The sequence below is a fragment of the Streptomyces globisporus C-1027 genome (genome assembly GCF_000261345.2).
Taxonomy (GTDB): domain Bacteria; phylum Actinomycetota; class Actinomycetes; order Streptomycetales; family Streptomycetaceae; genus Streptomyces; species Streptomyces pakalii.
Genome location: NZ_CP013738.1, coordinates 4,894,569 through 5,009,911 on the forward strand (window position 1 = coordinate 4,894,569; position 115,343 = coordinate 5,009,911).

The 115,343-nt window shown below is 72.5% G+C and carries 99 protein-coding genes, 1 pseudogene and 1 riboswitch (2 of these 101 cut by a window edge); of the genes and pseudogenes, 59 read left to right on the forward strand and 41 right to left on the reverse strand.

All coding sequences use genetic code 11. The features are described from left to right. The 4 genes from rimI to WQO_RS21685 all read left to right on the forward strand — a co-directional run. Window positions 1–11 carry the end of a ribosomal protein S18-alanine N-acetyltransferase gene (gene rimI / locus WQO_RS21670; protein WP_010058732.1) on the forward strand. It extends 505 nt beyond the left edge of the window, so only the last 11 of its 516 coding nucleotides appear in the window; its start codon lies off the left edge, out of view; the stop codon is at window positions 9–11. Continuing rightward, complete coding sequence (tsaD, locus tag WQO_RS21675; protein ID WP_029182113.1) at window positions 11–1,135, forward strand: tRNA (adenosine(37)-N6)-threonylcarbamoyltransferase complex transferase subunit TsaD; 1,125 nt, start codon at window positions 11–13, stop codon at window positions 1,133–1,135. The genes rimI and tsaD overlap by 1 nt, the downstream gene beginning before the upstream one ends. Further along, window positions 1,132–1,404 carry a hypothetical protein gene (locus WQO_RS21680; RefSeq protein ID WP_010058729.1) on the forward strand — a complete coding sequence of 91 codons (273 nt, stop codon included), beginning with the start codon at window positions 1,132–1,134 and terminating at the stop codon, window positions 1,402–1,404. The genes tsaD and WQO_RS21680 overlap by 4 nt, the downstream gene beginning before the upstream one ends. A 113-nt stretch (window positions 1,405–1,517) precedes the next feature. Then, the gene (locus tag WQO_RS21685) at window positions 1,518–1,982 is read left to right on the forward strand and encodes a VOC family protein (protein WP_010058727.1); all 465 of its coding nucleotides are present in this window, start codon (window positions 1,518–1,520) and stop codon (window positions 1,980–1,982) included. A 688-nt stretch (window positions 1,983–2,670) separates the two neighbouring features. Here the strand turns inward: WQO_RS21685 and WQO_RS21690 are convergent. Beyond that, a complete protein-coding gene (locus tag WQO_RS21690) occupies window positions 2,671–3,897 on the reverse strand; it encodes a class I SAM-dependent methyltransferase (protein WP_010058726.1) in 1,227 nt (408 codons plus the stop codon). A 109-nt stretch (window positions 3,898–4,006) separates the two neighbouring features. Here WQO_RS21690 and WQO_RS21695 point away from each other — a divergent pair, with 109 nt between their 5' ends. Continuing rightward, entirely contained in the window at window positions 4,007–4,963 is a 957-nt protein-coding gene (locus WQO_RS21695) for a polysaccharide deacetylase family protein (RefSeq protein WP_032748003.1), read from the forward strand. A gap of 35 nt (window positions 4,964–4,998) precedes the next feature. Here WQO_RS21695 and WQO_RS21700 read toward each other — a convergent pair whose 3' ends face one another. Continuing rightward, window positions 4,999–5,487, reverse strand: a complete 489-nt coding sequence (locus tag WQO_RS21700) for a DUF6234 family protein (protein WP_029182112.1) — start codon at window positions 5,485–5,487, stop codon at window positions 4,999–5,001. Between the two features lie 278 nt (window positions 5,488–5,765). On the opposite strand from WQO_RS21700, the gene groES reads away from it, so the two are divergent. Then, window positions 5,766–6,074, forward strand: a complete 309-nt coding sequence (groES, locus tag WQO_RS21705) for a co-chaperone GroES (protein ID WP_003966899.1) — start codon at window positions 5,766–5,768, stop codon at window positions 6,072–6,074. A 97-nt stretch (window positions 6,075–6,171) separates the two neighbouring features. Beyond that, on the forward strand, window positions 6,172–7,797 hold the full coding sequence (gene groL / locus WQO_RS21710) for a chaperonin GroEL (protein ID WP_006126942.1): 1,626 nt from the start codon (window positions 6,172–6,174) through the stop codon (window positions 7,795–7,797). A gap of 64 nt (window positions 7,798–7,861) precedes the next feature. Here the strand turns inward: groL and WQO_RS21715 are convergent, their stop codons facing one another. From WQO_RS21715 to WQO_RS21745, 7 genes are all read right to left on the reverse strand, one after another. Continuing rightward, entirely contained in the window at window positions 7,862–8,878 is a 1,017-nt protein-coding gene (locus WQO_RS21715) for a hydroxyacid dehydrogenase (RefSeq protein WP_010058722.1), read from the reverse strand. Further along, window positions 8,875–9,720, reverse strand: a complete 846-nt coding sequence (locus WQO_RS21720) for a carbohydrate ABC transporter permease (RefSeq protein WP_010058720.1) — start codon at window positions 9,718–9,720, stop codon at window positions 8,875–8,877. Before WQO_RS21720 ends, WQO_RS21715 begins: the two co-directional genes overlap by 4 nt. Beyond that, window positions 9,717–10,757 (reverse strand): carbohydrate ABC transporter permease, encoded by a 1,041-nt coding sequence (locus WQO_RS21725; RefSeq protein WP_010058719.1) that lies wholly within the window; start codon window positions 10,755–10,757, stop codon window positions 9,717–9,719. Before WQO_RS21725 ends, WQO_RS21720 begins: the two co-directional genes overlap by 4 nt. Then, window positions 10,754–12,082: an ABC transporter substrate-binding protein gene (locus WQO_RS21730; RefSeq protein ID WP_010058718.1), complete on the reverse strand. Its 1,329-nt coding sequence runs from the start codon at window positions 12,080–12,082 to the stop codon at window positions 10,754–10,756. The genes WQO_RS21725 and WQO_RS21730 overlap by 4 nt, the downstream gene beginning before the upstream one ends. 133 nt (window positions 12,083–12,215) lie before the next feature. Continuing rightward, the gene (locus WQO_RS21735) at window positions 12,216–13,340 is read right to left on the reverse strand and encodes a substrate-binding domain-containing protein (RefSeq protein WP_010058717.1); all 1,125 of its coding nucleotides are present in this window, start codon (window positions 13,338–13,340) and stop codon (window positions 12,216–12,218) included. A 211-nt stretch (window positions 13,341–13,551) separates the two neighbouring features. Then, the gene (locus WQO_RS21740; RefSeq protein WP_010058716.1) at window positions 13,552–14,325 is read right to left on the reverse strand and encodes an SDR family NAD(P)-dependent oxidoreductase; all 774 of its coding nucleotides are present in this window, start codon (window positions 14,323–14,325) and stop codon (window positions 13,552–13,554) included. Between the two features lie 88 nt (window positions 14,326–14,413). After that, window positions 14,414–15,082, reverse strand: coding sequence for an MOSC domain-containing protein (locus WQO_RS21745; protein ID WP_010058715.1), 669 nt, complete (start codon window positions 15,080–15,082; stop codon window positions 14,414–14,416). 80 nt (window positions 15,083–15,162) lie between these two features. Between WQO_RS21745 and WQO_RS21750 the strand changes: the two genes are divergently transcribed. Next, window positions 15,163–16,053: a LysR family transcriptional regulator gene (locus WQO_RS21750; RefSeq protein WP_010058714.1), complete on the forward strand. Its 891-nt coding sequence runs from the start codon at window positions 15,163–15,165 to the stop codon at window positions 16,051–16,053. Between the two features lie 136 nt (window positions 16,054–16,189). Here WQO_RS21750 and WQO_RS21755 read toward each other — a convergent pair whose 3' ends face one another. Next, the gene (locus WQO_RS21755) at window positions 16,190–16,531 is read right to left on the reverse strand and encodes a WhiB family transcriptional regulator (RefSeq protein WP_010058712.1); all 342 of its coding nucleotides are present in this window, start codon (window positions 16,529–16,531) and stop codon (window positions 16,190–16,192) included. A 453-nt stretch (window positions 16,532–16,984) separates the two neighbouring features. On the opposite strand from WQO_RS21755, the gene WQO_RS21760 reads away from it, so the two are divergent. The 4 genes from WQO_RS21760 to WQO_RS21775 all read left to right on the forward strand — a co-directional run bounded on the left by WQO_RS21760 (window position 16,985) and on the right by WQO_RS21775 (window position 21,321). Next, window positions 16,985–17,596: a response regulator transcription factor gene (locus tag WQO_RS21760; RefSeq protein WP_003948568.1), complete on the forward strand. Its 612-nt coding sequence runs from the start codon at window positions 16,985–16,987 to the stop codon at window positions 17,594–17,596. A gap of 279 nt (window positions 17,597–17,875) precedes the next feature. Further along, complete coding sequence (locus WQO_RS21765; RefSeq protein WP_006126954.1) at window positions 17,876–18,451, forward strand: sigma-70 family RNA polymerase sigma factor; 576 nt, start codon at window positions 17,876–17,878, stop codon at window positions 18,449–18,451. Between the two features lie 138 nt (window positions 18,452–18,589). After that, window positions 18,590–20,092 carry an IMP dehydrogenase gene (gene guaB / locus WQO_RS21770; RefSeq protein ID WP_010058710.1) on the forward strand — a complete coding sequence of 501 codons (1,503 nt, stop codon included), beginning with the start codon at window positions 18,590–18,592 and terminating at the stop codon, window positions 20,090–20,092. A gap of 104 nt (window positions 20,093–20,196) precedes the next feature. Further along, window positions 20,197–21,321 (forward strand): GuaB3 family IMP dehydrogenase-related protein, encoded by a 1,125-nt coding sequence (locus tag WQO_RS21775; protein ID WP_010058709.1) that lies wholly within the window; start codon window positions 20,197–20,199, stop codon window positions 21,319–21,321. Window positions 21,322–21,388: 67 nt separating this feature from the next. On the opposite strand, the gene WQO_RS21780 is transcribed toward WQO_RS21775, so the two are convergent. Together WQO_RS21780 and WQO_RS21785 are read right to left on the reverse strand one after the other, a co-directional pair. Continuing rightward, entirely contained in the window at window positions 21,389–22,018 is a 630-nt protein-coding gene (locus tag WQO_RS21780; protein WP_107115833.1) for a hypothetical protein, read from the reverse strand. 144 nt (window positions 22,019–22,162) lie between these two features. Next, window positions 22,163–23,425 carry a nucleotide sugar dehydrogenase gene (locus WQO_RS21785; RefSeq protein WP_010058707.1) on the reverse strand — a complete coding sequence of 421 codons (1,263 nt, stop codon included), beginning with the start codon at window positions 23,423–23,425 and terminating at the stop codon, window positions 22,163–22,165. A 242-nt stretch (window positions 23,426–23,667) separates the two neighbouring features. On the opposite strand from WQO_RS21785, the gene WQO_RS21790 reads away from it, so the two are divergent. The 8 genes from WQO_RS21790 to WQO_RS21825 all read left to right on the forward strand — a co-directional run bounded on the left by WQO_RS21790 (window position 23,668) and on the right by WQO_RS21825 (window position 40,230). Further along, window positions 23,668–25,374, forward strand: a complete 1,707-nt coding sequence (locus WQO_RS21790; protein WP_010058706.1) for a glycerol-3-phosphate dehydrogenase/oxidase — start codon at window positions 23,668–23,670, stop codon at window positions 25,372–25,374. 248 nt (window positions 25,375–25,622) lie between these two features. Continuing rightward, entirely contained in the window at window positions 25,623–27,743 is a 2,121-nt protein-coding gene (locus tag WQO_RS21795) for a serine/threonine-protein kinase (protein WP_010058704.1), read from the forward strand. 231 nt (window positions 27,744–27,974) lie between these two features. Beyond that, window positions 27,975–31,010 (forward strand): protein kinase, encoded by a 3,036-nt coding sequence (locus WQO_RS21800; RefSeq protein ID WP_058954061.1) that lies wholly within the window; start codon window positions 27,975–27,977, stop codon window positions 31,008–31,010. Between the two features lie 144 nt (window positions 31,011–31,154). Further along, the gene (locus WQO_RS21805) at window positions 31,155–32,882 is read left to right on the forward strand and encodes a serine/threonine-protein kinase (protein ID WP_029182111.1); all 1,728 of its coding nucleotides are present in this window, start codon (window positions 31,155–31,157) and stop codon (window positions 32,880–32,882) included. Window positions 32,883–32,997: 115 nt separating this feature from the next. Beyond that, complete coding sequence (locus WQO_RS21810; protein WP_010058698.1) at window positions 32,998–34,641, forward strand: serine/threonine-protein kinase; 1,644 nt, start codon at window positions 32,998–33,000, stop codon at window positions 34,639–34,641. 173 nt (window positions 34,642–34,814) lie between these two features. After that, window positions 34,815–36,431 carry a succinic semialdehyde dehydrogenase gene (locus tag WQO_RS21815; protein ID WP_010058697.1) on the forward strand — a complete coding sequence of 539 codons (1,617 nt, stop codon included), beginning with the start codon at window positions 34,815–34,817 and terminating at the stop codon, window positions 36,429–36,431. Window positions 36,432–36,496: 65 nt separating this feature from the next. Continuing rightward, window positions 36,497–38,377, forward strand: a complete 1,881-nt coding sequence (locus WQO_RS21820) for a GMC oxidoreductase (RefSeq protein WP_010058696.1) — start codon at window positions 36,497–36,499, stop codon at window positions 38,375–38,377. Window positions 38,378–38,478: 101 nt separating this feature from the next. Next, the gene (locus WQO_RS21825; protein WP_010058695.1) at window positions 38,479–40,230 is read left to right on the forward strand and encodes a COG1361 family protein; all 1,752 of its coding nucleotides are present in this window, start codon (window positions 38,479–38,481) and stop codon (window positions 40,228–40,230) included. 397 nt (window positions 40,231–40,627) lie between these two features. Here WQO_RS21825 and WQO_RS21830 read toward each other — a convergent pair whose 3' ends face one another. Then, complete coding sequence (locus WQO_RS21830) at window positions 40,628–40,927, reverse strand: chorismate mutase (protein WP_010058694.1); 300 nt, start codon at window positions 40,925–40,927, stop codon at window positions 40,628–40,630. A 361-nt stretch (window positions 40,928–41,288) separates the two neighbouring features. Between WQO_RS21830 and guaA the strand changes: the two genes are divergently transcribed. The 6 genes and pseudogenes from guaA (at window position 41,289) to WQO_RS21860 (ending at window position 46,930) form a co-directional block, all read left to right on the forward strand. Beyond that, entirely contained in the window at window positions 41,289–42,875 is a 1,587-nt protein-coding gene (guaA, locus tag WQO_RS21835) for a glutamine-hydrolyzing GMP synthase (RefSeq protein WP_010058693.1), read from the forward strand. A 115-nt stretch (window positions 42,876–42,990) separates the two neighbouring features. After that, window positions 42,991–43,245 (forward strand): annotated as a pseudogene (locus WQO_RS21840) (Uma2 family endonuclease); the annotation flags it as partial. Between the two features lie 42 nt (window positions 43,246–43,287). Continuing rightward, window positions 43,288–44,058, forward strand: coding sequence for an SAM-dependent methyltransferase (locus WQO_RS21845; protein WP_058954062.1), 771 nt, complete (start codon window positions 43,288–43,290; stop codon window positions 44,056–44,058). Between the two features lie 81 nt (window positions 44,059–44,139). Continuing rightward, entirely contained in the window at window positions 44,140–44,928 is a 789-nt protein-coding gene (locus WQO_RS21850; protein WP_010058689.1) for a class II aldolase/adducin family protein, read from the forward strand. 113 nt (window positions 44,929–45,041) lie between these two features. After that, window positions 45,042–46,310 carry a hypothetical protein gene (locus WQO_RS21855; protein WP_010058687.1) on the forward strand — a complete coding sequence of 423 codons (1,269 nt, stop codon included), beginning with the start codon at window positions 45,042–45,044 and terminating at the stop codon, window positions 46,308–46,310. A gap of 107 nt (window positions 46,311–46,417) precedes the next feature. Continuing rightward, window positions 46,418–46,930, forward strand: a complete 513-nt coding sequence (locus WQO_RS21860; RefSeq protein WP_010058686.1) for a DoxX family protein — start codon at window positions 46,418–46,420, stop codon at window positions 46,928–46,930. On the opposite strand, the gene WQO_RS35260 is transcribed toward WQO_RS21860, so the two are convergent. Together WQO_RS35260 and WQO_RS21865 are read right to left on the reverse strand one after the other, a co-directional pair. Then, on the reverse strand, window positions 46,837–47,100 hold the full coding sequence (locus WQO_RS35260; protein ID WP_029182109.1) for a hypothetical protein: 264 nt from the start codon (window positions 47,098–47,100) through the stop codon (window positions 46,837–46,839). The genes WQO_RS21860 and WQO_RS35260 overlap by 94 nt on opposite strands. Next, complete coding sequence (locus WQO_RS21865; RefSeq protein WP_010058684.1) at window positions 47,087–48,436, reverse strand: PspC domain-containing protein; 1,350 nt, start codon at window positions 48,434–48,436, stop codon at window positions 47,087–47,089. Before WQO_RS21865 ends, WQO_RS35260 begins: the two co-directional genes overlap by 14 nt. Before the next feature lie 259 nt (window positions 48,437–48,695). Between WQO_RS21865 and WQO_RS21870 the strand changes: the two genes are divergently transcribed. Next, on the forward strand, window positions 48,696–49,982 hold the full coding sequence (locus tag WQO_RS21870; protein WP_010058683.1) for an ATP-binding protein: 1,287 nt from the start codon (window positions 48,696–48,698) through the stop codon (window positions 49,980–49,982). Continuing rightward, window positions 49,979–50,674 (forward strand): LuxR C-terminal-related transcriptional regulator, encoded by a 696-nt coding sequence (locus WQO_RS21875; protein ID WP_010058682.1) that lies wholly within the window; start codon window positions 49,979–49,981, stop codon window positions 50,672–50,674. Before WQO_RS21870 ends, WQO_RS21875 begins: the two co-directional genes overlap by 4 nt. 22 nt (window positions 50,675–50,696) lie before the next feature. On the opposite strand, the gene WQO_RS21880 is transcribed toward WQO_RS21875, so the two are convergent. Beyond that, the gene (locus tag WQO_RS21880; protein WP_010058681.1) at window positions 50,697–51,776 is read right to left on the reverse strand and encodes a C40 family peptidase; all 1,080 of its coding nucleotides are present in this window, start codon (window positions 51,774–51,776) and stop codon (window positions 50,697–50,699) included. A gap of 202 nt (window positions 51,777–51,978) precedes the next feature. Here WQO_RS21880 and WQO_RS21885 point away from each other — a divergent pair, with 202 nt between their 5' ends. Then, on the forward strand, window positions 51,979–52,332 hold the full coding sequence (locus WQO_RS21885; RefSeq protein ID WP_010058679.1) for a hypothetical protein: 354 nt from the start codon (window positions 51,979–51,981) through the stop codon (window positions 52,330–52,332). Between the two features lie 54 nt (window positions 52,333–52,386). Here WQO_RS21885 and WQO_RS21890 read toward each other — a convergent pair whose 3' ends face one another. After that, on the reverse strand, window positions 52,387–53,574 hold the full coding sequence (locus tag WQO_RS21890) for a C40 family peptidase (RefSeq protein WP_010058677.1): 1,188 nt from the start codon (window positions 53,572–53,574) through the stop codon (window positions 52,387–52,389). 7 nt (window positions 53,575–53,581) lie between these two features. Further along, window positions 53,582–53,748: riboswitch (cyclic di-AMP (ydaO/yuaA leader) on the reverse strand. Between the two features lie 290 nt (window positions 53,749–54,038). On the opposite strand from WQO_RS21890, the gene pcrA reads away from it, so the two are divergent. Further along, window positions 54,039–56,477, forward strand: coding sequence for a DNA helicase PcrA (gene pcrA / locus WQO_RS21895; RefSeq protein ID WP_010058675.1), 2,439 nt, complete (start codon window positions 54,039–54,041; stop codon window positions 56,475–56,477). Window positions 56,478–56,545: 68 nt separating this feature from the next. On the opposite strand, the gene WQO_RS21900 is transcribed toward pcrA, so the two are convergent. Both WQO_RS21900 and WQO_RS21905 read right to left on the reverse strand, forming a co-directional pair. Next, the gene (locus WQO_RS21900; RefSeq protein ID WP_058954063.1) at window positions 56,546–58,300 is read right to left on the reverse strand and encodes a M23 family metallopeptidase; all 1,755 of its coding nucleotides are present in this window, start codon (window positions 58,298–58,300) and stop codon (window positions 56,546–56,548) included. Between the two features lie 206 nt (window positions 58,301–58,506). Next, window positions 58,507–59,436, reverse strand: coding sequence for an esterase/lipase family protein (locus tag WQO_RS21905; RefSeq protein ID WP_010058671.1), 930 nt, complete (start codon window positions 59,434–59,436; stop codon window positions 58,507–58,509). A 353-nt stretch (window positions 59,437–59,789) separates the two neighbouring features. On the opposite strand from WQO_RS21905, the gene WQO_RS21910 reads away from it, so the two are divergent. After that, window positions 59,790–60,203 carry a cobalamin B12-binding domain-containing protein gene (locus tag WQO_RS21910; protein WP_010058670.1) on the forward strand — a complete coding sequence of 138 codons (414 nt, stop codon included), beginning with the start codon at window positions 59,790–59,792 and terminating at the stop codon, window positions 60,201–60,203. Window positions 60,204–60,353: 150 nt separating this feature from the next. Here the strand turns inward: WQO_RS21910 and WQO_RS21915 are convergent, their stop codons facing one another. Both WQO_RS21915 and WQO_RS21920 read right to left on the reverse strand, forming a co-directional pair. Next, complete coding sequence (locus tag WQO_RS21915; protein WP_010058669.1) at window positions 60,354–62,027, reverse strand: DUF5691 domain-containing protein; 1,674 nt, start codon at window positions 62,025–62,027, stop codon at window positions 60,354–60,356. Between the two features lie 142 nt (window positions 62,028–62,169). Further along, window positions 62,170–63,618 carry an SWIM zinc finger family protein gene (locus WQO_RS21920; protein WP_050992273.1) on the reverse strand — a complete coding sequence of 483 codons (1,449 nt, stop codon included), beginning with the start codon at window positions 63,616–63,618 and terminating at the stop codon, window positions 62,170–62,172. Window positions 63,619–63,792: 174 nt separating this feature from the next. On the opposite strand from WQO_RS21920, the gene WQO_RS21925 reads away from it, so the two are divergent. The 8 genes from WQO_RS21925 (at window position 63,793) to sucD (ending at window position 74,157) form a co-directional block, all read left to right on the forward strand. Continuing rightward, on the forward strand, window positions 63,793–64,218 hold the full coding sequence (locus tag WQO_RS21925) for a hypothetical protein (RefSeq protein ID WP_010058667.1): 426 nt from the start codon (window positions 63,793–63,795) through the stop codon (window positions 64,216–64,218). Between the two features lie 157 nt (window positions 64,219–64,375). Further along, the gene (locus tag WQO_RS21930) at window positions 64,376–65,500 is read left to right on the forward strand and encodes an ATP-binding protein (RefSeq protein WP_010058666.1); all 1,125 of its coding nucleotides are present in this window, start codon (window positions 64,376–64,378) and stop codon (window positions 65,498–65,500) included. Next, entirely contained in the window at window positions 65,497–67,902 is a 2,406-nt protein-coding gene (locus WQO_RS21935) for a DUF5682 family protein (RefSeq protein ID WP_010058664.1), read from the forward strand. Before WQO_RS21930 ends, WQO_RS21935 begins: the two co-directional genes overlap by 4 nt. After that, on the forward strand, window positions 67,899–69,254 hold the full coding sequence (locus tag WQO_RS21940; RefSeq protein ID WP_237274154.1) for a VWA domain-containing protein: 1,356 nt from the start codon (window positions 67,899–67,901) through the stop codon (window positions 69,252–69,254). Before WQO_RS21935 ends, WQO_RS21940 begins: the two co-directional genes overlap by 4 nt. A gap of 126 nt (window positions 69,255–69,380) precedes the next feature. Then, complete coding sequence (locus WQO_RS21945) at window positions 69,381–70,460, forward strand: hypothetical protein (protein WP_010058660.1); 1,080 nt, start codon at window positions 69,381–69,383, stop codon at window positions 70,458–70,460. A 109-nt stretch (window positions 70,461–70,569) separates the two neighbouring features. Further along, window positions 70,570–71,721 (forward strand): hypothetical protein, encoded by a 1,152-nt coding sequence (locus WQO_RS21950; protein WP_010058659.1) that lies wholly within the window; start codon window positions 70,570–70,572, stop codon window positions 71,719–71,721. Between the two features lie 348 nt (window positions 71,722–72,069). Then, window positions 72,070–73,251, forward strand: a complete 1,182-nt coding sequence (sucC, locus tag WQO_RS21955) for an ADP-forming succinate--CoA ligase subunit beta (RefSeq protein ID WP_010058658.1) — start codon at window positions 72,070–72,072, stop codon at window positions 73,249–73,251. A 21-nt stretch (window positions 73,252–73,272) separates the two neighbouring features. After that, window positions 73,273–74,157 carry a succinate--CoA ligase subunit alpha gene (gene sucD / locus WQO_RS21960; protein ID WP_006126995.1) on the forward strand — a complete coding sequence of 295 codons (885 nt, stop codon included), beginning with the start codon at window positions 73,273–73,275 and terminating at the stop codon, window positions 74,155–74,157. 99 nt (window positions 74,158–74,256) lie between these two features. On the opposite strand, the gene WQO_RS21965 is transcribed toward sucD, so the two are convergent. Further along, window positions 74,257–75,549, reverse strand: a complete 1,293-nt coding sequence (locus tag WQO_RS21965; RefSeq protein ID WP_029182106.1) for a transcriptional regulator — start codon at window positions 75,547–75,549, stop codon at window positions 74,257–74,259. A gap of 126 nt (window positions 75,550–75,675) precedes the next feature. Here WQO_RS21965 and WQO_RS21970 point away from each other — a divergent pair, with 126 nt between their 5' ends. Next, the gene (locus WQO_RS21970) at window positions 75,676–77,463 is read left to right on the forward strand and encodes a cell division protein PerM (protein WP_010058656.1); all 1,788 of its coding nucleotides are present in this window, start codon (window positions 75,676–75,678) and stop codon (window positions 77,461–77,463) included. Here the strand turns inward: WQO_RS21970 and WQO_RS21975 are convergent. Next, window positions 77,453–78,346: a hypothetical protein gene (locus WQO_RS21975; protein ID WP_010058655.1), complete on the reverse strand. Its 894-nt coding sequence runs from the start codon at window positions 78,344–78,346 to the stop codon at window positions 77,453–77,455. The two genes, WQO_RS21970 and WQO_RS21975, sit on opposite strands and share 11 nt — an antisense overlap. Before the next feature lie 261 nt (window positions 78,347–78,607). Here WQO_RS21975 and purN point away from each other — a divergent pair, with 261 nt between their 5' ends. From purN to WQO_RS21990, 3 genes are all read left to right on the forward strand, one after another. Then, window positions 78,608–79,264 (forward strand): phosphoribosylglycinamide formyltransferase, encoded by a 657-nt coding sequence (gene purN, locus WQO_RS21980; protein WP_010058653.1) that lies wholly within the window; start codon window positions 78,608–78,610, stop codon window positions 79,262–79,264. Further along, a complete protein-coding gene (gene purH / locus WQO_RS21985) occupies window positions 79,251–80,804 on the forward strand; it encodes a bifunctional phosphoribosylaminoimidazolecarboxamide formyltransferase/IMP cyclohydrolase (RefSeq protein WP_010058651.1) in 1,554 nt (517 codons plus the stop codon). Before purN ends, purH begins: the two co-directional genes overlap by 14 nt. 131 nt (window positions 80,805–80,935) lie before the next feature. Continuing rightward, the gene (locus WQO_RS21990; RefSeq protein ID WP_010058649.1) at window positions 80,936–82,480 is read left to right on the forward strand and encodes a DUF2079 domain-containing protein; all 1,545 of its coding nucleotides are present in this window, start codon (window positions 80,936–80,938) and stop codon (window positions 82,478–82,480) included. A gap of 92 nt (window positions 82,481–82,572) precedes the next feature. On the opposite strand, the gene WQO_RS21995 is transcribed toward WQO_RS21990, so the two are convergent. After that, window positions 82,573–83,196 carry an RDD family protein gene (locus tag WQO_RS21995; RefSeq protein ID WP_010058647.1) on the reverse strand — a complete coding sequence of 208 codons (624 nt, stop codon included), beginning with the start codon at window positions 83,194–83,196 and terminating at the stop codon, window positions 82,573–82,575. Window positions 83,197–83,416: 220 nt separating this feature from the next. On the opposite strand from WQO_RS21995, the gene WQO_RS22000 reads away from it, so the two are divergent. The 4 genes from WQO_RS22000 (at window position 83,417) to WQO_RS22015 (ending at window position 87,993) form a co-directional block, all read left to right on the forward strand. Continuing rightward, the gene (locus WQO_RS22000; RefSeq protein ID WP_010058645.1) at window positions 83,417–84,298 is read left to right on the forward strand and encodes a bifunctional methylenetetrahydrofolate dehydrogenase/methenyltetrahydrofolate cyclohydrolase; all 882 of its coding nucleotides are present in this window, start codon (window positions 83,417–83,419) and stop codon (window positions 84,296–84,298) included. A gap of 24 nt (window positions 84,299–84,322) precedes the next feature. Further along, window positions 84,323–84,937, forward strand: coding sequence for a DUF3017 domain-containing protein (locus tag WQO_RS22005; RefSeq protein ID WP_010058644.1), 615 nt, complete (start codon window positions 84,323–84,325; stop codon window positions 84,935–84,937). Between the two features lie 510 nt (window positions 84,938–85,447). Next, a complete protein-coding gene (locus WQO_RS22010) occupies window positions 85,448–86,662 on the forward strand; it encodes a helix-turn-helix domain-containing protein (protein WP_058954064.1) in 1,215 nt (404 codons plus the stop codon). 341 nt (window positions 86,663–87,003) lie between these two features. Next, window positions 87,004–87,993, forward strand: coding sequence for a malate dehydrogenase (locus WQO_RS22015; RefSeq protein WP_010058642.1), 990 nt, complete (start codon window positions 87,004–87,006; stop codon window positions 87,991–87,993). Between the two features lie 69 nt (window positions 87,994–88,062). On the opposite strand, the gene WQO_RS22020 is transcribed toward WQO_RS22015, so the two are convergent. Next, window positions 88,063–88,578 carry a carboxymuconolactone decarboxylase family protein gene (locus tag WQO_RS22020; RefSeq protein ID WP_010058641.1) on the reverse strand — a complete coding sequence of 172 codons (516 nt, stop codon included), beginning with the start codon at window positions 88,576–88,578 and terminating at the stop codon, window positions 88,063–88,065. Between the two features lie 47 nt (window positions 88,579–88,625). Here WQO_RS22020 and pdxR point away from each other — a divergent pair, with 47 nt between their 5' ends. The 3 genes from pdxR (at window position 88,626) to WQO_RS22035 (ending at window position 91,618) form a co-directional block, all read left to right on the forward strand. Continuing rightward, the gene (pdxR, locus tag WQO_RS22025) at window positions 88,626–90,026 is read left to right on the forward strand and encodes a MocR-like pyridoxine biosynthesis transcription factor PdxR (protein WP_010058640.1); all 1,401 of its coding nucleotides are present in this window, start codon (window positions 88,626–88,628) and stop codon (window positions 90,024–90,026) included. A gap of 126 nt (window positions 90,027–90,152) precedes the next feature. Continuing rightward, complete coding sequence (locus tag WQO_RS22030) at window positions 90,153–90,425, forward strand: hypothetical protein (protein WP_010058639.1); 273 nt, start codon at window positions 90,153–90,155, stop codon at window positions 90,423–90,425. 5 nt (window positions 90,426–90,430) lie between these two features. Further along, window positions 90,431–91,618 carry a glutathionylspermidine synthase family protein gene (locus WQO_RS22035; RefSeq protein WP_010058637.1) on the forward strand — a complete coding sequence of 396 codons (1,188 nt, stop codon included), beginning with the start codon at window positions 90,431–90,433 and terminating at the stop codon, window positions 91,616–91,618. 22 nt (window positions 91,619–91,640) lie between these two features. Here the strand turns inward: WQO_RS22035 and rocD are convergent, their stop codons facing one another. After that, window positions 91,641–92,849 (reverse strand): ornithine--oxo-acid transaminase, encoded by a 1,209-nt coding sequence (rocD, locus tag WQO_RS22040; protein ID WP_010058635.1) that lies wholly within the window; start codon window positions 92,847–92,849, stop codon window positions 91,641–91,643. A 312-nt stretch (window positions 92,850–93,161) separates the two neighbouring features. Between rocD and trpS the strand changes: the two genes are divergently transcribed. Then, window positions 93,162–94,154 (forward strand): tryptophan--tRNA ligase, encoded by a 993-nt coding sequence (gene trpS, locus WQO_RS22045; protein ID WP_029182105.1) that lies wholly within the window; start codon window positions 93,162–93,164, stop codon window positions 94,152–94,154. Window positions 94,155–94,275: 121 nt separating this feature from the next. Beyond that, on the forward strand, window positions 94,276–94,878 hold the full coding sequence (locus WQO_RS22050) for a 2'-5' RNA ligase family protein (RefSeq protein WP_010058631.1): 603 nt from the start codon (window positions 94,276–94,278) through the stop codon (window positions 94,876–94,878). 48 nt (window positions 94,879–94,926) lie between these two features. On the opposite strand, the gene WQO_RS22055 is transcribed toward WQO_RS22050, so the two are convergent. Both WQO_RS22055 and WQO_RS22060 read right to left on the reverse strand, forming a co-directional pair. Next, the gene (locus WQO_RS22055) at window positions 94,927–95,682 is read right to left on the reverse strand and encodes a decaprenylphospho-beta-D-erythro-pentofuranosid-2-ulose 2-reductase (protein WP_010058629.1); all 756 of its coding nucleotides are present in this window, start codon (window positions 95,680–95,682) and stop codon (window positions 94,927–94,929) included. A 43-nt stretch (window positions 95,683–95,725) separates the two neighbouring features. After that, window positions 95,726–97,090, reverse strand: a complete 1,365-nt coding sequence (locus tag WQO_RS22060; RefSeq protein WP_058954065.1) for an FAD-binding oxidoreductase — start codon at window positions 97,088–97,090, stop codon at window positions 95,726–95,728. A 172-nt stretch (window positions 97,091–97,262) separates the two neighbouring features. Here WQO_RS22060 and WQO_RS22065 point away from each other — a divergent pair, with 172 nt between their 5' ends. Beyond that, complete coding sequence (locus WQO_RS22065) at window positions 97,263–98,222, forward strand: YihY/virulence factor BrkB family protein (RefSeq protein ID WP_010058626.1); 960 nt, start codon at window positions 97,263–97,265, stop codon at window positions 98,220–98,222. Here WQO_RS22065 and WQO_RS22070 read toward each other — a convergent pair. Then, window positions 98,219–99,598, reverse strand: a complete 1,380-nt coding sequence (locus WQO_RS22070; RefSeq protein ID WP_029182104.1) for a D-alanyl-D-alanine carboxypeptidase family protein — start codon at window positions 99,596–99,598, stop codon at window positions 98,219–98,221. The two genes, WQO_RS22065 and WQO_RS22070, sit on opposite strands and share 4 nt — an antisense overlap. 151 nt (window positions 99,599–99,749) lie before the next feature. Between WQO_RS22070 and WQO_RS36905 the strand changes: the two genes are divergently transcribed. The 3 genes from WQO_RS36905 (at window position 99,750) to WQO_RS22085 (ending at window position 103,240) form a co-directional block, all read left to right on the forward strand. Continuing rightward, the gene (locus tag WQO_RS36905) at window positions 99,750–99,995 is read left to right on the forward strand and encodes an SCO4848 family membrane protein (RefSeq protein ID WP_010058624.1); all 246 of its coding nucleotides are present in this window, start codon (window positions 99,750–99,752) and stop codon (window positions 99,993–99,995) included. Window positions 99,996–100,028: 33 nt separating this feature from the next. Then, entirely contained in the window at window positions 100,029–101,414 is a 1,386-nt protein-coding gene (locus WQO_RS22080) for a metallophosphoesterase (RefSeq protein WP_010058623.1), read from the forward strand. 272 nt (window positions 101,415–101,686) lie between these two features. Beyond that, on the forward strand, window positions 101,687–103,240 hold the full coding sequence (locus WQO_RS22085) for an ABC transporter substrate-binding protein (RefSeq protein ID WP_010058621.1): 1,554 nt from the start codon (window positions 101,687–101,689) through the stop codon (window positions 103,238–103,240). Between the two features lie 46 nt (window positions 103,241–103,286). On the opposite strand, the gene WQO_RS22090 is transcribed toward WQO_RS22085, so the two are convergent. The 10 genes from WQO_RS22090 to WQO_RS22135 all read right to left on the reverse strand — a co-directional run bounded on the left by WQO_RS22090 (window position 103,287) and on the right by WQO_RS22135 (window position 110,965). Further along, on the reverse strand, window positions 103,287–104,036 hold the full coding sequence (locus WQO_RS22090) for a TetR/AcrR family transcriptional regulator (protein WP_010058619.1): 750 nt from the start codon (window positions 104,034–104,036) through the stop codon (window positions 103,287–103,289). Window positions 104,037–104,046: 10 nt separating this feature from the next. Then, the gene (locus WQO_RS22095) at window positions 104,047–104,439 is read right to left on the reverse strand and encodes a thiol-disulfide oxidoreductase DCC family protein (protein WP_029182103.1); all 393 of its coding nucleotides are present in this window, start codon (window positions 104,437–104,439) and stop codon (window positions 104,047–104,049) included. A gap of 164 nt (window positions 104,440–104,603) precedes the next feature. After that, window positions 104,604–105,038 (reverse strand): hypothetical protein, encoded by a 435-nt coding sequence (locus WQO_RS22100; RefSeq protein ID WP_010058617.1) that lies wholly within the window; start codon window positions 105,036–105,038, stop codon window positions 104,604–104,606. Between the two features lie 95 nt (window positions 105,039–105,133). Beyond that, window positions 105,134–106,012 carry a hypothetical protein gene (locus WQO_RS22105; protein WP_010058616.1) on the reverse strand — a complete coding sequence of 293 codons (879 nt, stop codon included), beginning with the start codon at window positions 106,010–106,012 and terminating at the stop codon, window positions 105,134–105,136. Window positions 106,013–106,028: 16 nt separating this feature from the next. After that, window positions 106,029–106,628: a hypothetical protein gene (locus WQO_RS22110; RefSeq protein WP_010058615.1), complete on the reverse strand. Its 600-nt coding sequence runs from the start codon at window positions 106,626–106,628 to the stop codon at window positions 106,029–106,031. Window positions 106,629–106,770: 142 nt separating this feature from the next. Next, window positions 106,771–107,538: a succinate dehydrogenase iron-sulfur subunit gene (locus WQO_RS22115; RefSeq protein ID WP_010058614.1), complete on the reverse strand. Its 768-nt coding sequence runs from the start codon at window positions 107,536–107,538 to the stop codon at window positions 106,771–106,773. Next, on the reverse strand, window positions 107,538–109,292 hold the full coding sequence (sdhA, locus tag WQO_RS22120) for a succinate dehydrogenase flavoprotein subunit (RefSeq protein WP_010058613.1): 1,755 nt from the start codon (window positions 109,290–109,292) through the stop codon (window positions 107,538–107,540). Before sdhA ends, WQO_RS22115 begins: the two co-directional genes overlap by 1 nt. A 29-nt stretch (window positions 109,293–109,321) precedes the next feature. After that, complete coding sequence (locus WQO_RS22125; RefSeq protein ID WP_010058611.1) at window positions 109,322–109,804, reverse strand: succinate dehydrogenase hydrophobic membrane anchor subunit; 483 nt, start codon at window positions 109,802–109,804, stop codon at window positions 109,322–109,324. Window positions 109,805–109,809: 5 nt separating this feature from the next. Further along, window positions 109,810–110,190 carry a succinate dehydrogenase, cytochrome b556 subunit gene (gene sdhC / locus WQO_RS22130; RefSeq protein WP_010058610.1) on the reverse strand — a complete coding sequence of 127 codons (381 nt, stop codon included), beginning with the start codon at window positions 110,188–110,190 and terminating at the stop codon, window positions 109,810–109,812. Window positions 110,191–110,395: 205 nt separating this feature from the next. After that, on the reverse strand, window positions 110,396–110,965 hold the full coding sequence (locus WQO_RS22135) for a 2-oxo-4-hydroxy-4-carboxy-5-ureidoimidazoline decarboxylase (RefSeq protein WP_032747994.1): 570 nt from the start codon (window positions 110,963–110,965) through the stop codon (window positions 110,396–110,398). Window positions 110,966–111,412: 447 nt separating this feature from the next. On the opposite strand from WQO_RS22135, the gene WQO_RS22140 reads away from it, so the two are divergent. The 3 genes from WQO_RS22140 (at window position 111,413) to WQO_RS22150 (ending at window position 114,673) form a co-directional block, all read left to right on the forward strand. After that, the gene (locus WQO_RS22140) at window positions 111,413–113,023 is read left to right on the forward strand and encodes a beta-N-acetylhexosaminidase (RefSeq protein ID WP_010058608.1); all 1,611 of its coding nucleotides are present in this window, start codon (window positions 111,413–111,415) and stop codon (window positions 113,021–113,023) included. A 171-nt stretch (window positions 113,024–113,194) separates the two neighbouring features. Then, a complete protein-coding gene (locus WQO_RS22145) occupies window positions 113,195–114,028 on the forward strand; it encodes a DUF4328 domain-containing protein (RefSeq protein ID WP_010058607.1) in 834 nt (277 codons plus the stop codon). A gap of 66 nt (window positions 114,029–114,094) precedes the next feature. Further along, the gene (locus WQO_RS22150; protein WP_010058606.1) at window positions 114,095–114,673 is read left to right on the forward strand and encodes a hypothetical protein; all 579 of its coding nucleotides are present in this window, start codon (window positions 114,095–114,097) and stop codon (window positions 114,671–114,673) included. Window positions 114,674–114,790: 117 nt separating this feature from the next. Here WQO_RS22150 and WQO_RS22155 read toward each other — a convergent pair whose 3' ends face one another. Continuing rightward, window positions 114,791–115,009: a hypothetical protein gene (locus tag WQO_RS22155; protein ID WP_010058605.1), complete on the reverse strand. Its 219-nt coding sequence runs from the start codon at window positions 115,007–115,009 to the stop codon at window positions 114,791–114,793. A 113-nt stretch (window positions 115,010–115,122) separates the two neighbouring features. Further along, window positions 115,123–115,343, reverse strand: partial view of a universal stress protein gene (locus WQO_RS22160; RefSeq protein ID WP_010058603.1) — the end only. Its footprint extends 292 nt past the window's final position; 221 of the gene's 513 nt are visible here — the last part of the coding sequence; its start codon lies off the right edge, out of view; its stop codon occupies window positions 115,123–115,125.

The window sequence follows — 115,343 nt, forward strand, 5'->3', positions numbered from 1 at the left end:
GGACTGAATGATGGCTGCCGACGAACCCCTCGTACTCGGCATCGAGACCTCCTGCGACGAGACCGGCGTCGGCATCGTGCGCGGCACGACCCTGCTCGCCGACGCCGTCGCCTCCAGCGTCGACACCCACGCCCGCTTCGGCGGCGTCGTCCCGGAGATCGCCTCCCGCGCCCACCTGGAGGCGATGGTCCCCACCATCGAGCGCGCCCTGAAGGAGGCGGGCGTCAGCGCCCGCGACCTCGACGGGATCGCCGTCACCTCGGGACCCGGGCTCGCCGGAGCCCTGCTCGTCGGCGTCTCGGCCGCCAAGGCGTACGCGTACGCCCTCGGCAAGCCGCTCTACGGGGTCAACCACCTCGCCTCGCACATCTGCGTCGACCAGCTGGAACACGGCCCGCTGCCCGAGCCGACGATGGCCCTGCTGGTCAGCGGCGGCCACTCGTCGCTGCTCCTGGCCCCCGACATCACCGCCGACGTCCGCCCGCTCGGCGCGACGATCGACGACGCGGCGGGCGAGGCCTTCGACAAGATCGCCCGGGTGCTGAATCTGGGCTTCCCCGGCGGGCCCGTGATCGACCGGCTCGCGAAGGAGGGCGACCCGAAGGCCATCGCGTTCCCGCGTGGTCTGACCGGCCCGCGCGACGCCCCGTACGACTTCTCCTTCTCCGGTCTGAAGACGTCGGTGGCGCGCTGGATCGAGGCGAAGCGCGCGGCGGGCGAGGAGGTGCCCGTACGGGATGTGGCGGCGTCCTTCCAGGAGGCCGTGGTGGACGTGCTCACCCGAAAGGCCGTCCGGGCCTGCAAGGACGAGGGCGTCGACCACCTGATGATCGGCGGCGGGGTCGCGGCCAACTCCCGGCTGCGCGCCCTGGCCCAGGAGCGGTGCGAGCGGGCCGGGATCCGGCTGCGGGTGCCCCGCCCGAAGCTCTGCACCGACAACGGTGCGATGGTCGCGGCGCTCGGCGCGGAGATGGTCGCCCGCAACCGGCTCCCCTCCGACCTGGAGCTGTCGGCCGACTCCTCGCTGCCGGTGACGGAGCCGCACGTGCCGGGGACCGCGCACACCCACGCGCACGCGCACTCCCACGACCACGATCACGTGCACGAGATCAGCAAGGACAACCTGTACTCATGAGCGGCGACGCGACCATCGTCCTGATGTGGGAGGCCCGGGCCGTGGAGGGCCGGGGCGGCGAGCTTCTGGAGTGGGCCCGCGCCCGGTCCGCCGAGCTGTCCCGCGAGCCCGCCCGCCGCGAACTGCTGCGGGCGCCGCAGGACCGGGTGCTCGTGATGACCTGGTGGCCGGACGCCTCGTACGGGGACGACCTCCCCGAACTCCCCGAGCCCGACGCCGCCCTGATCACCCGGGCCGTGCACCGGTGGCGGTTCGAAGCAGTGGGGTGAGGCGCGGGGCCCCGTCGCGGGTCCGATGAGTTCCGGCGGCGGGCCCGGTCTACCTTCCACGACGTCCGGACCGCCCGGCCCGGACGTGTGGACGGCCCGAAGAGGTGAAGGTCATGCAGAAGATCACCCCGTGTCTCTGGTTCGACGGTCAGGCCGAGGAGGCGGCCGAGCACTACGTCGCGATCTTCGGCGGTGACTCCCGGATCGGGGACATCACCCACTACGGCGACGAGGCCCCCGGCCGGACGGGCTCGGTGCTCACCGTCGGCTTCCGGCTCGCCGGGCAGGACTACATGGGGCTCAACGGCGGCCCGCAGTTCCCCTTCACCGAGGCGATCTCGCTCTCCGTCGACTGCGCCGACCAGGCCGAGGTGGACCGGTTCTGGGCCGCGCTCTCCGAGGGCGGCGAGGAGGGCCAGTGCGGCTGGCTCAAGGACAAGTTCGGGGTGTCCTGGCAGATCGTGCCCAACGAGCTGCCGCGCCTGCTGGCCGACCCGGACCCGGCGAAGGCGGGCCGGGCGATGAAGGCGATGCTCGGCATGCGGAAGCTGGACGTCCAGGCCCTGCGCGACGCCTGACCGGCAGTCCGGACCCCGGGCCGGATCGGTAGTGTTCTGCGCATGCCACGCCGTGCCCCGCTGCCTCCCCCTCCGCCGCCCGTCGAGATCCGCTCCTGGCCCGACCGCGAGGCGATGCTCGCCGACCGGGCCGTGGTTCTGGGCGAGCTGGTGAAGATGCACGTGGGGCCGGGGCGGCTCGGGGTGCTGTGGATGTGGGCGGCGCTCGCCGCGACCGGCTGGAGCGTGGTGGGCTCGGGGCTCGTCTTCATCGAGCAGGGGTCCGACTTCTTCAGCGGCATCGCCGGAGTCGTCAGTCTGGTCATCGGCGCGGCGGCCCTGATTCCGGCCGTCGTCTTCGCCTGCCTGGGCATCTCCCGGGACCGCGAGGTCCGTTCGCTGCTCGACGCGTGGGGCGCGCTGGACCGCGACCCGGAGCGCGACCGGCGGCTGCGGATGCCCGGGATGAGCCTCACCTGGCTGCTGCTGTCGTTCGTCCTGGGCGCGGTGGGGCTCGCCCTCTGCGTCATCGGACCGGCGAGCGCACGGCCGGGCCGCGAGACGTACGGGCTGGTCGCCCTGGTGATGGGCGTCGGCATGGTCGCCTGGCTGACCGCGCTGGTCGGCGGAGTGACGGCCCTGGCCCACCGCCGCTGGGTGGTGCGCGTGCTGAGGGGCAGCGGCGGTACGGGCGCCGGGGCCGTCCCGGTCAGCCCAGCGGGTGGCCGATCAGCATCGTCGGAGCCCCCGCGACCCGGGTCAGGAACACCGTCGCCGAGCCCGGACCGTTCAGCTTCATCCGGCGGCGCAGCTCCTCCGGTTCGACCGCCGAACCCCGCTTCTTGACCGTCAGCACGCCGATCCGACGCTCCCGCAGCAGCGCCTTCAGCCGCTTCATGCTGAACGGCAGCTCGTCGGTGATCTCGTACCCGGCGACGTACGGCGAGGAGTACGGCTCGTCGCTCGTGATGTACGCGATCGTCTCGTCCACCAGCCGCCCTCCGCACCGCTCCACGAGGTCCGCGACCAGATGGGCCCGGATCACCGCGCCGTCCGGCTCGTACAGATAGCGCCCGACCGGGCCCACCGGCGGGGCCGGCAGCGGGGCCGGGGCGCTCAGGGTCGCCCCGGACGGCAGCAGCGTGGCTCGGAACGCGCCGGGTGCGAAGCCCTCCCCGTACCAGAGCACCGCCTCCTTCACGTCCCCGCCGTCCGAGATCCACTCGGCCTCCGCCTCCGGGCCGATCGCCTCGTGCGGGATGCCCGGGGCGATCTTCAGCGCCGCCCTGGGGGCCTTCAGCGCGGCGGCCGTGGCCCAGGAGAGCGGCGGTGAGTAGGCCTCCGGGTCGAAGATCCTGCCGCGTCCGCCGCGCCGCGCCGGGTCCACGAAGACCGCGTCGTACGGGGCGGTGCCGATCTCCGTGACGTCGGCGCACCGCACCTCGATCAGCTCCCCGAGTCCCAGCGCCTCGGCGTTGGCACGGGCCACCTCGGCCGTCAGCGGGTCGCGGTCCACGGCGAGCACGGCGATCCCGGCGCGGGCCAGGGCGATGGCGTCGCCCCCGATGCCGCAGCACAGGTCGGCCACGCTCCGCACGCCGAGCCTGGCGAACCGGGCGGCGCGGTGGGCGGCGACCGAGGTGCGGGTGGCCTGCTCGACCCCGTTGGGCGTGAAGTACATCCGGTAGGCGTCCTCGGCCCCGAACTTGGCGACCGCCCGCTGCCGCAGCCGGGCCTGGCCCAGGGCCGCCGACACCAGCTCCGCCGGGTGCGTGCGGCGCAGCCGGGTCGCGGTGGCCAGCTCGTCGGCGGGGTCGTGGTCGCGCAGCTCGGCCAGCAGCTGTTCGCCCTCGGGGGTGCGCAGCGCGGCGAAGGCGGCGCGGGCGGGGTCGTCGGCCGAGGAGGCGGAGGGGGTCGTTGCGTTCACCCGGTCCATTGTGACCGGTGCGCCGGTGGAGGTCCCTGTGGGCCGCCCGGGGGACGGCGCCGGTCCGCTCGCGGTGTCTGAAGGGCGCACGGGGTGGCGGCTGGCAGGATGCGGCGCCATGCAGCTAGTACGACAAAACGAAAAATCAGGCAGAAAGCGGCACAGGTCGGGCGTCGTCGTGCTGGCGGCCCTGCTGGCCGCCGCCGTCGCCTCCGGATGCGCGGCGGAGACGGGTGGCGGCGGCGCGGGGGCTCCCGGCGCGCCCGCGAAGACCGCCGCCGGCCGGTCGGGCGACGCGTCCCCGCAGGCCGGGCCCGCCCGGGCCCCGGACACGTACGCCGAGACGGTCAGGAAGAAGCAGGCCGCGCGGGCCGTCGCCGCGAAGAAGTGGGGGCTCGCCAAGGTCCCGCTCGCGGCCCCCGAACCGCCCGAGGTCAAGCCGTCCATCACCACCCGCAAGGGCTTCGAGGTCCGGAACGACAAGGGGCTGCCGCCGGTCTTCACCACGGTCCCGACCAAGGAGAGGATCGTCTTCCTGACGATGGACGACGGGGCCGAGAAGGACCCCGAACTGCTGCGGATGATGACCGAGTTGGACATCCCGTACAGCGCGTTCGTCAGCGACTACGTCATCAACGACGACTACGGCTACTTCAAGAAGATGCAGCAGCGCGGGGTGACCATCAGCAACCACACCCTCAACCACCGCTATCTGCCCGGCCTCTCCAACGCCGAGCAGAAGCGGGAGATCTGCGGCCAGCAGGAGAAGATCCTCAAGCACTACGGCAAGCGCCCCACGCTCTTCCGCCCGCCCTACGGCAACTACAACCGCGACACCCTCGTCGTCGCCAAGTCCTGCGGGATCACCGCCGTACCCCTGTGGTCCTCCGAAGCCTTCCCCGACCGCATGGAATGGCGCGAGTGGGACCAGGACCTGCACCCCGGCGACATCGTCCTGACCCACTTCCGGGGCAAGGAGGACTGGAAGGGCTCGATGCCCGACATGGTCCGCCGCGTCATGAAGACCATCACGGACAAGGGGTACGCGGTGGCGAAGCTGGAGGACTACGTCTGACCCGCCCCTCCCCGTAACCGGCCCCGAGTGCGCGCTCAGCCCCCGCTGCGCGCGCACTCGTCGCTGTCGCCCCCGCTGCGGCAGGGCGGGGAGTTCCCGGTGGGGGCCGGGGACGGGGTGATCGTGGGGACGGGGCCGCGGTCCGTCCACGGGTCCGGCCGCTGCTGCACTGCCGACGCGAGCGCGGCGGCGCACAGGGCCGCCGCGACGAGCACCTGCATCCCACCCGCCCAGTGCCACCGATTGCGCAACAGGGCCACGGCGGTACCGGCGGGGACCACGGCCAGGGCGGCGAGGGCGATGGCCGGGCCCCACACGTCGGCGAAGCCTTCGGAGGGGCCGTGCGGTGGCGCCAGGGTCCTCAACGCGATCACGAGCACCAGCAGCGCCCCGGCCGCCGCCTCCGCGACCACCAGCAGCACGCCCAACAGCGGGTCCGCGCAGCCGCCGGGAGCCGACGACGGCTGTCGCGATGCGGCTCTCTCGTCCGGTCGTCCCGGCAGGCGGCTCCCCGAGTGCGTCATCTCCGTACCGTCGTACGGAACGTGAAGCTCCGCCCCCGCGTTGTCCGGACGGTGATCCGACGGAGCCCCGATCGAGACGGCGCGCGGGTGGTGAATTGGCACTCCGCTTGACCGAGTGCTAATCGCGGTCATAGTCTCGGGTCTGGCACTCCCCCCTGGAGAGTGCCAGCACCACTCTGCGCGACAGGGCAGGTCCGGCACCCGCGACGACGGATCGGTCCGATCGCCACCCACAGACTGTTAAACCCCGTGAGATCTCCGAAGGGGGAGACCGGATCGTGTCGACCACCAGCTCCAAGGTTGCGATCAAGCCGCTCGAGGACCGCATTGTGGTCCAGCCGCTCGACGCCGAGCAGACCACGGCTTCCGGCCTGGTCATTCCGGACACCGCGAAGGAGAAGCCCCAGGAGGGCGTCGTCCTCGCCGTGGGCCCGGGCCGCTTCGAGAACGGCGAGCGGCTTCCGCTCGACGTCAAGACCGGCGACGTCGTCCTGTACAGCAAGTACGGCGGCACCGAGGTGAAGTACAACGGCGAGGAGTACCTCGTCCTCTCGGCCCGCGACGTCCTCGCGATCGTCGAGAAGTAATTCACCCACGTTTGCTTGTGTTCTGCGCCCCTGGCCCCCTGCGTAACAACTAGCCGGGCGGCGAGGGGCGCAGTTCATTTTGAGAGGGATACAGCCCATGGCGAAGATTCTGAAGTTCGACGAGGACGCCCGTCGCGCCCTTGAGCGCGGCGTCAACAAGCTTGCCGACACGGTCAAGGTGACGATCGGCCCCAAGGGCCGCAACGTCGTCATCGACAAGAAGTTCGGTGCCCCCACCATCACCAACGACGGTGTCACCATCGCGCGCGAGGTCGAGCTCGACGACCCGTACGAGAACCTCGGTGCCCAGCTCGTCAAGGAGGTGGCGACCAAGACCAACGACGTAGCGGGTGACGGCACCACCACCGCGACCGTCCTGGCCCAGGCGCTCGTCCGCGAGGGTCTGCGCAACGTCGCCGCCGGCGCCTCCCCGGCCGCCCTGAAGAAGGGCATCGACGCCGCCGTCAAGGCCGTCTCCGAGGAGCTCCTCGCGACCGCCCGCCCGATCGACGACAAGGCCGACATCGCCGCCGTCGCCGCGCTCTCCGCGCAGGACCCGCAGGTCGGCGAGCTCATCGCGGACGCGATGGACAAGGTCGGCAAGGACGGTGTCATCACCGTCGAGGAGTCCAACACCTTCGGTCTGGACCTGGAGTTCACCGAGGGCATGGCCTTCGACAAGGGCTACCTGTCCCCGTACATGGTGACCGACCAGGAGCGTATGGAGGCCGTCCTCGACGACCCGTACATCCTGATCCACCAGGGCAAGATCGGCTCCATCCAGGAGCTGCTCCCGCTCCTGGAGAAGGTCATCCAGTCCGGTGGCTCCAAGCCGCTCCTGATCATCGCCGAGGACGTCGAGGGCGAGGCGCTCTCCACCCTCGTCGTCAACAAGATCCGCGGCACCTTCAACGCCGTCGCGGTGAAGGCCCCGGGCTTCGGCGACCGCCGCAAGGCCATGCTCGGCGACATCGCCACCCTCACCGGTGCGACCGTCATCGCCGAGGAGGTCGGCCTCAAGCTCGACCAGGCCGGCCTGGACGTGCTCGGCACCGCTCGCCGCGTCACCGTCTCCAAGGACGACACGACCATCGTCGACGGCGGTGGCAACACCGAGGACGTCAAGGGCCGCGTCAACCAGATCAAGGCCGAGATCGAGTCCACGGACTCCGACTGGGACCGCGAGAAGCTCCAGGAGCGCCTCGCGAAGCTGGCCGGCGGCGTGTGCGTCATCCGTGTCGGCGCCGCCACCGAGGTGGAGCTGAAGGAGAAGAAGCACCGCCTCGAGGACGCCATCTCCGCCACCCGCGCCGCGGTCGAGGAGGGCATCGTCTCCGGCGGTGGCTCCGCCATCGTCCACGCCGTGAAGGTCCTGGAGGGCAACCTCGGCAAGACCGGCGACGAGGCCACCGGTGTCGCGGTCGTCCGCCGCGCCGCCGTCGAGCCGCTGCGCTGGATCGCCGAGAACGCCGGCCTGGAGGGTTACGTCATCACCTCCAAGGTCGCCGACCTCGACAAGGGCCAGGGCTTCAACGCCGCCACCGGCGAGTACGGCGACCTGGTCAAGGCCGGCGTCATCGACCCGGTCAAGGTCACCCGCTCCGCCCTGGAGAACGCCGCGTCCATCGCGTCGCTGCTGCTCACGACCGAGACCCTGGTCGTCGAGAAGCCGGCCGAGGAAGAGGCCGACGCCGGTCACGGCGGCCACGGCCACTCCCACTAGTACCTGCTGGTACGTCACCGAGGCCCGGTGCCCCCGTCGCGGGGGCACCGGGCCTCGGTCCGTTCTAGGCCATGCGGGCCAGGTCGTCCGGGGTGACCGGGTCGGCGAACGGCAACCCTTGTGCGTAACGCGCGATCTCCTCCAGCGCGAAGTCCGCCAGGCGGTGGATCTCGTCGCCCAGCGAACCCGCCACATGCGGGGTCAGCAGCACGTTCGGCAGGTCGTACAGCGGCGAACCGGCGGACGGCACCTCCGGCTCCGTCACGTCCAGCACCGCGTTCAGCCGCCCCGACACCAGCTCCGGCAGCAGCGCGTCGCCGTCGATCAGCGAACCCCGCGAGGTGTTGATCAGCGTCGCCCCGTCCGCCATCGCCGCGAGCTGGGCTGCGCCGATCAGATGCCGGGTCGCGGGCAGCTCGGGCGCGTGGACGGAGACGATCCGGCTACGGGCGCACAGCTCCGCCAGCTCCACCTTCTCCGCACCGAGCCGGGCCGCCGCCCCCGCGTCCACGTACGGGTCGAAGAGCAGCACGTCCAGATCGAACGGGCGCAGCAGCTCGATCACCCGGCGGCCGATCCGCGAGGCGCCCACGATGCCCACGCACCGCCGGTAGTTCCCGTGCCCCGCCAGCTCGGCGCGCCAGTCGTGCGGGACGCGCAGCTCCCGGTAGCGGCGGGCGGCGGACAGCACGTTCTTGCCCGCGAGGAGGATCGCGGCCAGCGTGTACTCCGCGACCGGCAGCGCGTTCGCCCCGGCCGCCGAGGTGATCTGGAGGCCGCGCTCCCAACAGGCCGGGGTGATGTGGTGCTTGACGCTCCCGGCCGCGTGCACCACGGCCCGCAGCCGGGGCGCGGCGGCGAGGACGTCGGCGGTGAGCGGGGGCGCGCCCCAGCAGGTGATGAGCAGCTCCGCCCCGGCCAGCGCCCGGGCCACCTCGGGCGTCGGGCCGGTCAGCCGGTGGGCCACCAGGGCGGGGTCGGTGTCGACCAGCGCGGTGAGGCGTGCCCGTTGTACGGGGGTGAAGAGGCGGTCCGCGATGCCGGGGCCCATAGCGAGAAGGGCGGTGGGGGTGGGTGTCATTTGACGCTTCCTGCGGTGAGGCCGGCCTTCCAGTGCCGCTGGAGGGTGACGAAGGCGATGATCAGCGGGGTGACGGCGAGGAGGGAGCCGGTGACGACCATCGGGTAGAAGGCCGGGTCGGCGTTGGCGTTGCTGTGCCAGTTGTACAGGCCGAGGCTGAGCGGATAGAGGTCCTTGTCCGAGAGCATGACCAGGGGCAGGAAGAAGTTGTTCCAGATCGCGGTGAACTGGAACAGGAACACCGTCACGAACCCCGGCATGACCATCCGCAGCCCGACCGACCAGAAGGTGCGCAGCTCACCGGCCCCGTCGATCCGGGCGGCCTCCAGGACCTCGTCGGGGATGTAGCCCGCGCTGAAGATCCGGGAGAGGTACACGCCGAACGGGTTGACCAGCGCGGGGATCAGCACCGCCCAGTAGGTGTTGACGGTGCCGGTCTCGACCGCCAGCAGATACAGCGGCAGGGAGAGGGCGGTGGAGGGCAGCAGGACGCCCAGCAGCACCAGGGCGAACAGCTTCTCCTTGCCCCGGAAGCGGTACTTGTCGAAGGCGTACCCGGCGGCGACGCTGACCAGCGAGCAGCCGAGCGCCCCGGCCCCCGCGTACAGCAGCGAGTTGCCGTACCAGCGGAAGTAGATGCCGTCCTGGTAGGCCGTCAGCTCGGAGAGGTTGTGGGCGAGGTCGAAGCCCTGGAGGGAGAAGACGTCGCCGCCCAGCAGGTTGCCCGCGTCCTTGGTGGCCGCCGAGACCAGCCAGATCAGCGGGAAGAGCGTGTAGACGGCGGCGATCAGCAGGACGACGTCGACCGCGGATTTCGAGAGCCATCGGTTGCCGGAGATCACGGGCGCGCCTCCTTCCTGCGGTTGGTGAAGCGCGTGACGAGATACGAGAGCACGGCGGCGACCAGGGCGATCAGGACGGACGCGGCGGCGGCGAGACCGTAGTCGTTGCGTTCGAAGGCGGCGCTGTAGGCGTACATGTTGGGGGTCCAGGTGCTGGTCACCGCCGAGCCCGAGCCACGGCTGAGGATCAGGGGCTCGGTGAACAGCTGGAGCGACCCGATGACCGTGAAGAGCAGCACCATCACCAGGGACGAGCGGATCAGGGGGAGTTTGACGGAGAAGGCGATCCGCCAGTTGCCCGCCCCGTCGACGGTGGCCGCTTCCAGCAGCGAGCGGTCCACGGCCTGGAGGGCGGCGTAGAAGATCACCACGTTGTAGCCGAGCCACTGCCACAGCGCGATGTTCACGATGGAGGGCAGGGTGCCCTCGGAGGAGAAGAAGTCGAAGCCGATGCCCCCGGCCTCCATGGCGGCCACGACCGGGCTCAGCTGCGGCGTGTAGAGGTAGATCCAGATCAGTGCGGCGATCAGGCCCGGGATGGCGTGCGGCAGGAACAGCGCCAGCTGGAAGAAGCGGCGGGCCCGGGCCAGCGCGGAGTCCAGCAGCAGCGCCAGCGCGATCGCGCCGCCGATCATCAGCGGGAGGTAGAGCGCGCAGTAGCCGAGCAGCACCCGGAAGCCGTCGCGGAACGCCTGGTCGCCCAGGGCCGTCGCGTAGTTGCCGAGCCCGTCGAAGACCGTACGGGGGCCGTCGAAGCCGAGACCGGACTGCTTCTCGGTGAAGAGGCTCAGCCAGAGCGCGTAGCCGACCGGGACGATCATCGTCACGGTGAACAGGGCGAAGAAGGGGGTGAGGAGGGTGCCCGCCGCCAGCCGGGTGCGGGTGCGGGAGCTGAGGGCCTGCGAGGGGCGGCCCGGTGAGCGGGGCGCTTTCGCACCGAGTTCGTCGGCACGGGCGGAGCCCGGGGCGGGCCCGGTGCGTGGACCGGGCACCCCGGCGCGACCGACTCCGCGCCGTTCGGCGTCGTGGGTGCTCATGACCGCTCCTCCACCTTCAGACCCCGCTTCCTCAGGTCGGCGACGGTGGCCTCATGGGCCTTCCTGAGCGCGCGGGGCAGCGTCGAGCCGCCACCGACGACCTCGCCCAGCTCGTCGCCCAGCGCGGCGTTGGTCGCGCCGGGGCTCGGGCCCCACACCCACTGCGGCCCGATGGACCGGCCCGCCTCCTCGAACAGCCCGTACAGGTCCTGGCCGCCGTAGAAGCCCGTGTCGAACGCCCGCTTCGCGATCGGCACCATGGCGGGCGACGCGGGCAGGGCGCTCGACGTACTCGCCCCGATCCGGGCCTTGATCGCGTCCTCGTGCGTCGCCATCCACAGCGCGAACTCGACGGCGGCCGCGGTCTTGGTGCTGCCCTTGCTGACGGCGAACGTGGAGCCGCCGAGCATCCCGCTGGCCGGCCGGTCCGCCTCCTGGCTCGGCAGCCGCACCGCCGCCCACTTGCCCTTCTGTTCGGGCACGATGCCGGCGAGGACGCCCGCGCCCCAGGACGCGCCGAGGTAGCCGACGGTGGTGCCCTGCTTGAGGGAGCCGGTCCACTCGGGGCTGAACGAGGAGGCGGTGGAGACGAGCCGGTCGTCGATCAGGCCCTGCCAGTAGGCGGCGGTGCGCTCGGATGCGGGATCCGTGGTGTCGATCCGCCAGGCGTCCGTCCCGGCCCGGAACCACTGCGCGCCCGCCTGCCACGCCATGGCCTGGAAGAACGTCGGGTCGTCGGGGAAGAACGTGGCGATCCGGGTCCTCGGGGCCGCCTTCCGCACCCGCTCCGCCGCGTTCCGGAACGCGTCCCAGGTGGCGGGCGGTTCGATGGAGTGCTCGGCGAAGAAGTCCTTGCGGTAGTAGAAGACCTGGGGCGCGGCGTCGAAGGGGACGGCCCAGTTCCGGCCGCCGAGCGTCGTCATCTCGATCGTCTGCGGCAGGAACTTCTTCTTGATGTCCTCGGTCAGATAGGGGCTGAGGTCCTGGAGCGACCCCTGGCTGACGAACGCGGACAGCTGCGGATACTCGATGGAGAGCAGATCGGGGGCGATGCCCGCCTTCACCGCGTTGGCGATCTTGGGGTAGCCGCCGAGACCGCCCGAGGGTATCTCCTCGAACGTCACCTGGATCGTGTCGTGGGTCGCGTTGAACGCGTCCACGACCTCCTGGGACCCCTTCGTCCATGCCCAGAAGGACACGGTCACCGGGTCGTCGGCGGTACCTCGGGCGCGGGAGTCGTCGGCGCCGCCGCACGCCGTGACGACGGCGAGAGCGGTGGCGGCGCCGACCAGCGCTTGGACGGAACGGGACCAACTGCGGCTCACGGCATGGCTCCTGTACGAGCGGGGCGGCCGGGGTTCCGGCCGGTGCCGTGATATTTCGATTCCGGCTGAGCGAAGTCAAGAGCGAAAGATCGAATGATCGAATAATGATCGATTCAAGGAGGGGTGAAGGGGGTCAGACCATCGCAAGGCGGTCGGCGTCGTCCGCCCCCTGCCGCCCGCAGGACTCCCGCACCCGCAACGCCGGCAGCAGCGCCACATGCCGCCGGGGCGGCCGCCCGTCCCCGCCCGGATACCGGGGCCCCGACAACCGCTCCACCAGCAGCTCCGCCGCACTGCGCCCCACGTCCCGCTTGGGCGGGGCCACCGCGCTCAGCGGGGTGTCGGCGAGCGCCGCCACCTCGTCGTCGTACGTGATCAGCGCCAGGTCCTCCGGGACCCGCACGCCCAGCTCCGCCAGCCGGCGCACCAGCCGGATGGCGTCCTCGTCGTTGTGGACCAGCACGGAACTCGCCCGCCCCTCGCGCACCGCGTCACGCAGCGCCGTCGCCGACCGTTCGAAGAGCGCCGGATCGCGGTCGGCGGAGACCGTCGCGACGAGCGGCTCCGTCCCGGCGAGCCCCAGCACGTCCAGCGCCCGCGTGAACCCGGCGCGCACCGACTGCGCCGTCGGGCTGTCCGAGCGGGCCACCAGCATCGGCGTCCCATGGCCCAGCCGCACCAGATGCCGTACGGCGAGGAGCACCCCGTGCGCGTGGTCGGAGACCACCCGGTCCAGGCCCTCCAGCGGACCGCCCGGCACCCCCTCGCGCTCCACCAGCACCTTCTCGCCGGGCAGCCGGGCTATCCACTCGCCGTACCGCTCGGGGTGGTCCGGCGCCGTCCAGCTCGGCGCCAGCAGCAGCCCCTGCGCCCCGGCCGCCAGCAGCCCGGCCGCGTGCGCCGCGTCGTCCTCGGGCCGGTAGTCGGTGACCCGCAGGATCAGCCGCGCGCCGAGCCGGGCGGCTGCCTCGTGCGCGCCCCGGATCACCTCGGCGAAGTAGTAGGCGGCGGCCGGGGCCAGCATCCCGATCACGGGGCCGCCGCCCACCGGTGTACCGGCCGGGCCCCGTTCGGCCGGCCAGGACACCGACCCGTGGGCCCGCTCCAGCAGCCCCCGGGAGGCCAGCGCCTCGACGTCGCGCCGGGCGGTGACGGTGGCGACGCCGAGCCGGTCCGCCAGGTCGGAGACCCGTACGGTGCCGCGCTCGCGCACCAGGTTCAGCAGCCGGTCATGACGTTCAGCAGCACCTTCGCGCACGGAGACAGCCCCCTGGAGCAGAAATGATCGAACCCTGAGCAACGGGCGATCATTCGATCACAGGGCGGCCGGACACGGGAGGGGGCGGGACCCGCCCGTACCGCGTACCGAGGCGGCCGGACACGGGAGGGCCGAGCAACTCCTGTACGGCTCCCGTATCGCCTACTGCCTACCGCCTACCGCGTCCCGCGCGCCGAGGCCGACAGGCCGCCTACTGCGGACCGTACTTGCGCCCCGTCCGCGAGGTGACCCCGCCGAGCAGTCCCCGCGGCGCGACCTTCACCAGCCCCATCAGCGCCTTGTAGCGCGGGTCCGGGATCGACACCGTCTTCCCCCGGGCCAGATCCGTCAGCGCGGACGCCACCAGCTTGTCCGCGTCGAGCCACATCCAGTTGGGGATGTTGTCCGTCCCCATCCCGGCCCGCTCGTGGAACTCCGTCCGCACGAACCCGGGGCACAGCGCCATCAGCCGCACCCCCGACCCGGCCAGGTCCCGCGCCGCTCCCTGGGTGAACTGCACGACCCAGGACTTCGACGCCCCGTACGTACCGCGCGGCACGAACGCCGCGACGGACGCCACGTTGACGACCCCGCCCCGGCCCCGCTCCCGCATCCCGGCGACCGCCGCCGAGGTCAGCCGCAGGACCGCCTCGCAGTGCACCTTCAGCATCGTCAGCTCATCGGCCATGGACACCTCCAGGAAGCGCCCCTTGTTGCCGAACCCGGCGTTGTTGACCAGCAGATCGATCGGGTGCCTGCGGTCCGCGAGCCGCTTCTCGACCGCCTCGATACCGCCGTCCGTGGACAGGTCGGCGCTCAGCACCCCGGCCTCGATGCCGTGCCGGTCGTGCAGTTCCGTGGCCTGTTCGCGCAGCCGCGCGGTGTCCCGCGCCACCAGCACCAGGTTGTGCCCCTGAGCCGCGAGCCGCCGTGCGAACGCGGCCCCGATACCCGCCGTCGCGCCTGTGATCAGTGCAGTCGTCATACGCGGCACGTTAGTGCCCCGCGTGGTCCGGGACCTCACCCGCCCGCTGCCCCTCCCGGGCGCTGCCCGGGGTGCACCGGGCCGGTCCTCAGCCGTGCTGTGCCGCGTACTCCCGGGCCTTGCGCAGCGCCTCGGAGTGCAGCGCGTCCCCGGCCGCCAGCAGGGAGGGCAGCAGGGTGCGTTCGGTCGTCGACGCCCGGAACTGCAGAGCGGCGGTGATCTCGTGGTCCGGCCGGTGCACGATCTCGACGGGGTCCCCGGCGCGCACCGCGCCCGGTTCGATCACCCGTAGATAGGCGCCGGTCACGCCCCGCTGGGTGAAGCGCCTGACCCACCCCTTCTCCTGGACGTGCTCGGCGAAGGTCCGGCACGGGATCCGCCCCGAGGTCACCTCCAGCACCAGGTCCGCCCCCACCCGCCAGCGCTCGCCGATCAGCGCACCGCTGACGTCGAGACCCTGGGTCGTGAAGTTCTCGCCGAACACCCCGTTGGCCAGCGTCCGGCCGCCCAGCTCCCGCTCCCAGTCGTCCAGATCCTCGCGGGCGAAGGCGTACACCGCCTGGTCGCTGCCGCCATGGTGGCGCAGATCGCCCACCGCGTCCCCGGAAAGACCGCTGCCGCCGACGCCCTTGGGGCCTGGGTCGCGCACCTCGACGACGCCCTCCACCGGGCGCTTGTCGATCCCCGAGAGGCCGTTGGGGCCGTCGGTCCGGGCGTTGGGGCGGAGACGGCCGATGTTCACGGTGAGCAGCTTCATGCAGGTACGCTAACCGCCCCCGACCCAAAGGGGAACATCATTAATTCGCCCCTCCTCCAAGAATTTCTTATGATGGAGGGGTGATCGAAGCTCGCCACCTCCGTGTCCTGCGCGCCGTGTCCACCACCGGCTCGTTCTCCGCCGCCGCCCGCGAACTGGGCTGCACCCAGCCCGCCGTCAGCCAGCAGATGAAGGCCCTGGAGGCCTCCGCCGGCACCACGCTGCTGATCCGCACCGGACGCGAGATGCGCCTCACCCAGGCCGGTGAGGCGCTGGTGCGGCACGCCTCCGGCATCCTCGCGGGGCTGACCGCCGCCGAGGAGGAGGTCGCCGCCATCGCCGGACTGCGGGCCGGCCGGGTCCGGCTGGTCTCCTTCCCCAGTGGCAGCTCCACCCTGGTTCCGGGGGCGCTGGCCGCCCTGCGCGCCGACCACCCCGGCACCCGCGTCTCGCTCGTCGAGGCCGAGCCGCCGCGCTCGGTGGACCTGCTGCGCGAGGGCGACTGCGACATCGCGCTGGCGTTCCGTTACGGGGCGACCGGCGGCGAATGGGACGACCTGGTGGTCCGGCCGCTGCTCACCGACCGGCTGATCGGCCTCCTCCCGGAGGGGCACCGGCTGGCGGAGGCGCCGAGCGTGTCCATCGGCGAACTGGCCGACGAGTCCTGGATCGCCGGCTGCCCGCGCTGCCGCCGCCAGCTGGTCGAGGTCTGCGAAGCGTCCGGCTTCGCCCCGCGCATCGACTTCGCCACCGACGACTACCCGGCGGTGATGGGCCTCGTCGGGGCCGGGCTCGGCGTGGCGGTGCTGCCGGAGCTGGCCGTCGAGTCGGTACGCCCCAAGGGGGCCAGGGCCGTGCCGGTCGAGCCCGCGATCGAGCGCGAGATCGTCGCGCTGACCCTGCCGGACCTGGCCCGGGTCCCGGCGGTGGCCGCCACCCTGGACCAGCTGGCGCGGACCGCCGCGCGCTGAGACCGCGCGGGGCGCGCCGCGCAGGCGCCCTGCGGGGCGCGCGACGCGCACGAGCACGCCCGTCGCGGCCGGTCGCGGGCCGGATGGCTGAAGGTATCGAAGAAACGTTTCTGCGCTGCGTTGGGGCGTACGGGTGTCAGGTGGTGCCGGAGCCCGGTCCCGCGGCGGGGACCCCGGAGGGCGCCGCGCTGATCAGCCGGGTTCTGGCCCGGCCCATCAGCTCCTCGCGCTCGTCCTCCGTCAGGCCGCCCCACACGCCGTAGGGCTCCCGAACGGCCAGGGCGTGCGCCGCACACTCGGCCCGTACCGGGCAGCGCATGCACACCTCCTTCGCGGAGGTCTCGCGGGCGCTCCGCGCCGCACCGCGCTCTCCCTCCGGATGGAAGAACAGGGAGCTGTCCACGCCTCGGCAGGCGGCGAGCAGCTGCCAGTCCCACAGGTCTGCGTTGGGTCCGGGAAGGCGGGAGAAATCTGCCATTGCTTGTCCCCTCGGAGCTGTGCTGCGTCGGAAGCGGCATCCTCGACCGTCTGTGATCGACGGCCTGGTGTGTTCGGACCGTCTCTGATCGGTGTGACCGAAGTCTCGACCGTACATCTACGGTGCTAGTAGATGTAAATATGACTGATTGCGAATCTAGCCACAGACACCCTCGAAAGGGAAGAAAAGCTGCCAAATAGGGCATGCCAGGGAGTGAAGATCCAGTTGACGGGTGAATCACCCGCGCCGTTCTCCTCCGTATTCGAGCCTTCACGTAGAGTGCCGAACCCGGTCGCGCGACCCGTAACTCTTTCGAGTGACCGTCGTTAAAGGAACGGATGCGGTTGACGGATATCCGGCTCGGGCACATGTCCGAGGGGGTCAACCGCACAGGTGACGACTTGTATCAGCCTGGAGGCTCAAGGTGACGCGCATCAGCTGCGGAGGACGGTCATGACATCCGTCCTCGTCTGCGACGACTCCCCGCTTGCCCGAGAAGCGCTCCGTCGCGCGGTGGCCACCGTGCCCGGCGTCGAGCGCGTGACGACCGCGGCCAACGGCGAGGAAGTCCTCCGCCGCTGGGGTGCCGATCGTTCGGATCTGATTCTGATGGACGTACGCATGCCCGGTCTGGGAGGTGTGGAGACCGTCCGTCGGCTGCTGTCCGCCGACCCCGGCGCCCGGATCATCATGCTGACCGTCGCCGAGGACCTGGACGGTGTCGCGCTCGCGGTCGCCGCCGGGGCCCGCGGCTATCTGCACAAGGACGCCTCGCGCGCCGAGCTGCGGGCCACCGTCACCCAGGCGCTGGCCGACCCGACGTGGCGGCTCGCCCCGCGCCGGCTGCGGTCCGCCGAGATGGGGGCGGCCCCCACGCTCACCGCGCGGGAGATCCAGGTGCTCGAAGGCATGAGCCACGGCCGCTCCAACGCGGAGATCGGCCGCGAGCTCTTCCTCTCCGAGGACACGGTCAAGACCCACGCCCGCCGCCTGTTCAAGAAGCTCGGGGCCTCGGACCGCGCCCACGCGGTGGCCCTCGGATTCCGCTGGGGCCTGGTCCGCTGAGGACACGGACCGGACCGCGCCCCGTCCGCAGACCGGCGGACGGGGGACGGAGCGGGCCACCGGCTCCACACCCCGTAACCGGGCGCCCGCCCCGCGGTGCCATGTGACGCTTCCCGGCCGATGACGCATCCTTGAGTCGTGGAGTTCCTCAGGAACGATTCGGTCGAGCGGAAGGGGAGGGCGCAGGACATGACATCCGGCGCACCCGCTCATAACGCTTCGGTGCACAACTCCGGGCGTGGTGCAGCGGACCGAGTGGCATCAGGGCACCATGGTTCGATGCGCGATGACGAGACCACGGTGATCGGTGCCCTGGTGCATCGCGCCGTCGACGGAGACGCGCAGGCCACCCACGATCTGCTGGCCCACGTCCACCCCCTCGCCCTGCGCTACTGCCGCTCCCGGCTGAACCGCCTCCCCGGTGATGCTCGCCACTTCGTGGAGGACCTGGCGCAGGAGGTCTGCGTCGCGGTGCTGATGGCGCTGCCGCGCTACAAGGACACCGGCAGGCCCTTCGAAGCGTTCGTCTTCGCCATCGCCGGACACAAGGTCGCCGACCTCCAGCGCGCCGCGATGCGCCACCCGGGGTCGACCGCCGTCCCCTCCGACGAGATGCCGGAGCGGCCCGACGACTCCCTGGGTCCGGAGGAGCGCGCCCTGCTCAGCAGCGATGCCGCCTGGGCGAAGAAGCTCCTCGCCAACCTCCCGGAGAGTCAGCGCGAGCTGCTGGTCCTGCGGGTCGCGGTGGGGCTGACCGCCGAGGAGACCGGGCGGATGCTCGGGATGTCACCGGGTGCGGTCCGGGTCGCCCAGCACCGCGCGCTCAGCAGGCTCCGGGCGCTCGCCGAGCAGTAGCGGCACGGCGGGCCCCGCCGCCGACCGCTTCGTGCGAAGCTCCAGAACCGCCAAGTGATCTTGATCGTGGAATGAGACACCTCCCGGGGCCGTTAGCATGGACATCCGCACCGATCAAGGCCATTTGGGGAAGGTGTCATGACTGCAAACGTCGACGGAGTGCCCGAGAAATTCGCGACGCTCGGGTTGACCTACGACGACGTGCTGCTGCTGCCCGGCGCGTCCGAGGTCCTGCCCAACGCGGTCGACACCTCGACCCTCATCTCGCGCAACGTACGGGTGAACATCCCCCTGCTGTCGGCCGCCATGGACAAGGTGACCGAGGCGCGCATGGCCATCGCCATGGCCCGTCAGGGCGGCGTCGGCGTGCTGCACCGCAACCTCTCCATCGAGGACCAGGTGAACCAGGTCGACCTGGTCAAGCGGTCCGAGTCCGGCATGGTCACCGACCCGATCACCGTGCACCCCGACGCCACGCTCGCCGAGGCGGACGCGCTCTGCGCGAAGTTCCGCATCAGCGGTGTGCCGGTCACCGACGGCGCGGGCAAGCTGCTCGGCATCGTCACCAACCGCGACATGGCCTTCGAGTCGGACCGCACGCGCCAGGTGCGCGAGGTCATGACGCCGATGCCGCTCGTCACCGGCAAGGTCGGCATCTCCGGCGTCGAGGCCATGGAGCTGCTGCGCCGCCACAAGATCGAGAAGCTGCCGCTGGTCGACGAGGCGGGCCTCCTCAAGGGCCTCATCACGGTCAAGGACTTCAAGAAGGCCGAGCAGTACCCGAACGCCGCCAAGGACGCCGAGGGCCGCCTGCTGGTCGGCGCGGCCGTCGGCGCCAGCCCCGAGGCGCTGGAGCGCGCGCAGGCCCTCGCCTCCGCCGGGGTCGACTTCCTCATCGTCGACACCTCTCACGGCCACAACAGCAACGCCCTCGCCTGGATGGCGAAGATCAAGTCGAGCGTCGGCGTCGACGTCATCGGCGGCAACGTCGCCACCCGCGACGGCGCCCAGGCCCTGATCGACGCCGGTGTCGACGGCGTCAAGGTCGGCGTCGGACCCGGCTCGATCTGTACGACGCGTGTGGTCGCCGGTATCGGCGTCCCGCAGGTCACCGCGATCTACGAGGCCGCGCTCGCCGCCCGTGCCGCGGGCGTCCCGGTGATCGGCGACGGCGGCCTCCAGTACAGCGGCGACATCGGCAAGGCGCTCGCCGCGGGCGCGGACAGCGTGATGCTGGGCAGCCTGCTCGCGGGCTGCGAGGAGTCCCCGGGCGAGCTGATGTTCATCAACGGCAAGCAGTTCAAGTCGTACCGCGGCATGGGCTCGCTGGGCGCGATGCAGTCCCGCGGTCAGGGCCGGTCCTACTCCAAGGACCGCTACTTCCAGGCCGAGGTCTCCTCGGACGACAAGCTCGTCCCCGAGGGCATCGAGGGCCAGGTGCCCTACCGCGGCCCGCTGGCCAACGTCCTCCACCAGCTCGTCGGCGGCCTCCGCCAGACCATGGGCTACGTCGGCGCCGCGTCCGTCGACCAGATGGAGAGCAAGGGCCGCTTCGTCCGGATCACCTCGGCGGGCCTCAAGGAGAGCCACCCGCACGACATCCAGATGACGGTGGAAGCACCGAACTACAGCAGGAAGTAACGCGTCACCGCAGGTGAGGGGCGGACCGGAGTTCCCGGTACCGCCCCTCACGTGTGCGTCGGGGATACTGGTCAGCGCAGACGTAGAGGGAAAGGCCACACATCGTGACTGAGATCGAGATCGGGCGCGGCAAGCGCGGCCGCCGGGCTTACGCATTCGACGACATCGCTGTCGTTCCGAGCCGCCGCACCCGGGACCCGAAGGAGGTCTCGATCGCCTGGCAGATCGACGCCTACCGCTTCGAGCTGCCGTTCCTGGCCGCTCCCATGGACTCCGTGGTCTCCCCGCAGACCGCCATCCGCATCGGCGAGATGGGCGGCCTCGGCGTGCTGAACCTGGAAGGCCTGTGGACCCGGCACGCCGACCCGCAGCCGCTGCTCGACGAGATCGCCGAGATGCCGGTCGAGTCCGCGACCCGCCGACTGCAGGAGATCTACTCCGCGCCGATCCAGGAAGAGCTGATCGGGCAGCGCATCAAGGAGGTGCGCGACTCCGGTGTCGTCACCGCCGCCGCGCTCTCCCCGCAGCGCACCGCCCAGTTCTCCAAGGCGGTCGTCGACGCGGGCGTCGACATCTTCGTCATCCGGGGGACGACGGTCTCCGCCGAGCACGTCTCCGGCGCGGCCGAGCCGCTGAACCTGAAGCAGTTCATCTACGAGCTGGACGTCCCGGTCATCGTCGGCGGCTGCGCCACGTACACCGCCGCCCTGCACCTGATGCGGACCGGCGCGGCCGGTGTCCTCGTCGGCTTCGGCGGCGGCGCCGCGCACACCACACGCAACGTCTTCGGCATCCAGGTCCCGATGGCCACCGCCGTCGCGGACGTCGCCGGCGCCCGCCGCGACTACATGGACGAGTCCGGTGGCCGGTACGTGCACGTCATCGCCGACGGCGGTGTCGGCTGGTCCGGCGACCTGCCGAAGGCCATCGCCTGCGGTGCGGACGCCGTGATGATGGGCTCCCCGCTGGCCCGCGCCACCGACGCCCCGGGCCGTGGCCGCCACTGGGGCATGGAGGCCGTCCACGAGGACGTGCCGCGCGGCAAGCTGGTCGACCTCGGCTCGGTCGGGACGACGGAGGAGGTCCTCACCGGCCCCTCGCACACCCCGGACGGTTCGATGAACATCTTCGGCGCCCTGCGCCGCGCGATGGCCACCACCGGCTACAGCGACCTCAAGGAGTTCCAGCGCGTCGAGGTGACGGTGGCGGACTCGCAGCACCGCCGCTGACGTACCGCGTACCGGAAGGGCCCGGACCGCTGAGCGGTCCGGGCCCTTCCGTATGTCCCGCTGGGTGTCAGCCGGCCTTCTTCGCGCCACCGACGGCGGCGACCGCGCCGAGACCGAGGAAGAGGTACGTCATGAAGTCGGCCTCTTGCGACCAGGCCTTGGTCACCGCATCGAAGTGGTCGCCGACGACCTCGGAGAACGGGATCTGCGCCACGTCGGCGAGGATCATCGAGATGCCGATGAGCTGGCCGATGTAGACCGCGCCGATCGAGAAGACGGCCGAGGCGGCGATGACCGCCGGGTTGGAGCCGCCGACCTTGCTCGCCGCGAAGCCGACCAGGAAGCCGACGCCGACCGCCGCGTAGCCGACCTCGCGCTCGATGGAGCCCGCGATCACGCCGTACAGAATGCCCGCGACGATCGCCGCGCCGAGCGCGACGGCCACGCCGAGCAGCACGTTGTTCCGGGCCGGGGGAGCCGGGGTGAACGGCGCGCCGCCGCCGAACGGGGCGCCCTGGCCCGGCTGCTGGCCCGCGAACGGGTTGCCGGTCGGGGCCGGGGGCTGCTGGCCGTACGGGTTGCCGGTGGGGGCGGCGGGGGCGCCCTGGCCCGGCCCGCCCGCGTACGGGTTGCCGTCGACGGGCTGACCGCCGAAAGGCTGCTGGGGCTGGTTCGGCGGCTGCACGGGTTGGCTCACGGTGGGACTCCCCCTGGGGCGGCTGCGCACTACTGCGCGGAATACGCACGTGTGTGCGCTCTGTGACGCCGCAGAGTAGCAGCACCCCTTGCTTTCGGTCACTGACTATCTTTCGACGGTCCGTCACCTGGTGGGCGTCCGCGTTCAGAGCCGGTGTGCGGCCCCCGCCGGAGTGGCCCCCCGGGTGTCCAGGAGGAGTTGGGCCTTGACCGCGAGGCCCTGGAGGTCGTAGGTCCGGTGCTGCTGGAGCAGTACGGTCAGGTCGGCGGCGGCCGCCGCCTCGTACAGCGAGTCGGCGCGCGGGACGGGGCGTTCGCGGACCCGCCAGTCCAGGACGTGCGGGTCGTGGTAGCCGATCTGGGCGCCCATGTCCATCAGCCGGGTGGCGATCTCCCGGGCGGGCGCGGCCTCCTGGTCCGCGGTGTCCGGTTTGTAGGTGACGCCGAGCAGCAGGACGCGGGCGCCCCGGACGGACTTGCCGTGCTCGTTCAGGAGGGTGGCGCAGCGCTGGATGACGTAGCTCGGCATCCGGTCGTTGATCTCCTGCGCCAGCGAGACCATCCGCAGCGGGTGTCCGGCGGTGCGGCCGACGTGGGGCGGGAAGCCCGGGTCGACCGGGACGCCGTGTCCGCCGACGCCGGGCCCCGGCCGGAAGGGCTGGAAGCCGAACGGCTTGGTCTCGGCGCATCTGATGACGTCCCAGAAGTCGACGCCGAGGTCGTGGCAGAGCACCGCCATCTCGTTGACCAGCGCGATGTTGACGTGCCGGAAGTTGGTCTCCAGGACCTTCGTCATCTCCGCCTCGCGCGGTCCGCGGGCCCGTACGACCTTGTCGGTGAGCCGTCCGTAGAAGGCGGCGGCCGACTCGGTGCAGGCGGGGGTGAGGCCGCCGATGACCTTGGGCGTGTTGGCCAGGGTGCGGGTGCGGTTGCCGGGGTCGAGCCGGCCGGGGGAGCAGGCGAGGTGGAAGTCGCGTCCGGCGACGAGTCCGGAGCCCTCTTCGAGCAGGGGGCGCAGGAAGGTCTCGGTGGTGCCCGGCGGTACGGCGGACTCCAGGAGCACGGTGGTGTGCGGGCGCAGCCGGGAGGCCAGGGCGCGGGCGGCGTCGCCGAGCGCGGTGAGGTCGACGGTGCGGTCGGGGCCGAGCGGGGTGGGGGAGCAGAGCACGGCGGTACGGACCCGGCCCAGCTCGGCGGCGTCGGTGGTGGGCCGGAAGCCGCCCGAGAGCATACGGCGGACCTCCGCGGCGGTGAGAGCGCCCTCGACGGGGCTCCGGCCCGCTCTCAGCTCCGCGTAAGGGCGGGGATCGGGGTCGTAGCCGACGGTGTCGATTCCGGCGGTCACGGCGGCCTGGGCGAGCGGCAGGCCGAGGTGGCGGAGTCCGATGACGGCGAGGTCTGCGGGCATACAGGAAGACCCCCTAAGTGCGGAGAGCGAAGATCGCAACTGCTGTGGACAGCACAATGTCAGACTAGGCGTAAATATGACCTATATGTCGCATTGTGCCGCTCCGGTCGCCGGGGTGTTGTCCACAGGCGGTGGCTGAACTCGGGGAGCGCGGACAGAATCGAGAGGTGGACACGGGCGGCCGGCCCCTCGGCCGGGTGGCACTCCCGTGTCCGACCACCCCGATCCGCCGGGAGGCAGCAGTGAGGACAGCGACACTGGGACCCGCCGAGCGCACCCTCGCGCTCGCCGCCATGGCCGAGCGCGAACTGGACGTGCTGGTCGTGGGGGCGGGCGTGGTCGGCGCGGGCACGGCGCTGGACGCCGCCACCAGAGGCCTGACGACCGGCCTGGTCGAGGCGCGCGACTGGGCGTCCGGCACATCGAGCAGGTCGAGCAAGCTGATCCACGGCGGCCTGCGCTATCTGGAGATGCTCGACTTCGCCCTGGTCCGGGAGGCGCTCAAGGAGCGCGGGCTGCTCCTGGAACGGCTCGCCCCGCATCTGGTGAAGCCCGTGCCCTTCCTCTACCCCTTGCAGCACAAGGGCTGGGAGCGCCTCTACGCCGGCTCCGGCGTCGCGCTGTACGACGCGATGTCGGTCTCCTCCGGCCACGGACGCGGCCTCCCCGTCCACCGCCACCTCTCCCGCAAGCACGCCCTGCGGGTCGCCCCCGCGCTGAAGAAGGACGCCCTGGTCGGCGCCCTCCAGTACTACGACGCCCAGATGGACGACGCCCGCTTCGTCACCGAGCTGGTGCGCACCGCCGCGTCCTACGGCGCCCACGTGGCCAACCAGGCCCGGGTCGTCGGCTTCCTCCGTGAGGGCGAGCGGGTCGTCGGCGCGCTCGTCCGGGACGTCGAGAGCGGCACGGAGTACGAGATCCGGGCCAAGCAGGTGGTCAACGCCACCGGCGTGTGGACCGACGACACCCAGGGGCTCATCGGCGAGCGCGGACAGTTCCACGTCCGGGCCTCCAAGGGCATCCACCTGGTCGTCCCCAAGGACCGCATCCACTCCTCCACCGGCCTCATCCTGCGCACTGAGAAGTCCGTCCTCTTCGTCATCCCCTGGGGCCGGCACTGGATCATCGGCACCACGGACACCGACTGGGACCTGGACAAGGCCCACCCGGCCGCCTCCAGCGCCGATATCGACTACCTCCTGGAGCACGTGAACTCCGTCCTGAACACCCCGCTGACCAGGGATGACGTCCAGGGCGTCTACGCCGGGCTGCGCCCGCTGCTGGCGGGCGAGTCGGACGCCACCAGCAAGCTGTCGCGCGAGCACACCGTGGCCCACCCCGCCCCCGGCCTGGTCGTCGTGGCGGGCGGCAAGTACACGACGTACCGGGTCATGGCCAAGGACGCGGTGGACGAGGCGGTGCACGGGCTCGACCAGCGGGTCGCGGCCTGCGTCACCGAGGACACCCCGCTGCTGGGGGCCGAGGGGTACAAGGCCCTGTGGAACGCGCGCGCCCGGATCGCGGCCCGCACCGGACTCCATGTCGCCCGGGTGGAGCATCTGCTCAACCGGTACGGCTCAATGACCGAGGAGATTCTGGAACTGATCCTCGCCGACCCCACCCTGGGCGAACCGCTGCCCGCCGCCGACGACTATCTGCGCGCCGAGATCGTCTACGCGGCCTCCCACGAGGGCGCCCGCCATCTGGAGGACGTGCTGACCCGGCGCACCCGGATCTCCATCGAGACCTTCGACCGGGGCGCCCGCAGCGCCCGGCTCTGCGCGGAGCTGATCGCGCCGGTGCTGGGCTGGGACCAGGGCCGCATCGACCGGGAGGTCGAGCACTACGAGAAGCGGGTGGAGGCCGAGCGCGAGTCGCAGCGGCAGCCCGACGACCTCACGGCCGACGCGGCCCGGCTCGGCGCACCGGACATCGTGTCCACCTGAGGAGGGTCCCGCAGAGCCCCGGACGGCGGCCACCGCCTGTTGCCTCCGGGGCAGTTGGGGCTCGCCTGCCCCGTGAGGCGGGGCGACGGGCCGGACCGGCCTGGACGGGGAGGCCCGGTTGGTAGGAGGCTGTGGGGGATTCCCTCCGTGGGCCGCGGTGCGGCGGACCCGGACCCGGCACCAGGACCGGTCCCGGGGTGAGGGACAATGAACGCTCTGCCAGGGCGGGTTGATCGCAGAGGGGACGCATGTCGGAGGCGGAGCAGGCACGGGAGCCCCAAGGGGACAAGAACGGTCGTCTCCTCGCGGGGCGCTACCGGCTCGGGGGAGTGCTCGGCCGGGGCGGCATGGGTACGGTCTGGCGCGCGGACGACGAGACGCTCGGCCGCACGGTCGCGGTGAAGGAACTGCGGTTCCCCTCGGCGATCGACGAGGACGAGAAGCGCCGGCTGATCACGCGCACCCTGCGCGAGGCCAAGGCGATCGCACGGATCCGCAACAACAGCGCGGTGACCGTCTACGACGTGGTCGACGAGGACGACCGCCCGTGGATCGTCATGGAGCTGGTCGAGGGCAAGTCGCTCGCCGAGGCGATCCGCGAGGACGGCACGCTGACGCCGAAGCGGGCCGCCGAGGTCGGGCTCGCCATCCTCGACGTGCTGCGCTCGGCGCACCGCGAGGGCATCCTGCACCGCGATGTGAAGCCGTCCAACGTGCTGATCGCCGAGGACGGGCGCGTCGTGCTCACCGACTTCGGCATCGCCCAGGTCGAGGGCGACCCCTCGGTCACCTCCACCGGCATGCTCGTCGGCGCCCCTTCGTACATCTCGCCGGAGCGTGCCCGCGGCCACAAGCCCGGCCCGCCCGCCGACCTGTGGTCGCTCGGCGGACTGCTGTACGCGAGCGTCGAGGGCTGCCCGCCGTACGACAAGGGCTCGGCCATCGCCACGCTCACGGCCGTGATGACCGAACCGCTCGACCCGCCGAAGAACGCCGGCCCGCTCACCGAGGTCATCTACGGGCTGCTCGCCCGCGACCCCGATCAGCGCCTCGACGACGCCGGGGCGCGGGCGTTGCTCAACGACGTCATCAACGCCCCCGACGCGCCCGCGCCCGCCCCCGTGGACTCCACCCAGGTCATGGCGCTGCCGCCGACGCCCGCCGCCGACCCCCTCGTCAAGCGGACACCCAAGCAGCCCAAGGCCACGAAGCCGCCGAAGCAGTCCACCGGAACGAGCGAGTCCGGCGAAGGCGCCCGCGACCGGCTGCGCGGAGCCCTGCGGTCCGTGCGCAACGCCAAGACCCCGGCGGTGGCCGCCGGGGCCGCCGCGGGCGCGGCAGCGTCGAAGGGCTCTCCCGCGGCCGCGGCCACCGGCTCGCCCGTCGCCCCGCCCAAGCCCCCGTCCCCGCCCGGGACTCCCGCCCCGGCCACGAAGTCCGGAGCGGCGGCCGGATCCGCGTCCGCGGGCGCGCAGGGAGCGGCCACCGCTGCCGCCCCGAAGTCCGCGGTGACGGCGAACGCTTCCGTTCCCGGACAGCGCCCGCCGTCCCCGGCCGCCTCCACGCGGGCCTCGATCACCGACGTGGTGCCCCGCCGCACCCTCGCGATCATCGCGGCCGTCGTCGCGCTGGCCATCCTCGGCACGGTCCTGGCGCTCGCCCTGGGCGACGACGACGGAGACAAGAGCGGCAAGGGCGACACCGCCGCATCCGCCGGAGCCTCGACCGGCGGCGCCGACGACAAGGGCGATGACACGGGCGGCGGTTCGTCCGGCGGGAAGGGCGACGGCCAGAAGGAGGGCCAGGGCACGGAGGACGGCCGGGCCTCCGATGACCCGTCCGGTGAGGGCTCCGACGCCCCGAAGACCGACGACCCCAAGGGCGACGAGGGTGACGGCGGCGACTCCCTGCCCGCCGGGTACAAGGAGATCTCCGACACCCGGTTCCACTTCACCATGGGGATGCCCGAGGACTTCCGGCGCACCGCCATAGCGGGCACCAACTCCGGTGGCATCTACAACGCCGGGCAGGGCAGCTTCCCCCGGGTCCAGGTCGACTTCACCAACTCGCCCAAGGACGACGCCGCGGCCGCCTGGCGTGGGGCCGTCGCCAGCGCCAAGGTCCTCAGCGACGGCTACCAGCACGGCAGCATAAAGAAGGTCGAGTACAACGGTTATCCGACCGTCGCCGACTGGACGTTCGAGCGCAGCCACAACGGCGTCCGGGTCAAGGTGCTCAACCGCGGCTTCAAGGTGGACGCCAAGCGCGGCTACTCCATCATGATCAGCTGCAAGGCGGACGAGTGGGACGACTCCGCGTGCCGGACGCTGCGCGAAACGGCGTTCGCCACCTTCACGCCCACGAAGTGACCGCCGGGGCGCGCCCGAGGCTCCCGGGCGCGCCCGATCCGGGCCGGTGTGAAACGTTTGTGCGGGCCGGGTTGGCACGACCCGGCCCGTCGGCGCGCGTTGCCACGTATCGTAAGAGGCCGGAGACCGTACGCAGCCGGAACGGCGGGTCAATTGCCCGCCGGACGACCGTAACTGACGGAATCGTGCAGCTCTGATGGCCGGAGGAACAGCGCGCTCTGGGGAGGCGTCGTGGACGACTACGCGGGTCGGGTGCTTGCCGACCGCTACCGCCTTCCGCTGCCCCCGTCCGACGGGTACGAACTGGCCGAGACCCGGGCGTTCGACACCTACAGCGGCCAGGAAGTCCTGGTCCGCCAGGTGCCGTTGCCGGAGATCGTCGACGCCGAGGTGCTCGACGCCGACGGGCGGCCCCCGATGTCCGGGCGGGCCGGCGGGCGGGCGGTCCGCCGCAGCACGGACCCCGCGGTCCGACGGGCGATCGAGGCCGCGCAGGCCGCCGCCCAGGTGCCCGACCACCCCCGCCTCGACCAGGTCTTCGACGTCTTCGCCGAAGCGGATTCGCTCTGGATAGTCAGCGAGCTCGTCGCGGCCCGGCCGCTCGCCGCGCTCCTCGCCGAGCGCCCCCTCACCCCCTACCGTGCCGCCGAGATCGGCTCCGACGTGCTCACCGCCCTGCGGGTGCTGCACGCCCACGGCTGGACCCACCGCAACATCACCGTGCGCACGGTCCTGGTCTGCGACGACGGCCGCGTCATGCTCACCGGCCTCGCGGCGGGCGCCGCCGAGGAGGCCCTATGCGGGTACGCCCCCGAACCGCTGCCCGACGCCGATCCGGTGGCCGGTCCGGCGGCGTCCGGCCCGACGACGTACGGCATCCCGGCCCCCGATCCCGCCCCGCCGAGGGAGCTCGGCGGCGCCTATGCGCTCCCGGCGGCCAGGACCGACGCGGATGTCCAGGAGCAGGAGCAGGAGCAGGAGCAGGAGCAGGAGTACGCGGACGCTGACGTCCAGGACTACGCGAACGAGTACGCCGATTACGGCGGCCGCGAGGGCCGGGAGCTGCCCGTTCCGCCGCTGCCGCAGGGGTACGCGCCGCGCCGGGACGACGACGGGTACGCCCCGTACGACCTGCCGCCGGCCCGCGAGGCCGACCCCGTCCCGGAGCAGCGGGCGGACGGGCAGGAGATCGTCCCGCGTCCCGCCGCCCCCGCCGTCCCCTACACCGCCGTACCGCCCCCCGCCGAGCCGGGCGCCGCGAGCGCCGCCCAGCTGCGGGCCGCCCGGGCCGGGGCGATCGCCGCCTACCGTGCGGGCGCCCGGGCCGCCGCCCGGGTCACCGAGGACCGCCAGCAGGCCGACCGCGCCCCGGCCGACCTCACGAAGCCGCAGGACCGACGTGAAGCAGCCCCGGACGCCGGAGCCGCAGGCACCGCCGAAGCCGAAGCCGCCGGTGACGCCACGGACTCAGGCACCCCCGGCGCGCCCGGCTCCGCCACCGGAGCCCCCGGCACCGGCACCCCCGGCACCCCCGGCACCCCCCGGCTGACCGCCCCCTGGGGCAGCCCCGGTGAGGACCCCTACGACGACGAGGACGACGAGGACGACGAAGAGGGCCCCCGGCCGCCGGGCCGCCGTGTCCATCTCGCCGGGACGTGGGACGACGGGCCCGGCGCCGGGCGGTCCGTCCCCGCCGGCGGATCGGGCGCGGACGCCCTGCGCGCCGACTCCCGGCGGCCGGGCGTGTCCGGCGTACCGGGCTCCGCCGCGAGGGAGCCGGCCCGCACCGCGCCGCTCCCGGCCGCGCGGACCACCACCCGGGCCTGGGAGGACGCCGTCGCGGGCGGCGGCGAACCGGCCGTCTACCGCGGTCCCGCCACCCCGCTCGCCGCCGAACGCGCCCGCCAGGCACGGATCGCCGTCGTCGGGGCCGTCACCGAGCGCTGGGCCCCCGAGCAGGCGGGCCCGGTCCACGAGAACTGGCAGCTCGCGCCGCCGATCGGCCCGTCCACCGACCTGTGGGCGCTCGGTGCGCTGCTCTACCGCGCCGTCCAGGGCCACGCGCCCTACCCCGAGGAGAACGCCGCCGAGCTCGTCCAGATGGTGTGCGGCGAGCCGCCCGCCTTCGCGGAGGAGTGCGGTCCGCTGCGGCCCGTCGTCGAGTCGCTGCTGCGCCAGGACCCCACCGAGCGGCCGGACTTCGAGGAGCTGCGCGGCTGGCTCCGCTCGCTGGTGCGCTCCGCGCCGGAGCCGGAGGCGGGCGCCGACGTCGTCCCGCTGCCGGCGCCCGACGCCACCCGGCTCCCCGTCGTACGCCGCCGGGGCGAGCTGGTCCGGCGGCGCCGGGGCCGGTTCGGCGGCTCCGGCGCGGGCAGGCACCGCCAGGGGAAGCGTCAGCAGCCGCCGAAGCAGCGCGGCGGCAGGCAGCACGACCGCCACGAGTCGCTGCTGCCGCCCGACCGTTCCGTGCGCAGGCCCGTGGAGACCTGGGAGGACGAGCGCCCGGCCCGCGCGCCGCGTGCCCCCAAGGGCCCCCGGGTGCTGCGGGAACCCCCGCGCCGGGGCGAGGGATCCCCGCGCAAGCTGGGCCGGCTGCTGCTCGTCCTGATCCTCCTGCTGATGGCCGCCGCCATCGCGTACGCCGTGATGTTCATGCCGAAGACGGACCCGGGCCAGGACAGCGGGGCGCCCGCGCCCACCGGGTCCGCCGCGCCGCCCGCCGCCTCGGGGGAGCCCGAGCCGTCCGCATCCGCCGACGGCTCCGCCGATCCCGGCTCCCAGCAGCCGCAGACCAGCCGGTCCGCCGCCGCCCTCGCCCCCGGCTACACGCTCCGCAAGGACGCGGAGGGCTTCGAGGTCGGCGTACCGAAGGACTGGCAGCGCAGCCCGGCCAACGCGAACCGTCAGATCCGTTACGGGAGCGACGGGTTCACCCTGCTCGTGGTGCCCGGCAGGGACACCGTGAAGTCGGGCGGCAGCGATCCGCTGGACTACCAGCGGGACAAGGAGCCCGAGCTCCAGCCGTTCCGGGACTCCAGCTGGTCCTCCTCGTCCGGACTCCGCCGGGTCGACGTCGGCCGGCAGGCCATGGCCGAGGGGCAGTTCACCTGGCAGGAGAGCGGCGGGCGCGAGGTGTTCGTCCGCAACCTCGCCATGATCGTCGACGGCCGGTACCACGTCATCCAGGTCATCGGCCCCGAGAGCGACCGGGACAGGGTCACCGAGATCTACGAGCAGGCCATCGCCTCCTACCGGGTCGCCGGCTGACCCCACGTCATCGGCACCGGCTCCCGACGGGCGTTGTGCGGTGCCGACAACCATCACAGTGCGGTCTCGTGGGCGATCCCCCGTATCCCCGCCGCGCCCCGCCTCCGTAATCTGGCCATCCGAGGAACGGGGCGGGGACTTCACGTGGATCGATCACAGGGCACGGACGCGGGACTGGTGCTGGCGGGGCGCTACCGGCTGGGCGACGTCCTCGGCCGGGGCGGCATGGGCAAGGTCTGGCGCGCCCACGACGAGGTGCTGCACCGCACGGTCGCCGTCAAGGAGTTGACCGCCGGGCTGTACGTCGCCGAGGCCGACCGGCTCGTCCTGCACGCCCGGACGCAGAAGGAGGCCCGGGCGGCGGCGCGCATCACGCACCCCGGCGTCGTCACCGTCCACGACGTGATCGAGTACGACAACCGCCCCTGGATCGTCATGCAGTACGTCGACGGGCCCTCGCTCGCCGACCAGGCGAAGGAGAGCGGCGAGGTCGCCCCGCGCGAGGCGGCCCGGATCGGGCTGCACGTGCTGAGCGCCCTGCGCGCCGCCCACGGTGCCGGGGTCCTCCACCGGGACGTCAAGCCCGGCAACGTCCTGCTGGCCCGCGACGGGCAGGTGCTCCTGACCGACTTCGGGATCGCCGCGATCGAGGGCGACTCCACCATCACCCGGACCGGCGAACTGGTCGGCTCCATCGACTACCTGGCCCCCGAGCGGGTACGCGGCGGCGACCCGGGACCCGCCTCCGACCTCTGGTCGCTGGGGGCGACCCTGTACACGGCGGTCGAGGGGACCTCCCCGTTCCGCCGGACGTCCCCGATCTCCACCATGCAGGCCGTCGTCACCGAGGAGCCGCCCGCCCCGGTCAACGCCGGTCCGCTCGGGGCCGTCATCACCGCGCTGCTCCGCAAGGACCCGGCCGAGCGGCCCACGGCCGCGCAGACCGAGCAGATGCTGCTGGACGCCATGGAGGGCCGCGAACCCCCGGCCGCCCAGGCGCATGTGCCGACCCAGCGCTTCCCCGAGGAGTCCCGCTACGGCTACGGGGACGGCAGCGGCTCCGACACCCCGGCCGGCCCGCCCGGCTCCGACGGCGCCACCGCCCGGCTGCCCGGAGCGACCACGGCCTCCTCCGCACCGAACGGCCCCGCCGCGACCGCGCCGACCGCCCACGCCGCCCCGGACCCCGGGCCCGCCTCCGCCCCGGTGACCCGGAGCGCCCGATCCCGGTGGCGCACCGTACTCGTCGTGGTCGTCGCCGCGGCCGTCCTCGGCGGCGCGGCCGGGCTGATCGCGATGAAGTACGGGGAGGGCTCGGGCACCCCGGCCGGTGCGAGCGGCGGTACGGCCGCCGGAAGCACGCCGTCCGCGCCCGGGAGCACCCCGGAGCCCACCAGCCCCGCTTCGGAGGTACCCGACGGCTGGCACCGGGTCGACGACCCGGCCGGCTTCAGCCTCGTCGTGCCCAAGGGCTGGGAGCGCCAGGTGAACGAGGGCCAGATCGACTACACCCCGGACGACGGGGCCCACCGGATACGCATCAGCGTCGACCCCGACCCGGACTTCGACCATCCGTATCTGCACATGGAGAACATGGAGGAGCAGCTCTCCACGCGGCTGCCGGGCTACCAGCGGATCGGGATGGAGAAGAACACCTTCCGCGACCGGCCGGGAGCCCTCTGGGAGTTCACCTGGAACGAGACCAAGGACCACGCGGGACCCCGGCACGGGATCGACCAGATGTACTACGGCGGCTCCGGCGGCCCCGAGTACGCGCTGTACCTGACCGCCCCGCAGGAGGGCTGGGAGGCCAGCCGGGAGAAGTTCGACATCATGCTCCGCAGCTGGCGCGCCCCGCAGCCGCAGCAGTGAAGGCGGGCGGCCCGACGGGCCCGTGCCCCGCGCGGGTTGCTGTACGGTCACGGCTCCGTACCCGGTGACCGACCCCGGTGGTGCCGGACCCCGGACGTGAACCAGGATGGTGCGCATGACAGATCACGGGGGGCGGGCCGACGAGCCCACCAGCTACGGACTCCAGCCACCGCACGCTCCGGGCGGCTTCGGCGCACCGCACCCCGCGCCCCCGGCGCACATCCCCTCCCCGGCCCCTCCGGCGACCCCGCCGGACCAGGCGGCGAACCGGCTGATCGGCGGGCGCTACCGGCTGATCGCGCGGCTCGGGCACGGCGGGATGGGCACGGTGTGGCGGGCCCGTGACGAGGTCGTCGACCGCGAGGTGGCCGTCAAGGAGCCGCGCGTACCGGACCATCTCGGCGAGCGTGAACACACCACCGTGCACCAGCGCATGCAGCGCGAGGCGCGGGCCGCCGCCCGGATCGACCACCCCTCCGTCGTCACCGTCCACGACGTGGTGATCGAGGACGGCAAGCCGTGGATCGTCATGGAGCTGGTGCGCGGCCCGTCGCTCGGCGACCGCCTCCAGGAAGGCACCCTCGACCCCCGCGAGGCGGCCAGGATCGGCCTCGCGGTCCTCGACGCGCTGACGGCCGCCCACGCGATCGGCATCCTGCACCGGGACGTCAAGCCGGACAACGTCATGCTCGGCACCGGCGACCGGGTCGTCCTCACCGACTTCGGGATCGCGCAGATCGAGGGCGAGCAGCGGCTCACCGAGACCGGCGCGTTCATCGGCTCACCCGAGTACATCTCGCCGGAGCGGGTCCTCGGACAGCGTCCCGGACCGGAGTCGGACCTGTGGTCGCTGGGCGTCGTGCTGTACGCGGCGGTCGAGGGGATGTCCCCGTACCGCCGTTCGCACACCCCGGCCACCCTCCAGGCCGTGCTGTCCGCCGAACCGCAGACGCCCGCCCGGGGCACCGGCGCGTTCGGCACGCTCGTCATGCAGCTGCTCCGCAAGGACCCCGCCGCGCGCCCGCCGGCCGCCGAGGTCCGCCGGACGCTCCAGCAACTGGCCGCCCCGGCCCCGGCGACCTCCCCGTACGGCGCGCTCGCCACGGGCAGCGGCGGCGGCAGCAAGTGGGTGCCACCGGTGCTGCACCGCAACCGGGCCGCCCAGTCCGCCCTCGGCGGCGGGGCGCTGGCGGTGGTGGTCGCGCTCGTGCTGGTGCTGCTGAACCCGTTCGCGGGCGACGGACCGCCGGAGAACTGGCAGATCCGGCCGGAGAACGAGGTCCTGTCGGCGGACGTGGCGGTGCCCGAGGAGTACAAGCGGGTCCAGGACGACGACGGCGAACTGGTCTGGTACGCGGACCCCAGCGGCGTCTTCGAGATCGACTTCTGGCACCGCGCCCCGAAGAGCGACGCCGACTCCCTGGACGACAACCCGGGCGCCGACCCGGCGGCCCGCAAGACGTACTACGAGAAGGGCGGGGCGAGCGGCACCCAGATGGAGGAGGCCTCCGTCACGTACAAGGACACCACCCACCAGGGACGCAAGGCGACCGAGATGACCACCGAGTACATCCCCTACGCCTCGTCCGACGACGATCCGGTGCGCCTGCGCTTCCGGGAGCTGCTGATCCCCGGCGAGAAGAAGAGCGACCCCTACTGGCATGTGCGGGTGAAGACGCCCGCGAAGGGGGAGGCGGCGAAGGACGGCGACGCGATCTTCGCCGAGGTGACCGAGGGGCTGAAAATTCACGCTTCCTGAGGGCCGCGGGCCGACCGCCGTCGGGCGGTCGGCCGCAACGCCACTGATCAGCGGTTATGTCGCCAGCGATCACTGGCTCGTTCGAGGGCGGTGCCGCGCAGGGGTGGCGGGTCCTGTGAAAAACTGTTACCGACGGGTACCCAAAGGCTCCGGCTGGACATACTCTCGGCCCCATGACGGACTCGCAGGCCCCTGACGCCCCTCTCGGTACGAACCCCGTGGCGGTCGCCCCCGCCGGGGTGCGCACGGCCGCCGACGTGGTCACCCCCGAGGTGATCGCCCAGCTGATCCGCGGGGTCGTCGGGTCGGGCCGAACGGCCAACCACACCCCCTTCACCGGGGAGAAGCTGGCCGACCTGCCCGAGTCCACCCCCGAGGACGTGGCCACCGCCTTCGACCGGGCCCGCGCCGCCCAGCCCGTCTGGGCCGCCGTCCCCGTACGGCAGCGCGCCGCCGTCCTGCTGCGCTTCCACGACCTCGTCCTGAGCCGCCAGTCCGAGGTCCTCGACCTCATCCAGCTGGAGACCGGCAAGGCCCGCCTGCACGCCCACGAGGAGGTGCAGGCCGTCGCCGTCGCCGCCCGCCACTACGGGCGCAAGGCCGCCTCCTACCTCAAGCCCCGCCGCCACACCGGCGTCGTCCCGACCCTCACCAAGGTCACCGAACTGCGCCAGCCGCGCGGTGTCGTCGGCCAGATCGCCCCCTGGAACTACCCGCTCGAACTCTCCGTGGGCGACGCGCTGCCCGCGTTCGTCTCCGGCAACGCCGTCGTGATGAAGCCCGACACCGAGACCGCGCTCACCGCCCTGTGGGCCCGCGACCTGCTGATCGAGGCCGGGCTGCCCGCCGAGGTCTTCCAGGTCGTCCTCGGCGAGGGCCAGGTCGTCGGCCCCGAGGTCGTCAGCCGCGCCGACTACGTCTCCTTCACCGGCTCCACCCGCACCGGCCGCGAGGTCGCCGTCGGCGCCGCCTCCCGCCTGGTCGGCGTCTCCCTGGAGCTCGGCGGCAAGAACGCGATGCTCGTCCTGAAGGACGCCGACGTCGAGAAGGCCGCCGCCGGAGCCGTCCGCGCCTGCTTCTCCTCCGCCGGACAGCTCTGCATCTCCATCGAGCGGCTGTACGTCCACGAGTCGATCGCCGACGACTTCGTGCAGCGCTTCGCCACCCGCACCAAGGCCATGCGGCTCGGCAGCTCCCTCGCGTACGGGGCCGACATGGGCTCCCTCGTCGGCGAACGCCAGCTGGAGACCGTCGCGCGCCATGTCGACGAGGCCGTCGAGAAGGGCGCGACCCTCGTCGCCGGCGGCGTCGCCCGCCCCGACATCGGCCCGCTGTTCTACGAGCCGACCATCCTCGACGGCGTGGAGGCCCCCATGGCCGTCTGCGGCGAGGAGACCTTCGGCCCGGTCGTCGCGATCTACCGCTTCAGCGACGAGGACGAGGTGATCGCGCTGGCCAACGCCACCCCGTACGGCCTCAACTCCAGCGTCTGGACCACCGACTCCCGGCGGGGCCACGAGGTCGCCGCCCGGCTGCGCACCGGCACCGTCAACATCAACGAGGGGTACGCCCCCGCCTACGGCAGCGTCCAGTCCCCGATGGGCGGCATGAAGGACTCCGGCCTCGGCCGGCGGCACGGCTCCGAGGGCATCCTCAAGTACACGGAGGCCCAGACCGTCGCCCAGCAGCGGCTGATTCCGCTCGCGCCCGCCTTCGGGATGGACGACGAGAAGTACGCCGCGTTCATGACGAGCAGCCTCAAGGTGATGAAGGCGTTCCGGCTGCGCTGAGCCGCCGATGCCGACGCCGTAGCGGCTTCCGCCCTTTTCGTACCGATTCCGTTCCGAGGAGTGCCATGTCCCAGGACAGCCCTGCCCAGAAACAGGCCGTGAGCCATGTCCCGGCCGAGGACGACGCCGCGTACGACTACGACGTCCTGATCGTCGGCTCGGGCTTCGGGGGCGCGGTGTCGGCGCTCCGCCTCACCGAGAAGGGCTACCGCGTCGGCGTCCTGGAGGCGGGCCGCCGCTTCACCCCCGGCACGCTCCCCAAGACCTCCTGGGACCTGAAGAACTACCTCTGGGCCCCGGCCCTCGGCCTCTTCGGCCTCCAGCGCATCCACCTCCTCGGCAACGTCATGGTGCTCGCCGGGGCCGGAGTCGGCGGAGGGTCGCTGAACTACGCCAACACCCTGTACGTGCCGCCCGCCCCGTTCTTCGAGGACCGCCAGTGGGCCTCGATCACCGACTGGCAGGACGAGCTGAAGCCGTACTACGACCAGGCCCGCCGGATGCTCGGGGTCCGTCTCAACCCGACGATGACCCCGTCCGACATCCACCTCAAGGCCGTCGCCCAGACCATGGGCGTCGGCGACACCTTCCACATGACCCCGGTCGGCGTCTTCTTCGGCGACGGCAAGGACGCCGACGGCACCGCGCGGGCCAAGGCCGGCGCCACCGTCGCCGACCCGTACTTCGGCGGCGCGGGCCCCGACCGCAAGGCCTGCACCGAGTGCGGCGAGTGCATGACGGGCTGCCGCCACGGCGCGAAGAACACCCTCAACGAGAACTACCTCTACCTCGCCGAGCAGGCCGGAGCGGTCATCCACCCGATGACCTCCGTCGTCGCCGTCACCGAGGACCCCGAGGGCGGCCACCGGGTCCTGACCGTCCCCACCGACCGCCGCCGCCGCGCGAAGCCCACGAAGCTGCGCGCCCGCAAGGTCGTCATCGCCGCCGGGACGTACGGCACCCAGACCCTGCTGCACACCATGAAGGACCGGGGGCTGCTGCCCCGGCTCTCCGCGAAGCTCGGCGAGCTGACCCGGACCAACTCCGAGGGTCTGGTGGGCGCCCAGACCAGCGACCGCCGCTACCGGAAGAAGCACGGCACCGCCAAGGCCGACTTCACCCGGGGCGTCGCGATCACCTCGTCGATCCACCCCGACGACAACACCCACATCGAGCCCGTCCGCTACGGCCGGGGCTCCAACGCCATGGGCGCGCTGACGGTCCTCCAGGTCCCCTACGGGGCCCACCGGGTGCGCGGCTGGATCACCAACATGATCAAGCACCCCACTCTCGCCGCCCGTTCGCTCTCCAACCGCCGCTGGTCCGAGCGCACCATCATCGGCCTGGTCATGCAGTCGCTCGACAACTCCCTGACCACGTACCGCAAACCGGGCGGCGTCGGGAAGGGCCTGCTCACCGCCCGCCAGGGCCACGGCGCCCCCAACCCGACGCAGATCCCTGAGGCGACCCTCGGCGCCAGCCTGCTCGCCGAGGAGATCAACGGCTTCGCCGGGTCCAACGTCGGCGAACTGATGGGCACCCCGCTCACCGCCCACTTCCTCGGCGGCTGCCCGATCGGCGCGAGCGCCGAGGAAGGCGTCATCGACCCGTACCACCGCCTCTACGGCCACCCCGGCATCAGCGTCGTCGACGGCTCCGCCGTCTCCGCCAACCTCGGCGTCAACCCCTCGCTGACCATCACCGCCCAGGCCGAGCGCGCGATGTCGCTGTGGCCCAACAAGGGCGAGGCGGACGCGCGCCCGGAGCAGGACGCGGCCTACGAGCGGCTCGCCCCGGTCGCACCGCGCACGCCCGCCGTGCCCAAGGAGGCGTTCGGCGCGCTGAAGCTGCCGTTCCTGGGGATCCCCGTGGTGCCGCCGAAGGACACGGCGGAGGCCGGGGCGGACGTGAAGGGCGTCGGGAACAACCCCGTACCCAATCCGTGATCTTGGGGAGGGCAACTGTTCGGGGAGCTGTGCGGTCCAACCCGTACCGCGACATCCGTCACAGCAGCCCCACAGCTCCCGCCGAGTCCCTGAGGTCCCCGATGACACGTTCCACCCCGAGAACCGTGCTGCACCGCGCAGCCGGTTCGTTCGCCGCCGCAGGCCTGCTGGCCGCGGCCTCGCTCGCCGGGGCGGCCGTCCCGGCACAGGCCGCGGACACGCCGGTGTTCACGTTCGGCGGCCCGGCCGAGACGGCCCTGCACCCGTACCCGGCGAGCGGCAAGCCGAAGTCCTCCAAGGTCGGGATCACGCTGTACAACCCGTCCGAGGACGAGGAGAACGGCGGCTTCGACGGCGACTTCACCCTCACCTTCGACCTCAGTGGCATCGCGGGCGTCGCCGACGTGAAGATCGACGGCGAGGCGAGCCCGGACTGCAGGATCACCGGCACCAAGGCCGTCTGCGAGGACTGGGGCATCTGGCCCGGCTCCCCGTCGGCCGCCGACTTCGTCGTCACCGCCGCCCAGGGCAGCGAGAACGGCGACACCGGCACGATCAAGGTGACCGGCCAGGCGGACGGCGCCACCTTCACGCCGTTCACCACCCGGCTCACGGTCGGCGGCCCCGACCTGGTGATGGAGCGGCTGCCGTTCAAGACGGAGCTGACCCCGGGGGCGAAGCAGCAGGCCCCGATCACCTTCGCCAACCGCGGCACCCGGGACGCCGACGGCGTCCTGCTCACCCTGCGGTACTCACGCGGCCTGGACATCCCGCAGCGCTACTCCAACTGCGAGTACACCGTGGACGACCCGGACCTGCCCGAGTTCGGCTGGACCACGGCGCTCTGCTCCGTCGAAGGGGCCTTCGAGGCGGGCGCGACGTACACGCTGGCGACCCCGCTGACGCTGGAGGCCACCGAGCGCGCCTACTACGACACCTTCCTCTACGGCATCCACGAGAACAGCGCCGCCCAGCGCACCGCCCTGCGTGCGGGCGCCCCCTTCGAGCGGGGCACCGGCGGCGTGCTGAAGGCGGTCCCGGCGAAGAAGGGCGCCGCGGCCCGGAGCGCCGACCTCGACCCGTACGACAACCAGCAGGAGGCCGACTTCCGTACGGAGAACACGGCCGACTTCGTGGCGTACGGCGACCAGGTGGCCGGGTCCGAGGGCTCCTTCGTCACGGCCGACCTCGGCTTCCGCAACGAGGGCCCGGCGTGGATCGGCCACATCCGCTCCGGCGAGGACGTCGCCACCGTCGACTTCACCGTCCCCCAGGGCGCCTCGGTCGCGACGAAGCCGGAAAGCTGCCGCGCGGTCACGGCCGACGGTGAGTACCGCGATAACCAGAGCACCCCCGCGCCGCGCTACTTCTGCAACACCTCGATGTCCGTGCGGGACGGGGGCGGCCTCGACCTGCGCTTCGAGCTGCGGGTCGACAAGGCCATCGTCGGCGCGAGCGGCGCGGTGACCGTACGCAACACCTTCCTCAAGAACCCGAAGCTCCCGTTCGACCCGAAGCCGGCCAACAACACGGCCTACCTGATCCTGAACGGTGAGGGCGACGGCGACGGTTCCGACTCCGGCGGTGCGACGGAGGGCGGCGACGGCGGTTCCGGCGAGCCGTCCACCCCGCCGACCGCGGCCCCGGACCCGGAGGAGAGCCCGTCCGGCACCGCCGGCTCCAGCAGCTCCGGCGGCTCCTCGGCGGGCACGGCCGGGGGCTCCGGCGGCGGAGGCGGCCTCGCCTCGACGGGCTCGGTGGCCCTGATCGCCTCGGGCACGGCGGCCGCGGCGCTGGCGGCGGGCCTGGTGCTGTTCACGGCGGCACGGCGGCGGGCCGCGCGCCACAGCTGAGAAGCAGAGAGCGGAGGGCGGCGGAGGAGGGAGCGGGCCTCCGCCCGGATGCGTATCCGATGCGGCCGACCCGGGCGTCCCCGGGATCGGCCGCATATGGGGTGACCGGGCTGCTGTCCCCTGCGAACCGGTCACATACGCCGGGTCGTGGTCCCACGACGCACCTGCAGTACGTCACACTCCCCGGCGGAGCCACGCGTGGTTTCCTACCGATGCCGCCCCTGGTTGGCACGGACATCAGGACCAACGAAGGCACCGCGCTCCTGGTCACGCGCCGTACGGGTGAGACGGGCCCCGAACGCAGATACGGCCCGTGCGGCGCGGGCGGAGAACCGTTCCGTCCGCCCGCCGCCCGCCGCCCGCCGCCCGCCGCCCGCCGCCCGCCGCCCGCCGGACCTCAGACCCGCCCGCGGCACAGCTCCAGGAGCGTCATCGCCAGCGCGGTGCCCGGCTTGCCCAGCGCGTCCCTGTAGTGGCCGAGAACGGCCGTCTCTCGGGAGAGGTTGACCCGGCGGCCGCCCGAGGTGATCCGGGCCTCCTGGATCACCGCCGAGACGGCCATCCGTTCCTGGACGAGACCGATGATCCGGTCGTCGAGGGCGTCGATACGCTCCCGGGCGCCGCCGATCAGGGCGGCGGCCTCGTCGGTGTGGGCGCCGGTGGCCGTGGTGGTGTCCGTGGTGCTGATGCTGCTCATGGTGGTGACTCCCGGTGGGTCGGTCGGTGACGACCCCGGGGCGAACGGGCCCGGATACGCAGAACGCCCCGGGCCTGTTGGCCCGGGGCGCCTGGAACGTTGCTTGTCAGTAGCTCAAGCAGCACGACCATGGCAGCCGGCGGGCCGGATGCCATAGGTAAAGACGAAGGTCGTGTGCTGACGCATGGCGCACAGTATGGCCCTGTTTCCGCCGCCCCGACAAAACGGGGCCCGGATCGTGAGACGCGACAGGGCGCGACCGGGCAGGGGCCACCCCCTCCGCCGGCCCGGCGGAGGGTCCGCGCACGGCCGGTAGAATCGGAAGAACCGACCCTCATCACCACCGCCGGAAGGCCGCCCCGTGCCAGCAGCACCCCCCGCCGCCCCCGACGCCACGGCCGACGTGGTCCTCGTCGTCGACTTCGGCGCGCAGTACGCCCAGCTCATCGCCCGCCGCGTCCGTGAGGCCCGGGTCTACAGCGAGATCGTCCCGTCCACCATGCCGGTGGCCGAGATGCTGGCCAAGAACCCCCGCGCGATCATCCTCTCCGGCGGTCCTTCGTCGGTGTACGCGGAGGGCGCGCCGTCCCTGGACCGCTCGCTGTTCGAGGCCGGGGTCCCGGTCTTCGGCATGTGCTACGGCTTCCAGCTGATGGCGACGACGCTCGGCGGCACGGTCGACGACAACGGGGCCCGTGAGTACGGCCGTACCCCGCTGCACGTCACGAAGGCGGGCTCGACGCTCTTCGAGGGCACGCCCACCGAGCAGCCGGTGTGGATGTCGCACGGCGACGCCTGCTCGGCCGCCCCCGAGGGCTTCACGGTCACCGCCTCCACCGACGTGGTCCCGGTCGCCGCCTTCGAGAACGACGAGAAGAAGCTATACGGCGTCCAGTACCACCCCGAGGTCCTGCACTCCACCCACGGCCAGCAGGTCCTGGAGCACTTCCTCTACCGCGGTGCGGGCATCGAGCCGAACTGGACCACCACCAACGTGGTCGAGGAGCAGGTCGCCCTCATCCGCGAGCAGGTCGGCGACAAGCGCGCCATCTGCGGTCTCTCCGGCGGCGTCGACTCCGCCGTCGCGGCCGCGCTCGTCCAGAAGGCCGTCGGCTCCCAGCTCACCTGCGTCTACGTCGACCACGGCCTGATGCGCAAGGGCGAGACCGAGCAGGTCGAGAAGGACTTCGTCGCCGCGACCGGCGCGAAGCTGAAGGTCGTCGACGCGGAGAAGCGCTTCCTCGACGCCCTCGCCGGGGTCTCCGACCCCGAGGAGAAGCGGAAGATCATCGGCCGCGAGTTCATCCGCGTCTTCGAGCAGGCCCAGCTGGAGATCCTCCAGGAGGAGGGCCCCGAGGTCGCCTTCCTCGTCCAGGGCACGCTCTACCCGGACGTCGTGGAGTCCGGCGGCGGCACCGGCACCGCCAACATCAAGTCCCACCACAACGTCGGCGGTCTCCCCGACGACATCGAGTTCCAGCTCGTCGAGCCGCTGCGCCAGCTTTTCAAGGACGAGGTCCGCATGGTCGGCCAGGAGCTGGGCCTCCCCGAGGAGATCGTCCAGCGCCAGCCGTTCCCCGGCCCCGGCCTCGGCATCCGCATCGTCGGCGAGGTCACCAAGGACCGCCTCGACCTGCTCCGCGAGGCCGACGCCATCGCCCGCGAGGAGCTGACGGCGGCCGGCCTGGACCGCGACATCTGGCAGTGCCCGGTGGTCCTCCTCGCCGACGTCCGCTCGGTCGGTGTCCAGGGCGACGGCCGGACCTACGGCCACCCGATCGTGCTGCGCCCGGTCTCCTCCGAGGACGCCATGACGGCCGACTGGTCGCGCCTGCCGTACGAGACGCTGGCGAAGATCTCCACCCGCATCACCAACGAGGTCGCCGACGTCAACCGCGTCGTCCTCGACGTGACGAGCAAGCCGCCGGGGACCATCGAGTGGGAGTGACCGCTCCCGGGCTCGGCTGAGCCCACAGGTCAACGTCGATGCCGTCGCTCATTCGTTTGGGCGGCGGCATTGTCGTATCGGATGGGTACGCTGAGTGAAGAGACGAGACTTCGGCGTTGAGGTCGTGTCCCCCGATTCTCTGGAGCGGGACCGAGGAGTCACACCGCGCAAGTACGCCGAGGCCGGGGTCAAGCACTTCTGGCGGGTCGAGCAGGGCGACGACGATCTGCCCGTCGTCTACGTCTACGAGCTCGACCCGGCGACCCACACCTACACGCCCACCGGAATCCACCACCAGAAGATGAACCTGTCCGTTCCCTTCCCGATCGACGTGGACCTCAGCGAGATCCACCGCCGGGGTCGCCGGTAATTCCCTGGCACGGCCTCCCCGCCCGTGCCAGGCTCCTCCACCATGTCCGCCGAAGAAGTCCGCGCCATCGTCGCCGCCCCCGGGAACGACCGCCTCGTCTGGAACACCCCGCTCTCCGAGGAACACGCGGCCCGGCTGATCGCCGCCTGCGACCCCGCCCCCGGCGCGCGGATCGCGGACCTCGGCTCCGGCTGGGGCGAACTGCTCATGCGGCTCGTCCAGTCCGCGCCCGGGGCCACCGGGGACGGCGTCGAGACCGATCCGGACGCCGTGGCGCGCGGGCGGAAGCTCGCCGGGGAGCGGGGGCTCGCGGACCGGGTGCGGTTCCACCCGACGCCCGCGGCCGAGTGGACCGAGGACGGCTACGACCTCGCCGTCTCCATCGGCTCCTCGCACGCCTGGCCCGGCGCCACCGCCCGGGAGTCGACCGCCAACGCCCTCACCGCCCTCGCCGCCGCCGTACGCCCCGGCGGACGGGTGCTGTTCGGCGAGGGGATCTGGCAGCGGGAGCCCACCCAGGCCGCGCTGGAGGGCATCGGCGCCGAGCCCGGGGACTTCGGGTCGCTGCTGGAGCTGATCCGGCTGGCGGAGTCCGTCGGGCTGCGCGCCCTCCAGGTCACCGTCGCCGACGAGCGCGAATGGGACCTCTTCGAGTCCGAGGGCCCGATCGGACGCGGGCAGCGCTGGGCCCTGGCGAACCCGGACCATCCGCTGCACGCCGAGGTGACCGCCGAGATCGACGCCCGCCGCACCGGCTACTACGGCGGCTACCGCTCCTCCTTCACCCTCGCCTATCTGGTGCTCAGCGCCTGACCCGGGCCCCACCCCTTCTCACCGACCCCACCCGGCGGTAACTTCCGGTCCTGTACGCCTCGGAGAACGTGAGGAGCCGCCATGTCCGAGCAGATCGCCGTGTCCGACCCCGCCCCGATCCCCGTCGAGCAGCTCCAGTTCGCGATGCCGCCCACGCACGCCTCGCCCGCCGAGGAACGCTCGTACCGCAGGGAGCGGCTGGCAGGCGCGCTGCGGCTGTTCGGGCAGCTCGGATACGAGGACGGGGTCTCCGGACACATCACCGTGCGCGACCCCGAACTGGCCGACTGCTTCTGGGTCAACCCGTTCGGCGCGCCCTTCGCCGACATCGCCCCCGGCGACCTGATCCTCGTCAACGGCGACGGCCAGGTCGTCCAGGGCCGCTTCCACGTCAACCAGGCCGCGTTCGCCGTGCACGCGGCGGTGCACCGGGCTCGCCCCGACACCGTGGCCGTCGCGCACACCCACTCCACACACGGGCGGGCGCTCGCCGCGCTCGGGGAGCCGATCGAGCCGATCACCCAGGAATCCTGCGCCTTCTACGAGGACCACGCGCTGTACGACCACTACTCCGGGGTCGTCGTGGACGAGGACGAGGGCCGCCGGATCGCCGCCGCGCTCGGGCCGCACAAGGCGGTGATCCTGCGCAACCACGGGCTGCTGACCGTCGGGGACTCGGTGGACGCGGCGGCCTGGTGGTTCCTCACGCTGGAGCGCGCCTGCCAGGTGCAGCTGCTGGCGCGGGCCGCCGGGAAGCCCGTCCTCATCTCGCACCGGGACGCCCTCACCACCCGCGACCACCTCGGCAGCGACCTGGTGGCCTGGATCAACTACCAGCCGCTCTGGCAGCGGATCAGTCGAACGTTCTGACGACACCCGCCCCCGGCCCGCCCCGATGCGGGGACCGGCCGCCCCGTACGGCACAATTCGCTGATATCGCAAGTGAGTTGGCTGTACCGGGGCGGGAAAGGGCGTAATCCTCCGTGGCGTTGGACGAAACCAGGACGAGCGGCACGCACAGCGGCGGCTGTACCTGCGGCGACTGCCCGCACGGAGCGCGCCGCGGACACCGGAACGCGGTCGCCGCGTTCCTCGCCAAGCGCGACGAACTCGCCGCGGGCAACGGACTGCCCGCCGGGGTCGCCCAGTCCGCATCCGCCTCCCGGCAGTGGGTCTCCGACGAGCTGACCGGGTCCGCCCGCGCCGTCGCCGAACGGGCCCGGGAGGCCGGGGACGCCTGGCCGCACCAGGTCTGGCGGTCCACCCTGTTCACCGTCTGGATGGCGGCCGGGGCGCTCCTCGTCGGGGTCTGCGTCACCGCGATCGGGGCCGGCTGGTCCACCGCCCGCACCGCCGCCCTGCTCGCCGCCCTCGTCACCGCCGGGCTGCTCACCGTCGCTGCTCGCTTCCACCGTGCCCGCGGCGGCCTCCTCGCCCCGCTGATCGGTGAGGACAACCGGCTCTCCACCTCCCGGACGGTCGCCGCATCCTGGGTGCTGCTCGCCGTCTTCGCCGTCCTCGTCCTCGCGCTGCAACTGGCCGGGGCCTCCGACCCGGACGACCGGGACGCGCTGATCGAGGGGCTCGACCTCGTGCGCTCCGCCGGGGTCGTGGCCGTGCTGGCGCTGGTGTGCGCGGTCGCCGTCGTCGTGCGCCGCGTCGTGACCGTACGGGTGCTGGGCCGGCGGCTCCAGAAGCTGCGCGCGGACCGGCCGCGCGCCGCCGACCTGCTCACCGACGACTCCGGGCGCGGGTCGTTCACCGATGTGCAGTACGTGCTGGTCAGCGCCGTCGCCGTGCTGTTCGCCGCGGTCCGCCTCGCCCGCCGCCCCGAGCAACTGCCCGACCTGCCGTGGGGGCTCGCGCTGCTGGTGGCCGTCTCGGCGGCGACCTACTTCGCCGGGAAGTACGCGGAGGGCGGCCGGCCCGTCGTGCTGTCCGTCGTCCGGGCCCGGGAGGCCGGGGACCTGGACGGCGCGATCCGGACCGGCGACGACATCGAGATCCGGGGTGCGGGCTTCGTTCCGCCCGGCGCGGGCACCCCCGACCGGCTGGCCCGGCTCGTCGTGCGGATAGGGACCGTCCACGTCCACGTCCCGCTGGTCCCGGTCGCCGGGGGCTTCGCCAACCCCACCGACTCCGTCCTCACCGTGCCCGTCCCGGTCGAGGTCGAGCCGGGGACCGTGGACGTCCAGGTCGTCACCGCCGCCGGGGTGGAGACCGACCGGGTCCCGATCGACGTCACCGACTGACCGCCGCCGCCTGCTTTCACCGATCTGCCCCGCAACCCTGGTGAGCGGCGCGCCGAAGGCGTACGTATGGTCGAAGTGACGGGACATCGGGAAGTGGGGCAGCGGTCATGAACGGTTACGGCGAGCGGGGTTCGTACGGGCTGGGCGAGCGCAGGACACTGAAGGAGCAGGCGGGCGTCTACGCTCTGCTGCCGCTGCGGATCTTCCTCGGCGTCACCTTCGTCTACGCGGGCCTCGACAAGCTCACCGACAGCGCGTTCCTGTCCGCGACCGGCAACGGGTCCATCGGCGAGATGATGCGCGGAGTGCGCGACTCCTCCGCGATCCCCGCCCTCGTCGACCTGGCCCTGAAGAGCCCCGAGGGCTTCGGTTACGCCATCGCGATCGGCGAACTCCTCGTCGGCCTCGGCACCCTCGTCGGACTCTGGGCCCGGCTCGCCGCGCTCGGCGGTGCGCTGATCTCGCTGAGCCTCTGGCTGACCGTGAGCTGGCAGGCCACCCCGTACTACTACGGCAACGACCTGCCCTACCTGATGGCGTGGCTGCCGCTGGTGCTCGCGGGCGCCCCGCTGCTCTCCGCCGACGCCTTCCTCGCCGCGCGCCGCCGCCGCAGCATGTAGGCGGCCCAGGTCACCGTCGCGGCCAGCCACAGCCCGCCGAAGAACAGCGGCAGGAAGAACGTCCACGGGACCTCCCAGGCCCCGGCCGCGTCCGCCGCGTACCCGGCGGCCAGGCCCAGCATCACCAGACCGGCCACGGCCCTGCCGGGCCGGAATTCATGACGCAGCACGGGTGACCTCCACCTGTCCGATGCCGACTTCCACATCCAGTTCGACCGTCCCGGCGGGCTTCGTGCCCTTCGGCGGCGGCAGCGTGCGCTCGGTCGACTCGCCGTTGTTGATCCGGACCTGGACCCGCTGCCCCTCCTCCAGACGGACTTCTCCGAGACCCGCCTCGGCGCGCACCTTCACCGTCACGTCCGCCGGGACGACCACGGCCGCCCGCCCCGCCGCCACGTCGACCTCCGTGCGCACGGTCTCGCCCTTGGGGATTTTCAGGCCGGACAGGTCCAGCCGGGCGTCGCCCGTGCTCAGTTCGTAGCGCGGCTGGACGGCGGCCACCGACACGGGCCGCCACTCCTGGCGGGCCCACGAGGTGTCGATGTCCTTCGGCAGCACCGCCGCGCCCGCCAGCAGGCCCGCCGTGACCATCGCCATGAAGACCGTGCCGAAACCGGTCCGCCCCAGCAGCGACGCGATCAGCAGGCCGAGCCCGAACACGGCGAGAGCCGCGACCAGACCGATCTGGAGGGCGGTGCCCAGCGGCTGGTGCTCCCAGCTCAGCCCGGTGCCCAGGCCCCCCGCCACCAGCGCTGTCAGGAAGACCAGGCCGCCGATCGAGCGCGGCCCGCTCGGCTCGGGCGAGGGCTGCGGCGTCCGGAACGGGGCGTCCGGAGTGGGCCGCCCGGCCTTCGCCCCGGCCCGCGCCGCCTCCGCGTCGGTGTCCGCCGGACCCCACAGATAGCCGGAGCCGACCGGCCCGGTGGTGTCGTCTTTGACGATCGGGTCCCGCCACCACGACGGACTGCCCGGCGTCGGCGGGGCCTTCACCTCCGGCGGCGGCGTGCCGAGCCCGCCGGTGTGCGCGGGGCCCGGAGGGGTGGCCGGTGCGCCGGGCGGGGCCGCCGGGGCCTCCGGGTCCGCCGTCCGCCGGGACTGCGTCCACACGGCGAAGCCGACGGCGGCCACCGTCAGGAGCGCGGCGAACGACAGCATGCCCCGGTTGTGCAGCATCGACAGGAAGAGACCGCAGCCGATCAGCGCCAGCAGCAGCGCCACCAGGGACGCCCCGTCGACCCGGCCCGAGAGCAGCTTGCGCGCCTCGTTCTCGTCCTCGTCCTCGGCGGGCAGCAGCAGCCAGGCGAAGCCGTAGAAGATCAGCCCGATGCCCCCGGTCACCGACAGGACGCCGACCACGATCCGGAAGATCACCGGGTCCACGTCGCAGTAACGGCCGAGCCCGCCGCACACCCCGGCGACGACCTTCTGCCGTGGGGTGCGCCGCAGCGTCGGCTTCGGCGCTTCGGGGGGCGCGACGCCGGGAGCGGTGTTGGAGGGAGCGGTCATGCCTCCATGGTGACGGGCCGGACCGCCCGCCGGGACCCGCCCCGACCCTGGACGGTCCCTGATATTGCCCGCGTACGCCCCTGAAGGGCGTGGCCGAAGGAGAGGTGCCGGCACCAGGCGTGGCCGGGAAGGGGGCGCCGGCACCAGGCGTGGCAGGGGGGAGGTGCCGGCACCAGGCCGCACCCGGGGGACAGCATCAGGGTCAGTTCGGGGGCTGACCCTGATGCCGCCCCGCGCCCGCGCGTGTGACGATCGGGGTATGCCCGCCGCCACCGCCCGAGCCGCAAGCTCCCTCTCCGCCGACCCGGAGGAGCCGCCGCTGCGCAAGCTCTACCGCAGCGCCGACGGCCGGCTGCTCGGCGGCGTCGCGCGCGGGCTCGCCGGGCACCTCGGGCTGCCGGTCGCCTGGGTGCGGCTCGTCTTCCTCGGACTGTTCGTCACCGACGGCCTCGGCTCCCTGCTCTACGCGGTGTTCTGGATCGTCGTCCCGCTCGGCGTCGGCGGCGTCGAGCCCTCCCGCTCCGTCTTCGAGACCGTCGCGGACGGCCGCCGCAGGCTCCGCAAGCCGGACAAGGGCCAGGTCTTCGCCCTGGTCGCCCTGACGATCGGGGCCGTCGCGTACTTCGTCAACGTCGACATGGGCGGTGAGACCGGCCGCTACATCTGGCCCACCCTCCTCATCGGCGCCGGCTCCGTCCTGGTCTGGCGGCAGGCGGACAACGCCCGGCGGGCCCGCTGGATGGAGGTCAGCCGCAACCGCAGGCTGCTCCACGTGGCCCGCGGCCTCGCCGGGGTCGCCCTGGTCGGCCTCGGCCTCGCCGTCTTCCTCGTCGTCCGCGGCTCCGCCGCCCAGCTCGGCAATCTGCTGACCGCCGTCATCGCCGTGCTGACCGGCATCTTCCTGCTCGCCGGCCCCTACCTCGTGCGGATGACCCAGGACCTCTCCGAGGAGCGCCTGATGCGCATCCGCGCCCAGGAGCGGGCCGAGGTCGCCGCCCACGTCCACGACTCCGTGCTGCACACCCTCACCCTGATCCAGCGCAACGCGGACGACGGCGGCGAGGTCAGACGCCTCGCCCGCGCCCAGGAACGCGAGCTGCGCAACTGGCTCTACAACCCCGAGGGCACCGGCAAGGACGAGGACGACGAACCGGAGACCCTGGCCGAGGCGGTCAAACGGGCCGCCGCCGAGGTCGAGGACAAGCACGGCGTGCCCCTGGAGGTCGTCGTGGTCGGCGACTGCCCCCTCGACGAGAAGCTGTCCGCGCAGATGCAGGCCGCGCGCGAGGCGATGGTCAACGCCGCCAAGTACGGTGGCGAGGGCGGGGCGGTCCAGGTCTTCGCGGAGGTCGAGGGCCGTACGGTCTTCGTGTCCGTACGGGACCGGGGCCCGGGTTTCGACCTGGACGAGGTTCCCGGGGACCGCATGGGCGTACGAGAATCAATCATCGGCCGGATGCAGCGCAACGGCGGGAGTGCCCGGCTGCGTTCGGTGCCCGGCGGGGGCACCGAGGTCGAGCTGGAGATGGAGAGGGCGAGCGAATGACCGAGAACACCGAAGCCACCGGGGGCCCGGAGCGACGGGTACGGGTCGTGCTCGTCGACGACCACCGGATGTTCCGCACCGGCGTGCAGGCCGAGATCGGCCGCACCGAGGAGACCGGCGTCGAGGTGGTCGGCGAGGCCGCCGACGTCGACCAGGCCGTCACCGTCATCACCGCGACCCGCCCCGAGGTCGTCCTCCTCGACGTCCACCTCCCGGGCGGCGGCGGCGTCGAGGTGCTGCGCCGCTGCGCGCCCCTGATGGGCGCGGTGGAGAACCCGGTCCGCTTCCTCGCGCTGTCCGTGTCGGATGCCGCGGAGGACGTCATCGGCGTGATCCGCGGCGGTGCCCGCGGCTATGTCACCAAGACGATCACCGGCACCGACCTCGTCGACTCGATCTTCCGGGTCCAGGAGGGCGACGCGGTCTTCTCGCCCCGCCTGGCCGGCTTCGTCCTCGACGCCTTCGCCTCCACGGACGCCCCGCCGGTCGACGAGGACCTGGACCGCCTCACCCAGCGCGAGCGCGAGGTCCTGCGGCTGATCGCCCGCGGCTACGCCTACAAGGAGATCGCCAAGCAGCTGTTCATCTCGGTGAAGACGGTCGAGTCGCACGTCTCGGCGGTGCTGCGCAAGCTCCAGCTCTCCAACCGGCACGAACTGACCCGCTGGGCGACGGCACGACGGCTGGTCTGAGGCCGGGGCGCGCTGACCGGACCTACGCCACCCGGGTCGCTCCGGCGAACGGCATCTGGTCGATCGGCGCAATGCGCACCGGTGCTCCCGGGCGCGGGGCGTGGATCATCCGGCCGTCGCCGATGTAGAGGCCGACGTGGCTGATCCCGGAGTAGAAGAACACCAGGTCGCCGGGGGCCAGTTGGGAGCGCGGGATGCGCTGTCCGGCGTTGATCTGGGTGTAGGTGGTGCGGGGCAGGCTCACGCCCGCCGCCTTCCAGGCCGCCTGGGTGAGGCCGGAGCAGTCGAAGGCGTTCGGGCCGGTCGCGCCCCAGACGTACGGCTTGCCGATCGCGCCGTGGGCGAAGGCGATGGCCTGCCCGGCGCGGGAGTCGGGTGCCGAGACCGGGCCGCTGCGGGCGGTGGAGCGGTCGGCGTGGGCCGGGCCGCCGCCGTGCCGGGCGTCGGCCGAGCGCTCGACGTCGGCGCGCTCGTCGGCCGTCAGGGTGTCCAGCAGCTTCCGGGCGTCGGCCAGCTTCGTGCGGATCGCGGTGCGGTGCTCGCGCAGTTCGGTGCGGCGGGCGGCGAGGCGCTCGGTCTCCTCGTCGGCGCGGGCCTTGACCTGGGCGATGCGGGAGACCTGCCGCTTGATGTTGCGCAGCAGCCCGGTCTGCCGGTCGCCCGCCCGGTCGAGGTAGGAGGCGCGTTCCAGATAGGCGTCGGGGTCGGAGGAGAGCGCCAGTTGCAGGGCCGGGTCCAGGGTGCCGGAACGGTACTGCGCGGTGGCCAGCGAACCGAGCGCGTGCCGGGCGGTGTTGAGGCGGTCGGTGCGGCGGGCGGCCTCGTCGGTCAGGGCGTCGACGGTGCGGGTCGCGGCGTCCGCCTTCTCCTTCGCACCGTTGTACTTCTCGGTGGCGACCTCGGCGTCGTGGTAGAGCCGGTCGACCTTCGCCTTGACCTGGGCCGCGGTGGGGGCCGGTTCGGCGGGGGCCGCGCCCGCTCCGGTGACCGATCCGGCGGTGGCGGCCCCGGCGAGCGCCAGAGTGGCGGCGGTGCGGGCAGCAGGGCCGGTGAGCGGGCGCTGCTTGGGTTTTCGATGAGCTGACCTGCGGTGCGCTGCCACGGGGGCGGCATCCTTCCTCTCGGCTGTCCGCCGGGGGTGGCGGCGGGTCCGGGATGGACGCTAATCCCGGCGCGTAGAAAAGAGTCGCCATGACAGCTATTGCCCTGATGTGACGTTTCGCCGGTCACGGATGATCGAAGCGATCGAGGAAGGCTTGCCTCACTGAAAGGTAAAACCTTGGCCATGGCTAGGCTCCCGAGCCATGGACGTACTCATCAATGTCTTCGTCGCCCTGCACATCATCGGCATCGCCTCCCTGCTGGGCGGCTTCCTGACGCAGATGAAGGCCATGGGGGCGGGGACCGCCCGGTTCACCCCCGCGATGCTGCACGGCGCGCTGACCATGCTGGTCACCGGCGTGGCCCTGGTCGGCCTCAACCAGGCCGACGACCAGACCGTGAACAACGTCAAGATCGGCATCAAGCTGGCGCTGCTGGTCGTGATCCTCGCCCTGGTCTACGTCAAGCGCGACGAGGAGAAGGTCGACAAGGGTGCGTTCATCGCGGTCGGCGCTCTGACGACCGTCAACATCTTCATCGCCACGGTCTGGACCTGAGGCCGGACCCGCACTCTGCGGGGGCGGCCGCTCACCGGCCGCCCCGCCGCTGTGTCACGCCGGGCGGACGCTCCCGTAGATCGGCATGTAGTAGATCGACTCCTCGCGCACGTTCGCACCCGGCTTCGGGGCGTGGACCATCATCCCGTCGCCCTTGTAGATACCGACGTGGCTGATGTCGTCGTAGAAGAAGACCAGGTCCCCGGGCTGGAGGTCGGACGTGGCGACGCGCGTGCCGACCTTCACCTGGTCCCAGGTGGTCCGGGGCAGGGTCACGCCCGCCTCCCGCCAGGCCGCCTGCGTCAGCCCCGAGCAGTCGTAACTGGAGGGGCCCGTCGCCCCCCACACGTACGGCTTCCCGATCTGGGCGCGGGCGAAGGCCAGCACCTTCTCCGCCTTGGCGGCGTAACCGCTGCCCGTGCCGGAGCCGGACCCCGGACCCGTGCCCGTACCGGCGCCCGATCCGGGACCCGAACCGCCGCCGGTCTCCTTCGCGGCCTCCTCGCGGGCCTTCTCCTCGGCCTCGGCCTTCGCCTTCGCCTCGGCGGCCTGGCGGGCGGCCAGCTTCGCCGCCTTCTCCTTCGCCTCGGCCTCCTTCTTGCGCTCCAGCTCCGCCAGCCGCGCCTTCTCCTCGGCGGTCAGCCGGGACAGCAGCCCGCGCGCCTCGGTCAGCTTGGTCTGGACGTCCTTCTTGCTGGAGGCGAGCGTGGCCTGCGTCTCGGTCAGCGTCTCCAGGCTCTTCACGGCCTCCGCGCGCTTCTTCGCCGCCGAGGCCTGCTGCGAACGGAAGTCGCTCACGGCCTTCTGCTGCCGCTCCGTCGCCCGGTCCATCAGCCGGCTCTGGTCGAAGTACCCCTGCGGATCGTCCGCGAGGAAGAACGTCGCCGTGGGCGCGATGCCGCCGTCGCGGTACTGGGCCGCCGCGTAGGAGCCCAGCGCCCGGCGCGCCTCGTTGATCCGCTCGGTCCGCTTCGCCACGTCCGCGAGCAGCGTGTCGACCTTCTTCTGCTGCGAGGAGGAGACGGCCTTGGCCCGGTTGTACTCCTGGGTCGCCGAGCCCGCCTGCCGGTACAGGGCGTCGACCTTCCTCTGCACGTCCTCGATGGCGGGCTTCGGTTCCGCGGGCGCCGCCGTGGCGCTCTGCGTGGAGAGCAACGTCACCGAGGCCAGCGCGGCCGTCGTCAGCCCGACGGCGGGGGTGGTGGTGCGCACCTTCGTGCGCGGCTTGCGATGCGATGCCAAGACCGGCATCTCCTTCCGTGGACCGCCTACCGGGTTAGCTGTCGGGTTCGGACGGAACGGAAGGCTGTCCTACGGTCCGCATGCGAGGGCACGGACCGATTCACCCCGGTTCTGCGTGTGGGTCCCCGGTTCCGCACTGCCAGGAGGGCAGGACGGATTCGGCAGAGGTGTCCGTTAGGCGCGGTTCGCCTCAGGGAGGTACGGATCACCTGACCGAGCACGCTAGCCAAAGCGCCCCACCGCTGGGAAGGACGATGAGCTATATGCCCGATACATTTTCGTGACCTTTCCGGATCGGGGGTCCGACACCCCCTCCGACCGGGCGCTCCTTCACGGAACGTGGACGTCCGTTCTCCCTGCGTACGGGTGAGGGGCGGGCGATTCCCCGGTTCCGGCGGCCGCTTCCTACCGCTTCCCGGCTTCGGCCGAACGTTGTCAGTCCGGCCGCCTAGACTCGGGAGGCGATGAGCAGCCTCTTTGACGACAGTTTCCTGACCGGCCTCCAGCCCGCGGAGGACGGCCCCCCGCCGCCCCCCGAGGACCACGCGCCCGAAGCGGTGCCGGAGGGACTCTTCGAGGGCGTCTACGACGCGCCCCCGCCGCCCCGGGACGGGTACTACCGGGACGGTCACCCGCGCCCGGCGATCGACTCCGCCGCGCTGCTCGACGGGCTCAACACCGAGCAGCGCGCCGCCGTCGTGCACGCCGGGTCCCCGCTGCTCATCGTCGCCGGGGCCGGCTCCGGCAAGACCCGGGTGCTCACCCACCGCATCGCCCACCTGCTGGCCGAGCGCGGCACGCACCCCGGGCAGATCCTCGCGATCACCTTCACCAACAAGGCCGCCGGGGAGATGAAGGAGCGCGTCGAACAGCTCGTGGGTCCGCGCGCCAACGCCATGTGGGTCATGACCTTCCACAGCGCCTGCGTCCGCATCCTGCGCCGCGAGTCGAAGAAGCTCGGCTTCACCTCGTCCTTCTCGATCTACGACGCCGCCGACTCCAAGCGGCTGATGGCCCTGGTCTGCCGCGATCTGGACCTCGACCCCAAGCGCTACCCGCCGAAGTCCTTCACCGCCAAGGTCTCCAACCTCAAGAACGAGCTCATCGACGAGGAGACCTTCGCCGGACAGGCCGCCGACGGCTTCGAGAAGACCCTCGCGCAGGCGTACGCGCTCTACCAGGCGCGCCTCCGCGAGGCCAACGCCCTGGACTTCGACGACATCATCATGACGACGGTCCACCTCCTCCAGGCCTTCCCGGACGTCGCCGAGCACTACCGCCGCCGCTTCCGCCACGTCCTCGTCGACGAGTACCAGGACACCAACCACGCCCAGTACACCCTGGTCCGTGAGCTGGTCGGACCGGCCGGGGAGAACGACGCCCCCGCCGAGCTGTGCGTGGTCGGTGACGCGGACCAGTCGATCTACGCCTTCCGGGGCGCGACCATCCGCAACATCCTCCAGTTCGAGGAGGACTACCCGAGCGCGACGACGATCCTGCTGGAGCAGAACTACCGCTCCACGCAGACGATCCTCTCCGCCGCCAACGCCGTCATCGAGCGCAACGAGAGCCGCCGCCCGAAGAACCTCTGGACCAACGCCGGCTCCGGCGCCCGCATCACCGGCTATGTCGCCGACACCGAGCACGACGAGGCGCAGTTCGTCGCCGACGAGATCGACCGGCTCACCGACGCGGGCGACGCCAAGGCCGGCGACGTCGCCGTCTTCTACCGCACCAACGCCCAGTCCCGTGTCTTCGAAGAGATCTTCATCCGCGTCGGCCTGCCCTACAAGGTCGTCGGCGGCGTGCGCTTCTACGAGCGCAAGGAGGTCCGGGACGTCCTGGCCTACCTCCGCGTCCTCGCCAACCCCGAGGACACCGTCCCGCTCCGCCGCATCCTCAACGTCCCCAAGCGCGGCATCGGCGACCGCGCCGAAGCCATGATCGACGCCCTGTCGATGCGCGAGAAGATCTCCTTCCCGCAGGCGCTGCGCCGCGTCGACGAGGCGTACGGCATGGCCGCCCGTTCCTCCAACGCCGTCAAGCGCTTCAACACGCTGATGGAGGAGCTGCGCACGATCGTCGAGTCCGGCGCCGGACCCGCCGTCGTGCTGGAAGCCGTCCTGGAGCGCACGGGCTATCTCGCCGAGCTCCAGGCCTCCACCGACCCGCAGGACGAGACCCGCATCGAGAACCTCCAGGAACTCGCCGCCGTCGCCCTCGAATTCGAGCAGGAGCGCGGCGAGGAGGAGGGCGCGGGCACGCTCGCGGAGTTCCTGGAGAAGGTCGCGCTCGTCGCCGACTCCGACCAGATTCCCGACGAGGACGAGGACGGCTCCGGGGTCATCACGCTGATGACCCTGCACACCGCGAAGGGCCTGGAGTTCCCCGTCGTCTTCCTCACCGGCCTGGAGGACGGCGTCTTCCCGCACATGCGGGCCCTCGGCCAGACCAAGGAGCTGGAGGAGGAGCGCCGCCTCGCGTACGTCGGCATCACCCGCGCCCGCGAACGGCTCTACCTGACCCGGGCCGCCATGCGCAGCGCCTGGGGCCAGCCCTCGTACAACCCGCCGTCGCGCTTCCTGGAGGAGATCCCCGAAGCGCACCTGGAGTGGAAGCGCAAGGGCCCGATGGCCGCCCCCGCCGGGCCCACCTCCGGCATCACGTCCTCGCTGTCCTCCTCCCGCTCCCGCTCCGGCCCCTCGGGCTTCGCGACCCGGCGCTCCTCGGACAAGCCGACGGTCTCCCTGGCCGTCGGGGACCGGGTCACGCACGACCAGTTCGGCCTGGGCACGGTGACGGCCGTCGAGGGCCACGGCGACCAGGCCAAGGCGACGGTCGACTTCGGCGACGAGCGCCCGAAGAAGCTGCTCCTGCGGTACGCGCCGGTCGAGAAGCTCTAGGACACGAGTGAGGGGGAAGGGCCTCGGCCCTTCCCCCTCACTCGTGTGCTCGCTGTTCCGCCGTTCGGTCAGGCCGGGTTGAGACCCTTGCTGCGCAGCCACATCAGCGGGTCGATCGCCGCGCCGCCGCCGGGCCGGACCTCGAAGTGCAGGTGCGGGCCGGTGGAGTTGCCGGAGTTCCCGGAGTACGCGATGACGTCGCCGGCCTTCACCGGGCCCGAGCGGATCTTGGTGCTGCTGAGGTGGCAGTACCAGGTCTCGGTGCCGTCCGCGGCGGTCACGATCGCCATGACCCCGTAGGCGCTGTTCAGCTGGGTGCGTACGGTGCCGTCGGTCGCGGCCATCACCGGAGTGCCGTACGAGACGGGGAAGTCGATGCCCGAGTGCACGGACATCCAGTTGACGCCCGCCTGGCCGTAGTAGGCGGAGAGCCCGTGCTGCTTGACCGGCAGGACGAACTTGGGGCGCAGCGCCTCACGGCGTGCGGCCTCCTCCTCGCGCTTCTTCTTCTCCGCCGCCTGCCGCTCCCGCAGGTCGATGCGCTCCTGGGTGCGGCTCGCCCGCTCGCGGAAGTCGTCGCTGCCCTCGGAGAGCTGCGCCAGCTGGCTGTCCAGCCGGTTGTTCGCGGCGACCGGCTTGACCGTGCTGGGGTCGGCGACCGCGAGGGAGGTGGTCGTCTCCTCCGGCTTCTCCTCGCCGCCGGGCATCCCGCCGACCGAGGCGGCCGCGATGCCCGCGACGCTCATCACACAGGCGGAGGGCACCGCGACGGTCAGCAGGGCGGAGCGCTTGGCGGGGGTGCGGCGGCGGGCCCGGTTGCGCGGGGCGGGCGGACGGACCGCGGTGCGGTTCACGGAGTACGGGTCGGGGAAGCCGTCCCCGGCGTCCTGCTCCGGCTCCGGCGTGACGTCCGGCGCGGCGTCCGGTGCGAAGTCGTGGGAGAGGGCGTCGAACTGAGCGGTGGCGGACGCGTCGGCCACCGTTTCACCGGCCGTGCCGTCCGCTTCGGCCGGCCCCCCGGGCGCCGTCATGTCGGCCTGCTGCTGTTCGTACAGCGAGTGCGACGTCTGTTCGGGTTCGTACGCGGCGTCCCCGGGCGTGGCGCCGGAGTTCCAGGCGGTCGCGTCGTAGGCGCCGGTGTCGTACGCGGCCGTGCCGTACGCGCCGGTCTCGTAGACCCCGGTGTCGTAGGCGTCGGGGGTGAAGGCGGTGGTGGCGTACGCCCCGGTCTCGTAGGCGTCCGCCCCGTAGGCGCCGCCGGTTCCGTACGCGGTGTCCGCCGGGTACGTACCGGTCTCGTAGGCGGTCGTCCCGTACGCCCCGGTGCCGTACGTCCCGGTCTCGTACGCCTCCGCCCCGTACGCGGCGTCGGTGCCGTACGGGGCGGAGGGGAAGCCTGTGGTGGGGAACGCGCCGGTGTCGGCGGTCGCCCACTGGCCGGTCAGGTCCTGGCCGTCGACCTGCTGCCAGGCCCCGGAGGTGTCCCACTGCTGCGTGGCGTGGGCCTGCTGGGGGTGGTCCTGGAGGTGCTCCTGAGCGGCGTAGCCGTCGTGGGCCAGCGTCTGCTGGGCGCCGGTGCTCCACGCGGAGGCGTCGTACTGGCCGCTGTGGTCCGGCTGTCCGGCCGCGTACGCGGTGGCGTAGCCGTCGCCGTAGGTGCTCTGGCCATAGGTGGCGTCGCCGTATCCGGCGGCGGCGTGACCGACGTCGTAGCCGGTGTCGTGGCCGCCGGGGAGCGAACCGAAGAGCGGGTCGGTGTCGAAGCTGCCGGTCGGTCGGTCGTCGTACCCGACGTGCCCGGCGTGGGGGTGCTGGTCGTTCACCAACGTCTCTCTCGCCTCGGCAGCAGGACTGTTCCGGGTCCCGGTCACGGGTGTCCCAGAGGGAAGCAATGGCCGCGACTGTACCCGGCGGTATGTGAGGACGACAATCTTCGACAGGTTTTGGGTCCGCAGGAAACGGGCAATCGGCCGTCTTTCGGTGGACGGCAGACGCAGCCTTGGCCCTACGTTCGAGTGGTGTTCTATTTTCAGGCCGCGGACGTCGCCCCGGCGGCGGTGGCGTCGTCCTCTCCGGCCTCCGGCGCCTCAAGAGCCTCACGGACCGCGGCGGCCACCGTGGGGTGCACGGGCAGCGCGAGGTGTCCGATGCCCGTGACGCGTACGTTCACCGCGTCGAGATCGGGGTGGTCGACGCATGCCGTCTCGACGGGGACCATCACCTGGTCCAGCTCGCTCCAGAAGCTCACGAACCGGGTCCGGCAGCCGGGGGCGGGACCGCGCAGCTCCTCGATCACCGAGGAACCGCCGCGCATCTGCCGCACGATGGGGTGAACGCCCGCCCCGGGGGCGACGGCGGTGCCGCCGTGCGGGGTCCCGAGCGTGACCAGGGTCCGCACGCGCCGGTCACCGCCGAGCCGCTGTACGTAATAGCGGGCGATCAGGCCGCCGAGGCTGTGCCCGACGATGTCGACCCGGTCGTGCCCGGTGCGCGCGCAGATCTCCTCCACATGCCGGCCGAGCAGTTCGGCGGCGGTGCGGACGTCGCGGGTCAGCGGCGAGTAGTTGAGGGACGCCAGACGGCGGCCGTGCCGGGTCAGCGCGCGGCGCAGGACGAGGAACGCGGAGCGGTTGTCGATGAAGCCGTGCAGCAGGACGACGGGCGGCGTCGCGGCTGCTGTGACCGGCAGGGCGGTGGTCGCGGTCGTGGTCGGCGTACCGGTCGTGGCCGGAGGCCCGGCCTCGGCGGGCCCGGTTCCGTCCCGCTCGGGGGTGAGCCCGAACGGGTAGACGATCAGGCGCCCGGTGAGGACGAACAGCTCCAGCGCGGTGGCGCCGAGCAGCGCGGACGAGAGCCGGGGCCCTGGCAGCCGGGGGAGAGCCGGGAGACGGGTGAGGCGGCTGAGGTGAGTGAGGTGGGTGAAGCAGGTCGGCGGGGAGAGGGGTGGGGGGAACTTCACGGCCTGCCTCCTGCACCGGCGTACGGAGGAGGCCCCCGTCCCCGTACGCCCTTGTGGGTGGCGGGACGAGGAGTGCTGCCGGCCGGCCGGCCGTGGCCGGGGTCGTGGGGCCGTACCACCGTGCCGTGCGGCTGGCGGCGCGGTGGTACGGCGACCTCGTAGCGGCTCTCCTGGCGCCGAGGCCCCGCGCGGCCGGAACTCCGCGTGTTGCCGGGGACGGCGCCTGGCGAACATGTCCCACGTGTGATTTCCCCCTCCCCGCCTGCCGCGAAACTGCGGCTTGCGGGATGCTGTGGATAACGTTCGTTCACATCCCCGTCCCTTCAGACGCGGGAGACCAGGTGGAGGCAGTGATGGGTGTGACCGGTCCGATCCGTGTGGTGGTGGCCAAGCCGGGCCTCGACGGCCACGACCGCGGGGCCAAAGTCATCGCGCGGGCGTTGCGGGACGCCGGTATGGAGGTGATCTACACCGGGCTCCACCAGACGCCCGAGCAGATCGTCGACACGGCGATCCAGGAGGACGCCGACGCCATCGGCCTCTCGATCCTCTCCGGGGCGCACAACACGCTGTTCGCCAAGGTGATCGAGCTGCTGAAGGCCCGCGAGGCGGAGGACATCAAGGTGTTCGGCGGCGGGATCATCCCCGAGGACGACATCGCCCCGCTGAAGAAGCTGGGCGTCGCGGAGCTGTTCACCCCGGGAGCGACGACGACCGAGATCGTCACGTGGGTCAACGCCAACGTCCGCCAGGCCGCCCAGACCTGAACGCCGTACCCAGGCCTGAATGCCCTACCCAAGTCTGGGTGCCGTACCCAGGCCTGAACGCCGTACCCAGGCCTCAACGCCGTACCCGGGACGGGCCCGCCGCGCACGGGCCCGTCTCCGCCTCGGGACGTCAGCGCCCCTCCGTCGCCGTCAGGCCATCAGCTCCGCCTCCATCGCGGCGCGCAGCCGCAGGGTGGAGACGAGGCGCTGGAAGGCCTCGGACCAGTAGCCGCCGGCCCCCGGTGACGCGTCCTCCTGCTCGTCCTGCGCGGCCGTCAGGACCTCCAGCCGGTCGGCCTCGGCCGGATCCAGACAGCGTTCGGCGAGGCCCATCACCCCGCTGAAGCTCCACGGATAACTCCCGCCGTCCCGCGCGATGTCGAGCGCGTCGACCACCGCACGCCCGAGCGGCCCGGCCCAGGGGACCGTGCACACCCCGAGCAGCTGGAACGCCTCCGACAGGCCGTGCGCCGCGATGAACTCGGCGACCCAGGAGGCACGTTCCCCCTTGTCCAGAATGGCCAGGAGCTTCGAGCGCTCGGCGATCGAGGCCGTTCCTGGGCCGCTCGCCACCGGCTCCGACGGACGCCCGAGCAGGGCCCGGGACCACCGCGGATTCCGCTGCCGGACCGCCGCCCTGCACCAGGCGGTGTGCAGTTCGTCGGCCCAGTCGTCGGCGACGGGCAGGGCCACGATCTCGTCGGCCGGACGCCCGCCGAACCGCTCCTCCCAGACGCCGAGCGGGGTGGCCTCCACCAACTGCCCGAGCCACCAAGACCGTTCGCCCCGGCCCGTCGGCGGGACCGCCGTGACGCCGTCGCGCTGCATCTCCGCGTCGCATTCGTGCGGCGCCTCCACGGCGATGGAGGCGACGGCCCCCGTACGGTCCGGATGCACGCAGGACAGCGCGCGGGCCGCCATCCGTCCGGCGAGTGCCGACTCGGGCAGGGCGGACAGCAGTTCGGCGGCGGTGGCGCGGACGTTGCGGCTGCGGTCGGACAGGGCCTGCTCCAGGAAAGGCTCGTCGGCGCCGCCCAGCCCCGACCGCAGGGAATCCAGGAACATCAGCCGGTCCTCGGCCCGTTCGGCCGGCCAGGTGGTGGCGAGCAGGGCGAGCGCGGCGGGCGGATCCTGCGCCCGTACGGCGTCGAGCAGCGCCACCCGCTCCGCGAACAGCCCCTCCTCCCACAGCCGGGCCACCGCGTCCGGGTCCGTGAGGTCGGGCTGCGGCGCACCGCTCGCGGAGCCCCGCAGGGCGAACTTCCAGTCGGGGTTCAGCCCGGCCAGCCACATCCCGCGCGGACCGGCGAACGCGAGCGCCTGCGGGCGCAGGTCCGTCCGCGCGCGGGCGGCGTCCAGCAGCGCGGGCAGTAGGGCCGCCGGGGCGCGGAAGCCCCGCCGGTCGGCGATGGCCAGCCACTGCGGGATGAGCTCGGTGAGGTCGGGCGCGGTCCCGCGCCGCCCGCCGCCCGAGGGCGCGGAGCGGCCGGCCAGCAGGTGGGCGAGCCGGTGCCGGGCGGCCTCGGGGAGCGCCGGGCGCGGATCCGGGGCGGCGGGCTCGGGCCGGGCCTCCGGCACGGCGGGCAGCAGCCCGGCCCGCCGCCGCACGGTGTGCAGCGCGGCGGCGTCCAGCAGGGCCGCGGGGGCATCGGCCGGTACGGGGCCGCCGCGGGGTGCCGGCGGACGGCGGTCGGTCCCCAGGAGAGCGGAGGTGACCAGTTCTTCCCAGGGGAGGGAGTCGACGGATGCGGATGGGCATGCGGATGCGGAAGTGGATGCGGTTGAGTCGGTGGTGTTCGCGGTGGGGCTGGTCGTGTGAGGCATCTCTTTCCCCTCCCGTGGCAGGGATGCGTGGATGTCGGACAGGAGCAGCGGACGGAAGCGGGGGACAGGAGCAGCGGACAGGGCGGTGATGCGCGCGGGTCGGGGCGCTGGCCCGGTCTGCCAGCCGGCCCACTCGCTCGGGTCAGACCAGTTGGACGACCGACCCGCCCGTGGTGCCTGTGCCTTCCTCCCTCTCACCCGGGTCCCAGGCCGCGAACGGGTTGAAGCCGCGGTGGCCGATCTCGCCGAACACGGTGACCGGGCCGCCGCCGGACAGGGCGACGAGCTTCCACAGGCCCGGCCGGGACAGCGCGGCCGGGGCGATCGGCAGCGCGGATCCGGCGCGGGCGTCGGTGCGGGTGCCCGCGTGGGCCTCGGCATGGGCGTCCGCGTCGGCCAACTGCCAGCCGTCCTTGGACGGCACGGGTATGACATCGCGCAGGGTGACCGGCCAGGCGTCCAGCCAGGGGTCGTCCCGCAGGGCGTTCCCGTAGACCGCCGGGGCGGCCGCCGCGGCGATCCCCGGCGGGGGGCCGGCCGCGGTCGTGGCCCCGAACTGCTCGCCCAGCTCCGCCCGGAGCTGCCCGCCGCCCGGATACGGCGTCAGCTCGGCGTCGATCGTGGCCCCCACCGGCAGTGCCTGCGCCGGGGACCGGCCCGCAGCACCGAACGAGAGGAGCAGAGCGGTGCGGCCCGACCTCCGTCCGTACAGCCAGATCCGACGGGCGACGATCTTGCCGTCGGGTGTGTCGTACTGCGCGAGGACCAGCCACTGGTCGCGGACCGGGGGGCCTTCGGCGGACATGGGCAGCCCCACTCTCGTCCGCACGGTCGCGGCCAGCGGATCCGGCAGTTGGTCCCGGCCGAGCCAGGCCGTGTCCAGCAGATGGAGCAGGCCGCACTCCTCCAGCAAGCGAACCGGCCAGCCCGAGCCGGACCCGGTGATCGCGCCCAACTCCCGGACCCGGGCGGCGAGACCGGGGGCCTGGGCGTCGACCATGCGGGCCGCGGTCTCCTCCCACAGGCCGTACCCCGATCGGTCGGTCGCGGCCAGTCCGCCGCGCAGCAGGTCGCCCAGGCGTTGTTCCAGCTCCTGGGCACCGCCCGTGACCCGCTCCGCGCGGCGCTCCGCCCGCTTTCTGGCGGCGGCCGGGTCGGCGGGGCCCCGCGCGCTGTCGCCGCCTGCTGCAGGGCTGCTCTCCCGCTCCGCGCGTACGCGCCGGCCCACGAGCCACTCCTCGGCCCAGTCGGCGGGCTCGGCGGGCCGGAACGCGCCGTCGTCCGACACCCTGAGCAGCAACAGCCCCAGCGCGTGCTTGCACGGGAACTTCCGGCTCGGGCAACTGCACGCGTAGGCAGGCCCCGTGGTGTCGACCACCGTGCGATACGGCGTGTTTCCGCTGCCCTTGCACAGGCCCCACACCGCGCCCGACGCATCGCACCCCGTACCGGACCACGGACCCGCCGCGCCGAGGCGCGTGCCCGCCTTGCGTGATGCCGCGTCAGGAGCCAGGGCCAGCACCTGTTCCACCGACCAGCGCGCCACCGGGGCACCGGTGGGCGAGGACTCTCCCCCGTGAGATAGCTGCATGTCTCCGACGGTAGGGGGCACCACTGACAATCCCCTCCGACCTGCTCCGATCCTGCTCCGACCTGCGAAGCTGCGGTCCGGAGAGAGATTTGACTTTGCCCTGTCTTTGCGTTTCTCTGCGGTCTCCGCGTACGGAACGGATCCGTGCCCGGACCGATCCAGGGGGGATCCCAGATGAACCGAACCACCCGCACCACCCGCGCTCTCGCGGTCGCCGTCCTCGTGCTCGGACTGGGGGCCTGCTCGGCCGAGTCGGTGGACGAGGCGGTCGGCAAGGCGGTCGACAAGACCGTGGACGAGACCTACGAGGTCACGTACGAGGTCACCGGCACGGGCGTCGACGAGATCACGTACCACGGGGGTGGCGGCGAGGCGATGGAGCCCGAGCTGGAGACCGTCACCAAGCCGACCCTGCCGTGGAAGAAGACCGTCGAACTGCGCGGCATCATGCCGCCCGCCGTCTCGCCGATCGCCCTGGACGCGGGCGGCGCCGACGTCACCTGCTCCATCACCTACAAGGGCAAGGTCATCAAGGAGGCGAAGGGCGAGGGCATGATCACGGCGGGCGGCTGCGTCGCCGTGTCGCCGATCGTGGGCTGACCGGGCCGATCCGCCCCGGTCGGCCGACCGGGCCGACGGGCCTCCGGGGGGGGGGCAACCGCTCGCCAACGGGCTCTGACCTGCAGTCAGGGCCCGTTGTCAGTGGCATGGTGCACGGTGGTAACCAGATCAGGTCGACCGATCTGGAGGGGGAGCCATGACCGTGTCCAACACCACCGAGGCCGTCGAGCCGGAGGCCGGCGCACAGGCGCTGCGCCCGCACGCGGAGGACGCGTTCGCCGACGAGCTGAAGGCGCTCGCGGCCGCCGACGACCGTCCCAGGCCCGCCCGTTGGCGGCTGTCGCCGTGGGCCGTCGCCACCTACCTGCAGGGCGGGACCCTGCCGGACGGGACGGTGATCACCCCGAAGTACGTGGGTCCGCGCCGCCTGGTCGAGGTGGCCGTGACCACGCTCGCCACCGACCGGGCGCTGCTCCTGCTCGGCGTCCCCGGCACGGCCAAGACCTGGGTGTCGGAGCACCTCGCAGCCGCCGTCAGCGGCGACTCGACGCTGCTCGTGCAGGGCACCGCGGGCACGCCCGAGGAAGCCGTCCGCTACGGGTGGAACTACGCCCAGCTGCTGGCCCACGGCCCCAGCCGCGACGCCCTGGTGCCCAGCCCGCTGATGCGGGCCATGTCCGAGGGGATGACCGCCCGGGTCGAGGAGCTGACCCGCATCCCCGCCGATGTGCAGGACTCGCTCATCACGATCCTGTCCGAGAAGACGCTCCCCGTCCCCGAGCTGGGCCAGGAGGTCCAGGCCGTCCGCGGGTTCAACCTCATCGCCACGGCCAACGACCGGGACCGCGGCGTCAACGAGCTGTCCAGCGCCCTGCGCCGCCGGTTCAACACCGTGGTGCTGCCCCTGCCCGAGACCCCGGAAGCCGAGGTCGACATCGTGTCCCGGCGCGTCGACCAGATCGGCCGCTCGCTCGACCTGCCCGCCGCCCCGGAAGGGCTGACCGAGATCCGGCGCGTGGTGACGGTCTTCCGCGAACTGCGCGACGGGGTGACCACCGACGGGCGCACCAAGCTCAAGTCCCCCTCCGGCACGCTCTCCACGGCCGAGGCGATCTCCGTCGTCACGAACGGCCTCGCGCTCGCCGCCCACTTCGGCGACGGCGTCCTGCGCCCCGGCGACGTCGCGGCCGGCATCCTCGGCGCGGTCGTCCGGGACCCCGCGGCGGACCGGGTGGTCTGGCAGGAGTATCTGGAGACCGTGGTCCGCGAGCGGGACGGCTGGAAGGACTTCTACCGCGCCTGCCGCGAGGTATCGGCATGAGCGGCGCGGCGGTGGCTGCCGCCGTGACGGGCCGCACCACGACCGGACCGGCCGCCGGGCCCTGGCTCCTGGGGGTGCGGCACCACGGCCCCGGGTCGGCCCGCGCGGTCCTCGCCGCGCTCCGGGCGGCCCGCCCGGCCGCCGTCCTCATCGAGGGTCCGCCCGAGGGCGACGCGCTGCTGCCCCTGGCCGCCGACCCGCACATGCGTCCGCCCGTCGCGCTGCTCGCGCACGCCGTGGACGATCCGGGGCGGGCCTCCTTCTGGCCGATGGCCGCGTTCTCGCCCGAGTGGGTGGCCATCCGCTGGGCCCTCGACCACGACGTCCCGGTCCGCTTCATCGACCTGCCCGCCGCCCACTCCCTCGCGCTCAAGGAAACCGCGCCGAAGGAGCCGGTGGAGGGGCCGGAACGCGCAGCAGAGGTGGAGGAGATCACGCCGGTCGTCGACCCGGTCCGGGTGCTCGCCGAGACCGCCGGATACGACGATCCCGAGCGCTGGTGGGAGGACGTCGTCGAACACCGCGCACCCACCGGAGAGACCGATGGCGGTGCTGCACCCTCCGAGGGTGCGCCCGGCGACGCCCTCGCCCCGTTCGGCGCGCTGGCGGAGGCCATGGGCGCGCTCCGCGAGGCGTACGGCGACGGCGGGCAGCCGCGTGACGCGGTGCGCGAGGCGTACATGCGGATCCAGCTGCGTACCGCGCGCAAGGAGTTCGGGGACGGCGTCGCCGTCGTCTGCGGCGCCTGGCACGTCCCCGCTCTCGCCGCGCGCACCACCCTCGCCGCCGACCGTGCCCTGCTCAAGGGCCTCCCGAAGGTCAAAACGGATCTGACCTGGGTGCCGTGGACCCACCGCCGCCTCGCCCGGCGGAGCGGATACGGGGCCGGGATCGACTCGCCCGGCTGGTACGGGCACCTCTTCGAAGCGGCCGACCGGCCGATCGAGCGCTGGATGACCAAGGTCGCCGGACTGCTGCGCGGCGAGGACCGGTTCGTCTCGACCGCCCATGTCATCGAGGCCGTCCGGCTGGCCGAGACGCTCGCCGCCCTCCGGGGCCGCCCGCTGGCCGGCCTGGGCGAGACGACCGACGCCGTGCGGGCCGTCATGTGCGAGGGGTCCGACGTCCCGCTCACCCTCGTCCGGGACCGGCTGATCGTCGGCGAGAGCCTCGGCGAGGTGCCGGACACCGCCCCGGCCGTCCCACTGCAACGGGACCTGACCCGCAGCCAGCGCACCCTCCGGCTCAAGCCGGAGGCGTCGGAACGCGAGCTGGACCTCGACCTGCGCAAGGACACCGACGCCGCGCGCAGCCGCCTCCTGCACCGGCTGCGCCTCCTCGACGTCGGCTGGGGCGACCCGGTCGCGGGGCGGGGCAGCACCGGCACCTTCCGGGAGAGCTGGCGGCTGCGCTGGGAACCGGAACTGCACGTCCGGGTCGCGGAGGCCGGGGTGTGGGGCACGACCGTGCTCAACGCCGCCACCGCCAAGGCCGCGTCGCAGGCCGTGGCGGCGACCGCGCTGGCCGACGTCACGGCACTCGCCGAGCACTGCCTCCTGGCCGAACTGCCCGACGCGCTGCCCGTCGTGATGAAGGCCCTCGCCGACCGGGCCGCACTCGACGCGGACGTCGGCCACCTCGCGGACGCGCTGCCCGCCCTGTCCCGCTCCCTGCGGTACGGGGACGTGCGCTCCACGGACACGGCGGCGCTCGCAGAGGTCGCCGCCGGGCTCGCCGAGCGGATCTGCGTCGGCCTGCCGCCCGCCTGCACCGGCCTCGATCCGGACGGCGCCGAGGCGTTGCGCGGCCAGGTCGAGGCGGTGCACGGGGCGATCGGCCTGCTGGAGACGGGGGCGGAGCCGGGCACGGGGCTGCGGGGGCGCTGGGACGCCGTCCTGCACAAGCTGGCCGCCCGGGACGCGGTCGCCGGAGTCATCAGAGGCCGGGCCACCCGGCTGCTCCTGGACGAAGGACGGCTGGCGGAGCACGAGGCGGCCCGGCTGATGGGCCTGGCGCTCTCGCCCGGCACCCCGCCCGCCGACGCCGCCGCCTGGATCGAGGGGTTCGTCGGCGGAGCGTCGGGCGGCGGCATGCTGCTGGTCCACGACGAGCGGCTGCTCGGCCTCGTCGACGCCTGGCTGACCGGTGTCCCCGCCGACCAGTTCACCGATGTGCTGCCGCTGCTGCGCCGCACGTTCTCCGCGTACGAAACGGGCGTGCGGCGCACCCTCGGCGAGCTGGTCCGCCGCGGCCCCGTCCCCGAGGGCGCCCGCCGCGAATACGCCGCCCCGGCGACCGGAGGCTTCGGCCCCGGTCTCGACCCGGCCAGGGCCGACGCGGTCGAACCGGTGCTGCGCCTGCTGCTCGGCCGCCCGCCCGAGCCCGTGGAGGCGGCCGTATGACGACGACCAGGACGACCACGAGCAGGGCGACCACGGCCCGGACGACCACGAGGACGGACCCGATGAGCCAGACGCCGGGGGAGACCACGGAACGGACGACGGAACGGACGGCCACGGCCTCGCACACCCCGCCCGACGCCGAACGGCTGCGGCGCTGGCGGATGGTGCTCGGGGCCGACAGCGCCGACAGCACGGGACGCACCCTCACGGGCCAGGACGCGGCCATGGAAGGTGCGTTGGACGCGCTGTACGGCGGGGGCGCCGGGAAGAAGCCCAACGGCCGCGGCACCCGCGGGCGTTCGGCCGGGCTCGGCGCGTCGGCGCCCTCCGTCGCCCGCTGGCTCGGCGACATCCGGACCTACTTCCCCAGCTCCGTCGTCCAGGTCATGCAGCGCGACGCGATCGACCGGCTCGGCCTGTCGGCCCTGCTGCTGGAGCCGGAGATGCTGGAGGCGGTCGAGCCGGACGTCCATCTCGTCGGCACGCTGCTCTCCCTCAACAAGGCGATGCCCGAGACGACGAAGGAGACCGCACGCGCCGTCGTCCGCAAGGTCGTCGAGGACCTGGAGAGGAGGCTGGAGAGCCGCACCAGGGCCACCCTGACCGGGGCCCTGGACCGCTCGGCGCGGATCAGCCGGCCCCGCCACCGGGACATCGACTGGGACCGCACCATCCGGGCCAACCTCAAGAACTACCTGACGCTCCCGGCGCCGGACGCCGCGACGACGGCCGGGGATACAGGGGCGACGGGGGTGACGCCTTCGGGCACGGTCGTGCCGGAGCGCCTCATCGGTTACGGCCGCTCCTCCCGGTCCGCCAAGAAGGACATCGTCCTGTGCGTCGACCAGTCGGGCTCGATGGCCGCGTCCGTCGTTTACGCCTCGGTCTTCGGGGCGGTGCTCGCCTCCATGCGCACCCTTTCCACCCGGCTCGTCGTCTTCGACACGGCGGTCGTCGACCTCACGGACCAGCTCGACGACCCGGTCGACGTCCTCTTCGGCACCCAGTTCGGCGGCGGCACCGACATCAACCGGGCGCTCGCCTACTGCCAGTCGAGGATCACCCGCCCCGCGGACACCGTCGTCGTCCTCATCAGCGACCTCTACGAGGGCGGCATACGCGACGAGATGCTCAAGCGGGTCGCCGCGATGAAGGCGTCCGGCGTGCAGTTCGTGACGCTGCTCGCCCTCTCCGACGAGGGAGCACCGGCGTACGACCACGAGCACGCGGCGGCGCTCGGAGCGCTGGGCGCACCCGCGTTCGCCTGTACGCCGGATCTCTTCCCGGACGTCATGGCGGCGGCGATCGAGAAGAGGCCACTGCCCATACCGGACAAGGAGTACCAACCGTAGCCAGGGACTTGCGTGACCCCCACGGGCTCGTGCAAGCATCGACACCGTCGTTCGCGGAGGGGCGCATTCCGCCGCCCTCCGACGCCCTCCGCCGCCACCCGCCTGCGAACCAGGAGCCCACCCGAGGTGACCGCAACCGCCGCTGCCCGCGCAGCCGTCGATCCGCGCCCGGCGCGCGGCACGGCGGGGCGTCGCGCGGTACAGGTGGTGCTGTTCCTCGGCGGGCTGCTCGCCCTGGGGCTTCTCGCGGGCGGCCGCGCGGAAGCCCAGGAGCGTCCGGAACCGGGCGGGCTCACCGCCTCCGTGGCGGACGTCGTGCCGAAGGAAGCGGTTCGGGAGGGCGCGGTTCGGGAGAGCACGGTTCCTGAGGACCTCGCCCGGACGGCAGTCGAGCCTCCGGTTCGCCGGGTCGCCGACACGGGTGTGGACCCGGTCGCGGACACAGCGGACCAGGTCGTGGACCCGGTCGCCGATCAGGTCGTGGAACCGGTGGAAGCACCGCCCGTCGAGCCGGTCGCCGACCAGGCCGCGCAGCACCGGCCCGTACGGGACGGGCCGACGCAGCACCGTCCCGCGCAGCCCGAGACCGCACGGAAGGCGACCGCGGCCCTTTCCGCTTCCGTGGCACCGGCCACGGAACCCGTCGACTTCGTAGCCCCCGTGGTCGGGGGAGCAGGCGACGCCGTCGACCGGATCGCCGGGGAAGTGCGGCCGCTGGTGGCGTCCCTGCCGGGGCTCCCTCCGCTCCTCTCCGTGCTGCCCGTGCCCGGCGGTGACCCGGACGCACCGGGTGCGCCGGCACCGTCCGTTCCGGGCGCCGGCCGTGATGCCGAGGGCTCCACCACACCGGGCGGCACCGGCGCGGACGCCTCGGCCGAGCACGCGGCCGGCCAGGACCGGAGCGCCGGGGCACCGGGCCTCGCCCCGGCCGTGCCGGACCGGTCCGGCACGCCGGACGCCGGGCACGCGCAGCTCTCCGCGCCCACGCCGGCGCTCCCGCCCACGCGGGACCGTGGGCCGTTCGCCCCCTGCGGCGACCTCGCGCGCACGGTGGTGGCCGATGCGCAGGGGCCGCGCGGCGGCGACCTGCACGCGGCCTCCGTCCCGGGCTCTCCCTACGCCGCGCTCGTCCGGGGAGCCGGGCTCCCCGCGACCGCCGCCCCGATCACCTGCAGATCCGGCGAGATCCTCGAATTCCCCGGCTAGGGCAGGCCGTTCCCCCGCCTCGACCTGCCGCGCGGGGGCGGAACAGGTCTGCCCGCGTCCGGACGAATCCTCCGGACAGCCGAACATCTTCGAAGGATCTGACACACCCATGCACAAGAACATGCGCCGATCCATAGCCGTCGCCGCCACCGCCACCGGTATGTGGGCACTCGGCACCGCCGCGGCGAGCGCGGCCGAGCTGCCCGTGTCCGTACCGCTGTCCACCCCGGACCTGGGGGCCGAGACCTCCGACGCGACGGACGTCGTCGAGGACGTCACCGACGCCAAGGCGGTCAAGGACGTCAAGGCCGTCACCGACGCCAAGGCCGTCGACCGTGCCGGCGACGTCAAGGGCACGCTGACGAAGGCCGGGAACAAGGCGACCGAGGCGGTCGAGGCGGTCGAGGGCGCCGGTGCGGCCGACGTGCGGGACAGCCTCCCGTCGCAGGTGCGCGCGCCGCAGGCCCCGGAGTTCCCGCAGACCGCCGAGGTCCCGGAGCTCGGTGACGTACAGCAGGTGCCCGGAGCAGGTCACCTCCCCGACGCGCAGATCCCCGACGCGCAGATCCCTGACGCCCAGCTCCCCGACGCGGGCATCCCCGAAGCGGGCCTCCCCGACGCCCGGTTCCCCGACGTGCGCGTCCCCGCGGCGCCGGCCGACGAGATCGACTACCTCTTCGGGCCGATCGAGCAGATCCCGGGCTACGCGCAGAGCCAGGTGCCGGCCGCCGTCCAGGGTGCGCTGGCCGAGGCCGGGCCCGTCGTCGAGCAGACGTCCGACTCCGTGCTGCCTCCGCTCGCCGCGGGCGCGGTCGGTGTCGCCGTCCCGGTCGTCAGGCAGGCGGTCGGCGACGTCGGCACGCTCGCGCAGGGTGTCGTCGGCGAGGTCGGGCCGTTCGCCCAGGGAGTCGTCGGCGACGCCGCGGCCCCCTTCGTGCAGGGCGTCACGACCGAGGTCCAGCCGCTGGCGTACGGCGTCACCGGTGCGGCCGTGCCGTTCGCCGAGGGCGTCGCGTCCGAGGTGCAGCCGCTCGCGCAGGGACTGACCGGCGACGCGGTCGCGCCGTTCGCCCAGGGGGTCACCACCCGGGTGCAGCCGCTGGCCGAGGGCGTCGGGGCGCAGGCCCGGCCGTTCGCGGGCGGTCTGACGGACACGGTCCGCGAGGACGCCCGTCCCGCCGTCGCCGACGCGGCCACCGGCGCCCAGGGCCTCACCTCGGTCACCCCGTCCTTCGTCACGGACGCGGTGCCCGGGCGGTAACGAACGAGCGGGGCGCACACGGCGCACGCGCCGTAGCGATTCACTGCACCGGAGTACACCGGCCCCAGGGGACCCGGGCCGGGTGCTCCGGTGCCCCCACAGCCCTTCCCGACCTCCGGCGAGCCCCGTCCGGGGGCCGGGCAGGGCCACCCTCTGTGACCGTTATCACCGCTCAGGTGTGATCTGCGATTTAGGGTCACGCGGAGCGCGGGGATAACCTGCCGGATGGACATGCCGCGTACGCGGACACCGTGTATGCCTCCCTAGTGACAGCGCAGTCACGTTGCCCTTCGCGGCACGCCCACGCAGAAGAACGAACCGCGAGACCACTAAAAGGGACGGACGCGCGTGGACCTGTTCGAGTACCAGGCGAGGGACCTCTTCGCCAAGCACGGTGTACCGGTGCTGGCCGGTGAAGTCATCGACACGCCTGAGGCAGCCCGCGAGGCGACCGAGAAGCTGGGCGGCAAGTCTGTCGTCAAGGCACAGGTGAAGGTCGGCGGCCGCGGCAAGGCCGGCGGCGTCAAGCTGGCCGGCGACGCCGACGAGGCCGTCGCCCGGGCGACGGACATTCTCGGTATGGACATCAAGGGCCACACGGTCCACAAGGTGATGATCGCCGAGCTGTCCCCGGAGATCGAGGCGGAGTACTACGTCTCGTACCTCCTCGACCGCACCAACCGCACCTTCCTGGCCATGGCCTCGGTGCAGGGCGGCATGGACATCGAGGAGGTCGCGGAGAAGACCCCCGAGGCCCTCGCGAAGGTCCCGGTCGACTCCAACTCCGGCGTGGACATCGTCAAGGCCCGCGAGATCGTGGCCCAGGCGAAGTTCCCGGCCGACGTGGCCGAGGGTGTCGCCGAGGCCCTGGTGACCCTGTGGGAGACCTTCGTCGCCGAGGACGCGCTCCTCGTCGAGGTCAACCCGCTGGTGAAGACCAAGGACGGCCGCATCCTGGCGCTGGACGGCAAGGTCTCGCTCGACGAGAACGCCGACTTCCGCCAGCCGGAGCACGAGGCTCTGGAGGACAAGGACGCAGCCAACCCGCTCGAGGCTGCCGCCAAGGCCAAGAACCTCAACTACGTCAAGCTCGACGGCGAGGTCGGCATCATCGGCAACGGCGCCGGCCTGGTCATGTCGACCCTGGACGTCGTCGCGTACGCCGGTGAGAACCACGGCAACGTGAAGCCCGCCAACTTCCTCGACATCGGTGGCGGCGCCTCCGCCGAGGTCATGGCGAACGGCCTGGAGATCATCCTCGGCGACCCGGACGTCAAGTCCGTCTTCGTCAACGTCTTCGGTGGCATCACCGCCTGCGACGAGGTCGCCAACGGCATCGTGCAGGCGCTCGCGCTGCTCGAGTCCAAGGGCGAGAAGGTCGAGAAGCCGCTGGTCGTGCGTCTCGACGGCAACAACGCGGAGCTGGGTCGCAAGATCCTCTCCGATGCCAACCACCCGCTCGTGCAGCGCGTGGACACCATGGACGGCGCGGCCGACAAGGCCGCCGAGCTCGCCGCGGCTGCGAAGTAAGGGACGAGGGACTCCAACACCATGGCTATCTTCCTCACCAAGGACAGCAAGGTCATCGTCCAGGGGATGACCGGCGCCACGGGCATGAAGCACACCAAGCTCATGCTCGGTGACGGCACCAACATCGTCGGTGGCGTCAACCCGCGCAAGGCCGGTACGTCCGTCGACTTCGACGGCACCGAGGTACCGGTCTTCGGCTCCGTCAAGGAAGCGATGGAGAAGACCGGCGCGAACGTGTCCGTCCTCTTCGTCCCGCCGGCCTTCTCCAAGGCCGCCGTCGTCGAGGCGATCGACGCCGAGATCCCGCTCGCGGTCGTCATCACCGAGGGCATCGCCGTTCACGACTCCGCCGCCTTCTGGGCGTACGCGAACGAGAAGGGCAACAAGACCCGGATCATCGGCCCGAACTGCCCCGGTCTCATCACCCCGGGCCAGTCCAACGCCGGCATCATCCCGGGCGACATCACCAAGCCCGGCCGCATCGGTCTCGTGTCCAAGTCCGGCACGCTGACCTACCAGATGATGTACGAGCTCCGTGACATCGGCTTCTCCTCCGCCGTCGGCATCGGTGGCGACCCGGTCATCGGTACGACGCACATCGACGCCCTCGCGGCGTTCGAGGCCGACCCCGACACCGACCTCATCGTGATGATCGGCGAGATCGGCGGCGACGCCGAGGAGCGTGCCGCCGACTTCATCAAGGCGAACGTCACCAAGCCGGTCGTCGGCTACGTCGCGGGCTTCACCGCCCCGGAGGGCAAGACCATGGGCCACGCCGGCGCCATCGTCTCCGGCTCCTCGGGCACCGCCCAGGCGAAGAAGGAGGCCCTGGAGGCCGCCGGCGTGAAGGTCGGCAAGACGCCGACCGAGACCGCCAAGCTGGCGCGCGAGATCCTCGGCGCCTGACGCAGGCCGCAGGGACACGCGTACACGGCGCGGGCCCGCACCCCTGATCGAAAAGGGGGTGCGGGCCCGCGCCGTTCGTGTACGTACCGGCCGTCCGGCTCACTCCAGCCGTGGGACCAGCCGCTCCGGGCCGTGCGCCAGTTGCTCGCTCAGCGACTTCTGCAGCTTCAGATCCTGCGCGGTGAGCTTCTGCGGACCACCGCGCGGCGGTACGCCCCCGACCCGTTCGGGCGGCGAGATCGGCTGCTCGTAGTGGGTGGGCGCGGTGTGCAGGGTCAGCCCGGTCACGGCGATGAGCAGCGCGACGCCCGCGACGGCGGCCCGGGTCCACAGCCTGGCCTTGTTCTCGCTGCCGGTGCGCACGGCACGGGCCGGCCGCGGTACGGGTACGTGCTCGGCGCGGGCCAGGCCGCCGAGCCGGTCCTGAAGCAGCGCCGACTGCTCGGCGGGCGCGGCGTCCGCCAGTTCGGGGAGCCGCTCGGCGACGGCGGCCCGGGCGGTCATCAGACGGCCCGCCGCCGCCGGGGTGCTGGCCTCCGTCTCGGCCGCCATCTCCGGAAGGTCCAGGCCGACCCCGTCGTACAGGAGCAGCGTGCGCCGGTAGGCCGGGGGCAGGTCGAGCAGCGCGTCGAACAGCGCCCGCTTGCCCGGCTCCGTGGGCGGGGCGTCGGGGTGCCGGTGCGTGCGGCGCAGCCGGTGCCAGGGCGACATCGCGTACTCGTACGCCGCCGCGCGCACCCAGCCGGCCGGGTCCCGGTCGACGGCCACCTCGGGCCAGCGCTGCCAGGCCAGTTCGAAGGCGCGCTCGACGGACTCGCGGGCCAGGGTGCGGCGGCCGGTCAGCAGATAGGCCTGCCGGACGAGGCCGGGGGCGGTGCGGGCGTACAACTCGTCGAACGCCTCGGCGGGGGAGACGCGCCGCTCGTCGGGCGCCTCCGCCGTGCCGCTCGGCCGAACGGGGACCTCTCCCGTGCGGCTCCGGTCGTCGGCCGCCACCGCGCCGGGGCCGGTGTCCGAGACCGGGGGCGGATCGGCGGGTGGCGCTGCAGGCGGGGCCTCGGGCACGGGTGAGGCCTCGGGCAGGTCGATCGCCTCCGGGACCGCCACCGCTGCCGCCGCCTCCGTGGTCACGACCGGGAGCTTCACTGCCTCGGGCTTCACCGCCGGGGGCTTCACCGCCGGTTCGGGGGCGATGAGCTTGGCGTACAGCGCGCACTTGCGGCCGCGCGGGCTCGCGCGCCCCGTCTCCCAGGAGCGCACGGTGGCGCGCGTGACGCCGACCGCCGCCGCCACCTCCTCCTCGCTCAACGATTTCGCCTCGCGCAGTCTGCGGCGCTCCTTGGGGGAGGGCAGCGGCGGCACGGCGGCCTCGTCGGTCGTGCTCCGGGTCATGGACGACCCCCGGCAGCACCGCGCTGGGTGAAAAAGTACATAAACGTATATTGAGCGACACAGCGGCTGTTCGCGCGTTACGCGAAATAAGCGCGTGTCGTTGGCAGCATGGGCCGCGTGACCCAAATGACGCAACGGACCCCGAAGGTGACGGTGCGACGGAACCGCACCCTCGACCTGGTCTCCGCCCTGGTGAAGGGCGTCCTCGCCGCCGGGCTCGGCCTCGGATCGCTGACGGTGCTGGTCATGGTGGTGTGGATCAGCTCCCCGTACCCGGACAGCGGACCGGGTGGGGCGCTGCGCGCGGCGGCCGGGGTCTGGCTGCTCGCGCACGGCGCCGGGCTCGTGCGGCCCGACACCCTGAGCGGCGTACCCGCGCCTGTCGGCATGGTCCCGCTGCTGCTCGCGATGGGCCCGGTCTGGCTGGCGCACCGAGCGGCCCGCGATGCGGCGGAGCCGCAGGAAGAACGGAATGAAGACGCGCGGGACGGGGCGGCCGGGCCCTCGCGGGCGGGCGCGTTCTGCGCGGTGACGGCGGGATATCTGCTGGTCGTCGCGGGCGCGGCGGCCTACGCGCGGGGCGGCCCGCTGTACGCGGACCCGGACACCCTGGCGTTCCCCGTGGCGCTGGTGGTGGCCGGTGCGGCGGCCGCCGGGGTGTGGACGGCGGCCGGGCGGCCGTTCGGGCCCGCGCCGTCCTGGTCGCCCCTGGCGGTCCAGGAAGCGGTCGCGCGAACGCTCTTCCGCCGTCGGGCCGAGGCCGCGTTCCGGTCGGCGGCGGCGGGCCTGACGATGCTGCTCGGGGGCGGTGCGCTGCTGGTCGCGGTGGCGCTCGGGCGGAACGCGGGTCCGGCCCAGGACGCGTTCCTCGGTCTCGCGGGCGACTGGTCGGGGCGGATCGCCGTCCTCCTGCTGGCCGCCGCGCTCGTGCCGAACGCCGCGCTGTGGGGGGCGGCGTACGGGCTCGGCCCCGGCTTCTCGCTCGGTACGGGAGCCACCGCCACCCCGCTGGCCCTCGACGGAACCCCCGCGCTGCCCCGCTTCCCCCTGCTGGCGGCGGTGCCGGACCAGGGTGCGGGCGCCCTGCCGAACTGGGCGGCCCTCGCGGTGCCGGTGGCGGCGGCGCTGGCGGTCGCCTGGTTCGCCGTACGCAGGGCCGCGCCCGCCGACGCGCCCCGCGCCCGGGCCTGGAGCCCGCGCGAGACGGTGCTGGTGACGCTGCTCGCCGCGCTCGGGTGCGGTGCGGGGACGGCGCTGCTCACGACGGTGGCCGGCGGGCCGATCGGTACGGGGGCGCTGAGCGAGTTCGGCCCGGTGTGGTGGCTGACCGGCCCGGCGGCGCTGGTGTGGACCGCCGTCATCGGCGTACCGGCGGCCCTGCTGATGCGCCTGTGGCGGCTGCGCACCCCGGGCTGGGCCTGGCGCAGGGACGTACAGGAAGCGGACGGGCTCCCGGTGGCCGAGGCGGCCACGGACGAAGAGGAAGAGGAAGAGCGAGAGGAAGAGCAAGAGGGGGAGGGCGACGGTGCCGGGCGTCCCCGCCGGTGGTGGGCGCCCTGGCGGGGGCGGCGCGCGGCGGCGGGCGAGAGCGGCCGGGCGGGGCCGGGTGCTCCGGCGTCACCGGCCGCCTCCTCCGTACCGTCCCCAGGACCGGCCCCCGAAGCGGCCTCCGGCTTCGAGCCGTACGACTTCCTGCCGACCGACCCGTGGCACGAGAAGGACGGCCCGTGGCACGGGAAAGAGAACAGGGAGGCCCGCTGGGCCTCCCTGAAGCAGGGCTCCGGCGGCCTGATGGCCGACTTCCCCGCCGAGCGCACGGCCGACCACGCAGGCCGGACCGACCGAGCCGATCGCACCGATCCCGTTCCGGACCGCCGTGCGGCGGACCCGGACGGACCGGGAGCTACTCCTTGACGCCGAAGAACGGCTCCAGCGGCTTCGGCAGCTTGTCGTTGCAGGCCACCGAGGCGGACTTGGTCAGGGCGTCGTCCACGCACGTGTAGTAGTCGCGGTAGACCAGCTGCACGGTGTACGACGTCGCCACGATGAGCAGCGCCAGCAGCGCGGTCACCAGGCCGCCGACCGCCGCCGTGGTCTGCTGCCTGCTGCTGACGTTCGACGGCGGGGCAGGGGCGGCGGGGTTCGCGGGCGAGCCGGGCGCGGCAGGGTTCGCGGCCGTACCCGCCGAGCCTCCGTCCACCGCCGTACGGTCCGTGGCGGACGCGTTCTTCAGCGGCGTACGGAGCGCGCTGATCGCCCAGTACGTCGCGAGCGCGCCCAGCAGCAGGGCGATCTCCGGGAAGTCGAAGAGGGCGAAGAAGAAGGCCCACATACCGCCGAGCACCGCGTAACGGGCGCGCCGCTGTGCGGGATCCGTGGGGTCCCAGCGCAGTCCGCCCGGGCCGCGGTCGTTGCCGCCCTTGCCTCCCGGGCCGCCCGCGCCGTTCCCGCCGGGGCGGCCGCCGAAGCCGCCGTTGCCCCGGCCGGGCTGCCGGTCGCTCCACTGGCTGCCCCAGGCCGGGCGGTCCCCGCCGGAGCCGGAGCCGTTCTCGTCCTGTTCGTCCGAACCCTGGCCCTGGGACCCGGAGGGACGGCGCGGCTGCCACGGCTGGTCCGGCCGGTCGGCGGGCGGCGCGGCGAAGGGGTTGTCCTCCTGCGGTTGCCCGGCGGACCCGGAGTCCGGCGACTTCCCGGCGGACCCGGAGTCCGGCGACGAGGACTGGCGTTCCCGCATCAGCAGAGCGGACCGCTCCGGACGGGGGAAGCGGAAGGCGGTGCGACGGCGTCGGTCCGGCATGTGGTGAACGTCTTCCCCATCTCGTCATGTCCGCCCGAAGGACGGTTCGTCCGCCCGGTGGACGGCTCGCTGTCCCCTGACGCTACCTCCCGGTCACGCCCCCGTCCCGTGGGGGCCGTCGGGTGTGCCGGTATCGTTGCTGACGGTCGGCCCGTTCGTAGGGTTCCCCGTATCGGGCGAGGCGATTCCTTCGTACGACCCTACAAAGAGCATGCCGCACCTGCGTCATCACGCGGTCATCACGTGAGAAAGGGCCCCGACGTGGCCTCCCCGCCCACCCCCGCCTCTCCCGCCCGGCTGGTCGTGCTGGTCTCCGGATCCGGTACGAATCTCCAGGCGCTCCTCGACGCCATCGGCGACGACCCCGAGGGGTACGGGGCGCGGATCGTCGCGGTCGGCGCGGACCGCTTCGGGACCGGTGGCGTGGAGCGTGCGGAGCGGGCCGGAATCCCCACGTTCGTGTGCCGGGTCAAGGACCACGCGAGCCGCGCCGAGTGGGACGAGGCGCTCGCCGCACAGGTCGCCGCGCACCGTCCCGACCTCGTCGTCTCCGCCGGTTTCATGAAGATCGTCGGCCCGGCGTTCCTCGCCGCCTTCGGCGGCCGGACCGTCAACACCCACCCCGCCCTGCTGCCCAGCTTCCCCGGCGCCCACGGAGTGCGTGACGCACTCGCGTACGGCGTCAAGGTCACGGGCTGCACCGTCCACTTCGTCGACGACGGTGTCGACACCGGTCCGATCATCGCGCAGGGCGTGGTCGAGGTGACCGAGGAGGACACCCCGGAGGGCGAAGCCGCCCTCCACGAACGCATCAAGGAAGTCGAGCGCTCGCTGCTCGTCGAGGCCGTGGGGCGGATCGCCCGTGACGGCCATCGCATTGAGGGACGAAAGGTTCATCTCGGTCATGTCGGTGAATAAGCCCATCCGCCGCGCCCTGGTCAGTGTCTACGACAAGACGGGGCTCGAAGACCTCGCCCGCGGTCTGCACGAGGCGGGCGTCGAACTCGTCTCCACCGGCTCCACCGCCGGGAAGATCGCCGCCGCCGGAGTCCCGGTCACCAAGGTCGAGGAGCTCACCGGCTTCCCCGAGTGCCTGGACGGCCGCGTCAAGACGCTGCACCCCCGCGTCCACGCCGGTATCCTCGCCGACCTGCGCCTCGACGCCCACCGCGAGCAGCTGGCCGAGCTGGGCGTCGAGCCCTTCGACCTGGTCGTGGTCAACCTCTACCCGTTCAAGGCGACGGTCGCCTCGGGCGCCTCCGACGACGAGTGCGTCGAGCAGATCGACATCGGCGGCCCCTCGATGGTCCGCGCCGCCGCCAAGAACCACCCCTCCGTGGCCGTCGTCACGAGCCCCGAGCGGTACGCGGACGTCCTCGCTGCCGTGCAGGCCGGCGGCTTCGACCTGACCGCCCGCAAGCGGCTGGCCGCCGAGGCGTTCCAGCACACCGCCGCCTACGACGTGGCCGTCGCCTCCTGGTTCGCGGACGACTACGCGGCCGCCGACGACTCGGGCCTCCCGGAGTTCCTGGGCGACACCTTCGCCCGCAAGAACGTCCTGCGCTACGGCGAGAACCCGCACCAGCCCGCCGCGCTCTACACCTCCGGCGACGGCGGCCTCGCCGAGGCCGAGCAGCTGCACGGCAAGGAGATGTCCTACAACAACTACACGGACACCGACGCCGCCCGCCGCGCCGCGTACGACCACGCCGAGCCCTGCGTCGCGATCATCAAGCACGCCAACCCGTGTGGCATCGCGATCGGCGCCGACGTCGCCGAGGCGCACCGCAAGGCGCACGCCTGCGACCCGCTCTCCGCGTTCGGCGGCGTCATCGCCGTCAACCGCCCCGTGACGGTCGAGCTGGCCGAGCAGGTCGCGGAGATCTTCACCGAGGTCATCGTCGCCCCGGCCTACGAGGACGGCGCCGTGGAGGTGCTGGCCCGCAAGAAGAACATCCGCGTGCTGCGCGCCCCCGAGGCCCCCGCCGCCGCGTTCGAGGTCAAGCCGATCGACGGCGGTGCGCTGCTCCAGGTCGCCGACCGCCTCCAGGCCGACGGCGACGACCCGGCCAACTGGACGCTCGCCACCGGCGACGCGCTCTCCGAAGCCGAGCTGAAGGAGCTGGCCTTCGCCTGGAAGGCGAGCCGCGCGGTCAAGTCCAACGCGATCCTGCTCGCCAAGGACGGCGCCTCGGTCGGCGTCGGCATGGGACAGGTCAACCGGGTCGACTCCGCCAAGCTCGCCGTCGAGCGGGCGGGCGCCGAGCGGGCCACCGGTTCGTACGCCGCGTCCGACGCGTTCTTCCCCTTCCCCGACGGCCTGGAGATCCTCACGGCCGCCGGGATCAAGGCCGTCGTCCAGCCCGGCGGATCCGTCCGCGACGAGCTGGTGATCGAGGCCGCGCAGAAGGCGGGCGTGACCATGTACTTCACGGGAACGCGCCACTTCTTCCACTGATCGCCCCGGTGTCCGACGGCGGCCGCCCCCCTTCCCGGGGGTGCGGCCGCCGCGGTGTCCGCCGTACGGAATCCGCTCCCCGCTCTGTTCTAATGACACGGCCGTAGCAATCCCCAGCAGGGACAGTCACCGTGCTTGAGCTGAACAAGAGTGGAACGGACCGGTCGGAGCCGGGACGCCTGCCCGCCCAGGACCCGGGGCCCGACGCCGCCCCGGACACCCGCCCGGCAGGCGACTCCCCGAGCACGGGCCCGGACGCCGCCGCCGACCGCGTACCCCTGCGCCCGTACCTCATCGCCGGCGCGATCCTGTGCGCGCTCTACTTCCTCTACGCGTACTTCCAGTACGCCCGCTTCGGCTCGCCCTCCTGGGACCTGGGGATCTTCGAGCAGGAGGTCCGGGCGTACGCCGGGTTCGACGCGCCGGTCGTCGACATCAAGGGCCCCGGCTATCTGATCCTCGGCGACCACTTCTCCCCGATCGTGGCGCTGCTCGCCCCGCTGTACTGGATCTGGCCGTCCGCCACATCCCTGCTGTTCGCCCAGGCCGCGCTGTTCGCCCTGGGCGCGGTCATCGTCGGCCGCACCACCCAGCAGATCCTCGGCGGGCGCTCCGGGCTCTGCGTCACCGTCGCCTACGGACTCTCCTGGGGCATCCAGGAGGCGGTGAAGGCCGACTTCCACGAGATCGCGTTCGCCGTACCGCTGCTGGCCCTCGTCTGCCGGGCCCTGCTCCTGAAGCGGTACACGGCCGCCCTGCTCTGGTCGCTCCCGCTCGTCCTGGTCAAGGAGGACCTCGGCGCGACCGTCGCCGTCGTCGGCTTCCTGCTCTTCGTGTACGGCCGCCGCCTCCAGGGCGCGCTGCTCGCCGCGTTCGGGGTCGCCGCCTTCGCCGTCACCCTCGTCGTCCTCATCCCGGCGGCCAGCAGCGCCGGCCGCTACGACTACTGGACGAAGATCGACAAGAACGGCGAGCAGGACGTCTCGATGCTGGACTCCGTCCTCGGCGTCCTCAACTCCTCCGTCAAGATCGAGATGCTGGTCTTCCTGATCGGCATCACCGCGTTCATGGCGCTGCGTTCACCGCTGACCCTGCTGATCGTTCCGACGCTCGGGTGGCGGCTGCTCTCGCAGGACAGCAACCACTGGGGCATGGTCTGGCACTACAGCGCGATCCTCATGCCGGTGCTCTTCCTCGCGCTGGCCGACGGCGTCCGCCGCAGCCGCGGATCGCACCGCCCCTGGCTCGCCTCGTACGCGAAGGTCGCCGTGCCCGTCGCCGCCGCGATCGCCGTCGCGATGACCCAGCACCTGCCGCTGCGCGATCTGCTGCGCCCGGAGACCTACCGGACCGACGACGCCCGCAGCCAGGCGGCCCGGGCGGCGCTGGACGCCATCCCGGCCGGGTCGCGGGTCGAGACGGACATCACACTCATGGCCCACCTCACCTCCGACCGCACCGTCTACTGGGTCGGCGGAGCCCCGGGTACCGCACCCGACATCGTCGCCATCAACCTGGACTTCGGCTGGTCCCGCCCGATCCAGGACCCGGTGGCGTACGCCGAGCAGCTGCACCCCGAGGCGCGCTACCGGCTCAAGCACCGGGGCGGCAGCTTCGTGGTGATGGAGCGCACGACACCGGAGCCGGCGACGATCCCGGGCGTACGGGGCGACTGACCGGGCTGCCGTCGCCGGACCTGCCGCGAGGGCCGCACCCCGTGATCGGGTGCGGCCCTCGCGGCAGGTCCGGAAGAGTCCGGGTAGGAGCGTCAGTTGGCCTTGACGACCACGGACGAGCAGACCTTGTCCGCGAACGTCTGCTTCTTCTCGTCCCACAGCGGCCACAGCCAGCCGATGTAGCAGGCGAGGCTGTCCAGGAAGTGGGCCAGCCGGCGGACGAAGGCCATGCCGAAGCCGAGCGGACGGCCGTCGGCCTCGCGCAGCAGGCGGATGCCCACGGCCTTCTTGCCGATCGTCTGACCGGTGGTGCCCTCCTGGTACAGCTGCCAGATCGCGACGGCGATGAGGCCCAGGAAGCCGATGACGGCGAGGATCGCGCCGAACGATTCGCCGACCGCGCCGCCGATGATGACGAGGATGTACGGGACCATCATGACGAGCCCGTCGACGATCAGACCGCCGAAGCGCAGACCCCAGTGGGCCAGCTCCGGCATGCCGCCGCCGTAACCGGGCTGCTGGCCGCCGTAACCCGGCTGCTGCGGGTAGGCCCCGTACGGCTGGCCGGGCTGCTGCTGCGGATAGCCGTAGCCCTGCTGCGGGACGCCCTGCGGAGCCTGCTGCGGGTAGCCGTAACCGGGCTGTCCCTGCGGCGGGCCCTGGGGAGGCTGGCCGGGCTGCTGCCCGTACGGGTTGTTCGGGTCGCCGAAGCTCATAAAGGGTGTTCCTTCAACAGACGTGTGGGGACGAGATGGCCACACGGAGGAAGGACATCGATCAGCGGCCCGCCCCCCGTACAACCGCGGCCTTCATCGTTATAAGCGGGACCCTTGTTTGTCCAGTCCGGGGCCCCGGACGTTGTGCAAGTGCAATGTCCCGTACGGGCGTGGCACCGGCAATTGGTATGCGGGCGGGGTCATCCGCGAGGATGGGCCCATGACTGCCCAGATTCTCGATGGCAAGGCCACCGCTGCCGCGATCAAATCCGATCTGACCGTCCGTGTGGCGGCCCTCAAGGCCCAGGGGATCACTCCCGGCCTCGGCACCCTGCTCGTCGGGGACGACCCGGGCAGCCGGTGGTACGTCAACGGCAAGCACCGTGACTGCGCCCAGGTCGGCATCGGCTCCATCCAGCGCGAACTCCCCGACACCGCCACCCAGGAGGAGATCGAGGACGTCGTCCGGGAGCTGAACGCCAACCCGGAGTGCACCGGCTACATCGTCCAGCTGCCGCTGCCCAAGGGCATCGACACCAACCGGGTCCTGGAGCTGATGGACCCGGCGAAGGACGCCGACGGGCTGCACCCGATGAGCCTCGGCCGCCTCGTCCTCAACGAGACCGGCCCGCTGCCCTGCACCCCGCAGGGCGTCGTCCAGCTGCTGCGCGCGCACGGCGTCGAGATCAACGGGGCGCACGTGGTGGTCGTCGGACGCGGTGTCACCATCGGCCGGTCGATCCCGCTGCTGCTGACCCGCAAGTCGGAGAACGCCACGGTGACCCAGTGCCACACCGGCACCCGGGACCTCTCCTCGCACCTGCGCCAGGCCGACATCATCGTCGCCGCCGCCGGGGTGCAGCACCTGATCAAGCCCGAGGACGTGAAGCCGGGCGCGGCCGTGCTCGACGTCGGCGTCAGCCGGGACGCGGACGGCAAGATCGTCGGCGATGTGCACCCGGGGGTCCGCGAGGTGGCCGCCTGGGTCGCCCCGAACCCCGGGGGCGTCGGCCCGATGACCCGTGCGCAGTTGCTGGTCAACGTGGTCGAGGCGGCCGAGCGGGCCGCCGCCGAGGCCGCCGACGCCGCCGCCGCGGGCTGACGGCCGGATCCGGAGGGAGCCCCCATGGGTGCTGGTAGGAGTCCGGCCGACCCCGCCCCGGCGGGCGAGACCGACGGGCAGGGCGGCCGCGACGAGGGCGCTTCCGAAGCCCCCGCTTCCGGCGAGGCCGCCGACGGGCAGGGCGGTCCCGGCGGTTCCGGCGGCCCGGGCGAATCCGGCGGCTCCGCCGGGCGGAGCGACGCCGCGCCGGCCGACGGCCCCGCGTCGGCCGGGCGGCCCCGCAGGTCGCGGCGGTTCCCCCGGTTCACCCGGGACACCGCCCGCCCCGAGGGCGGCGGCCGGGCGGCGTCCGGTGACGCGCCCGCCCCGGCCCGGCAGTGGCCGCTGCTCACCGTGCTCTGCGCGGCGGGCCTCGGTCTGCTGATCGTGGTCCTGGACCCGTTCGAGCAGGCGTTCCGCATCGGCACCATCCTGATCGGCGGCGCGCTGATCACCGGTGCCGTGCTGCGCTGGGTGGTGCCCTCGGTCGGGATGCTGGCGGTACGGTCCCGCTTCACCGACCTCGTCACGTACGGGGTGATGGGCACACTGATCGTGCTGCTCGCCCTGGTCGCCCAGCCCGAGCCCTGGCTCGACGTCCCGATCCTCGAAGACGCGGTCCGCTTCACGATCCGCTAGAGGGTTCCCGTGGTGGCCGTCCCCACCCCCGAGGGGGGACGGACACCACGGCGGAACGGGGCCTACCGGGCAAGAAGCCCCGGTATGCGGCGAGATGGGAGGCCTTGCCCCGTCCGGACTCCAGCGTCATGGACATGAAAGACGGGAACAAGCGCTCACTGTGGCCTGTGGCACGGAAGTGACCATTCCGGCACGGTGTGATCGCCGCGCAACGATGGCAGACTGTCACGGCACACCGAGCGGCACGGAGCAGGCAGAGCAGTGGCCGGGCAAGGACCGGCGCAGTGTTCGAGGCGCGTGAAGATGCGTACCCCGTCCCGAATGCTCCCGTGCGCCCCCTCGTCAGGAACTGACACCCTGGATTCGCGCATCCTCGTGGGTAGTCCGGTTGACGGTCCGGAAGGCAACGGACCGACGGCGGACGGACCGGGGGATGCGCGGGCCGGAGGACCGGTCGCGGCGGGGAACAGCAAGCACGTCCGGGGGACATGAGGGGGGAAGGGAAACACCATGCCTCGTTGGAAGGCACTGCCCGAAGAGCTCGACCCGCAGATCAGGGAGTTCGCCAGCCAGCTGCGCCGGCTCGTCGACCGCAGCGGACTGAACATCAACGCCGTGGCCGACCGCACGGGTTACAGCAAGACGTCCTGGGAGCGGTATCTCAACGGACGGCTGCTCGCCCCGCGCGGGGCCGTCGTGGCGCTCGCCGAGGTGACGGGCACCCCGCAGCACCACCTCACCACCATGTGGGAGCTGGCGGAACGGGCGTGGAGCCGGGCCGAGATGCGCCACGACATGACGATGGAGGCCATCCGCATCACGCAGGCCCGCGCCGCTCTCGGTGAGCTCGGCACGACGGCCCCCGGCGCTCCGGCCGTCGGCCGGTCCGGCCGGTCCTCCGGTGGCGGCCGGCGCGGCGCGTCCGGTTCCGGTGCACAGGTCCCCACCGCGGTGGGTCCGGCCGGTACGGACGCCCCGCCCCGCGACGCCCACGGCAAGGGGCCGTACGGCGGCGGGGCCTACGAGCCCGGCGACGACGACACGCGCCAGCTCATCGTCCCCGCCCAGCGCAGCACCGCACCGGCCCCCTCCCACCACCGGGACCGGCCGTACGACGGCGTGCCGCACCAGGGCGGGCGGCGATCGGAGCGGAACACGGCGGAGAGCGCCGACGGCGGCTCCGGCTCCGGCCGGAAAGCGGGCGGCACCGCAGCGGGCAAGGCCCCCGGAGGCCCCCGGAAGGGCCTCATGCTCGCCGTCGGGGCCGTCGGCGCGCTGATCGTCGTGGTCGGCGCCGTGCTGCTCGCGCCGGGCGGCGACGACGCGGCCAAGGCGACGCCGACCCCGTCGGCCACCCCCACGACGGAGGCGACCGAACTGCCCGTGGGCGTCGAGTGCAGCGGTGCGGACTGCGCCGGACAGGACCCCGAGGCGATGGGCTGCGGCGGCGAGTTCGCCCGTACGGTGGCCAGCGCCGTGGTCGGCGGCAGCAAGGTCGAGGTCCGCTACAGCAAGGTCTGCTCCGCAGCCTGGGCCCGCCTCACCGAGGCGGCGATCGGCGACACTGTGCAGATCACCGGGGGCGCCGACCCCCAGAACGGCGAGGTCATGGGGGACACCGACGCCTACACCCCGATGGTCGCGGTGAAGAAGGCGTCCGACGCGAAGGCCTGCGCCACGCTCACCTCCGGCACGCAGGGCTGCACCGACCCGGCCACCGGGTGAGACCGGTGCGGCGGGGCCGGGACTCCCCGCCGCAAGCAGGCGCGCACGCACCGCACGCGCGCACCGCACGCACGCACTGCACGCACGCACTGCACGCACGCACTGCACGCACGCACTGCACGCGCGTGCGGTGCGTGACCGTTTGTGTGCGGTGCCACAGGGGGGCGGGCGGTCCGGCCCGGCCGGGTCCGATAGCCTGACCGCTGGAAATCTCTTCACGTCAAGATTGGTCGTCAGGCCGGGCCGGGCGGAGGAGATCTCCAGCACCAGGGTCCGGCACCAGGGACGACAGGCCCCGCGGGCCGGGACCCCCACCGCCAGCTGTCTAAACGGAGACCGCCATGACCCGCACTCCCGTGAATGTCACCGTGACCGGCGCAGCCGGCCAGATCGGCTACGCGCTGCTCTTCCGCATCGCCTCCGGCCACCTGCTCGGCCCGGACGTGCCGGTCAACCTGCGCCTCCTGGAGATCCCGCAGGGCCTCAAGGCCGCCGAGGGCACCGCCATGGAGCTCGACGACTGCGCCTTCCCGCTGCTGCGCGGCATCGAGATCACCGACGACCCGAACGTCGGCTTCGCCGGTGCGAACGTCGCCCTGCTCGTCGGCGCCCGCCCGCGCACCAAGGGCATGGAGCGCGGCGACCTGCTCGCCGCCAACGGCGGTATCTTCAAGCCGCAGGGCAAGGCCATCAACGACCACGCCGCGGACGACATCAAGGTCCTCGTCGTCGGCAACCCGGCCAACACCAACGCGCTCATCGCGCAGGCCGCCGCCCCGGACGTACCGGCCGAGCGCTTCACCGCGATGACCCGCCTGGACCACAACCGCGCGATCTCGCAGCTGGCCGCCAAGACCGGCGCCGCCGTCTCCGACATCAAGAAGCTGACGATCTGGGGCAACCACTCGGCCACCCAGTACCCGGACATCTTCCACGCGGAGATCGCCGGCAAGAACGCCGCCGAGGTCGTCAACGACGAGGTGTGGCTGGCCGACACCTTCATCCCGACCGTCGCCAAGCGCGGTGCCGCGATCATCGAGGCCCGGGGCGCGTCCTCCGCCGCCTCGGCCGCCAACGCCGCCATCGACCACGTGCACACCTGGGTCAACGGCACGGCCGAGGGCGACTGGACCTCGATGGGTATCCCGTCGGACGGCTCCTACGGCGTCCCCGAGGGCATCATCTCCTCCTTCCCGGTCACCACGAAGGACGGGAAGTACGAGATCGTCCAGGGCCTGGACATCAACGAGTTCTCCCGCAAGCGCATCGACGCCTCCGTCCAGGAGCTCACCGAGGAGCGCGACGCGGTCCGCGAGCTCGGCCTCATCTGAGCCGCAGCAGTACTTGTAGTACGTCGAGCGCCCCCGGCAGCAGCCGCTGCCGGGGGCGCTCGCGCGTGGTCAGCTCTTGAAGTCGCCCGGCGTGTAGTGGCCGGGGGCCAGCCGGCCGGTGACGCCGAAGCGGTTCCAGGCATTGATCACGGCGATCGCCGCGATCAGCTGGGCCAGCTCGGTCTCCTCGAAGTGCCGGGACGCCTCCGCGTACACCTCGTCCGGGACGAAGCCGTCGGTGAGCACGGTGACCGCCTCGGTCAGCGCGAGCGCCGCCAGCTCCTTCTCCGTGTAGAAGTGCCGCGACTCCCGCCAGGCGCTGAGCTGGACGATCCGCTCGGCGGACTCGCCCGCCGCGAGCGCGTCCTTGCTGTGCATGTCCAGGCAGAACGCGCACTGGTTGAGCTGCGAGGCGCGGATCTTCACCAGCTCGACCAGGACGGGGTCCAGGCCCTGGCGGGCGGCGATGTCGAGCCGGATCATCGCCTTGTAGACGTCCGGGAGCAGCTGCGAGACGGAGATCCGCTGCGGCTCCTCGGGAGCGAGGCCGGCGGGGGCGTGATGGTGTGCGTGCGTGGTGGTCATGAGGACGACGCTACGTTCCCGATGGCCCGCCGGTATGGTCCATTGGCATGACGGATTCCTGGGCCACTTTCGGCGCGGACCTGCATCTGGAGCCGGTCGGCCAGGGGCTGCGCAGCGGGCTGATGGAGGCGCTGCGGGAGGCGGTGCGCACCGGCCGCCTCGCCCCCGGCACCCGGCTGCCGTCCTCCAGGGCGCTCGCCGCCGACCTGGGCGTCGCCCGCAACACGGTCGCCGACGCCTACGCCGAACTGGTCGCCGAGGGCTGGCTCACCGCCCGCCAGGGCTCGGGGACCCGGGTCGCCCAGCGGTCCGCGCCGCGCCGCACGGACCCGGCGGCGGTCCCCGCCCGGCCGGCCAGGACCGGCGCCGGGTACGACCTGAAGCCCGGCACGCCCGACCTGTCCGGCTTCCCGCGCACCGCCTGGCTCAAGGCCGCCCGCAAGGCGCTCACCGCCGCGCCCGACGAGGTCTTCGGCTACGGCGACCCGCAGGGCCGCGCCGAACTGCGCACCGTGCTGGCCGAGTACCTGGCGCGGGCCCGCGGGGTGTACGCCGACCCGGAGCGCATCGTCGTCTGCGCCGGCTTCGCCCACGGTGTCGCGCTGCTGGGCCGGGTGCTGCGCCGCCGCCGGGTCCGGGAGGTCGCCGTCGAGTCGTACGGCCTCGACCTGCATACGAACCTGCTCACCGACGCCGGCCTGCGCATCCCGTGCCTGCCGCTGGACGAGCACGGCTCCCGGACCGGCGACCTGGCCGCACTGCGCGGGGCGGGGGCGGTCCTGCTGACCCCGGCGCACCAGTTCCCCACCGGCGTACCGCTGCACCCGGACCGGCGGGCCGCCGCCGTCGACTGGGCCCGGTCCACCGGCGGGCTGATCCTGGAGGACGACTACGACGGGGAGTTCCGGTACGACCGGCAGCCGGTGGGCGCGCTCCAGGGCCTCGACCCGGAACGGGTGGTCTATCTCGGCACCGCCAGCAAGTCGCTGGCCCCGGGGTTGCGCCTGGGCTGGATGGTGCTGCCCCGGCACCTGGTCGGCGAGGTGATGGCGGCGAAGGGCATGGCCGACCGGGTCTCCGGCTCGCTCGACCAGCTGACCCTCGCGGAGTTCATCGCCTCGGGCGCGTACGACCGGCATGTGCGCTCCATGCGGCTGCGCTACCGCCGCCGCCGCGACCAGCTCGTCGCGGCGCTCGCGGACCGCGCGCCGGGCATCGAGGTCAGCGGGATCGCGGCCGGGCTGCACGCGGTCCTCGAACTCCCCTCAGGCGCGGAGCGCTCCGTGATCCAGGCGGCGGCCTTTCAGGGTCTGGCGCTGGAGGGCCTGTCCCGCTACCGCCACCCGGAGGCCCCGGTCACCCGCGACGCCCTGGTGATCGGCTACGGCTCGCCCTCCGAGAGCGCCTGGGCGGGCGCGCTGGACGCCCTGTGCCGGGTGCTGCCGTAGGGCCGTGGCGGAACCCTTGACGAAACGCAGGTTTCGAATCGGCCATCCGTCGAACTAGTCTGACAAGAGGTCCGGTTGCGCAGATGTGGCCAGGACCGGAACACGTATCACGGGGGAGAACCGAACATGGCCGGACGAAGGCTGAGGTCGAGCACGGTCGTGCTCGGCGGCATGGGGCTGCTCGCCCTGACGATCACCTCCTGCGGCTCGGAGCCGGACAAGCGCTGCGCCGACCGCTCGACCCAGAAGACCTTGCCGAGCTCCGAGTGCCGCAGCGGCGGCAGCGGTTCGTACTACTACGGCGGCAAGAGCGACAGCGGCAAGGTGAAGGGCGGCAGCTTCGACAAGTCCGCCGTCGACCGCGGCGGCTTCGGCTGCTCCGGCTCCGGCGGCGGCTGACCGCCGTGGAACGCCGCACGATCGAGCCGCGCCCCGGCTGGCAGGAGACCGTCGAGGCGCAGGGCGTCGTCTACCCGCTCACCCGCTACCCCGACGATTCGCTCCGCCCGTACTGGGACGAGAGCGCCTACTACGTCTTCTCGCTGCCCGAGGTCGAGGCGCTGGAGGAGGTCGTCGAGGAACTGCACACGATGAGCCTGGCCGCCGCCGCGCACATCGTCGAGCACGACCGGTTCGCCGACCTCGGCATCACCGACCCGCGGCTGGCCGGGCTCGTCGCCGAGTCCTGGCGCCGCCGTGCCGAACTGCCCTCCGTGTACGGGCGGTTCGACCTGCGCTACGACGGGAGCGGCCCGGCGAAGCTGCTGGAGTACAACGCCGACACCCCGACCTCGCTGGTGGAGGCGGCGAGCGCGCAGTGGTTCTGGATGGAGGACCGGTTCCCCGGGGCCGACCAGTGGAACTCCCTGCACGAGCGGCTCGTCGACGCCTGGAAGCGGCAGGCGCCCCTGCTGCCGCCGGGCCCGCTGCACTTCGTCCACTCGGACGGCGACGAGATCGGCGAGGACCTGATGACGGTCGCGTATCTGCGCGAGACCGCCGACCAGGCCGGTCTGGAGACGCACGCGCTGTCCGTCGAGGAGATCGGCTGGGACCGGCTGTCGGGCCGGTTCGTCGACGACCGGCTGCGCTTCATCCGCAGCTGCTTCAAGCTCTACCCCTGGGAGTGGCTGGCCACGGACCGCTTCGGCCCGCAGGTGCTGGACACCCTCGACAACGGCGGCGGCTCCGGCACCACCTGCTGGATCGAGCCCGCCTGGAAGATGCTCCTCTCCAACAAGGCGCTGCTGGCGGTCCTCTGGGAGCTGTACCCCGGCCACCCGAACCTGCTGCCCGCCTACCTGGACGGACCGCGTGAGCTGGCCGGACCCGGCGGCGCGGGGTACGCCTCCAAGCCGCTGCTCGGCCGCGAGGGCGCCGGGGTCGACCTGCACGGGCCCGGCTCGCCGCCCGTCCTGCGCGACGAGCCGTGCTGCTACCAGGAGCTGGCCCCGCTGCCCGAGATCGACGGCAACCGGGTGGTGCTCGGCGCGTGGACCGTCGAGGGCGAGGCGGCGGGGCTCGGCATCCGGGAGTCGGCGGGGCCGGTCACGGACGAGTACGCCCGCTTCCTGCCCCACGTCATCCTCTGAACCCTCCGGTGGGACCCGCGTCCTACCGGGCGCTCAGCACCGTACGCAGCCGGTCCAGGCCCCAGTCCAGGTCCTCCTTGGAGATCACCAGCGGCGGGGCGATCCGGATCGTCGAGCCGTGGGTGTCCTTCACCAGCACCCCCTCCTCCATCAGCTTCTCGGAGATCTCCCGGCCGGTGCCCAGCGCCGGGGCGATGTCCACACCGGCCCACAGTCCCCGGCCGCGCACCGCCTCCACCGCGCCGCCGCCCGTCAACAGGCCCAGCTCCCGGTGCAGATGGTCGCCCAGCTCGGCCGCCCGCTGCTGGTACTCGCCGGTCCGCAGCATCGCGACCACCTCCAGCGCCACCGCGCACGCCAGCGGGTTCCCGCCGAACGTGGAGCCGTGCTCACCGGGCCGGAACACCCCCAGCACGTCCGCCGACGAGACCACCGCGGAGACCGGCACGACCCCGCCGCCCAGCGCCTTGCCGAGCACGTACATGTCCGGCACCACCCCCTCGTGGTCCAGCGCGAACGTCTTCCCGGTCCGGCCCAGGCCCGACTGGATCTCGTCCGCGATGAACAGCACGTTCCGCTCGCGGGTCAGCTCCCGTACGCCGGGGAGGTAGCCGGCCGGCGGCACCAGCACCCCCGCCTCGCCCTGGATCGGCTCGATCAGCACCGCCACGGTGTTCTCGGTCATCGCCTCCCGCATCGCGGTGAGATCGCCGTACGGCACGATCTCGAAGCCGGGGGTGTACGGGCCGAAGTCGGCGCGCGCCTCCGGGTCGGTGGAGAAGCTGACGATCGTCGTCGTACGGCCGTGGAAGTTGTCCGAGGCCACGATGATCTTGGCCATGCCGTCCGGCACGCCCTTGACCCGGTAGCCCCACTTGCGGGCGGTCTTCACCGCGGTCTCCACGGCCTCCGCCCCGGTGTTCATCGGCAGCACCGTCTCCATGCCGCACAGCGCCGCCAGCTCCGTACAGAAGTCGGCGAACCGGTCGTGGTAGAAGGCCCGGGACGTCAGCGTGACGCGGTCCAGCTGGGCCTTGGCCGCGTCGATGAGCCGGCGGTTGCCATGGCCGAAATTGAGCGCCGAGTATCCGGCGAGCATGTCGAGGTAGCGGCGGCCCTCGACATCGGTCATCCAGGCGCCCTCGGCCGAGGCCACGACGACCGGCAGCGGGTGGTAGTTGTGCGCGCTGTGCGCCTCGGCGGAGGCGATGGCGGTTTCCGTGGTCGACACGGGATCTCCGTTCGTCGTGCGGCTGGGCGGAGGGTGGTGCCCACTTTGTATCGTCGGCCGGGACCCGCGCCGGGAAACCTTCATCCGGCGGCGCGCCCGCCGCCGTACGCCGGGCGCGCCGGAATGTGGGGTTCGTCTCAGCCGTGCGCTCCCGTGCTCCGGGACCGTGCGGTGACGCGCCCTTCCCGCTCCGCACCGGCTGCCGGAGATGCCCCGGGCACCTGAGACAATGGGGCCATGGCCTCTGATCGCCCCTCGCTCCCCACCGACCAGCCGCAGACGGGCCGCACCGGTGCGGCCGCCCGTCCGCGCGTGCTCTCCGGGATCCAGCCCACCGCAGGCTCGTTCCACCTCGGCAACTACCTGGGCGCGGTGCGCCAGTGGGTGGCGCTGCAGGAGAGCCACGACGCCTTCTACATGGTCGTCGACCTCCACGCGATCACGGTCCCGCAGGACCCCGCCGAGCTGCGGGCCAACACCCGGCTCGCGGTGGCACAGCTGCTGGCGGCCGGCCTGGACCCGGAGCGGTGCACGCTCTTCGTCCAGAGCCATGTGCCCGAGCATGCCCAGCTCGGCTGGGTGATGAACTGCCTCACCGGCTTCGGCGAGGCCTCCCGGATGACGCAGTTCAAGGACAAGTCCGCCAAGCAGGGCGCCGACCGGGCCACCGTCGGCCTCTTCACCTACCCGGTGCTCCAGGTCGCCGACATCCTGCTCTACCAGGCGAACCAGGTCCCGGTGGGCGAGGACCAGCGCCAGCACATCGAGCTGACCCGCGACCTCGCCGAGCGGTTCAACGGCCGGTACGGCCAGACGTTCACCGTCCCCGCGCCGTACATCCTCAAGGAGACGGCGAAGATCTTCGACCTCCAGGACCCGGCGGTGAAGATGAGCAAGTCGGCCTCCACGCCGAAGGGCCTCATCAACCTGCTCGACGACCCGAAGGTCACCGCGAAGAAGGTGAAGAGCGCCGTCACCGACACCGACACGGTGATCCGCTTCGACGAGGAGAAGAAGCCGGGCGTCAGCAACCTGCTCACGATCCTCTCCACCCTCTCGGGCAGTCCGGTGGAGGATCTGGAACGCAGTTACGAGGGCAAGGGCTACGGCGCGCTGAAGACCGACCTGGCCGAAGCCATGGTGGAATTCGTCACTCCCTTCCGGGCCCGCACCCAGGAATATCTGGACGACCCGGAGACGCTGGACTCCATCCTGGCCAAGGGAGCGGAGAAGGCCAGGGCCGTCGCCGCGGAGACGCTGGCGCAGACGTACGACCGGATGGGCTTCCTGCCCGCGAAGCACTGAGTCCAAGGACCCTGGCGAGATCATGGCCGCAGGGGTCACACTTGCGGCGGAACGCGCGGGCCGGACACCCGGCCCGCGCGGCATGACCGAAAACCGACCACCGACGACGGAGGAGAACGACGTGGGGACCGTAACGCTCGGCGTTTCGATCGCGGTCCCGGAGCCCTACGGCAGCCTGCTCCAGGAACGCCGCGCGAGCTTCGGGGACCCTGCCGCCTTCGGCATTCCCACCCACGTCACCCTGCTCCCGCCGACGGAGGCGGACGCGGCGGACCTGCCCGCGATCGAGGCGCATCTGGAGACGATCGCCACGGCCGGCCGGCCGTTCCCGATGCGGCTCTCCGGCACCGGCACCTTCCGCCCGCTCTCCCCGGTCGTCTTCGTCCAGGTCGTCGCGGGCGCCTCGGCCTGCTCCTGGCTCCAGAAGCGGGTCCGGGACGCCTCCGGGCCTCTGGTCCGCGAGCTCCAGTTCCCGTACCACCCGCACGTCACCGTGGCCCACGGCATCTCCGAGGAGGCCATGGACCGGGCCTACGCGGAGCTCGCCGACTACGAGGCGGCCTGGACCTGCGGCTCCTTCGCGCTGTACGAGCAGGGCCCGGACGCCGTCTGGCGCAAGCTCCGCGACTTCCCCTTCGGCGGAGGCGGCGGCGCGCCCGCCGTCCCCGCCCAGGGCGGCTACACCATCGAGGCGTCGTCCTCGGCCCCGTCGCTGCGGCCCTGAGCGCCCCGTCGTAGCCCGGCGGACCGGACGACAGGCCGGACCGGCGGCTCAGACCGGCAGCCGCCGGAACAGCGGGCGCGGCACGTGCCGCAGCGCCGCCATCACCACCCGCAGCGAACCGGGCACCCACACGGTCTCCGAGCGCCGCCGCAGCCCCGTGACGATCGCCTCCGCGACCTCCTCGGGCCCGGTCGCGAGCGGCTGCTCCGGCAGCCCCGCCGTGGCCCGGGTCCGGACGAACCCCGGCCGGACCACCATCACGTGCACCCCGGTCCCCTGGAGCGCGTCGCCGAGCCCCTGGGCGAACGCGTCGAGCCCCGCCTTGCTGGAGCCGTAGATGAAGTCCGCGCGCCGGGCGCGCTCCCCGGCCACCGAGGACAGCACCACCAGCGAACCGTGCCCCTGCGCCTGCAGTGCGCCGGCGCACACCAGCCCGGCGGAGACCGCCCCCGTGTAGTTGGTCTGGGCGACCCGGACCGCGGCCATCGGCTCCTCCTCGTCCCGCGCCTGATCGCCCAGGACCCCGAACGCCATCAGCACCACGTCGATGTCGCCCTCCGCGAAGACCTTGCCGAGAGTGACCTCGTGGGAGGCGGAGTCCAGCGCGTCGAAGTCGACGGTGCGGACGTCGGCCCCGCGCCCGCGCAGTTCGGCGGCGGCCGCGTCCAGGGCGGGGGAGGGGCGCCCGGCCAGCCAGACGCGGCGGGTGCGCAGGGCGATCAGCCGGCGCGCGGTGGCCAGGGCGATCTCGGACGTACCGCCGAGGACGAGCAGGGACTGCGGGGCGCCGAAGGCATCCTTCACGGAAAGCTCCTGGTCAGATGGGGTGGGACTCTCAGGGTGCTGATCACAGTCCGAGCCGGCGCGACAGGTCCGAGCGGAACGCTCCCGCCGGGTCGAGACGCGCCCGCAGCTCCCGGAACTCCGCCAGCCGCGGGTACATCGCGGCCGCCGTCTCCGGCCGCATCCGGGAGTCCTGTGCCAGACAGACCCGGCCCCCGGCAGCGGCCACCTCCTCGTCGACCCCGTCGAGGAAGCGGCCCAGGCCGGGCAGGGACGCGGGCAGATCCAGCTCCAGCGACCAGCCGGGCGCGGCGAACGACAGCAGGCCGGGGTCCGCCGCCCCGAACCGCTGGAGGACGGCCCGCACGGCCGGGCTCCGGCGCGCCGCGATCCGGCGCACCACCCGGTGCAGGGTCTCCTCCTGGCCGTGTCCGACGGTGAACCGGTAGCGCACCAGACCGCCCCGGCCGTACAGCGGGCGTACGTCGGGGAGGGCGTCCGAGGCGTGGAAGAAGGCAGGGACGGGGCGCAGCTCACCGCTCCGCGCGCGGGGCGAGCCGCGGTAGCGGACCTCGTTGCACAGGGCGGCGGCCGCCGGGCCCAGCAGTCCGCCCGGCAGCGGCGGGAGACCGGGGAAGGGGAATCTCCCCGGTGCCGCTCCGGAGCGCGGGAACAATCGTGTGCGCCCCGCGTGCGCCGGGCACATATCGGGGGTCGCATGCTCCCCCCGGGTGAGGATCCCGCGCCCGGTCGCCCGGCCCCGGGCCGTCAGGTCGACCCAGGCGGAGGCGTACGGCAGCCGGTCGCCGCCCGCGGTGAAACGGGCCAGCAGATCGTCCAGGTCCCCGGCGCGCCCGGTGGAGACCGCCATCAGCCCCGTGCTGACGCGCCGGAGGCGGAGCGTGGCGCCCAGGATCACCCCGGTCAGCCCGAGGCCCCCGGCGGTCGCGTCGAAGAGGGCGGTGCCCGGCAGCACCGTACGCACCTCGCCGTCGGCGGTGAGCAGCTCCAGGGCGCTCACGTGCCGGGCGAAGGAACCCGCCCGCCGGTGGTCGAGCCCGGGCGGGTCGGAGCCGATCGCCCCGCCGACCGTCACCCTGCCGGTCCCGGGCAGGACCGGCGGCAGCCAGCCCAGCGGCAGCAGCACCCGCAGCAGCCGCTCCAGGCTCACCCCCGCGTCGCAGCGCACCACGCCGGCGGCGGCATCCACCCCGCCGATCCGGGCCAGGCCCGACAGGTCGAGCACCGAGCCGCCCGCGTTCTGCGCCGCGTCCCCGGGCGACCGCCCCAGTCCGCGCGCGATGACGCCCCGGGGCCCGCGCCCCCGGACGACGGCGGCCGCCTCCTCGTAACCACGGGGGCGGAACCGCACGGCGGTCGTCGGGGCGGTGCGGCCCCAGCCGGTCAAGGACACGGTGTCGACGGACATGAGGGTGACCGTATCGTCCGGGAAATCCCCTTTGCGGCATTGGTGAATTCGCTCACCGGAACGGGTGATGGAGTGAGTGTCAGCGCATGGTGACGGAGATCCGCAGGGTGGGTCCGGAAGAGTCCTGGGCGGGCCGCTGGTGTTCCGGGCTCAGGAGGGTACGCGTGACGTCATGGACTGGCTCAAGAAACTCCCGGTGATCGGGCCCCTGGTCGCCCGGCTGATGGAGACGCACGCCTGGCGTTCCTACGAGCGGCTGGACCGGGTCCACTGGGCCAGGCTCGCGGCGGCGATCACCTTCATCAGCTTTCTCGCCCTCTTCCCGCTGATCGCGGTCGGCGCGGCGATCGCCGCCGCTCTGCTGAGCGACAAGCAGCTCGACACGATCAAGGACAAGCTCGCCGACCAGGTGCCCGGCATCTCCGACCAGCTCGGCATCGACGGTCTGGTCGCCAACGCGGGCACGGTCGGCCTGGTGGCGGGTGCGCTGCTGCTGTTCACCGGCGTCGGCTGGGTCGGCTCGCTGCGCGAGTGCCTGCGCGCGGTCTGGGAGCTGGACGACGTTCAGGAGGCCAACCCCGTCGTCGCCAAGGTGAAGGACGCCGTGCTGCTGGTCGGCCTCGGCGGCGCGGCGCTCGCGACCCTGGCGGTCTCCACCGTCGGCTCGACGGCGGTCGGCTGGACGGCCGACCAGATCGGTATCCCCGAGAACGGGGCCGGCGGCATCCTGCTCCGGGTGGCCGCGCTGGCGGTCGCGGTCGTCGCCGACTTCCTGCTGTTGCTCTACCTGCTGTCCCTGCTGCCCGGCGTGGAGCCGCCCCGGCGGCGGCTGGTGGTCGCGGCGCTGCTCGGGGCGGTCGGCTTCGAACTGCTCAAGCTGCTGCTCGGCAGCTATATGAGGGACGTGGCGGGCAAGAGCATGTACGGCGCGTTCGGCGTGCCGATCGCCCTGCTCCTGTGGATCAACTTCACCGCGAAGCTGCTGCTGTTCTGCGCCGCCTGGACGGCGACCGGGAGCAAGGAGGAGGAGAGCGTGGGACAGCCGGACGAGGAGTCCGGGGCGGAGAAGGAGGCCGGGGCGGAGCAGAAAGCCGCCGGGGCCGAGGCGCCCGGCGGCTCCACCCGCGCCTAGGACTTGTCGGCGGGCTTTGCGGTGCCCTCGGCGACGGAGGCGGCCGCCTCGGCGGTCTCCGCCGTTTCCGGGGCCTTCGTCTCGGCCACGTCCTTCGTCTCGGCCGGGTCCTTCGTCTCGGGTGCGTCCGGCTCCGCCTTGGTGCGGCCGCCCAGCGGCCAGCGGCGGTTCACCAGGTATGCCGCGGTGGCCACGACCATCAGCAGACCGCCGATGATCGCCAGGGCGACCCCGACCCCGCTGGAACCCCTCGACGCGGAGGCGTGCGTGGCCTCCTCCTGGCCCCCCGTGCCCTGGTCCGCGCCGGCGGCGGGCGCCGACCCCTTGCCGCCGGTGGTGGTTCCGGTGTCGATGGACTTCGGCGGCACCAGCTGGCCGACCGGGGTCACCTTGCCGCTCGCGGCGAAGCCCCAGTCGAGCAGGTGGGCGGCCTCCTTGTAGACGGCGTGGCTCTCCTCCGCCGACGGGTTCATCACCGTGACCAGGAGGACCTTGCCGTTGCGTTCGGCGACTCCGGTGAAGGTGTTGCCCGCGTGGGTGGTGTAGCCGTTCTTGACGCCCGCGATGCCCTTGTACGGGTCCACGCCGATGTCCCCGGTGATCAGCCGGTTGGTGTTCGAGATCTCGAACGACTCGCGCTTCTTCCCCTTCTTCTTCTCGCCGGGGAAGTCGGCCGACGCGGTCGCCGCGTACTCGCGGAAGTCCTTCTTCTGCATCCCGCTGCGGGCGATCAGCGTCAGGTCGTAGGCGCTGGAGACCTGGCGCGGCGCGTCGTACCCGTCGGGCGAGACCACCACGGTGTCCAGGGCCTGGAGCTCCTCCGCGTGCTTCTGCATCGCGGCCACCGTCTGCGGGACACCGCCGTACATCTCGGAGAGGACGTGCACGGCGTCGTTGCCCGACCGCAGGAACACCCCGAGCCACAGGTCGTGGACCGTGTAGGTGTGGTCCTCCTTGATCCCGACCAGACTGCTGCCCTCGCCGACCCCCGCCAGCTCGCTCTCCGACACCTTGTGGGTCTCGGTGGGCTGGAGCGCGGGCAGCACCGTGTCCGCGAAGAGCATCTTCAGGGTGGAGGCGGGCGGCAGCCGCCAGTGCGCGTTGTGCGCCGCCAGGACATCCCCGCTCTCCGCGTCCGCGACGATCCACGACCGGCCCGACAGCTTCTTCGGCAGCACCGGCGCCCCCGCGCCCAGGTTGACCTGGGTGCCGGCCTTGCCGAGCTGCTCCCCGCCGAGGCTGGACATCGTGCTCGGCGGCTTCGGCTGTTTGTCGTCGCTCTTGTCCTTGTCGGCCGCTGCGGCCGGACTGAGGACGAAACCTGACAACAAGGCGGCGGATGTGACCGTGAGGGCGATCTTTTTCAGAGCAGGCACGGTCGGAAACGTACAGGGCGAAGTTGGGGATGCGGACCCGGACCGGCTGACCCGCCGCAGGGAACGCCAGGACGGCCCCGTTCGGACGTCACCCCGGAGGAGGACGCCACCCCGGAGGAGGGGGCCCAGGGACGACGGCGATACTGGACCCATGAAGCTCAGCCGCCGCGTGTCCTGGTTCCTGCTCGCGTTCGGGGTGTGGAGCTGGTTCATCTGGATCACTTTCGTCAAGAATCTGTGGCAGGACGGCAGTGGCCTCGCCTTCGACGACGCGGGTGATCCGACCGGCTACTTCTGGGTGCACCTGCTGCTCGCCATCACGTCCTTTCTTCTGGGGACGGCGGTCGGCGTGATCGGGTTGCGCGGAGTCCGGGCTTTGCGCGACACGCGCGCATGACGACGGGAACATGGGGAAGCTCGGATGGCTGCAGTGGTCTTCGCTCTGGTGGGGCTCGTGGTGCTGGCGCTGCTCGGTGCCGTGCACCGGTACGTGTGGCGGCGCTTCGTCGGTGACACGACGGCGCCCGGCAGCCGGCTGCGCCGGGCGGGCACCGTCGCCGCCTTCGTCCTGCCCCTGCTGAGCGTCGGCGCCATGACGTCCGGCCGGGTGGGCGCCCCCTTCTGGCTCCAGCAGGTGCTGGCCTGGCCGGGCTTCCTGTGGCTGGCCTGCCTGCTCTACCTGACGCTGGCGCTGCTCGTGGGCGAGGTCGTACGCCCGGTGCTCCTGCGGGTCCTCGCCCGGCGTGACGCGGCGCGGACCGGGGCGGGAAGCGGAACGCCTTCCGGAACCCCCGCGGAGACGTCCGGCACCCCCACGGAGGCCCCGGACGAGACCCGTCCCCGTACCGAAGAGCTGGTGACGTCCGGTTCCGCCGGGGTCTCCGCCCCCTCGGAAGCGGTGGCGCGTACGGCATCCGACGCTTCCGACCCCGTGGCGGAACCGGAAACGGAACCGGCAGCCAGCACCCCCGCGCCCGCCCTCGCCCCCCACCCCTCCCGCCGGCTCTTCGTCTCCCGGGTCGTCGGCGGCGCGGCGGCCGCCGCCGGGCTCGCGACCGTCGGGTACGGCACGTACGGCGTGCTGCGCGGGCCCAGCGTCCAGCGGATCACCGTCCCGCTGGCCAAACTGCCCCGCGCCGCCCACGGCTTCCGGATCGCCGTGGTCAGCGACATCCACATCGGCCCGATCCTCGGCCGCGCCCACACCCGCCGGATCGTCGACACGATCAACGCGACCTCGCCCGACCTGGTCGCCGTCGTCGGTGACCTCGTCGACGGGTCCGTCGCGGACCTCGGCTCCGCCGCCGAACCGCTGGCCGCCCTGCGCGCCCGGCACGGCAGCTACTTCGTCACCGGCAACCACGAGTACTTCTCCGGCGCCGAGCAGTGGGTCGATCACGTCCGCGAACTCGGGCTCGTCCCGCTGGAGAACGCCCGGGTCGAGATCGAGGGCTTCGACCTCGCCGGCGTCAACGACATCGCGGGCGAGACCGAGGGGCAGGGGCCCGACTTCGGCCGCGCGCTGGGCGACCGGGACCGGGGCCGCGCCGCGGTCCTGATGGCGCACCAGCCGGTCGTCATCCACGACGCCGTCGAGCACGGTGTCGACCTGCAGCTCTCCGGCCACACCCACGGCGGTCAGCTCTGGCCCGGGAACTACCTCGCCGAGCTGGCCAACCCCACGGTCGCCGGCCTCGAACGCTACGGCGACACCCAGCTCTTCGTCTCGCGCGGCGCGGGTGCCTGGGGCCCGCCCGTCCGGGTGGGCGCCCCGTCCGACATCACGGTCGTGGAGCTGGCCTCCCGTCAGGCGTAGTCCAGTTGCGGGTGCGACGGTCCGGAACGCTCCGGCCCGCCATCATGGAATCCACACCGAAGCGTCACCGTCAGCTACCGAAACCCGCAGGTGGCAGGCAGGAAACAGCCTTTTCGGACAGGGGTTCCCGCACGTGTCCAATAAAAGGCTGTGAGTGCCCCATTTACTCTTCCAGATGTGAAAATCGTGTGATTGGGTGAGCGCGAACATGCGGCGACGTGCGCGTCACAAACGCGACCGCCGAGGTGGGGCTGGTAAGGGAGAGCACGGCAATGCGGTCGGTCCGGGTACGGATTCTCGCGATTCTCGCGGTATTGGTCATAGCGGGCGTCGGTGCCTGGCAACTGCTCCCGTCGGGGGAGGCGAAGACCGACGCGATCACGGTCGGGACGTCGGACGTCGTCACCTCGCTCGATCCGGCCGGCGCCTACGACGCCGGCTCCTGGGCGATCTACAGCAACATCTACCAGTCGCTGCTGACGTTCAAGCCCAACGCCGTCACTCCGGAACCGGACGCCGCCGAGAGCTGCGGGTTCGTCGGGCAGAAGCTCCAGACGTACCAGTGCAAGCTCCGTGACGACCTGACCTTCTCCAACGGCCGCAAGATCACCGCCGAGGACGTCAAGCACTCCTTCGACCGGATCTTCCGCATCAAGTCGGAGGTCGGCCCCGCGGGTCTCTTCCCGACGCTCAAGTCGGTGAAGACCGAGGGCCGCACGATCACGTTCAACCTGTCCGGCGGGGACGCGACCTTCCCGCAGAAGATCGCGACCGGAGCCGGGGCGATCGTCGACCCGACCCAGTACCCCGGGGACAGGCTCCGCGCGGGCAACCAGGTCGACGGTTCGGGCCCGTACGTCCTCAAGGCGTACGAGCCCGGGAAGAGCGCCGAGCTGGTGCCGAACCTGAAGTACCGGGGCGCGCTCAAGAAGACCGGCGAAGCGGTCGACATCCGCTACTTCAAGACCTCCGAGGAACTGCAGACGTCCTGGGACAACGACGAGGTGGACATCGCCCACCGCCAGCTGCCGGCCGAGACGCTCGCCGACCTCGACGTCAACGACCCGGACGTGCGCGTGACCGAGGCGGCCAGCGCCGAGATCCGCAACATCATCTTCAACTCCCGGGAGGACTCGCCGTTCGGGAAGAAGAAGGTCCGCCAGGCCGTCGCCGCGCTCCTCGACCGCGGGCCGCTGGTCCGGAACGTCTACCAGGGCACCGTCGACCCGCTCTACTCGCTGATCCCCACCGGCTTCATCGGGCACAGCACCCCGTTCTTCGACGCCTACCCCTCCTCCGACCCGGCGCGCGCCAAGCAGCTGCTGGAGGAGGCCGGGGTGCAGACGCCGGTCGCCATCGACTTCGCCTACCGCGAGGGCGACATGTACACCAAGGAGACCGCCGAGCTGCGCCGTCAGCTGGAGGAGGACGGGCTGTTCAAGGTCTCGGTCCAGGCCGTGGAGTGGACGAAGTACCAGAAGGAGTACGCGGCCGGTAAGTACGACATGTACACCGTCGGCTGGTTCCCCGACTTCCCGGACCCCGACACCTTCAGCCAGCCGCTCGTCGGCACCGGCAACGTCCTGCGCAGCGGCTACTCCAGCAAGAAGATGGACCAGCTGATCGCCGCCACGCAGCAGTTCAGCGACCGCAGCCGCACCTCGGGCGACTTCAAGGAGATGCAGGCGCTCGTCGGCGAGGACGTCCCGCTGCTGCCGCTGTGGCAGAAGAAGGACTACGTCGTCGCCAAGTCCGAGGTCGCGGGATCCCAGTACCTCTCCGACGGCACCGGCACCTGGCGCCTGTGGGAACTGGCCTGGATCTGACGGGCCGCCCCCGGCCGAGGGCCGGGGGCACCGCTTCCGTGTGACGTCAGTCCGACGGCCGGGGCCCCGCCCCGGCCGTCGCCGTACCCGTGCCGGCCCCCGGCAGGAACTCCACCAGCAGCCCGTGGACCTGCCGCACCAGCGGGCGCAGCACCCGGAACCGCGAGACCGCGATGGCCCGGGCGGCGATCGGCGCGGTGCGCTCGACGAGCCGCCGGCTGCGCTCGGCGCCCTCGCTGCGGTCGTACACCCAGAAGAGCACCAGACCCATCTGCATCAGCCACATCAACTGCGGCAGCAGCGGGGCCAGTTCCGGGTCGCTCTTGACGTCCGCCCCGGCGATGCAGCGCTCGTGGATGGAGATCGCCGCGTCGCGTGCGGCCACCGAGTCCTCCGAGAACGGGGAGAGCGGGCTGTCCGGATCGGCCGCGTTCTTGAAGAACTGGGCGGCGAAGCGGTGGTACGGCTCCGCCACGTCCAGCCAGCCCAGCAGCACGCCCCTGATGCGTACGGTCAGATCCCGGTCGCCCTCCAGCACCGGCCGGACCGCCGTCGCGTGTTCGCCGGCGATCCGGTCGTAGAAGCCCTGGACCAGGTGCTCCTTCGAGGAGAAGTAGTAGTAGGCGTTCCCGACCGAGACGCCCGCCTCCTGGGCGATGGCCCGCATGGTCGTCCGGTCGTAGCCCCGCTCCGCGAAGAGCCGGAGCGCCGTCTCGAGAATCAGCGTGCGGGTCTGCTCGCTCTTCGCGGCCTTGGCCGGCCTTTTCTCCTGCACGTTCTTCTCTTCCTTCACCACGGGCCCAAGGTTATCGGGGACCCCACCCGACACCGGGCGGTGCGGCGCACTCACGCGCCCCGGGGGCGCAGGGCGGGACCGCCATCGAGCGGTAGCGGGCGGCGGCCAGCACGGTGCCCCGGGCGAAGGGCCGCCCGGCCGGGGTGGTCAGCCAGTGGGCGCGAGCGCGGTACTTGGCCAGCGCCCACAGGCAGACGATCCAGGCGGCCGTCTCCCGGTAGACCTGGCCCAGATCGCCGACCACGGTGATCTCCTGGAACGTCGCCGCATGGTCCAGCTCCGGGAACCGCCGCCGCGCCTCGGCCGATCCGGCCGGGACGGGATCCAGCGGCACGAGCTGCCGCTGCCGCTGGAGCCAGCCCCGCAGATGGACGCAGAGCGGGCACCCGGCGTCGTAGAGCACGGTGAGCCGCCGTACGGGACCGGGCCAGGCGACGGCGTGCGGCCCAGGCCCGGACCCCCGCCCGGGCGAGGCCGTGAGCCCGGGCGCATGGCCCGGTGACGCGGCGGGCGCCGGCTCGGGCGCCTGGTCCGCCGGCTCGGTGGGCGCTGCCTCGGCCACCGGGCTCACCGGCCGGCCGCGGGGGCGGTCCACGGGCCCTGGGCCGCCGGCGGGGTCCAGCCCTGCGGCGGGACCGGCGGGGTCTGTTCGCGCTCCAGGGCGCTGCGGCGGCGGATCCGGCTGAGCACCCACACATTGCCCAGGTGCATCACGCCGAGCACCAGCAGGACGACGCCGACCTTCACCGAGAGTGCCTCGAACAGCTCGCGGGCGTCGGCCACCCCGTCGGCGTTCTTCAGGTACAGCGTGACGAACCCGAGGTTGACCAGATAGAAGCCGACCACCAGCAGGTGGTTCACGGCGTCGGCGAGCTTCTCGTTCCCGTGCAGCACATCGGCGAGGAAGATCCGCCCGTTGCGGCTGAGCGTGCGGGCGACCCAGACGGTGAGCGCCACGCTGATCAGCAGGTAGATGACGTACGCGACAACAGTGAGGTCCATGCCCCACCCTCCCTTGAACGCGTTCAAAACTGCTCTTGGGCATGACTGTAGCCCCCTTCTTGAACATGTTCAAGAAGGGGGCTACAGGGGGTCGGTCAGAGGGCCTCGGGCCCGTCCGGGTTCACCAGCGCGTCCGCGATCTCCGCGCGCAACGCCTCGCCGTGCAACGGCGTCAGCTCCGCGAGCGCCGTGTTCCACTCCGCGGCCGCGCTCTCCGCCGCCTCCCGCAGGCCCCGCTCCACCGGGCGCCGGGCGAAGAACAGGACCACCGCGCCCACCGGCCGCAGCAGCCACCGCCCGCGCAGGCTCAGCGCGACGGTGATGCGCCAGGATCCGTCGTCGGCCGGGTGCGGGGTGAGGGTGAGGCGGGCCTTGGCCAGCCGGTGCACCGCCCGCCCCGCCACCGGGGGCCGGGCGGCCGGGGGAGCGCCGGGAAGCCGGTCCACGGCCGCCCACCAAGCCGCCAGATCGGCCTTGCCGCGCCCCGAGAAGCGGTACAGCGAGCCGCCCCCGGGCTGATGCCCCGACAGGGAGAGCTCCACCGCGCGGGGCCTGCGGGGCTCGCTCAGCCGCAGCCCCAGCTTCAGGGACATGCCCTCCTCCACGACGAGGCTCTCCACCTCGACGGAGTGCGACGGCCGCCAGGCACGCAGGACGACGGACGAGGGCGTCGCGGAGCAGTCACCCGCCCCGGACGACGCGAGCGCCGCCGGGCCGGCGGCGGCCTCCGCGGCCGTACCGGCCTTCCCGGCCCCCTCGGGCGCCGCCGGGACCTCCCCGTACCGCGCCCCCGACCGCAGATGGCGCCCCTTCAGCAGCCGCAGGCCCTCCACCGCCCGCCCGTCGGCCAGCACGACCGATCCGCCCGGGCCCTCCCGGGATGCGTCGAGGAGGTCCACCAGCGCGCCGGCGGCCTCCTCGAACCAGCCCCGGTCCAGGGCCGCGACGGTGACCGTGTGCGCGAAACGTGCCATGAGCGGGGCCCGTGGCTCAGATGCTCATGGAGCGGGCCTGGTTGAGCTGGCCCATGATCGCAGGGAAGGTGTGCGGGCCCATCGCCGGGATCATCGTCGAGTGGTGCCGGCCGCCGCTGGTGACCGTGACCTGCACGAAGCCGGTGGTCCGCTTCTCCTTCATCAGCAGGAACAGCAGCCCGATCAGGCAGAACAGCGCGAAGATGATCGCCAGCACGATCGCGTGCGCCGGGATCTTCTCCTCCGTACGCGACATGTCCGTCGCCGTCCACACGGCGCCCTTGAGCGGCATCGACCCGGACGGGGTGACGATCGCGTCGTTCATCACGGTGATGTCGCCGATCGACAGCACCGGCACCCCGCCCTGGCCCGGCACGCCCTGCGGCACCGGGAGGTACTGGCCGGGCATCGTCGGCTGACCGTGCTGGGGATATCCGTAACCCGGCCCCGGCTGGGTCGCGGACTCCGGCAGCGGCTGCGGATAGCCGTACGCCGGAGCGCCGCCCGGGTTCGGATAGCCGTACGCCTGGCCGTCCGCGACGGTGGGCTGGTGGCCCGGCTGCTGGGGCGGGCCCCACTTGTACGCGTCGTCCGCGTACGGATTCGGCTCGCTCACGACGATCCCCGTTCCTTCTCGGTCTTCAGCTCCGCTGAACCGTACCGCCCGCACGGGCACCCGTGCAGCAACGGGCCCCGCCCCCGGCAGCGGTGAGGCTGCGGGGACGGGGCCCGTCGGTGTAACAGGAGTTACGGGAAGGTCAGAAGCGACGCGTGATGAGCGCGCGCTTCACCTCCTGGATCGCCTTGGTGACCTCGATGCCACGCGGGCAGGCGTCCGTGCAGTTGAACGTGGTGCGGCAACGCCACACGCCGTCCCGGTCGTTGAGGATCTCCAGACGCTGCTCGCCGGCCTCGTCGCGCGAGTCGAAGATGAAGCGGTGCGCGTTGACGATCGCCGCCGGGCCGAAGTACTGGCCGTCGTTCCAGAACACCGGGCACGAGGACGTGCACGCGGCGCACAGGATGCACTTGGTGGTGTCGTCGAACCGCTCGCGGTCCTCGGGGGACTGCAGACGCTCGCGGGTCGGCTCGTTCCCCTTGGTGATGAGGAAGGGCATGACATCGTGGTACGCCTGGAAGAACGGGTCCATGTCGACCACGAGGTCCTTGAGGACCGTGAGGCCCTTGATGGCCTCCACCGTGATCGGCTTGTCCGGGTTGATGTCCTTGATCAGCGTCTTGCAGGCGAGCCTGTTCTTGCCGTTGATCCGCATCGCGTCGGAACCACAGATGCCGTGGGCGCAGGAACGGCGGAACGTCAGGGTTCCGTCGAGCTCCCACTTGATCTTGTGAAGGGCGTCGAGGACACGCTCCTTCGGGTCGATCTCGATCTGGAAGTCCTGCCACTGGACCTCGTCCGACACCTCGGGGTTGAAGCGGCGGATCCGGAACGTGGCCATGATGAACGGCGAGTCGGCGAAGCCGGCCTCGGCGTTGTCGGTCTTGTCCAGGGTCGGGGTAGCCATCAGTACTTACGCTCCATCGGCTGGTAGCGGGTCGTCACGACCGGCTTGTAGTCGAGCCGGATCGACTCGGCGCCGTCGGCGGCCACCTCGCGGTACGCCATGGTGTGGCGCATGAAGTTGACGTCGTCGCGGTTGGGGTAGTCCTCGCGGTAGTGACCGCCGCGGGACTCCTTGCGGGCGAGCGCGGAGGTCGCCATGACCTCGGCCAGGTCGAGCAGGTTGCCCAGCTCGATGGCCTCCAGCAGGTCGGTGTTGAACCGCTTGCCCTTGTCCTGGATGGACACGTTCAGGTAGCGCTCGCGCAGCTCGGCGATCTTGGCGACCGCCGTCTTGATGGTCTGCTCGGTGCGGAACACCATCACGTTGGCGTCCATGCACTCCTGCAGCTCCGTGCGCAGTTCGGCGACCCGCTCGGTGCCCGTCGAGTTCCGCAGCCGCTCGACCTGGTCCTGGACCAGCTGGGCCGGGTTCTCGGGAAGCTCGACGAAGTCGTTCTTCACGGAGTACTCGGCGGCGGCGATGCCGGAGCGCTTGCCGAAGACGTTGATGTCGAGCAGCGAGTTGGTGCCGAGGCGGTTGGCGCCGTGCACCGAGACACAGGCGACCTCGCCGGCGGCGTACAGGCCCGGGACGACGGTGGTGTTGTCGGCCAGCACCTCGCCCTCGACGTTGGTCGGGATGCCGCCCATGGCGTAGTGCGCGGTCGGCTGGATCGGGATCGGGTCCGTGTAGGGCTCGATGCCGAGGTACGTCCGCGCGAACTCGGTGATGTCCGGGAGCTTGGCGTCCAGCTGCTCCGGCGGCAGGTGGGTGAGGTCCAGGTAGACGTGGTCACCGGCGGGACCGCAGCCGCGGCCCTCACGGATCTCCGTGTAGATGGAGCGGGACACGACGTCACGGGACGCGAGGTCCTTCATGACGGGCGCGTACTTCTCCATGAAGCGCTCGCCGTCCTTGTTGCGGAGGATGCCGCCCTCACCACGGGCGCCCTCCGTCAGCAGGATGCCCATGCGCCAGATGCCCGTCGGGTGGAACTGGAAGAACTCCATGTCCTCCAGCGGCAGACCGCGCCGGTAGCAGGCGGCCTGGCCGTCACCGGTCAGGGTGTGGGCGTTGGACGTCACCTTGAAGAACTTGCCGGTGCCGCCGGAGGCGTAGACGACCGACTTCGCCTGGAAGACGTGGATCTCGCCGGTCGCCAGCTCGTACGCGACGACGCCGGCGGACTTCTTGACCCCGTCGACCTCGGTGATCAGCTGGTCCAGGACGTAGAACTCGTTGAAGAACTCCACGCCCTCCTTGACGCAGTTCTGGTACAGCGTCTGGAGGATCATGTGGCCGGTGCGGTCGCCCGAGTAGCAGGCACGACGGACCGGGGCCTCGCCGTGGCTGCGGGTGTGACCACCGAAGCGGCGCTGGTCGATCTTGCCCTCGGGCGTGCGGCCGAACGGCAGGCCCATCTTCTCCAGGTCGAGGACGGCGTCGATGGCCTCCTTCGCCAGGATCTCGGCGGCGTCCTGGTCGACCAGGTAGTCGCCGCCCTTGATCGTGTCGAAGGTGTGCCACTCCCAGTTGTCCTCCTCCACGTTGGCGAGCGCGGCGGCCATACCGCCCTGCGCGGCGCCCGTGTGGGAGCGGGTGGGGTAGAGCTTCGTGAGCACGGCGGTGCGGCTGCGCTTGGTCGACTCGATGGCCGCGCGCATGCCGGCGCCGCCGGCGCCGACGATGACGGTGTCGTACTTGTGGATCTGCATGGTTTCCTCTGGTCCCTCTGTCCCGGCGCCTAGCGGATGTTCGGGTCGAAGGTGAAGATCACCAGCGTGCCCAGCAGGACGGTGAACACCGTGGCGGTGTACAGGAGCATCTTCAGCCAGAAGCGGGTGTTGTCCCGTTCGGCGTAGTCGTTGATGACCGTGCGCAGGCCGTTGCCGCCGTGGAGCATGGCGAGCCACAGCATGATCAGGTCCCAGGCCTGCCAGAACGGCGAGGCCCAGCGGCCCGCCACGAAGGCGAAGCCGATCTTGGAGACGCCGCCGTCGAGCACCAGCTGGATCAGCAGGTGGCCGATGACGAGGACGGTCAGGAGGATGCCCGACAGGCGCATGAAGAGCCAGGCGTACATCTCGAAGTTGCCGCGCGAAGCCTTGGGCGTCTTGGCCGTCCGCTTGCGCGGGGGCTCGATCACGGGCGCCGGGTTGTCGACGTCGTACAGGCTCACGCCCTCGACATCGCCGATCGCGGCCGCGGAAGAAGTCTCGCTGGACATGGGCCTCAGCTCCCGAAGACGTCGCGTACGGCGTGACCGAGGACGGGGTACAGGGCCCCGACCATCAGCACGATCCAGATGCCCAGCACGGTCCAGAGCATCTGCTTCTGGAAGCGCGGGCCCTTGGCCCAGAAGTCCACGGCGATGATCCGGAGACCGTTCAGCGCGTGGAAGAGAATCGCGGCCACCAGGCCGTATTCGAGGAGCGCGACGATCGGCGTCTTGTACGTGGCCACGACGTCGTCGTAGGCCTCGGGGGAGACGCGGACGAGAGCGGTGTCCAGGACATGTACGAACAGGAAGAAGAAAATGAGGACACCGGTGACTCGATGAGCCACCCACGACCACATGCCTTCCCGGCCGCGGTACAGCGTTCCAGCCGGCACGGAAGAACCCTCCGGGAGCGGGGATTGGGGTCGGCCGGCTTGACTGTCGGTCTGACCCGGCCGGGTACGGTCCACCGGCCCCGGCCATCGTAGCGACGCTTTGTCGGTTCGTTCGCGCCGGGGCCTCTGGTGTGATCAAAGTGGCAATCAAACAGGCACGTACGGGCTAGAGAGCACCTTGTCGGTCAGGCCCTGGAGCCCTCGCTCACCGCTCCTGTCCGGGGCCCGCGGTCATCAGCTCGACGATCCGGCTCCGGGCGAGTCGGCGCAGCTCCTCGGCGGTGACCGCCCGCTCCTCGTCCACCTCGTGCTCCATCCGGACCCGGATCCCGGCCAGCACCTGGTCCACGTGCTGGGCGGGCGTGTAGGCGTCCAGGCAGATCACGAAGGTGTGGCCGAACCTGCTCTCGTACGCCGCGTGCGCGGCCCGCAGCGCCAGGTGGGCGGCGCGGGGCGCGTCGTGGTGCAGGCAGGGGGCCGGTTCCGCGGCCAGGGCCTCCGCGATGTCGCCGGGCGCGAGGTCGTAGCCCGCCTCGTCGGAGGCGGCCAGTAGGGCGCCGAGATCGGGGTAGGGGCGGTGGGCGGCCATCCGGTGGGCCCAGCGCAGACTGCCGCAGCACTCCAGGAAGGCCGCCTCGGCGGCGGCGAAGGGGAGGCTGTTGAAATGGGCCAGGCCGACGGCATGATCGGCCGGCGTCCCGTCGGCGGGCGGCGCCGGGGCTTCGGCCGGGGCCGGGGCGTCGGCCGGGACCGGGGGGCGCGGCTGCACGGGCACGGCCGACCGGCCGGCCGGGGGCGCTGATCGCTTCGGCAGGCCGGCGGGGGATTCGCTGGACCTGGACAGCGTGGACTCCTCGTATCAATGACAGCTGTGACCCGGTGCGCCTGGTGATCCCGTGAAGGGCCCACCGGGGTACGTGAAGGTCTTCCGTCCCTGAAAGACAGGCGGGGGCGCAAGGAGGTTGCGCGGGGTGGGAGTGAAGAGGGAGACGAATGTTCCGCAACGCTAACGAGACCGGTCGGCGGCCGTCCGACGGACCGCAGAAGAATCACCCGAACGGGAGAGTTTCGGAACGTGTGATGGACGTCCGACCTGCGTCGGCCGGGGTTCCGTCCGGTTGCTCGCCGTTCTCGATGGGCGAGGAGGCGGCAAAAATGCCAGCCTTGCACCCTATTCACTCGTTTCACCCGTCCTTGACCCCTCAACGGAGGAATCTGCCCGATGTCGCCCTCGCGTGGTGCCCTTGTCACCGGCGCGGCTGTCACGGCCGCAGCCGCCGTCGTCCTCACCGTCGTCGTCTGGCCGGACGGTTCCGGCAGCGGGCCGTCCGGTGACACGGCGTCGCCCTCCGGAACCTCCGCCGAGGCCGCCGTCCCGTCGCCCTCCCGCAGCTATCCGATGTCGAGCACCCCGAGCGCGATTCCCGCGGTGCGCGAGCACACCGCGGCCCGGGGGCCCGGCTGGCAGCCGGGCGACGACAGCTCCGTCGTCATCGCCAAGGGCAGCCAGGCGCTCGCCGACGAGGCGCAGTTGATCGCCAAGGAGCTGAAGATCCGCTACCGGGGTGCCGAGCCGGCCCGCGCGGGAGACGTCGAGCTGGCGCTCGGCGCCAAGGACGCGGGTCCCGCCGAGTCGTACACGCTCACCGTGAGCGACCGGAAGGTGAAGATCACCGGCCCCGACGAGTCGGGCGTCTTCTACGGCACCCGGACGCTCAAGCAGTCGCTCACGGCGGACGGCACGGTCCCCGAGGGCGTCGTCAACGACCGGCCGGACCGGCCGCAGCGCGGGCTCAACCTCGACATCGCGCGCAAGCACTACAGCGCGGAGTGGATAGAGGACCGCATACGCGAGATGGGCGACCTCAAGCTGAACCAGCTCGGCCTGCACTTCTCCGACGACCAGGCCTTCCGGATCGAGTCGAAGTCCCACCCCGAGGTGGTCTCCGACGAGGCCCTCACCCAGGCCGAGGTCCGCCGCATCGTCGGCCTCGCCAACAGCCGGCACATCGAGGTCGTCCCCGAGATCGACTCGCCCGGACACCTCGGCGCGGTGCTGGCCGCCCACCCCGACCTCCAGCTGCGCAACACCGCGGGCGTCGAGTCGAAGGGCTCCATCGACATCTCCAAGCCGGCCGCGGCCAAGCTCATCGACGAGCTCCTGGAGGAGTACACCGAGCTGTTCCCGGGCCGCTTCTGGCACCTCGGCGCGGACGAGTACCAGGCGCTGACCGTCCAGAACCCCGCCGCCTCCTACCCCCAGCTCCAGCGGGCCGCCGAGGAGAAGCACGGCGCCGACGCCACCATCGAGGACCTGGCCACCAGCTGGCTGAACGACCGCGCGGACGTCGTCGTGCCCAAGGGCCGGACCGCGAAGGCCTGGAACGACGGGCTCTTCCGGGGCACGAAGGTCAAGGCCGACGAGAACATCGAGATCGAGTACTGGACCGGCAAGGAGATCGGCGCCCGCCCGCCGCAGGAGTACCTCGCCGAGGGCTACAAGATGCTGAACCTCAACGACGAGTTCCTGTACTACGTGCTCGGCGAGCCCAACGAGTTCGTCTACCCGACCGGCGAGCGGATCTACGAGCAGTGGACCCCGCTGGTCCTGCGCGGCACCGAACCCGTGGCCGAGCGCTACTCGAAGCAGATCCTCGGCGGCCGGTTCGCCGTCTGGGGCGACCTGCCGAACGCGCAGACCACCGAGCAGGTGGCCAACGGCATCAGGATGCCGCTCGTGGCGACCTCGCAGAAGCTGTGGGACCCGCGGAAGCCCGCGCTGAGCTGGGCGCAGTTCCAGGAACTGGCGAAGCGGACGGGCAGCGCGGGCTGAGGGCGAGGGTGGGCACGGGCCGCCGCTGAAAGGGCTGTCCCTCCCCGCCCCCACCTGCGAAGATGCGGGACGGACAGCCCGGCAGCCGCCGGCCTGCGCAGCGTCGGCCGCGCGCTCCTGGGGAGGGACGCGCGGCCGTGCACCCACATCGCGTCCCGGGGGGACTTCTCCGTGCTCTGTACCCGTTGCCGTATCAGAACGGCCGTCACCGACGACGGCCTGTGCACCTTCTGCTCGGGCACCCGGCCCCCGCTGCCCGGCGGTCTGATGGCCCCGGTCCCCGGGCCCGGGGGCTGGGGCGTTGCCACCTGGCCGCGTTCGCCCGTCGGCCTCGCCCGGGCGGTGACGGCCCTGCTCGGCGTGGTGATCGCCGCCGACCTGTTCGCCATCGGCACCGGACTGCATCTGCGCGGCCTCTGGCAGCAGGTGGAGGCGGACGGCGCCCTGAACGTCTACGTCGGGGACGGCCGCACGGCCGAGACGCTGTACGGCATCGCGGCCCTCTCCCAGGGGGTGGCGCTGCTGGCCACCGGTGTCGTCTTCATCATCTGGTTCCACCGGACCCGCCGGAACGCCGAGGTCTTCGACCCGTCCGTGCAGCGCATGGGCCCGGGCTGGGCGGTGGGTGGCTGGTTCGTTCCGATCGCCAACCTCTGGTTCCCCTACCGCGTCGCGAGCGGGGTGTGGGAGGCGAGCGCGCAGACCCGTCCGGACGGCGGCCGGCGCACGGTTCCCCGGACCCCGCTCAACCTCTGGTGGGGCGCGTGGGTCGTGAGCCTCCTCTTCACCCGGGTGACCGAGCGCCTGTGGGACCGGGCCGTGGGCGCGGAGGAGGTCGTGCGGGCCGCGGGTCTGGTGGCGGCCTCCGACGCCGTGGACATCGTCGCCGCCGCCCTCGCCGTCCTCTACGTGCGTGCCGTGACCAGGATGCAGGTCGAACGGGCCCTGCACGGACGGGCGCCTGACGGTCCGGCACCGGCCCCGGTTCCGGGAGCACACAGGTGACACCGGCTCCAAAGTGACGATTTTCGGCCATTCGGCGCAGTATCCGGTAGACCGAGGGAGACGTCGATGAGTCTGCTGGAACTGATCGGACGGGCCGACGAGCGCGCGCTGGCCGCCGGTGCCGTGGCCTGCCTGGAACGCTGCCTGCCACTGCTCGCGGGGCCGGAGGCGGAGCCCTTGCGCCCGCTCTGGGCGAGCTGCGAGGACGGGCAGGATTGGGCCATCCGGCTCGCGGCGGTGCGTACGGAGATGGAGCAGGCGTCGGTCTCCGACGGCCCGGCCGCGCTCGTCCGGGCCATGCTCGGCGCGGCCCCTTCCGACTTCGCCGCCGTACCGCTGCGGGAGTGGGCCGACGCCTGCTCGCTGGTCGCGCTCCGGGTCCACGGCCGGTTCGACGCCCCGGACGGGGACGTGCCGGCGGACGAGGAGGACCTGCTCAAGGCGGCCCGCAGCGGTGAACCGGCCGCCGTGGGCCCACTGGTCGCGGGGGAGCTGGAACGGCAGGTCCGGATCCTGGAGATCCTCGCGGAGACCACCGGCACGGCGGGCAGCGGCGCCGGCCTCCGCAAGGCGCTGGACCTGTCCACGGAGGGCCGCCGGGTGCTGCGCGCGGTGATGTCACGCCGGGCCAGGAGCCGGGGCTGAGGGGTGCGGCAGGATCGTTTCGCTCTGGTGGCCGGGCGGTACGGGGTGTCGCGCCCGGTCAGTGCGGAGGTGTCGCGGACGAGGCCGTCCACGACACCCGCACGCAGTGGCCGGGCGCTACTTCGCCGCGTCCAGCGCCGCCAGGGCCTGCGCCCACCCGACGTACTTCAGCGCGGCGAGATCGGCGACCGTCACCACGCCGAACGCCTCCTTGAGCAGGTCACCCTGACGGTCCGAGACACCCTTGAGCGCGGACACCGGCGCCGCCAGCACCTCGGGCACGCTCTTGTCCGCCCACGCCTTGTCCAGCACCTTGTCCAGGTCGATCGAAGCCACGCGCTTTCCTCTTTTCCCAGTTGCTCTACAGGTGTGTAGAGCTTAGGAGGGGAGGGGCACCGCGCACCGGGCACCGTCGGGAAATCACCTGCGAAAGTCCGAAAGACACCCGGTCACCGCTTGCGCGCCCTGGGCAGGTGCGACAGGGACCAGGGGGTGTCGTGCAGCGCGGCGAGTTCGGCTTCCAGGGGGTTCGGGGGGACGGCGAGGACGGGGCAGCGGGCGTGGGCCAGGCAGTAGCGGGTCACCGAAGGTCTCAGCCGGGGGAGCCGTCTGCCGCGCGGGCCCGAGCCGACGACCAGGAGGTCGTCCGCCGAACCGGCCGCCTCGACCA

Coding starts and splice junctions, on each gene's coding strand:
- tsaD (WP_029182113.1), top strand. CDS start 11: ATGGCTGCCGACGAACCCCTCGTACTCGGCATCGAGACCTCCTGCGAC.
- WQO_RS21680 (WP_010058729.1), top strand. CDS start 1,132: ATGAGCGGCGACGCGACCATCGTCCTGATGTGGGAGGCCCGGGCCGTG.
- WQO_RS21685 (WP_010058727.1), top strand. CDS start 1,518: ATGCAGAAGATCACCCCGTGTCTCTGGTTCGACGGTCAGGCCGAGGAG.
- WQO_RS21690 (WP_010058726.1), bottom strand. CDS start 3,897: ATGGACCGGGTGAACGCAACGACCCCCTCCGCCTCCTCGGCCGACGAC.
- WQO_RS21695 (WP_032748003.1), top strand. CDS start 4,007: ATGCAGCTAGTACGACAAAACGAAAAATCAGGCAGAAAGCGGCACAGG.
- WQO_RS21700 (WP_029182112.1), bottom strand. CDS start 5,487: ATGACGCACTCGGGGAGCCGCCTGCCGGGACGACCGGACGAGAGAGCC.
- groL (WP_006126942.1), top strand. CDS start 6,172: ATGGCGAAGATTCTGAAGTTCGACGAGGACGCCCGTCGCGCCCTTGAG.
- WQO_RS21715 (WP_010058722.1), bottom strand. CDS start 8,878: ATGACACCCACCCCCACCGCCCTTCTCGCTATGGGCCCCGGCATCGCG.
- WQO_RS21725 (WP_010058719.1), bottom strand. CDS start 10,757: ATGAGCACCCACGACGCCGAACGGCGCGGAGTCGGTCGCGCCGGGGTG.
- WQO_RS21740 (WP_010058716.1), bottom strand. CDS start 14,325: ATGACGACTGCACTGATCACAGGCGCGACGGCGGGTATCGGGGCCGCG.
- WQO_RS21745 (WP_010058715.1), bottom strand. CDS start 15,082: ATGAAGCTGCTCACCGTGAACATCGGCCGTCTCCGCCCCAACGCCCGG.
- WQO_RS21755 (WP_010058712.1), bottom strand. CDS start 16,531: ATGGCAGATTTCTCCCGCCTTCCCGGACCCAACGCAGACCTGTGGGAC.
- WQO_RS21760 (WP_003948568.1), top strand. CDS start 16,985: ATGACATCCGTCCTCGTCTGCGACGACTCCCCGCTTGCCCGAGAAGCG.
- WQO_RS21765 (WP_006126954.1), top strand. CDS start 17,876: ATGCGCGATGACGAGACCACGGTGATCGGTGCCCTGGTGCATCGCGCC.
- guaB (WP_010058710.1), top strand. CDS start 18,590: ATGACTGCAAACGTCGACGGAGTGCCCGAGAAATTCGCGACGCTCGGG.
- WQO_RS21785 (WP_010058707.1), bottom strand. CDS start 23,425: ATGCCCGCAGACCTCGCCGTCATCGGACTCCGCCACCTCGGCCTGCCG.
- WQO_RS21795 (WP_010058704.1), top strand. CDS start 25,623: ATGTCGGAGGCGGAGCAGGCACGGGAGCCCCAAGGGGACAAGAACGGT.
- WQO_RS21810 (WP_010058698.1), top strand. CDS start 32,998: ATGACAGATCACGGGGGGCGGGCCGACGAGCCCACCAGCTACGGACTC.
- WQO_RS21815 (WP_010058697.1), top strand. CDS start 34,815: ATGACGGACTCGCAGGCCCCTGACGCCCCTCTCGGTACGAACCCCGTG.
- WQO_RS21820 (WP_010058696.1), top strand. CDS start 36,497: ATGTCCCAGGACAGCCCTGCCCAGAAACAGGCCGTGAGCCATGTCCCG.
- WQO_RS21825 (WP_010058695.1), top strand. CDS start 38,479: ATGACACGTTCCACCCCGAGAACCGTGCTGCACCGCGCAGCCGGTTCG.
- WQO_RS21830 (WP_010058694.1), bottom strand. CDS start 40,927: ATGAGCAGCATCAGCACCACGGACACCACCACGGCCACCGGCGCCCAC.
- WQO_RS21845 (WP_058954062.1), top strand. CDS start 43,288: ATGTCCGCCGAAGAAGTCCGCGCCATCGTCGCCGCCCCCGGGAACGAC.
- WQO_RS21850 (WP_010058689.1), top strand. CDS start 44,140: ATGTCCGAGCAGATCGCCGTGTCCGACCCCGCCCCGATCCCCGTCGAG.
- WQO_RS21860 (WP_010058686.1), top strand. CDS start 46,418: ATGAACGGTTACGGCGAGCGGGGTTCGTACGGGCTGGGCGAGCGCAGG.
- WQO_RS21865 (WP_010058684.1), bottom strand. CDS start 48,436: ATGACCGCTCCCTCCAACACCGCTCCCGGCGTCGCGCCCCCCGAAGCG.
- WQO_RS21870 (WP_010058683.1), top strand. CDS start 48,696: ATGCCCGCCGCCACCGCCCGAGCCGCAAGCTCCCTCTCCGCCGACCCG.
- WQO_RS21875 (WP_010058682.1), top strand. CDS start 49,979: ATGACCGAGAACACCGAAGCCACCGGGGGCCCGGAGCGACGGGTACGG.
- WQO_RS21885 (WP_010058679.1), top strand. CDS start 51,979: ATGGACGTACTCATCAATGTCTTCGTCGCCCTGCACATCATCGGCATC.
- pcrA (WP_010058675.1), top strand. CDS start 54,039: ATGAGCAGCCTCTTTGACGACAGTTTCCTGACCGGCCTCCAGCCCGCG.
- WQO_RS21910 (WP_010058670.1), top strand. CDS start 59,790: ATGGGTGTGACCGGTCCGATCCGTGTGGTGGTGGCCAAGCCGGGCCTC.
- WQO_RS21915 (WP_010058669.1), bottom strand. CDS start 62,027: ATGCCTCACACGACCAGCCCCACCGCGAACACCACCGACTCAACCGCA.
- WQO_RS21920 (WP_050992273.1), bottom strand. CDS start 63,618: ATGCAGCTATCTCACGGGGGAGAGTCCTCGCCCACCGGTGCCCCGGTG.
- WQO_RS21925 (WP_010058667.1), top strand. CDS start 63,793: ATGAACCGAACCACCCGCACCACCCGCGCTCTCGCGGTCGCCGTCCTC.
- WQO_RS21930 (WP_010058666.1), top strand. CDS start 64,376: ATGACCGTGTCCAACACCACCGAGGCCGTCGAGCCGGAGGCCGGCGCA.
- WQO_RS21935 (WP_010058664.1), top strand. CDS start 65,497: ATGAGCGGCGCGGCGGTGGCTGCCGCCGTGACGGGCCGCACCACGACC.
- WQO_RS21940 (WP_237274154.1), top strand. CDS start 67,899: ATGACGACGACCAGGACGACCACGAGCAGGGCGACCACGGCCCGGACG.
- WQO_RS21950 (WP_010058659.1), top strand. CDS start 70,570: ATGCACAAGAACATGCGCCGATCCATAGCCGTCGCCGCCACCGCCACC.
- sucD (WP_006126995.1), top strand. CDS start 73,273: ATGGCTATCTTCCTCACCAAGGACAGCAAGGTCATCGTCCAGGGGATG.
- WQO_RS21965 (WP_029182106.1), bottom strand. CDS start 75,549: ATGACCCGGAGCACGACCGACGAGGCCGCCGTGCCGCCGCTGCCCTCC.
- WQO_RS21970 (WP_010058656.1), top strand. CDS start 75,676: ATGACGCAACGGACCCCGAAGGTGACGGTGCGACGGAACCGCACCCTC.
- WQO_RS21975 (WP_010058655.1), bottom strand. CDS start 78,346: ATGCCGGACCGACGCCGTCGCACCGCCTTCCGCTTCCCCCGTCCGGAG.
- purH (WP_010058651.1), top strand. CDS start 79,251: ATGTCGGTGAATAAGCCCATCCGCCGCGCCCTGGTCAGTGTCTACGAC.
- WQO_RS21995 (WP_010058647.1), bottom strand. CDS start 83,196: ATGAGCTTCGGCGACCCGAACAACCCGTACGGGCAGCAGCCCGGCCAG.
- WQO_RS22000 (WP_010058645.1), top strand. CDS start 83,417: ATGACTGCCCAGATTCTCGATGGCAAGGCCACCGCTGCCGCGATCAAA.
- WQO_RS22005 (WP_010058644.1), top strand. CDS start 84,323: ATGGGTGCTGGTAGGAGTCCGGCCGACCCCGCCCCGGCGGGCGAGACC.
- WQO_RS22010 (WP_058954064.1), top strand. CDS start 85,448: ATGCCTCGTTGGAAGGCACTGCCCGAAGAGCTCGACCCGCAGATCAGG.
- WQO_RS22015 (WP_010058642.1), top strand. CDS start 87,004: ATGACCCGCACTCCCGTGAATGTCACCGTGACCGGCGCAGCCGGCCAG.
- WQO_RS22020 (WP_010058641.1), bottom strand. CDS start 88,578: ATGACCACCACGCACGCACACCATCACGCCCCCGCCGGCCTCGCTCCC.
- pdxR (WP_010058640.1), top strand. CDS start 88,626: ATGACGGATTCCTGGGCCACTTTCGGCGCGGACCTGCATCTGGAGCCG.
- WQO_RS22030 (WP_010058639.1), top strand. CDS start 90,153: ATGGCCGGACGAAGGCTGAGGTCGAGCACGGTCGTGCTCGGCGGCATG.
- WQO_RS22060 (WP_058954065.1), bottom strand. CDS start 97,090: ATGTCCGTCGACACCGTGTCCTTGACCGGCTGGGGCCGCACCGCCCCG.
- WQO_RS22065 (WP_010058626.1), top strand. CDS start 97,263: ATGGACTGGCTCAAGAAACTCCCGGTGATCGGGCCCCTGGTCGCCCGG.
- WQO_RS36905 (WP_010058624.1), top strand. CDS start 99,750: ATGAAGCTCAGCCGCCGCGTGTCCTGGTTCCTGCTCGCGTTCGGGGTG.
- WQO_RS22085 (WP_010058621.1), top strand. CDS start 101,687: ATGCGGTCGGTCCGGGTACGGATTCTCGCGATTCTCGCGGTATTGGTC.
- WQO_RS22100 (WP_010058617.1), bottom strand. CDS start 105,038: ATGGACCTCACTGTTGTCGCGTACGTCATCTACCTGCTGATCAGCGTG.
- WQO_RS22105 (WP_010058616.1), bottom strand. CDS start 106,012: ATGGCACGTTTCGCGCACACGGTCACCGTCGCGGCCCTGGACCGGGGC.
- WQO_RS22115 (WP_010058614.1), bottom strand. CDS start 107,538: ATGGCTACCCCGACCCTGGACAAGACCGACAACGCCGAGGCCGGCTTC.
- sdhA (WP_010058613.1), bottom strand. CDS start 109,292: ATGCAGATCCACAAGTACGACACCGTCATCGTCGGCGCCGGCGGCGCC.
- WQO_RS22125 (WP_010058611.1), bottom strand. CDS start 109,804: ATGTCCAGCGAGACTTCTTCCGCGGCCGCGATCGGCGATGTCGAGGGC.
- WQO_RS22140 (WP_010058608.1), top strand. CDS start 111,413: ATGTCGCCCTCGCGTGGTGCCCTTGTCACCGGCGCGGCTGTCACGGCC.
- WQO_RS22150 (WP_010058606.1), top strand. CDS start 114,095: ATGAGTCTGCTGGAACTGATCGGACGGGCCGACGAGCGCGCGCTGGCC.